Raw genomic sequence first — 111196 nt, forward strand, 5'->3', positions numbered from 1 at the left:
CCGCGCGAAAGTAGGTCATCGTCAGACTACCCCACAACACAAAGCCCCTCTCACATCTACCGTGAGCGGGGCTTTGTTACTTCTGCTTCTGCATAAACAAGCCGCCTTGCCGCTCATGCAAGCGGCCATGAGCTGATGTTTGCTCGTTGGCTTGGCTGTGTAGATATAAAAAAACGCCCGGATGATTCCGGGCGTTTTTTATCAGCTGAGCTGAGTGCTTAACGGCTCAGGCTTTCACCGCAGTGGCTGCGGATGACCGGGAGCAGTTGGCCGAAGATCTTCGGCGAGCCGGCAATCACGTTGCCGCTCTCGAGGTATTCGCCTTCGCCGCCAAAGTCACTGACCAGGCCGCCTGCTTCGGAGACGAGCAGGGCGCCGGCGGCCATGTCCCAGGGCGCTAGGCCCATTTCAAAGAATGCGTCGGTGCGGCCGCAGGCGACGTAAGCGAGGTCCAGCGAGGCGGCGCCGGGGCGGCGCAGGCCGGCACTCTTCTGCGTCAGTTCGCGGAAGATGCCCAGATAGGCGTCGATGTGCTCGAACTGGCGATAGGGGAAGCCGGTGCCGATCAGCGCTTCCTGCAGCTTGGTGCGCTTGGCGACACGGATGCGGCGGTCGTTGAGGAACGCGCCCTTGCCGCGGCTGGCGGTGAACAGTTCGTTGCGATTGGGGTCATACACCACTGCATGCTGAACAACGCCGTTCTGGGCGATGCCGATCGAGACGGCGTATTGCGGGAAGCCGTGGATGAAGTTGGTGGTGCCGTCGAGCGGGTCGATGATCCACTGGAATTCGCTCGCCGAGGCGCCCTCAGAGTGGCCGGACTCCTCTGCTAGAATGCCATGCTCCGGATACGCTTCGCGGATGATGTCGATGATGGCCGCTTCTGCCGCTTGGTCGACTTCGGTGACGAAATCGTTGGCTTGTTTGGTACGAACCTCGATGAGGTCCAGATCGAGGGACGCGCGATTGATGATGGTCGCGGCGCGTCGTGCTGCCTTGATGGCAATGTTCAGTATCGGATGCATGGCTTCTTTTGAATGAGCGATGGCGCCAGGCCGTTGCCTTTTGCCTTTGGAAACCACTAATTATATGACGGATCGTCCGGCTTTGAGCCGTGTTCGGGTGGTGCTTGTGCAAGCAAGCCATCCCGGCAATATCGGCGCCGCTGCGCGCGCCATGAAAACCATGGGTTTGTCCTCGCTTTGGCTGGTGCAGCCGAAGTCTTTTCCCGATGCGGAGGCCAGCGCGCGCGCGTCTGGGGCGACCGACGTGCTTGAGGCAGCCCAGGTCGTCAGCACGCTGACCGAGGCCTTGCAAGGCGTCACCCTGGCCGCTGCGCTGACGTCGCGCCGCCGTGAATTGTCCTTGCCAGCGCAGTGGTCGCGCGAAGCGGCACAGACCCTGGCGAGCCGCGCCGAGCATGGCGAGGAGGTGGCCCTGGTGTTCGGCAACGAAACCTACGGCTTGTCCAACGAGGATCTGCGGGTCTGCCAGCTGCCGGTGATGATTCCCGCCAATCCGGCCTACAGCTCGTTGAATCTGGGCGCTGCGGTGCAGGTGATGAGTTACGAGATCAGTATGGCGCTCGCTACGCCGGCTGCGCTGCCTGTCTATGGCGAGCCGCTGGCGACCGTGGATGAGGTCGAGGCGCTGATGGCGCATATCGAGCGGGCGACGACGGCGACAGGCTTTTTCAACCCCGCCAATCCGAAGCGCCTGATGCCGCGCCTGCGTCGCATGTTCGGCCGGATCGCGCTGGAGCGGGATGAAGTGAACATCCTGCGCGGCATGCTGAATTTCTTCGAGCGCCCCTTGCCCGGCAGCGCGGCCAGTACAATTGCAGCCCCCACCCGCGACGACGGGAAAGCGTAAAAGGAAAATCATGTTTGCCCATCTGCGTGAAGACATCAACAGCGTTCTGTCGCGCGATCCTGCCGCGCGCAGCAAGCTGGAGGTCTTGACGTGTTACCCGGGCATCCATTCGCTGTTCATGCATCGCATTGCGCATGCCTTGTGGCGGCGCGGCTTTGTCTGGCTGGCGCGCAGCGTGTCGGTGTTCGGCCGCTGGTGGACCGGGATCGAGATTCACCCGGGCGCGCGCATTGGTCGCCGCGTCTTCATCGATCACGGCACGGGTGTGGTGATCGGCGAGACAGCGGAAGTTGGCGACGACTGCACCATTTACCAGGGCGTGACCCTGGGCGGCACTTCACTGTATCGCGGCGTCAAACGTCATCCGACCCTGGAGGCGGGCGTTGTGGTCGGTGCAGGCGCCAAGGTGTTAGGCGGTTTTACCGTCGGTGCGGGGGCCAAGATCGGCTCCAATGCCGTGGTGACCAAGCCGGTGCCGGCGGGGGCGACGGCGGTCGGCATTCCGGCGCGCATCATCGAGCCCAAGGGGGCTGAGCGCGAACAGAGTGCCGACGTGCAGCAGTTCTCTGCCTACGGCGTGACGCGCGACATGGACGACCCGTTGTCGCGTGCGATACACGCCTTGCTCGACCACGCCGCCGAGCAGGACAAGCGCATCGACGCCCTGGTTGCCCGTCTGAAGGCGGCAGGGCTGTGCGCTGAAGGCGATGATCCGGGCTGTCCGCAGCCCTTCGATCACGACTATCTGTCGAAAATCGTCGACTGAGCCGCCCTCTGGCGAATCCTTGACTGTTTTGCTCGGGTATTGCATACTTGACAAAAATGATCGGGTATTTCCCCGCTCGTCGCGCAAGCACCCACAACAGAACCGTTATTCCTGGAGCAAGACATGAGGCTGACCACCAAAGGACGCTTTGCCGTGACGGCAATGATCGACCTGGCGCTGCGCCAGAGTGAAGGCCCCGTGACTTTGGCGGGGATCAGCGAACGCCAGGGTATTTCCCTCTCCTATCTGGAACAGCTGTTCGGCAAGCTGCGCCGTCACGAGCTGGTGTGCAGCGTGCGCGGCCCCGGCGGCGGTTACACGCTGGCGCGCGCAACGGATCTGATCTCGGTGGCCGATGTGATCATTGCGGTCGATGAACCGCTCGATGCCACGCAGTGCGGCGGCAAAGAGGATTGCCGTGACGAAGGGCGCTGCATGACGCACGATCTCTGGTCCAACCTCAACAAGCGCATGTTCGAATATCTGGCGTCGGTCTCGCTGGCCTCGCTGGTCGAGCAGCAGCGCGAGCGTCTGGCCTGCAAGCCGCACCAGGAAATCGTGTTCCGCGAAGCCCGTGATTGCGTCAGTGTCGCCTCCTTCGAGGCGCAGGCCTGAGTCGTGAGCGACGCCATGTTCGCCCCCTGCTATCTGGACTGGAACGCCAGCACGCCGCTCGATGCGCGTGTGCTGGAGGCCATGCTGCCGTATTTGCGCGAGCGCTTCGGCAATGCCTCCAGCCGCCACGAGTACGGTCGTCAGGCGCGCGATGCGATCAGCCGCGCACGCCAGCAGGTGGCGGCAGCCGTTTGCGCGCACGAGACGCAGGTGGTGTTCACGAGCGGTGGTTCGGAGGCGAACAATCTGTTCATCAAGGGCGCCGCGGCTGTGCAGCGTGCCGGCGTGATCGCCATTGGCGCCACCGAGCACCCTTGCGTGCGCCAGCCGGCTTTGCAGTTGCAGGGACGGGGCTGGTCGCTGCAGTACCTGGCCGTCGATGCGGCAGGGCGGCTGGATCTGGCGGCGGCCGCGCAATTGATCAAGACGCAGCATCCGGCCCTGGTGTCGCAGATGCTTGTCAATAATGAAACCGGTGTTGTCCATGACGTGGCGGCGCTGGCTGAACTGGCACGCACGGACGGCGCGAGCTTGCACTGTGACGCGGTGCAAGCGCTGGGCAAGCTGCCGGTCGATTTTCGCGCGCTGGGTGTGCAGGCGATGACTTTATCGGCGCACAAGATCGGCGGGCCGATTGGTGCGGGTGCCCTGGTGCTCGACAAGCGTCTGGAATTGCAGCCGCAGATCAGCGGTGGCGGGCACGAGCGCGGTGTGCGCTCCGGCACCGAGAATGTCGCTGCCATTGTCGGTTTCGGCCTGGCCTGCGAATTGGCCAACAGCGAGCTGGCGGCACGCTCGGCGAACATGCGCGCTGCGCGCGAGCTGCTCGAAGGCAGCCTGGTCGCACTGGGGGCCGAGTTGTTCGGCGCGCAGGCTGAACGGGTGCCGAACACCAGTTATTTCGCCTTCGCACATATCGACGGTGAAACCCTGGTCGGCAAGCTGGATCGCGCAGGGTTTGCAGTGGCGAGCGGCGCGGCCTGTTCGAGTACCAGCACCGAGCCTTCGCGCACCTTGCTGGCGATGGGGGTGGCGCCCGAGCTGGCGCGTGGCGCCGTGCGTGTGAGCCTCGGGCCGACGACGGCGCTGGCCGATGTGAAACGATTTGTGGATGTGTTGCGGGAGACTGTCGGGCAGCTCAGAAGCCTGACAGCAGTGAGTGTCTAGTGCAGCAGACTGAATGCAGATGGAGTCAAACATGAAGTTCCCGATTTACCTGGATTATTCCGCGACGACGCCGGTCGATCCGCGCGTGGCCGAGAAGATGATTCCCTGGCTGACCGAGCAGTTCGGCAATCCGGCGAGCCGTTCGCACGCCTATGGCTGGGATGCTGAAGCCGCCGTCGAGAAGGCGCGTGAAGAGGTGGCCGCCCTGGTCGGTGCCGATGCACGTGAAATCGTGTGGACCTCGGGCGCGACCGAATCGAACAACCTGGCGATCAAGGGCGCGGCGAATTTCTACGCAGCCAAGGGCAAGCACCTGATCACGCTGAAGACCGAGCACAAGGCTGTGCTCGACACCATGCGCGAGCTGGAGCGCCAGGGCTTTGAAGTGAGCTATCTGGACGTGCAGGAAAACGGCCTCATTGATCTTGAGGTGTTCAAGGCTGCGCTGCGCCCGGACACCATCCTCGTCTCGGTGATGTTCGTGAACAACGAGATTGGCGTGATTCAGCCGATTGCCGAGCTGGGCGAGATCTGCCGCGCACGCGGCATCATCTTCCACGTCGATGCGGCGCAAGCGACCGGCAAGGTGGCGATTGATCTGGAAACGCTCAAGGTCGACCTGATGTCCTTCTCGGCACACAAGACCTATGGCCCCAAGGGCATCGGCGCGCTGTACGTGCGGCGCAAGCCGCGTGTGCGCATCGAAGCGCAGATGCATGGCGGCGGTCACGAACGCGGCATGCGCTCGGGCACGCTGGCGACACACCAGATCGTCGGCATGGGCGAAGCCTTCCGCATTGCACGCGAAGAAATGGTGGTCGAAAACCAGCGCATCGGCGCGCTGCGTGATCGCCTGCTCAAGGGCCTCTCGGATCTGGAAGCGACCTTCATCAATGGCGACCTCGAACACCGCGTGCCGCACAACCTCAATATGAGTTTTGCGTATGTCGAAGGCGAGTCGCTGATCATGGCGATCAAGGATGTGGCCGTCTCTTCGGGTTCGGCGTGTACCTCGGCCTCGCTGGAACCGTCCTACGTGCTGCGTGCGCTGGGCCGCGAGGATGAACTGGCGCACAGCTCGATCCGCTTTACCATCGGCCGCTTCACGACCGAGGAAGACATCGACTACACCATCAAGCTGCTGCACGCCAAGATCGGCAAGCTGCGCGAGTTGTCGCCTTTGTGGGACATGTTCAAGGAAGGCATCGACTTGAGTTCGGTGCAATGGGCCGCACATTGATTAACTGACAGGGCGTGGCGAGTCGGCAGTGGGGAATGGCGAAAAGCGGACATGTGACGTTTTTTCCACTCCCGACTCCCCGCTCTCCACTCCCGGACTTGGAGTAGAAAATGGCATATAGCGAAAAAGTTCTGGACCACTACGAAAACCCGCGCAATGTCGGCGCGTTTGACAAGTCCGACAGCGAAGTGGGCACCGGCATGGTCGGCGCACCGGCCTGCGGCGACGTGATGAAGCTGCAGATCAAGGTCAATCCCGTCACGGGCTTGATCGAAGACGCCAAGTTCAAGACCTATGGCTGCGGTTCGGCCATTGCATCGAGCTCGCTGGTGACCGAATGGGTCAAGGGCAAGACGCTCGACGAAGCGGTCAACATCAAGAACACGCAGATCGCCGAAGAGCTGGCGCTGCCGCCGGTCAAGATCCACTGCTCGATTCTGGCCGAAGATGCCATCAAGGCAGCGGTCGATGACTACAAGAAGAAGCACGCGTAAGAAACGAGGTGGCAGCATGTCAGTTACATTGAGTGAAGCAGCAGCCAAGCACGTCAGCAAATACATTGCCAAGCGTGGCAAGGGCGTCGGTGTGCGTCTTGGCGTCAAGACCACCGGTTGCTCGGGCATGGCCTACAAGCTGGAGTATGCAGACGAGGCGCTGGCTGACGATGTGGTTTTCGACAGTCACGGCCTGAAAGTTTTTGTCGATCCGAAGAGCCTGCCCTACATCGACGGCACGGAACTTGATTTCGTCCGTGAGGGGCTCAACGAGGGCTTCAAATTCAACAATCCCAACGTCAAGAACGAGTGTGGTTGTGGTGAATCTTTCAACGTCTGATTACTGACAGGTGTGCACCCCAGGGTGCGCGGGATGCGATGCAGGATTATTTTTCCCTTTTTCAGATTCCCGAGCAGTTCGCGCTCGAACGCGCCACGCTCGAAGCGGCCTACCGCAATGTGCAGGCACAGGTACATCCGGACCGCTTTGCTGATCGCTCTGAAGCCGAACGTCGCGTCGCCATGCAATGGGCGACGCATGCCAACGAGGCTTACCGCGCACTGAAAAACCCGATCGAACGCGGCCGCTACCTGCTCAAGCGGCGCGGCGTCGAAATCGATGCCGAGCGCAACACGGCGATGTCACCGGCCTTCCTGATGCAGCAAATGGCCTGGCGCGAAGCGGTGGAAGAGGCGGCCGGCAAGTTCGACGCGCTGAGCCGTCTGGAGCAGGAACTGCGTCGCGACGAGGGCGTCATGCTCGAAGACCTGCAGCGCTCGCTCGATGTCTCATCCGATTTGCCGGCCGCCGCCGAACTGGTGCGCCGGCTGATGTTCATGGAAAAGCTGCGCAGCGAGATTGATGACGCGCTGGCGCAGCTCGAAGGCTGATCAAACACAATGGCGCTTCTGCAACTCTCCGAACCGGGCGAATCGACGGCCCCGCACCAGCATCGGCTGGCGGTCGGTATCGATCTGGGGACGACCAATTCTCTGGTGGCGACTGTTCGCCACTCGATTCCTGAATGTATTGCTGACGAAGATTGCGGCATCTTGCTGCCATCGGTCGTGCGTTATCAGCGTCAGGGCGCTGTAGTGGGCAAGGCGGCGCTGGCGGTAGAAGCCAGCGATCCGCGCAATACCATTGCCTCGGTCAAGCGCCTGATGGGGCGCAGCTTCGCTGATGCCGATGCCGCCATGCGCGCGCGTTACGACCTGGTCGAAGGCAAGGGCATGGTGCGCATCAATACCGTCACCGGGCAGCGCAGCCCGGTGGAAGTCTCGGCTGAAATCCTCAAAGTGCTGCGCGACCGCGCCGAGCAAAGCCTGGGCGGCGATCTGGTGGGCGCGGTGATCACCGTGCCGGCCTATTTCGACGACGCCCAGCGCCAGGCCACTAAAGATGCTGCCAAGCTTGCCGGCCTCAATGTGCTGCGCCTGCTCAATGAACCGACGGCCGCGGCGATTGCCTACGGCCTCGACGAAGCCGCCGAGGGCGTGTATGCCGTCTTCGATCTGGGTGGCGGCACTTTTGACTTCTCGATTCTCAAGCTCTCGCGCGGCGTCTTCGAAGTGATGGCCACCAGCGGTGATTCCGCGCTGGGCGGTGACGATTTCGACGAAGCGCTGGCGCAATGGCTGCATCGCCAGGTTGGCGGTGCCGATCTCGACTGCGGCGCCAATCGCGCCCTGCTGGCCGAAGCGCGACGCGTCAAGGAAGCGCTGAGCACGCAGCCGACGGTGCTGGCCAAGGTGCCCCTGGTCGGTGGCGAAGCACGCGCAGTGAGCGTGAGCGTGGCCGATTTCCAGCAGCTCACCCAGGCCCTGGTCGAGCGCTGTCTGACTCCGGTGAAGATCGCGCTGCGCGACGCTGCGCTCTCTGTGGCCGAGATCCAGGCCGTGGTGCTGGTTGGCGGCGCGACGCGCATGCCGCATCTGCGCGCAGCCGTGAAAAACTTTTTCGGTCGCGAACCTTTTACCGACATCGACCCGGACAAGGTCGTCGCCATCGGTGCGGCGGTGCAGGCCAATGTGCTCGCCGGCAATCGCCGGCCGGGTGAAGACTGGCTGCTGCTCGATGTGATCCCGCTGTCGCTGGGCCTGGAAACGATGGGTGGCCTGGTCGAGAAGATCGTGCCGCGCAATGCCACCATCCCGGTTGCCAAGGCGCAGGAATTCACCACCTTCAAGGACGGCCAGACCGCCATGGCGATCCACGTCGTGCAGGGCGAACGCGAGCTGGTCAGCGATTGCCGCTCGCTGGCGCGCTTTGAACTGCGCGGTATTCCGCCGATGGTGGCGGGCGCCGCACGCATCCGCGTGACCTTCCAGATCGATGCTGACGGCTTGCTGTCGGTCAGCGCACGCGAACAGACTTCGGGCGTGGAAGCCAATGTCATCGTCAAGCCCAGTTATGGCCTGACCGATGAAGAAGTCGCCGGCATGCTGCGCGCCGGCTTCGATTACGCCAGCGACGACATGAAAGCCCGCGCCCTGCGCGAGCAACAGGTCGACGCGGATCGTCTGATCGACGCCACGCGTCAGGCCCTGGCAGAAGATGCCGATCTGCTGTCGCTGGCCGAAGCCCAGCGCATCGACGCAGGCATCAACGCACTGCTGCAGGTACGCAGCGGCAGCGACCATCTACTCATCAAGAGTGCAATCGAGAGCTTGTCCGCTGCGACCGCCGATTTCGCGGCGCGTCGCATGGACAAGGCCATCCGCCGCGCGCTGACCGGCAGCCGCGTCGACAAGCTGGAAATCTGAAAACATGACCCAAATCGTGGTTCTGCCCCATGTCGAATTGTGTCCGGACGGCGCGGTGATCGAAGCGGCCGCCGGTGAATCGATCTGCGACGCGCTGCTCGACAACGGCATCGATATCGAACACGCCTGCGAGAAGTCCTGCGCCTGTACGACCTGCCACGTCATCGTGCGCGAAGGCTTCAATGCGCTGGAAAGCGCCGACGAGCTCGAAGAAGACATGCTCGACAAGGCCTGGGGCCTGGCGCCCAATTCGCGCCTGTCCTGCCAAGCCATCGTCACCGACACGCCGCTGGTGGTCGAGATCCCGCGCTACACCATCAACCTGGCCAGCGAAGGCGGCGGCCACAAGAAATAACACCGCAGCAGAGGATTTGCACAATGAAGTGGACAGATACGCTGGATATCGCCATCGAACTGGCGGAGGCTCATCCCGAGGTCGATCCGGCCAAGGTCAATTTCGTCGAACTGATGAAGTGGACCATGGCGCTGCCGGGCTTTGACGACGATCCCAAGCGCTGCGGCGAACGCATCCTCGAAGCCATCCAGGCCGCCTGGATCGAAGAGGCCGCCTAAAGCGCTGCAGCGCGCCAAGCGCTGATGCGTGGGCTGATCTGCAAAAGACGCTTGCAAGTTTTGCGACTACTGTATATAAATACAGTACTGCAACTTTGCGACGTCCTACAGCATGGATCAGCTTACTTCCCGCCAGCGGGAAATCCTCGATTTTATTCGCGCCACGCTTGAAGAGCGTGGTTCGCCCCCGACGCGACTCGACATCTGCGCGGCTTTCGGCTTCGCATCGCCCAACGCGGCGGAAGCGCACCTGAAAGCGCTGGCCAAAAAAGGCGCCATCGCACTCGAAGCCGGCGCCTCGCGTGGCATCCGCCTGATGGAGTCGCTGGGTCTGCCGATCGTCGGCCGTGTTGCAGCCGGTTCCCCCATTCTCTCCGAAAGTTCGATCGACGCCCATGTGCGCGTCGATCCGGCCATGTTCGCCCCGCGTGCCGACTTCCTGCTGCGCGTGCGCGGTCTGTCGATGATCGAAGTCGGCATTCTCGAAGGCGATCTGCTCGCTGTGCATCGCACGAGCGAAGTGCGTGACGGCCAGATCATCGTTGCCCGTGTCGATGACGAGGTCACCGTCAAGCGCCTGCGCCGCAGCAATGGCCTGGTCGAGTTATTGCCCGAGAACCACACGATGCAGCCCATCGTGGTGGACCCGCAGCGCCAGTCCCTGAGCATCGAAGGTCGCGTGGTTGGCCTGATCCGCGACGAATTCAGTTTCACTTAATCCCCATCTACTGCCGAGAGCCGCAACATGAAACCCTTCCTCAATGCCTGCAAAAGTATCGTCCCCCAATCGGCCCGTCTGACCGCTCGCGCAGCGGCGGAACATGCCCTGGCGCTGGCCATGCTCGATGTGCTGCAAAGACGTGGTCGCAGCTACGGCCTGCTGGCCATGTACGAAGAGTCGCGCCTGTCGGCGCCGCGCTGAACGCGAGCGTTTTTCGCAATGCATGAATGGCACTGCCTGCTCTGCAACTCTCCGAAGTGCTGTCGCGTCAGGACATCTGGCGCGGCGACAGGCTGGCAGTGCGCGATGGTGCAGCGGAGTCCAGCGGTTTTGATGCGCTGGATGCCGAGCTGCCGGGCAAGGGTTGGTCAACTGGCGCTCTGACCGAACTCTTGCCCACCCAGACCGGCGTGGGTGAGCTTGCCTTGTTGTGGCCCGTGCTGGTGCGTCTGTCACGCAGCGGCTGGCTGGCCCTGGTGGCGCCGCCGTATCTGCCGTTTGCGCCCGCCTGGGCCGAGCTCTCGCTCGAACATCTGTGGTGGGTGCGTGGCGTGTCGGCGCAAGAGGCGGCCTGGGTCACCGAGCAGATGCTGGCCAGCGGAGCATTTGCCGCCGTGCTGAGCTGGCTGCCCCAGGTGGAGAGCGCACAGATGCGTCGCCTGCAGCTGGCCGTCGAAGGCCGGCGTAGCCTGGCTTTCGTGATGCGCGCGCCGACGGCGGCACGCAGTGCCTCGCCTGCGCCTTTGCGCCTTCAACTGGCGGCGGCCGGGGCTGGGGCCTTGTCGGTGCAGATTCTCAAACGGCGTGGCCCACCACGTCCCGAACCGCTGTTGCTGGCGGTGCCAAGACCGCTGCGCGGCATGCGCCTGAAAGCGCCTCATCATGCTGTGGCTGGCCCTTTATTTTCCACGCTTCGCACTGGAAGTTTTTCCGTCTGAACAGCCCGATTGGCCCGCTGTGGCGGTGTGGCGTGAGCGTGTCTGCGCGCTGAATCCTGCAGCAGCGCAGGCGGGCATCGCCCTAGGCCAGCGCCTGTCGAGCGCGCTGGGCCTGGCGCCAGGCTTGCGCGTCCGTTCCCGTGAGACGGCGCGCGAGGCGGCCGCGCTCTACGGCCTGGCGTGTTGGGCCGGACGCTTCACGCCACAGCTGTGCATGCAGTCAAACGATTGCATGTTGCTCGAAGTGGCGGGCTGCGAGCGGCTGTTCGGCGGCTACGAAAAATTGCGTCAGGCGGCCTTGCAGGCTTTGTTTGAGCAGGGCTGGAGCGTGCGCAGCGCGCTGGCGCCGACGCCCTTGGCCGCTTACTGGCTGGCGTTGGCGGGAGATGAGCAAAGCGTGTTCGATCTGCCACAGCTGCCCGCCGCACTGGCACCGCTGCCTTGCGCAGTACTCGGTCTGGACGAGGCGCGCAGCAAGCTGTTGCGGGCGATTGGTGCGCAGTGCTTGCAAGATGTGCTGGCTTTGCCGCGCGCCGGGCTGGCGCAGCGCCTGGGTGCCGAGTTCAGCGTGCTGCTGGCGCGTGCCCTGGGCGAAGTGCCAGATCTGCGCGCCCACTTTGTGTTCCCCGAGCATTTTCTGCAGCGCATCGAACTGGGTGCGGCGATCAGCCAGACCCAGGCCTTGCTCTTTGTCGCCCGCCGTCTGGTCTCGGCCTTGAGCGGCTGGCTGGCGGTGCGCATGCGCGGCATTCGCGAATGCGTGCTGCTGCTTGAACACGCTGACCGCACCCAGACGCGCTTGCCGCTGCGCTTCAGCGAAGCGACGCGTGACATCGCGCGCATCGAGCGGGTGCTGCGCGAGTCGCTCGAACGCCTGGTGCTGCGCGCCAGCGTCGAGTATCTGGCTTTGCAGGCGGAAGAAGCCGAACTGCTGACGCCATCCAGCGCAGCCTTGTTTGGCGAGCTGCCCGGCAGCGCCTTGCCGCCGCTGATTGATCGCTTGCGCGCCCGCTTGGGCGACGCCGCGGTGTGCGGTTTGCAAGCGCTGCCCGCACATCGCCCGGAACTGGCCAGCGCCAGTACGAGCCGACCCGCACCGCGCCAGACGCCGGTCATGGCGCAGCGGCCGCGCTGGCTGCTGGCGCGACCTCTGCCTTTGCCGGAGATCGCCGGCGCGCCGCAGCGCGATGGTCCGCTGAACTTGCTCGCCGGGCCGGAGCGCATCGAAAGTGGCTGGTGGGATGCGGGCGAAGCCGGCGCGCTGGGCGAATTGCGGCGCGATTACTTTGTCGCCCTGACACGACGCGGTGAATGCCTGTGGGTGTTCCGTGACGCCGAGGGTTGGTTCCTGCATGGCTTTTTCGCCTGAGGCGCGCATGCTGCCCGATTACGCCGAGCTGCATTGCCTCTCCAATTACTCCTTCCTGCGCGGTGCCTCGCATGCCGAGGAGCTGGTGCAGCGCGCGCATGCGCTGGGCTATCAGGCGCTGGCGATTACCGATGAGTGTTCGCTGGCGGGCGTGGTGCGCGCCTGGGCGGCGCATCGCGCCTTGCCGCCGGGCGCGCAGCTGCAACTGATCATCGGCAGCGAGCTGCGCCTTGCCTGCGGACTCAAGCTGGTCCTGCTGGCGCGCTCGCGAGCGGGCTATGCCAATCTCAGCGCGCTGATTACCCTGGGGCGGCGGCGCGCCGAGAAGGGCGCTTACAGCCTCTCGCGCGGGGATCTCTCCGGTTTGCCGCCGATCGAGGCGGTGCCCGATTGTCTGGCGCTGTGGCTGCCCGATGCGCAGCTGGCGCAGGAGGCGCTCTGCGAACAGGCCCTGTGGGTCGCGCAGCGTTTTGCCGGCCGCGCCTGGATTGCCGCCGAACTGCTCTGCGGTGCTGACGACGCGCTGTGGATCGAGCGCCTGCAGGCGCTGGCCCGCCACGCCGGCTTGCCGCTGGTGGCCAGCGGGGACGTGCACATGCACCTGCGTGCGCGGCGCAGCCTGCAGGACGTGCTCACCGCGCTGCGCCACAATTGCTCGGTGTTCGAGGCGGGGCATGCCTTGTTCCCGAATGCCGAACGCCATCTGCGCACGCGTTTGCGTCTGGCGCGCCTGTATCCGCCGGACTGGCTGGCCGAAACCTTGAAGGTGGCGCAGCAGTGCCAGTTCAGGCTCGACGAGCTGCGCTACGAGTATCCCGATGAAGTCGTGCCGCCGGGGCATACGGCAGCGAGTTTCCTGCGCCAGGAAGTCGAGGCGGGCCTGCGCCGTCGTTACCCGGCCGCCCTCCCGGCGGCGGTGCGGCAAACGCTGGAGCACGAATTACAGCTGATCAGCGAGCTGAATTTCGAAGCCTATTTCCTCACCGTCTATGACATCGTCTGCTTCGCCCGCAGTCAGGGCATTCTGTGTCAGGGGCGCGGCTCAGCCGCCAATTCGGCGGTGTGCTACGCCCTGGGCATTACCGAGGTCGATCCCTCGCGCTCGGCCTTGCTGTTCGAGCGCTTCATTTCCAAGGAGCGCGGCGAGCCGCCGGACATCGATGTCGACTTCGAACACGAGCGGCGTGAAGAGGTCATCCAGTATCTCTACCGCAAATACGGTCGCGGCCGCGCCGCGCTGGCCGCTGCGCTGATCACCTATCGTACGCGTAGTGCCTTGCGCGACGCCGGGCGGGCGATGGGTTTTGGCCGCGCGCAGATCGATGCGATCACCAAATCTCTGGCCTGGTGGGACAGCCGCGAGCAAATGCCCGAGCGCTTCGCCCAGGCCGGCTTGCAGCCCGACAGCCCGCGGGTGCAGAAGTGGCTGCAGATCGCTGAGAGCCTGCGCGGATTTCCACGCCACCTCTCGCAGCATGTCGGTGGCTTTGTCATCTCGCGCGGGCCGCTGTCGCACCTGGTGCCGATTGAGAACGCGGCGATGCCTGAGCGCAGCGTCATCCAGTGGGACAAGGACGATCTCGAAGCGCTGGGCCTGCTCAAGGTCGATGTGCTGGCGCTGGGCATGCTCTCGGCGATTCGCCGTACGCTGGCGCTGATCAGCGCCCAGCGCGGCCAGCCGCTGCGCATGCAGGATATTCCGCCGGAAGATCCGCAGACCTACGCGATGATTTCGGCGGCCGACACGGTCGGCGTGTTCCAGATTGAATCGCGGGCGCAGATGAGCATGCTGCCGCGCCTGCGCCCGCAGAGTTTCTACGATCTGGTGATCGAGGTCGCCCTGGTGCGCCCCGGGCCGATCCAGGGCGATATGGTGCATCCTTATCTGCGGCGGCGGCAGGGCATCGAAGCGGTGACGTATCCGAGCAAGGAGGTCGAAAGCGTATTGAGTCGTACCCTGGGCGTGCCGATTTTCCAGGAGCAGGTCATGCAGTTGGCAGTCGTCGCGGCTGGTTTCACGCCCGGCGAAGCCGATGCCTTGCGGCGTGCCATGGCCTCCTGGCGGCACAAGGGCAAGCTGGAGCAATTCCAGCAGAAACTGGTGCAGGGCATGCTGGACAATGGCTATGCATTGTCATTCGCGCAGGCGCTGTGCCGCCAGATCGAAGGCTTTGGCGAATACGGATTCCCCGAATCCCACGCAGCGAGCTTCGCACTGCTGGTTTATGCCTCAGCCTGGCTCAAGCGTCACGAGCCCGCCGCCTTTCTGGCCGGCATGCTCAACAGCCTGCCGATGGGCTTTTACTCAGCTTCGCAGCTGATTCAGGATGCGCGGCGCCATGGCGTCGAGGTTCGCGCGGTCGATGTGCGTTACAGCGCTGCGGCCAGCACGCTGGAGCAGGGCGCGGTCAGGCTGGGGCTGCACTGCGTCAAGGGCTTGTCGCCTGCGGTGGCCGAGCGTCTGGTCCAGGCCCGTGCGCAGGGCCCGTGGTGCGATCTCGCCGATCTTGCTCGACGCGCCGCCTTGTCGCGGCGCGATCTCGATCTGCTGGCCGCCGCCGATGCGCTCAAAGCGTTGGCTGGCCACCGTCATCAGGCGGCCTGGCAGGCGGCGGTCGCCAGCGCTCAAGCGGATCTGTTTGCCGCGCTGCCGCTGGCTGAGGCGCCGGTGTTGCTTACCGCGCCCAGTGAAAGCGAAGATCTGCGCGCCGACTACGCCAGCATGGCGCTGAGCCTGGGGCGCCACCCGCTGGCCTTGCTGCGCACGCGGCTGCAGGCGCAGCGCTTTGTCGATGCGCAAGTTCTGCGCGGCAGCGCTGACCGCAGCTTGCTCCGCGTAGCCGGGCTGGTCACCGGCCGGCAGCGCCCGGGAACTGCCAGCGGCGTGATTTTCGTAACCCTTGAAGACGAATTCGGCATGGTCAATGTAGTGGTCCACGCGCCGCTGGCCGAACGTCAGCGGCGGGAACTTCTCGCCAGTTCGCTACTCGGAGTCTTCGGTCAGGTTCAGCGTGAAGCCGACGTTGTTCATCTGATCGCCAAGCGACTGGTCGATCTTTCGCCTTGGCTGGGCGAACTGACGCTCAAGAGTAGGGACTTTCACTGAGATCCGGAATTTGCATCCCCAAAAATGCTAAATTCGCACAAAGCAGTAGTTGTCAGACAGCCTGTTTTTGTGCGACGCAGCGTAATTTTGCATTTCGGACTCGGATTTGATCTCGGCGCGCTTCGTCCTGAATTTTGAATGCATAACTGTTTTCTGCGGGAAATCCCTTAAAACCTAAAGACTTGCATGGCTATAAGGATTTTTGATTTTCATATAGAAAGAATTGAGAATTTTTGCGATAAAAGTTCTTGCGTCGCACAAAGCAGATCGCCATAATTCAAACCGTACACAGATTGCTGCTGAACAACTGTTAGCAGGAATCTTCCCAGTGTCTCCTCCACCCTCCTCCTTTGGTGTGGACTTGGCGCAGCTCCAACCGAGCTGCGTTTTTTTTTTTGCCTTTTTGAGCCGGGCCCGTTGCGCTTGGCTCCTGGCTACGCACTAAGTTCTTGACCGTAGGCCTTCCTTCAAAATATAATTGCCGGCTCTCTGCGTATGCGGAGGGCTCTCGTTTTGCTGTGCGCTGTCTGCAGTGCCTGGCAAAGCCACAACAACAAGGTTTCCAAGAAACTCAAATTCAAGGAATTTCAAGATGGGTACGTTTTCAGCCAAGCCGCATGAAGTCGTTCATGACTGGTACGTGGTGGATGCAAATGACAAGGTGCTGGGCCGTCTGGCCAGCGAAATCGCTCGCCGCCTGCGTGGCAAGCATAAGGCAATCTACACGCCGCACGTGGATACCGGTGACTTCATCGTCGTGGTGAACGTCGACAAGCTGCGCGTGACGGGCAACAAGGCACAGGACAAGAAGTACTATCGCCACACGGGTTACCCGGGCGGTATCTACGAAACCAATTTCAACAAGCTGCAACAGCGCTTCCCCGAGCGCGTGCTGGAAAAGGCCGTCAAGGGCATGCTGCCCAAGGGCCCGCTCGGCTACGCCATGCTCAAGAAGCTCAAGTGCTACGCCGGTGCTGAGCACCCGCATAGCGCCCAGCAGCCCAAGACCCTCGATATCTGAACCAGGAGCGCATGATGCCCGTCGGACAATACAATTACGGTACTGGTCGTCGCAAAACTGCGATCGCCCGTGTTTTCATCAAGGCTGGTTCTGGCAAGATCGTCGTGAACGGCAAGCCGCTGGACCAATTCTTCTCCCGTGAAACGGGTCGCATGATCGTGCGCCAGCCGCTCGAACTGACCCAGAACGTGGATCGCTTCGACATCATGGTCAATGTGATCGGTGGTGGCGAGTCGGGTCAAGCCGGCGCTGTGCGTCACGGCATTACCCGCGCACTGATCGACTTCGACGCAGCGCTCAAGCCGCCGCTGAAGAAGGCCGGTTTCGTGACGCGCGATGCACGTGAAGTCGAGCGTAAGAAGGTCGGTCTGCACGGCGCACGTCGTCGTAAGCAATTCTCGAAGCGTTAATCCTCCGGGATTTCCGCCTCAGCAAAAAGCCCGCAATTGCGGGCTTTTTGTTTTTCTGCGCCCGGCTGGCGAGGCCGTGGCCGGGCGCGCTGCGAGCGCTTCAGTTACGGGCGTCGATCTGTGCGAGGCGCTGGCGGATGCTGTGCAGGATGTGTTGCGTATCCAGGCCGACGGTTGCCAGCAGCTGGGCCTGGTCGCCATGGTCGATGAAGTGGTCGGGCAGGCCCAGGCGCAGCACCTGGACAGCCAGGCCGGCTTCTTCGAGCACGCGGCTGACTTCGCTGCCGGTGCCGCTGATGGTGGCGTTTTCTTCCAGCGTGACGATCAGCTCATGCTGGCGGGCCAGTGCGACGACCAGTTCAGCATCCAGCGGTTTGACAAAGCGCATGTTGGCGACCGTGGCGTCGAGCTGTTCGCCCGCTTCGAGCGCCGCCGGCAGCATGCTGCCGAATGAGAGCAGGGCGACGCGCTGCCCCTGGCGGCGCAGTTCGCCCTTGCCCAGCGGCAGGGCTTGCATGGTCGCTACCGGCGTCACGCCCATGCCGGCGCCGCGCGGATAGCGCACGGCGCTGGGGCCGTTGTGCTGGTAGGCGGTGTAGAGCATCTGGCGGCATTCGTTTTCGTCGGCCGGCGCCATGATCAGCATGTTCGGCACGCAGAGCATGAACGACAGGTCGAAGGCGCCGTGGTGTGTCGCGCCATCTGCGCCGACCAGGCCGCCGCGGTCGATGGCGAGCATGACGGGCAGATTCTGCAGGGCGATGTCGTGGATCAGCTGATCGTAGGCGCGCTGCAGGAAGGTCGAATAAATCGCCACGACCGGCTTGAGGCCTTCGCAGGCGAGGCCGGCGGCAAAGGTCAGGGCGTGTTGTTCGGCGATGCCGACATCGAAATAGCGCTGCGGATATTCCTGCTCGAAGCGCACCAGGCCAGAACCTTCGCGCATGGCCGGGGTGATGGCGACGAGGCGTTCGTCCTGCGCCGCCATGTCGCACAGCCAGTCGCTGAACACCTGGGTGTAGCTGAGCTTGCCGGCAGACTTGCTGCTGCCCTGGATGCCGGCGTTGTGATCGAATTTGCCGACGCCGTGATAGAGGATGGGGTCGGCTTCGGCCAGCTTGTAGCCCTGACCCTTGCGCGTGACCACATGCAGGAACTGCGGCCCTTTGAGCTTGTGCAGGTTTTGCAGGGTCGGGATCAGGACGTCCAGATCATGACCGTCGATGGGGCCGATGTAGTTGAAGCCGAATTCTTCGAACAGGGTGCCGGGCGTGACCATGCCCTTGACGTGTTCTTCGACGCGCTTGGCCAGCTCCAGCATGCTTGGCGAGACGCCCAGTACTTTCTCGCCGGCACGGCGCGCGAAGTTGTAGGTTCTGCCCGAGAGCAGGCGCGCGAGGATGTTGGTCAGTGCGCCGACCGGCGGCGAGATCGACATCTCGTTGTCATTGAGCACGACGAGCAGGTTGGCGTCCATCACGCCTGCATTGTTGAGCGCTTCGAACGCCATGCCGGCCGACATCGCGCCGTCGCCGATGACGGCGATGGCATGACGGTCTTCGCCCTTGCGCTGGGCAGCGACGGCCATGCCGAGGGCGGCGGAGATCGAGGTCGAGGAGTGTGCGGTGCCGAAGGTGTCGTACTCGCTCTCGCTGCGCCGCGGGAAGCCCGAGATGCCTTCGAACTGGCGCAGCCCGCTCATTGCTTCGCGGCGGCCGGTGAGGATCTTGTGGCCGTAGGTCTGATGGCCGACGTCCCACACGATACGGTCTTCGGGCGTGTTGAAGACGTAGTGCAGGGCAATCGTCAGTTCAACGGTGCCGAGGTTCGAGGAGAGGTGCCCGCCGGTGCGCGAAACCGATTCGATGAGGAATTCGCGTAGTTCGCTGGCCAGCAGCGGCAGCTGCTTGCGTTCGAGCGCGCGCAGTTCGGCGGGGGCATTGATGGATTCGAGCAAGGGGAATGACGGCATGGTGGTTTGAGCGCGATCCATTCAGAATGGCCTGCTGACGATGTAATCGGTGAGTTCGCGCAGGCGTTGGGCGGTATCGCCCCAGGGCGCCAGGCTGCGATGGGCTTGTTCGGCGAGGTCGCGGGCCAGGTCGCGGGCGGCAGCGAGGCCAAGCAGGCTCACATAGGTGGGCTTGTCATTGGCGGCGTCCTTGCCGGCGGTCTTGCCCAGCGTGGCGGTGTCGGCGACGGCGTCGAGAATGTCATCGACCACCTGGAACAGCAGGCCGATGCACTTGCCAAAGTGATCCAGCTGCGCCATCGCTTCGGCGTCTTGCGCCTGCGGGCTGGCCAGAGCGCCGAGCATGACGGCGGCGCGGATCAGCGCACCGGTCTTGTGGATGTGCATGAATTCCAGTTCAGCCAGGCTGATCGTCTGCCCGACCGAGGCCAGATCAATTGCCTGACCACCGGCCATGCCACGCGAGCCGGAGGCCTGGGCGAGCAGGGCGATGGCCTGCAGCTGGCGCGGCACATCGTCGAACAGGCCGGGCGTGGCCAGCACTTCGAAGGCGCGCGTTTGCAGGGCGTCGCCCACCAGCAGCGCGGTTGCTTCGTCGTACTGCACATGCACGGTGGGTTTGCCGCGGCGCAGGACATCGTCGTCCATGCACGGCATGTCGTCATGCGCCAGCGAATAGACGTGGATGAATTCGAGCGCGCAGGCGGCTGCATCGATGCGCGCCAGCGGCGCCCCGGTCATCTCGCCCGCCGCATTGACCAGCAGCGGGCGCACACGTTTGCCACCGCCGAGCACGGCATAGCGCATGGCCTGATGCAGGCGCTCGGGCACGATATGGGCGGCTGTCAGGTGTTCGTCCAGCGCGGATTCGGTACGGCGCTGTACGAGCGCCATCCATTCGGGGAATTTCAGCGCGCTCATGCCTTGTCTTGGGCCTTGTTGAGTTCTTGCAAGACGCCGTCTTGCAGGACGCGGATGCGTTGTTCGGCGTTCTCCAGGGTGTCGCGGCATTGGCGCAGGAGCTCGGTGCCGCGCTGGAACTGGCGCAGCGAGTCTTCCAGCGGCAGGCTGCCCGATTCCATCGTGGCAACGATCTTTTCGAGCTCGCTCACCGCATCTTCGAAGTGATTGGCGGGCGGCTTGCTAGCGTCATCTATGGACTTCTTCATCGGGAACGGCTTTCATCTTGTCTGGCCGCCCATGAAAAGCGTACGGCGACAAAGACCTGAGGATAAACCTAGGATTATAATTCAGCCCTTTGCCAATTACGTCTGCAGAAGCAATTGTCGCTGCAGAAATCCGGCTTGTGCCCAGTGTTTGTGCCCAGTGTTACCCGGAATCTGAGGTTCCAGTCGATGTCTCACCACGTACCACGCTCACAACTTGCACCGGCAGTCTCGCAGCTGCCCGTTTTCACCTATTTCGACGAAGAGATCTTCGCGCTCGAGAAGCGTCTGCTATTCGACGCCGGTCCCGGCTACGTCGGTCACGAACTGATGGTGCCCGAGCGCAACAACTACCAGACCCTGGCCTGGCAGGATCATGCACGCATGCTGATGCGCGGCGAGGAGGGCGTTCAGCTGCTCTCCAACATCTGCCGCCATCGTCAGGCGATCATGCTCGAAGGGCGCGGCACGGCGCGCAATGTGGTGTGTCCGATCCATCGCTGGACTTATGAGAATGATGGCCGCCTGATCGGTGCGCCGCATTTTCCCGACAATCCCTGCCTGAACCTTGGCCGTCAGTCACTCGAATCCTGGAACGGCCTGCTGTTCAAGGGGCCGCGCTCGGCCAATGCGGATCTGGCCGGCATGAGCGTGGCCAGCGAGCTGGATTTCAGCGGCTATGTGCTGGGCAAGGTTGAGCATCACGTCTGCAACTACAACTGGAAGACCTTCATCGAGGTGTATCTGGAGGACTACCATGTTGCGCCTTTCCATCCGGGGCTGGGCAACTTCGTCACCTGTGACGATCTGTCCTGGCAGTTCGGTGACTGGTATTCGGTGCAGAAGGTTGGCATCACTTCCCTGCAGAAAGCCGGCAGCGCCACCTACGAGCGCTGGCACAAGGCGGTGCGCGAGATCTACGGCGATCAGCATCCGCCGCAGGGCGCAATCTGGCTGACCTATTACCCGAACGTGATGGTCGAGTGGTATCCGCATGTGCTGGTGGTCAGCCATCTGGTGCCGCAGGACATCAACAAGACCCTGAACGTCGTCGAGTTCTATTACCCCGAAGAGATCGCGGCTTTCGAGCCGGACTTCATCGCTGCCGAGCAGGCGGCGTACATGGAGACGGCAATCGAGGATGACGAGATCGGCGAGCGCATGGATCGCGGCCGTCTGGCGCTCTACAAGGAAGGGCGCAACGAAGTCGGGCCCTACCAGTCGCCGATGGAAGACGGCATGCAGCACTTCCACGAGTTCTACCGCCGCATCATCGGCGCGGAGCGCCCGCTCTAGGCAGATTGCCGCGTCTGGCGGGCTCCGTACCCGACCGGGCCGCAGCGACAGCAGCGCAAGCTGTGTCGCTGCGGCAATACCGTTCAGTGAGGCTATGCGCATGTTTGATGCGCTGGGTTTGGACGCAAAGGGCGCAAAGGAAAAGCAAAGGTCCACAAAGGAAAACGATTTTTTGGTTTCCTTTGCGGACCTTCTGTCTTTCTTCGCGTCCTTTGCGTTGAAAATCCGTCGCCCAAAAAACTGAACACGCCCTAGCTGAACTGCATTAGTGTCGCTGCGACCCTTTGTTTTTGCTGGCCAGCGCCGGCTCAGCGCTGCTGCAGGAAGGCGGCTGCGCCGAGCAGGGCCGGGGTGTCGGCGGTGATGATCCAGGTCGGGATGGCGGCAAGATAGTCCGAGAAGCGGCCCTTGTTCTCGAAGCGCTGACGAAAGCCTGAATTCTGGAAAAACTGCGTGCCATGCGCCGCCAGGCGCGGCACGATGCCGCCACCGATGTAGATGCCGCCGCGCGCGCCGAGGGTGAGGGCGAGATTGGCCGCTGCGGTGCCCAGCAGGCAGCAGAACATCTGCATGCAGGCGACGCAGAGCGGGTCGCTGCCGTCCAGTGCGCGCTCGGCAATCTCCGGCGGCGTCAGCACGGCGGCGTGCTGGCCGCGCACTTCGGCCAGGGCCTGGTGCAGCGAAGGCAGACCGGTGCCGGAGACGGCGCGCTCGCTCGATACATGCGGAAACTTGCGGTACAGCGCAGCAATCACCGCCAGCTCCTCGGGCGTCTGCCCGGCAATCGAAGCATGGCCGCCTTCGCCTTCAATCGGCGCATAACCGCCTTTGCAGGGAATCAGGCCGGAGACGCCCAGGCCGGTGCCGGGGCCGATCACGCCGATAGCCGCCTTGGCCTGCGCCACGCCGCCGCCGATGGCCAGGCGATCACTGTCCTGCAGCTGCGAGAGCGACAGGGCCAGGGCCGTGAAATCATTGAGGAAATCCAGGCTCTGCAAGCCGATTTGCTGGCGCATCGCCTCGATCGAGAAATGCCAGCTGTGATTGGTCATCTGCACCTGATCGCCATTGATCGGGTTGGCGATGCCGATGGCCGCAGCGGTCGGCGCCGGGCCTGCGCTGGCGGCCAGATAGGCGGCCAGCGCCTCGGCCGGGCCGGCGTAGTCGGCGCAGCGCAGGATCTGGATCTGGTCGAGCTTGCCGTCCAGGGTGATGCGCGCAAAACGCGCATTGGTGCCGCCGATGTCGCCGGCGATATGGGTGCTCAGAGTATTCGATGCCATCAGTTTTCCTCGTGCCGGGCCGTCGCGTGCCAGCAGCGCGCTGCAGGCCGACCGTCTCCAGATGCCTGCAGTATAGGGTTCGGGGTGTTCTTGTGAGGGCGCCCCCTCATCAATGATCGCATTGCTCCAGAGCCAGGCTGCAAGGTGCGCATGCGCAAATTGCCGCTGCCGCCACAGCGGCTTGGCTCGGCAGCTGTGTGTTCGTTATCCGGCAGGGGATTGCTCGCCAGCTGCTGGCGCTTTGTTCCGGTGCCGGGTTTGAGTATATGTAGGTTTATTACATTTTCTCAAGCGCTGCGCAGGCTGAATAGGCACTGGAGCGGGGCCTTGTTCGGCCCTGTCCAGGTATCGCGCTTGTGTTTTAGTGCTATGTTTATAAAGTGTTTATGTTGTTTTTGTTGCAGCTTGAAAGCTCTGGCATAAGGGAAAGTACGGATCCGTATTTCAGGCGCATTGCTTGAAGCTGTTTTGTAGTCCTACTACACTTACTGCCAATCAAGCGCTGTTTGCCTTCCCCCCGCACTAAAAAAATTTGAATTGTCTGAGGAGCGCTGGCTTCGACAGGCGTGTTGCAGTGGCGGCATCGCGGTGCCGGATGTTCAAACCCAAAGGAGACAGGAATGATCAAGTTGAAACGCGTGGCGGTCGCGCTGGCAGCGCTGGGCATGATCTCGGCACAGGCCGCCGAGGTGGAGGTGCTGCACTGGTGGACCTCCGGTGGCGAGGCCAAGTCGGCCGCCGAACTCAAGAGGATGATCGAGGCCAAGGGCGACAAGTGGAAAGACTTCGCCGTCGCCGGCGGTGGTGGCGAGAACGCGATGACGGTGCTGAAGAGCCGCGTGGTCTCCGGCAAGGCGCCGACCGCTGCGCAGGTCAAAGGCCCGAGCATCCAGGAGTGGGGCGCCGAAGGCACGCTGGCCTCGCTCGACAGCGTTGCCAAGGCGGGCGAATGGGACAAGCTGCTGCCCGGCGTGGTCGCCAATGTCATGAAGTACAAGGGCAGCTACGTCGCCGTGCCGGTGAATGTGCACCGCGTGAACTGGATGTGGGTGAATCCCGAAGTCTTCAAGAAGGCCGGCGCTGACGTGCCGAAGACCTGGGCCGACTTCCCGGCCGCTGCCGAGAAGATCCAGAAAGCCGGCTTCATCGCCGTGGCCCATGGCGGCCAGCCCTGGCAGGATTTCACGGTGTTTGAATCGGTGGTGCTTGGTGTCGGCGGCGCGCAGTTCTACAACGATGCCCTGGTCAAGCTCGACCAGAAGGCGCTGACCAGCCCGACCATGGAAAAGGCTTTCGATACCTTCCGCACAGTGCGCAAGTACATCGACAAGGATGCCGCCAACCGCGACTGGAATCTGGCCACCGCGATGGTGATCAATGGCAAGGCGGCGATGCAGTTTATGGGCGACTGGGCCAAGGGCGAATTCACCGCTGCCGGCAAGGTGCCGGGCAAGGATTACCTGTGTCTGGCTGCGCCGGGCACCGACAAGTCCTTCACCTTCAATATCGACAGCTTCATCGTCTTCAAGCAAAGCGCGGCGGACGCGGCCAAGGGGCAGGCGGATTTCGCCAATGCCGTGATGAGCCCGGAATTCCAGGAGGTGTTCAACCTCAACAAGGGTTCGATCCCGGTGCGCAGCGGCGTCTCGCTGGCCAAGTTTGACGATTGCGCCAAGCTCTCGGCCAAGGACTTCGCCGATACCGCCAAATCCGGCGGCCTGGTGCCCTCGATTGCCCACCAGATGGCGGTGCCCGCTGCCACCACCGGTGCGATCCAGGATGTGGTGACCTCCTTCTTCAACTCCAACGAGTCCTCCAAGGACGCGGTGAAGAAGCTCGCCTCCGCCGCCAAGACCAAGTAAGTCTGCGTTCGCCGCAGCGTGCCGGGGCCGCCCCCGGACACGCTGTGCGCGGGTCTCCGCACGGGTTGTCAACGACCCAGAAATTCAGAGGTTTCCATGTCCCAGGTGCAATCCCTGAGCCCGGCAGCGCGCAACAAATGGCTGGACGTGTTCGAAAACGTCTTGCCCAAGATCGTGATGGCGCCGACCTTCGTGATCTGCGTGGTGTTCTTCTATGGCTTCATCATCTGGACAGCCGTGCTGTCGATGACGCCCTCGCGCCTCTTGCCGCGTTACGAATTCATTGGCCTTGAGCAATACATCAGCCTCTTCGACAACGACCGTTGGTGGCTGGCGCTCAAGAACCTGGCTGCTTTCGGTGGGCTGTTCATCTTCGCCTGCCTGGCGATGGGCCTGCTGCTGGCGATTTTGCTCGATCAGCGCATCCGTGCCGAAGGCTTCATCCGCTCGATCTTTCTCTATCCGCTGGCGCTGTCCTTCATCGTCACCGGTACGGCCTGGAAGTGGATTCTCGATCCCTCGATCGGCTTCCAGAAAGTGATCAATGATCTGGGCTGGACCAGCTTTTCGTTCGACTGGATCAAGGACCCGGAGATGGCCATCTACACCGTCGTCATTGCCGGTATCTGGCAGTCTTCCGGCTTTGTGATGGCGCTGTTCCTCGCCGGCTTGCGCGGCATTGACGATGGCATCATCAAGGCGGCGAAGATCGATGGCGCCTCGATGCCGACGATCTACCGCCGCATCATCCTGCCCAGCCTGCGGCCGGTGTTCTTCTCCAGCTTCATGATTCTCGCCCACATCGCCATCAAGAGCTTCGACCTAGTCATGGCGCTCACCGGCGGCGGACCGGGCTACTCCAGCGATCTGCCGGCCACCTTCATGTACACCTTCGCCTTCACGCGCAACCAGATCGGCATGGGCGCGGCCTCAGCCATCGTCATGCTGATGATCGTGGTGTCGGTGATCGTGCCCTTCATGTATTCGGAATTGAGGAGCAGCAAACGTGGCTGAGCACAGCGTCAAACCGAAAATGGGCTTCGGGCGCATCGCGCTCTACGCCTTCATCACCTATTGCTGCCTGTACTACCTCTTGCCGCTGACGGTGATGCTGTTCAATTCGATCAAGGATCTGAACGAACTCAAATCGGGCAACTTGCTGGCCTTCCCGCACACGGTCACCTTCGAGCCCTGGGTCAAGGCCTGGAACTCGGCCTGCACCGGCGTGACCTGCGACGGCCTCAAGGGCTACTTCTGGAATTCGGTGTCCTTCGTCGTGCCGGCGGTGCTGATCTCGGCGCTGATCGGCGCTTTCAACGGCTATGTGCTGACGATGTGGCGCTTCCGTGGTTCCGACGCCTTGTTCATGGCGCTGATGCTCGGCTGCTTCATCCCCTTCCAGGCGATCCTGCTGCCGATGGCGCAGACGCTGGGCGTGCTGGGCATTGCCAACTCGGTGGCCGGGCTGATCTTCGTGCACGTCGTGTATGGCATCGCCTTCACCACGCTGTTCTTCCGCAACTACTACGTGACCATTCCCGACGAGCTGGTGAAAGCCGCGCGCATCGACGGCGCCGGCTTCTTCACCATCTTCCGGCGCATCGTGCTGCCGCTGTCGGGGCCGATCATCGTGGTCACCGTGATCTGGCAATTCACCCAGATCTGGAACGACTTCCTGTTCGGCGTGGTGTTCTCCTCGGGTGAGCGTCAGCCGATCACGGTGGCACTCAACAACCTCGTGAATACCTCGACCGGCGTCAAGGAATACAACGTGGACATGGCCGCTGCGGTGATCGCTGCGTTGCCCACGCTGTTCGTCTACGTGGTGGCAGGCAAGTACTTCGTGCGCGGGCTGACGGCCGGCGCGGTCAAGGGTTGATCAGATCCGCAGCCTGCCAAGGCTGAGGACATTCACATAAAGACAAGGCACAACACAATGGGCGCACTTTCCATCCGCAAGGTCCGCAAATCCTACGCCGGGACCGAGATACTCAAAGGCATCGATCTCGAAGTCGAGCAGGGCGAATTCCTCATCCTCGTCGGCCCCTCGGGCTGCGGCAAATCGACCCTGCTGTCGATGATCGCCGGGCTCGACGACATCACTTCCGGCGAAGTGCATATCGCAGGCCGCCGCGTCAATGATCTGCCGCCGAAGGATCGCGACATCGCCATGGTGTTCCAGTCCTACGCGCTGTACCCCTCGATGACGGTGCGCGAGAACATCTCCTTCGGCCTGGAGATCCGCAAGATTCCGCACGCCGAGCGCGAGGCGGCGGTCGATCGCGTCGCCAAGATCCTGCAGATCGAGCATCTGCTCGATCGCCGCCCCTCCCAGCTCTCCGGCGGCCAGCGCCAGCGTGTGGCGATGGGCCGTGCGATTGCGCGCAATCCGGCGCTGTTCCTGTTCGACGAGCCGCTGTCCAATCTGGATGCCAAGCTGCGCGTCGAGATGCGCACCGAGATCAAGCTGCTGCATCAGCGCCTGGGGACCACCATCGTCTATGTCACGCACGACCAGATCGAGGCAATGACCCTGGGCGACAAGATCGCCGTGATGAAAGCGGGCGAGGTGCAGCAGTTCGGCACGCCCAACGAGATCTACCGCAATCCGGCCAATCTCTTCGTAGCGGGCTTCATGGGTTCGCCGGCGATGAACTTCATCCCGACCCGCGTGGTGGAGGCGGGCAGCGGCCTGGGTCTGGCGATGGAAAGCGGCGGCGAGCATTTCGTCTTCCCGGCCATCAATGGCGAGGCGCTGCGCAGCAAGCTGGGCAGCGAGATCATTCTCGGCATCCGTCCCGAGCAGATCACCGAAGTGGTCGATTCGCACGGCGATGTACCGCACGCGGTGACGCGCAGCATCAAGGTCGATCTGAGCGAGCCGACCGGGCCGGACACCTTGCTGCTGGTGCGCCTCAACAACACCAAGGTGACCTGCCGCGTCTGCCCGGATTTTGCGGCGCGCCCAGGCGAGCAGATGAAGCTGCTGTTCGATCTGTCAAAGGCGGTATATTTCGACCCCGCCACCGAGCAGCGCATCCGCTGAACCTGCCAGAAGCCATGCCCGCCTACGATAGTCCTCGCCTGCTCGCCGATATCGGCGCCACCTTCGCGCGTTTCGCGCTGGAGCAGGCGCCGGGGCGCATCGACCATGTCGTGGTGCTCAATTGCGACGACTACGCCGGCTTCGAGGACGTCACCCGCGCCTATCTGCAATCGCAAGCGCAGCAGGTGCGCCACGCGGCGATTGCGATTGCCAATCCGATCGATGGCGATCAGGTGCGCATGACCAATCGCAACTGGGCCTTCTCCATCGAGGCGGTGCGCCAGGCCCTGCAGCTCGACACCTTGCTGGTGGTCAATGATTTCACCGCGCTGGCGATGGCCTTGCCGCGCCTGACGGCGAATGATCGCGTGCAGATCGGCGCTGGTCTGGCGCGCGAGAATGCCGTCATCGGTCTGCTCGGGCCGGGCACTGGGCTGGGCGTCTCCGGCCTGATTCCCACCGCAGAGCGCTGGGTGACCCTGGGCAGCGAGGGCGGGCACGCCAGCTTTTCGCCCAGCGATGCGCGTGAGCTGACGATTCTGCAATACGCCTGGCAGCGCTATCCGCATGTCTCGGCCGAGCGCCTGGTCTCCGGCGGCGGCATCGAGCTGTGTTACGAGGCGCTGTCGGTAGCCGCCGGGCGCGGCGCGCAGCGTCTGGCTGCGCCACTCATCGTCGATGCTGCCTTGAGCGGCAAGGACGCCATCTGCAGCGATGCCCTGCAATGCTTTTGCGCCATGCTCGGCACCATTGCCGGTGATCTGGCGCTGACCCTGGGCGCCTTTGGCGGCGTCTATATTGGCGGCGGCATCGTGCCACGCCTGGGCCAGTTCTTCGCCGAATCGGCGTTTCGCCAGCGCTTTGAAGCCAAGGGGCGTTTCGCCAGCTACCTGGCGGGCATTCCGACCTATGTGATCAGCGCCGCGCAGCCGGCTTTGCTGGGCGTCTCGGCGATCCTCAGCGACGCGCTGCGCCACCATGCCGGCAATACCGGCGACAGCCATTTGCTGGCCCTGATCCGCCGCAGCCGCGACAGCTTCTCGCGCGCCGAGCAGCAAGTGGCCGATCTGGTGATGCTCAAGCCGCGCAGTGTGCTCGGCGAACCGGTGGCCGGCATCGCGCAGATGGCCGGCGTCAGCCAGCCGACGGTGATCCGCTTCTGCCGCTCGCTGGGTTTCGAGGGCTTGCAGGACTTCAAGCTCAAGCTTGCTTCGGGCCTCACCGGAACCCTGCCGGTGCGCCACAGCCAGGTGCGCCACAGCGATGGCGTGCCCGACATCAGCGCCAAAGTGCTCGACAACACCGCCTCGGCGATCCTGCGCCTGCGTGACACGCTCAATATGGCGGCGATTGACGCGGCGACCGAGCTGCTCAGCAAAGCCAAGCGCCTGGAACTCTACGGCATCGGCAATTCGGGTCTGGTGGCGCAGGACGGGCAGCACAAGTTCTTCCGCTGCGGCGTGCCCTGCGTCGCCTATGCCGACACCCAGTTGCAGAAGATGTCGGCACGCACCCTGGCGGCGGGCGATGTGGTGATTGCGGTGTCCAGCTCCGGCCGGGTCGCCGAGCTGCTTGAAGCGGTCGCCCTGGCGCAGGCGGGCGGCGCGGCGGTGATTGCCATCACCACCAGTCAGTCACCGCTGGCGCGGCGTGCTGATGTGAGCATCAGCGTCGATCATGACGAGGACAGCGACCGCTTCCTGGCGATGATCTCGCGCATCCTGCATCTGCTGGTCATCGACATCCTCACCGTGGGCCTGGTGCTGCACGGCGCCGAACCGCGCATCCCCGACGAAGATCAGCCGGGGCAGATCTCGCATGTGAGCTGATTGCGCGTGCAATCGGGCCAATGCGGACCCAAAAGGTGGACGAAAAAAAGCCCGGCTTGTGGCCGGGCTTTTCTGGTGTCAGTGCGAAGCTTATTCCGGACGGATGTTGGAAGCTTGCTTGCCCTTCGGGCCTTGCGTGATGTCGAACGACACGCGTTGGTTCTCGGCCAGGGTCTTGAAACCATTGCTCTGAATTGCGGAGAAATGGGCGAAGAGGTCTTCACCACCACCGTCCGGAGTAATGAAGCCGAAACCCTTGGAGTCGTTGAACCACTTGACGGTACCAGTTGCCATGTTTGATAAGTCCTGAAAAAAATAAAGATTGGGCTCGCGCCCGAGAACGAAAATCAAGAGAGGGATGGCCAACCGGAGCGTTGAATGACGCTGGAGAAAAGCACTACAACTACTGCTTGAAAATCGTGTTCGCGACTATGGCGTGCAAAGGGCATCTTGGCAAGCTTTATTTGCTGCGAGTGCGAAAACTATGCCCTTTGGGGCATGTTTTGCTGTGTTTGTGCATAAATCGAACCAAAAAAGCGCTACAAGTTGCCTACAGGTTGCCATTTGGCCTTGCGGCACTTTTCGGCCGGAAAGCCTTGCAGACCGCGCTGTTCGTCTCGATGAAGGGGCCGCCGATGAGGTCGATGCAGTAGGGCACGGCAGCAAAAATGCCTTCAACCAGCAAATTTCCCTCGGCATCACGCAAACCTTCGAGGGTTTCGCGGATCGCCTTGGGCTGGCCGGGCAGGTTGATGATCAGGCTTTTGCCGCGAATCACCGCAGTCTGGCGCGAGAGGATCGCGGTCGGCACGAAGTGCCGCGAGATGCGCCGCATCTCCTCGCCAAAGCCCGGCATCTCGCGTCCGCCAACGGCCAGGGTGGCTTCCGGCGTGACGTCGCGCGGCGCCGGGCCGGTGCCGCCGGTGGTGACGATCAGGTGGCAGCCGGCCTTGTCGGCCAGTTCGATCAGCGTGCGCTCTATCTGTAGACGCTCATCGGCAATCAGGCGCTGCTCGGCGCGCCACGGGCAGGCCAGGGCGCTGCCGAACCAGTCGAGCAGGGCAGGAATGCCCTGGTCGGCATAGACACCGCTCGATGCGCGGTCGCTGATCGAGACCAGGCCGATCACGAAGGGATGTTCGGCGCTGGCGGCAACAGGGCTATTACTCATCGTCTTGCGGCTCGCTGATTTCGTCGGCGGCGTGCAGCGCGTCGTCGAGCTCGCGCAGCAGCTGGTAGATTTCACGGTAGGCGCGCGGCGGGCGTGCCTGTTCCTTGTCGCGCAGGGCATTGCGGCGCAGCTGGCGCAGGTGTTGCAGATCGGCGCCGGGGTAGGTCGAGGCGATTTCGCTGGCGACCTGTTCGTCGGCGAGGAAGCGATCACGCAGGGCTTCGAGGCGATGCATGCGTGCCGTTTCGGCGCGTGACTTGCCCTTGGAGGCTTCCAGCGCCGCACGGATCGGCTCCGGATCAACGTCGCGCATCAGCTTGCCGATGTACTGGATCTGCCGGCGCATGGCTTCGTTGCGGCCTTCGATGCGCTGCGCATCGCGCAGGGCCTCACGCAGGGTGTCGGGGATGTCGAGGCGCGCCAGGCGCTCCTTGGGCAGCTTGACGAGGGCTTCGCCCAGTTCCTGCAGGGCTTGCATATCGCGCTTCTTCTGCGATTTGCTGGGGCCGTCGTATTCGAAATTATCGGTGGTGGGCATGAGGTTTTGGAGAAGCGATCAGGCTAAGATTATAGCCTTTGTCACAACCGTGCCCGAACGAGATGCCGCGCAAGAACGATGGATTCAGCTATACCCGTGATCAGTTGCAGGAAATTGCCCGTGAAGTACTCGACTACGCCCGCCATCGTGGCGCCACGGCGTGCGAGACCGATGTCTCAGAGGGCTTCGGCTTTTCGGTGACGGTGCGGCGCGGTGAGGTCGAGACCATCGAGTACAACCGCGACAAGGGCGTCGGCGTCACTATTTACTTGGGCCATCGCCGTGGCCACGCCAGTTCTTCGGATTTCTCGCGTGCGGCGCTGCGCGCTGCGGTCGACGCAGCGATGTCGATTGCCAGCTTCACCGCCGAAGACGATTGCGCCGGCCTCGCCGATGAAGATCTGCTCTGGCACGGTCCGGCCAGCTTTGTCGAGGGCATGAAGCTCTACGCGCCCTGGGCGCTGACGGTGGAAGAGGCGACCGCGCTGGCTTGTCGCTGCGAGGCCGCTGCTTTTGCGGTGAGCCCGGAGATCCGCAATTCCGAAGGCGCCAGCGTGTCCAGCCAGCAGTCGCAATTCGTGGCGGGCAACAGCAATGGCTTCCTCGATGGCTTTGCCACCTCGCGTCATTCCATAGCCTGTTCGGTGATCGCCGGCGAGGGCGAGGCGATGCAGCGCGACGACTGGTACAGCTCGCGCCGTGATGCCAGCGGTCTGGCCGCACCCGAAGCGATTGGCGATTACGCCGCACGGCGCGCGCTGTCGCGTCTGGGCGCTCGTCGTGTGCCGACCTGCGCGGTGCCGGTGATCTTCGAGGCGCCGCTGGCCTGTGGCCTGCTCGGCAATTTCGTGCAGGCCGCCAGCGGTGGCAGCCTGTATCGCAAATCCTCGTTCCTGCTCGATTCGCTGGGCCAGCAGATTTTCGCACCGCATATTTCCCTGCATGAAAATCCGCACCTGCCGGGCGCACAAGCGAGCAGCCCCTTTGATGACGAAGGCGTGGCCACCACGCCGCGCGATGTGGTCAAAGACGGTGTGCTGCAAGGCTATTTCCTCGGCAGTTATTCGGCACGCAAGCTGGGTATGCGCTCGACCGGCAATGCCGGCGGCAGCCATAACCTGAGTCTGGCGCCGGGGCAGCGCAGTCTTGACGAGCTGGCGCGTGAAGTTTCGCGCGGCTTGCTGGTGACCGATCTGCTCGGTCATGGCGTCAATTATGTGACCGGCGATTATTCGCGCGGCGCGGCGGGTTTCTGGGTCGAGCATGGCGAGATCCAGTACCCGGTTCAGGAAATCACCATCGCCGGCAATATGCGCGAGATGTTCAAGCAGATCAGCTTGCTGGGCAATGACAGCGTCGTGCGTGGCGGCAAGCAGGCGCCTTCGCTGGTGGTTGAGGGCATGACTGTCGCGGGGAGTTAGGCAGGTGTGGTACGCCGCATCCGCCACAGGCGGAATGCGGTCTGGCCCAACGCAGGCCAGCGGGTTAACCCCTGAGGCTTTATGCACGATTGTTTCTATAATCGGCGACGCAAGCCGATTTGACACAAACCGATGCACCCATAAGAGGAGACTAGCAAAGTGGAACGTCGTTCATTTCTGAAAAAGGCGAGTGTGGGCATGGCTGCCGGTGCAGTGGCTGCGCCGGCCATTGCGCAATCTGCACCGACAATCAAATGGCGCCTGGCTTCGAGCTTCCCGAAGAGCCTGGACACCATTTTCGCGGCGGCTGAAGTCGTTGCGCAGCACGTCAAGGCTGCCACCGGCGGTAAGTTCGACATCCAGATCTTCGCGGCGGGCGAACTGGTGCCCGGCCTGGGCGTGCTCGACGCCGTCAAGGACGGCACCGTCGAGTGCTGCCATACCGCCGGTTATTACTTCATCGGCAAGGATCCGACTTTCGCCTTCGATGCGGCGATTCCCTTCGGCCTCAATTCGCGCCAGCAAAACGCCTGGCTGTGGGAAGGCGGTGGCATGGAGCTGCTGCGTGACTTCTTCAAGGACTACAACATCCACAACATTCCCTGTGGCAACACCGGCACGCAGATGGGCGGCTGGTATCGCAAGGAACTCAAGACCCTGGCCGACCTCAAGGGCCTGAAGATGCGCATCGGCGGCCTCGGTGGCCCGGTGCTGGCTCGTCTGGGCGTGGTGCCGCAGCAAATTGCGGCGGGCGACATCTACCCGGCGCTGGAAAAAGGCACCATCGACGCCGTCGAATGGGTCGGCCCCTATGACGACGAGAAGCTCGGCTTCAACAAGGTCGCCAAGTACTATTACTACCCCGGCTTCTGGGAAGGCAGCGCGCAGCTCTCGCTGTACATCAACCAGAAGAAGTTCCAGGAGCTGCCCAAGGAATACCAGCAGATCCTCGAAGACGCCTGCGCCTACGCCCACCTGGAAATGCAGGCGCGCTACGACATCAAGAACGTCAACGCGCTGCGCCGTCTAGCCGCTGCCGGTACCCAGCTGCGCGCCTTCTCCAAGGAAGTGATGAGCGCCGCCAACAAGGAAGCCTTTGCCATGTACGACGAGTACTCGGCGAAGAACCCGAAGTGGAAGAAGATCTACGAGCCCTGGAAGAAATTCCGTGACGACGAACTGTTGTGGTTCGGCGTCGCCGAGAAGAGCTTCGACGACTTCGTGCACAGCACTCGCGGCGGCAAGCGCTAAACGCTCCACTGCCCGCGTCACAGCCCGTCGCAGCCTCTGCGGCGGGCTTTTTCATGTCCGCCTGCGCGCCGAGCCGCTACACTGGCGGCCATGAAAATTCAGGATACGCATCGCCCGCAGGCCGTCTTGCTGATGGGCCCCACCGCCAGCGGCAAGACGGCGGCGGCACTGGCGCTCGCCGCCGAGCTGCCGGTCGAGATCATCAGCGTGGACTCGGCCCTGGTGTTCCGCGACATGGACATCGGCACGGCCAAGCCCAGCCTCGCCGAGCGCGCGCGCTGCGCGCATCATCTGATCGATATCTGCAGCCCGGAAGAGGCTTATTCGGCCGCGGCTTTCGCCAGCGATGCGCTGCGCCTGATCCACGAGATCGACGCGCGCGGCGCGCTGCCGGTGCTCGCCGGCGGCACCATGCTGTACTTCAAGGCCTTGTGGGAAGGCTTGTCCGATCTGCCGCAGGCCGATGCCGCCTTGCGTGCGCAGATCGATGCGGACGCGCTGCAGCTGGGCTGGCCGGCCTTGCATGCGCGCCTGGCGCAGCTCGACCCTGCCGCCGCGGCGCGCCTGCACGAGACGGACGCGCAACGTATCCAGCGCGCGCTGGAGATCGTCATGCTCACGGGTCGTCCGCTGGCCGAGAGCTATGCGCAGCGCGAGCAGGGCGCCGCCGACTCCGTGGATTTCCTGCCACTGGCGCTGGCGCCTTCGGATCGTGCACCGCTGCATGCGGCGATTGCCCAGCGCTTCGATGCCATGCTGGCGCAGGGGCTGGAGCAGGAGTTGTGTGGTTTGCGCGCACGCTACACCCTGCAGCCGGGCATGACTTCGATGCGCTGCGTGGGTTACCGGCAGATGTGGGATTACCTCGAAGGCCTGGACGATTTCGCGACGATGCGCGACAAGGGCATTGCCGCCACGCGCCAGCTGGCCAAGCGCCAGATCACCTGGCTGCGCCAGTTCCGCGAGAACTGGGCGGGCCTCGTCGAGATCGACAGTCTGGCGGCGGACGCCGTCGCGCAAGTGATTGCGCAGGTGCACGCCTTTCGCGCGCAGCGGGCTTGATCAGCTGAGCAGGCGGGTGATGCCCATCATCAGCAGCACCATCACGTAGAGCACCAGGGTACGGCGCACCAGGCCGACGAAGCTCTGCAGGTATTCCACTTCGCTCTCGTCGCCGACGCCCAGCTCGGGGCGTTCGAGGATCTCGCCGCTCTGGTTGATCGGCTGCCCCAGGCGCACGCCCAGCGCGCCGGCGCCGGCGGCCAGCACCACGGCGTCATTGGCGTCCGGCCAGCTGTCGCTCTGGGTGCGCCAGCAGTGGATGGCGTCTTCAAAGTCGCCGACGATGGCAAAAGCCATGGCGGTGATGCGTGCCGGCAGCCATTCGATGAAGGCGAAGGCGCGGCGCGCGAAGCTGCCGAACTGCTCCATGCCGATGCCGCGGCTATTGCCCCAGCTGCGGTTGTAGTACTCGCTCATGCGGTACAGCACGGCGCCGCTGGGGCCGGGCAGCAGCGCAAACAGCACGATGATCGCGAAGACCTGGCGATGCGCACCGAGAATGCCGCCCTCGATGGTCATCCGCGTGATCTCCTGCGAGCTGCTTTGCTCGTAGAGGTGCATCCGCCATTCGCCGATCAGGCGGCGCGCCAGCGGCAGGTCCTGGCTGCGCAGGGCGGCGTGGATGCGCGTGAAGAAGTGGCTGACGTGGCGAAAGCCCATCGTGTAGTAGAGCACCGCCACATTGAAGGCGAAGGCCGCCAGCGGATGCGCGAAGTGGTAGAGCAGGAAGGCAATGAAGGCCGACAGCAGCACCGGCGGCAGCACCATCAGCAGCCAGGCGATCATGCCATGGCGCGCGTTGCCGTCATTGAAGCGGTTTTCGAACACCTCGCCGAGGGAGTCGAGCAGGGGGTAGAGCAGTTTTGCGGCGTTAAGCGGGCGAAACTGTTCCAGAACCAGGGCGAGAACGAGAGCAAACAGCGTCATGACTCGAATACGTGTGTCAGCGGGAAGTGCTGGCTGCGAGTATAAGGCAGCTCTTGTCCGCGTACCGGTTCAGCAGCGCCTGACGGCCCGTTTGGACGCTCAAAGTGTTTCTTGTTTGCCAACTATCTGCGCGAAGCTCGCCAGAATGCCTGCCGTAGCGCCCCAGATGAAGCGCCCGCCATAGGGCACGGCGAGAAAATGGCGCACCAGTTCGCCACGCTCGACGCGGTGGCGCTGGAAGTTGGCCGGCGTGAGGATCACCGACAGCGGCAGGCTGAACAGCTCGGCGACCTCGAAACTGTCCAGCCGCACCTCAAAGGCGGCAGGCGCCAGCGCCACCACCGGCGTGACGCGAAAGCCCGTCGAGGTGTCGAATTCCGGCAATTGGCCGAGCACTTCGAGCGCCGCTGCCGGCAGGCCGATTTCCTCCTCGGCTTCGCGCAGCGCGGTGTCGGCGGGGCCGGCATCATGCTCTTCGGCCCGGCCGCCGGGCAGGCTGATTTGCCCCGGATGGTGATAGAGGTGTTCGGTGCGCCGCGTGAGCAGGATCTGCAAGCCGGCCGGGCCGGGCTGCAGCGCGATCAGCACCGCCGCGCCTGCGGCCCGCGCTGCACCCGGCCAGGGCTGCAGGGCATGGCGTGCCGGGTCGCTGAAATGTTGGCGGAGGGCGTCGGGGCTCAGCACTTTGCGGATTCTCAGTAGCGGCGTTTGAGGGTCATGGTATTGCCCTCGCGGGTCATGCTCAGGCGCTTGAGCGCCGACATGCCGAGCAGCACCACCGGCACTTCCTGCTGCAGGACCAGACCTTCGACGTCGCGCAACACGATGCCGCCAAGCTTGAGGCGGTCGATACGCACCCGCCAGGCGTGGGTATTGCCATTGGCGGTACCGACGTAGGCGTGCTCGCCAGCGGTGTAGTTGAGCCCGGCCTGACGCGCCTGGCTGGGGCCCATGGCGACCGCACTGGCGCCGGTATCGACGAGGAAGCCCATGCTTGCATCGTTGAGGCTGCCTTGCAGGAAGAATTGCCCTTGCGGCGTGGCGGCGATGCTCAGGGTCTGGCTGCCGTCATCGCTGTCCTCACCGATGCGATAGCCCGGCCCGCCGATCGCGATGCGCTCGCGCTTGCCGCCAGCCTCGATCACCACGGCCTCGCGTTCGACGCTGATCAAGCGCAGCTCGCCGAAACTCTGGCCTACTGCCAGGGTGCGTGGTGGCGCGCCGTTGATCACCAGCAAGGCCTTGCCGGGGAAAATTCCGGCCACCATCACATCGGTGGCATTCACCGCCGCGGTTGCGGCGCATAGAATGAGTGCCATCAAGCCTTGCCGCTTTACACGAAACCGAAAATCGATCATGAAGCCCGTCGCAGTCATTCAACATTGTCACAACGTTCGCCCGGGGCATTTTGCCAGTTTCCTCGACTCCGCGCAGATTCCCTGGCAGCTCTTCACCATTGATGCCGGCGGGCAATTGCCCACTGATGTCGAAGCCTTCAGTGGCCTCTGCTTCATGGGCGGGCCGATGAGCGTCAATGATGATCTGCCGTGGATCGCCGAAGAGCTGGCGCTGATCCGCCAGGCGGTCGCCGCCGGCGTGCCGGTAATTGGCCATTGCCTGGGCGGTCAGCTGCTCAGCCGCGCGCTGGGTGGCGAGGTGACGCGCAATCCGGTCAAGGAGATCGGCTGGAACCGCGTCAGCGCGACCGACACGCCTGAAGCGCAAGCCTGGCTGGGCGAGGCGCGTGAGTTCGATGTCTACCAGTGGCACGGCGAAACCTTCAGCCTGCCGCCCGGCGCGGTGCGCATTCTCGAAGGCGAGACCTGTCGCAACCAGGCCTATGTGATCGGCCCGCACCTGGGCATGCAGTTCCATATCGAGATGACCGAAGAACTGATCAAGGAATGGATCGCGGAGTGGGGCGATGAATTCGACGCAGAGGCCAGCTTGCCGCCCTCGGTACAAACTCCGGCCCAGCAGACGGCGCAATTGCCGCAGGCCTTGCCGCGCATGCGTGCGGTGGCCGACCAGCTCTACACCCATTGGGCACGTCACTTGCGTGGCTAAGCAGCGCTTGCGGCATAATTCTTTTTAATCATTTCCACCCATTCAAGCCTCACTCCAAGACCATGAATCCGACGCTGACTCCCTCCTGGCAACAGCTTGGCGCCCTGGCGCCTGAATCCGGTGCCGTGCACCTGCGCGAACGCTTCGAGACTGATCCGGCGCGCGCCGAGCGTTACCGTGCCGAAGCCTGTGGCATCAGCCTCGACTATTCGAAGAACCGCATCGACGACGCGGTGCTCAAGGCTCTGCTGGCGCTGGCCGAAGCGCGCGGCGTGAGCACGCTGCGCGATGCCATGTTCAGCGGCGAGCCGATCAACAACACCGAAGGGCGCGCCGTGCTGCACACCGCGCTGCGCAAGCAGGATGCGGCGCCGGTGCGCGTGGCGGGCGAGGACGTGATGCCCGCCGTGCGCGAGGTGCGCCAGCGCTGCTACGCCTTTGCCGAGCGCGTGCGCAGCGGTGCCTGGCTGGGCTTCACCGGCGCGACGATTAGCGACGTGGTCAACATCGGCATCGGCGGCTCGGATCTGGGCCCGTTGATGGTCTGCGAAGCGCTCAAACCTTACGCCGACGGCCCGCGCCTGCACTTTGTGTCCAACGTCGACAGCGCGCAGATCGTCGCCACGCTCAAGGGCCTGGACCCGGCGCGCACGCTGTTCATCATCGCCTCCAAAACCTTCACCACCATCGAGACGCTGAGCAATGCGCGCACCGCACGCCAGTGGCTGCTCGATGCGGCCGGTGGCGACGAAGCGGCGATTGCCAAGCATTTCGTGGCGGTGTCGACCAATCGCGAGAAAGTCACCGCCTTCGGTATCGATGCCGACAATATGTTCGGCTTCTGGGACTGGGTCGGCGGGCGCTACTCGCTGTGGAGCGCCATCGGCCTGCCGATCATCATCGCCCAGGGCGCGCAGCGCTTTGACGAGCTGCTGCACGGCGCGTACGAGATGGACGAGCACTTCCGCACAGCGCCGCTGGCGAGCAATCTGCCGGTGCTGCTGGCCCTGCTGGGTATCTGGTACATCAACTTCCTCGGCGCCCGCTCGCAGGTGATTGCCCCCTACAACCAGACCCTGCATCGCCTGCCGGCCTTCCTGCAACAGCTGGACATGGAATCCAACGGCAAGGGCGTGCGCCGTGACGGCGAGCGCATCGCCTATTCAACCGGCCCGGTGATCTGGGGCGAGCCGGGCATCAACGGCCAGCACGCCTACTTCCAGCTGCTGCACCAGGGCACCGCGCTGATCCCGGTGGACTTCATCCTCGCGCTGCGCCAGCCGGACACCCTGGCCTCGCACCAGCGCACCCTGATGGCCAGCTGCTTCGCGCAATCGGCCGCCCTGATGCGCGGCAAGACCGCCGACGAAGTGCGCGCCGAACTCTCCGCACGCGGTTTCAGCGGCGATGCGCTGGAAGCGGCGATTCCGCATCGCGTGTTCTCCGGCAACCGGCCGAGCAACACGCTCCTGCTCGACGAGCTGAACCCGCGTCGCCTGGGCGCGCTGATCGCGCTCTACGAGCACAAGGTTTTCGTGCAAGGCGCGATCTGGGACCTCAACTCCTTCGACCAGTGGGGCGTGGAACTGGGCAAGCAGCTCGCTTCCGGCATCGAAGCGGTGCTCGCCGGCACGGCGGACGCCAGCGCTTACGACGCATCGACGCAAGCGCTGATCGCTCGCGCCCAAGCCAGCGGAGCCTGAACATGCGCGCCTGGAAAACTACCGCCGCCATGCTGCTGAGCCTGGGCTGTGTCGCCAGCGCCGCAGCCGCCGATTACAGTGGCGTCTATGACTGCAAAGGTCTCGACGCCCACGAAGGTCCCTATGACGGCATCGTCACGCTGGAGCGCGTGCCGGCGCACAGCAAGGCCGGCTTTGACGCCTACCTGTTCACCCTCGAAGTGCCTGGTTTCGGCCGCTACCCCGGCGAAGCCGTCGCCCAGGGCAAGACCCTCGCCATCCACTTCGCGCTCGACCAGCCCGGCAGCGACGACCACGGCACCGGCCTGGCCCACATCCAGCGCGATGCCAAGGGCCGCTGGCAATTCAAGAAGTTCTACTTCGAACCCGCCTACAAAGGCGGCAACACCGGCACCGAAACCTGCACCTGGCGCGCAGCGATCAGCAAGCGCTGAGCCTTTTGGCTGAGCCTGCGGCGTGGAGTCTTCACCGCAAAGGCGCAAAGGACACGCAAAGGGCCGCGAAGGAAGGCCGAGGCAAAGCTTGACCGAAGGGCGCCGCTGGGTTTTCCCCTCGCCCGCGTGCGGGAGAGGGTGGCGCGTAGCGCCGGGAGAGGGCGCTTGCAGTGTCCTGGCCCGGCTGCAGCGCGGGTGAATCCAAGGATTCCGGCTTCGCCTTCAGCCAGCCTACTTGCTACAGTCGTGCACTGAACCATTCAGACTTAGGGCCTTTAACCCAGTCATCACGCCACTCATGAAGACACCTCCGCCGTCACCCCTCTCTGCGTCCTCCGAGGCGCTTGTCCAAGCCCAATTGGATGCTTACAACCGGCGCGACATGGAGGCCTGGCTCAGCACCTATCACGAAGACGCCGTGCAGTTTCTGCTCCACGCAGGAGAGCTGGCCAAGGGGCATGCGGCCATCCGCCAACGCATGGAAGAGCGATTCAAAGATCCGGCACTGCATGCACAGCTGATTCACCGCATCGCCATGGAAAATATTGTTGTCGACCACGAACTGGTCACACGCACATTTCCTGATGGCCTGGGAACAGTAGAAATGGTCTGTATCTACGAAGTCGCCGCAGGGAAAATCACCAAAGCAAGCTTTGCCATCGGGCAGACTCGCCCAGTCTAGCGAGGCCCTGGCCCGGCAGCGGTGCCGGTAAATCCACGGATTCCGGCGTCACCTCCATCCAGGCTGCTCGCTGGCTGCATTTGTCACCCAGCCGAAATATCTTCCCCGAGCGTTTGTAATTTCCCGAGCCAAGAATACGGGTTTTTTACCTAGATTTCGTGCCGGGAAAAATATGAGCTTGCTGAATGTAGTGAAGTGTCGTTCGGGCCTGGCCCTGTCGTCTGTGGTCTTGGGGCTCTGTGCGGTGCCCGTGCTGTTGAGTGCCTGTGGCGGTTCCAGCAATGACTCGGCCAGTGCGGCGAGTGCCGCCAGCTCAAGCGCTGAGTCGGTGAGCGTTCCCACGCTGACCGGGCGCTCGATCATTGCCGCCGACACGTTTGTCGCCGGGCCGACTTCGGGCCAGTTCATCAATGGCGGTGATTTGACGACGGCGCTGAATACCTATTCCTACACGCTGCCGTTTGCGAGCAAGCAGCCAGTGCAGGGTTTCTCGGCGCTGGCGCGGGATGCTGCGACGGATACCTTGTATGCCCTGCAGGATAATGGCTTTGGCGGTAAATCCGCGTCTCCCGACGCGCTGCTGCATATCTACGCTTTCCGTCCGGATTGGGCGAGCGGCAAGATGAACTCGGTCGGCTTCACGACCGGCAGCGCTGTGGCGGACTTTGACAGCAGCAGCTACATCCGCCTGGCCGACCCGGACAAAAAACTCAGCTTCGCGCTGGTGGCGGACGGCAGCACCTACGCCTATCCGTCGTATTCGCCGGCAGGGGCGGCGTCCACCCTCAGCGTCGACGCGCTGATCAAAAGCAAGCGCTATTTGACCGGCGCGGATATCGACCCGGAATCGATGGTGATTGATGCCGACGGGAATTTCTGGATCGGCGAAGAATTCGGCCCCTGGCTGATCAAGGTCGATAAAAGCGGCAAGGTTTTGCAGAAGGAAGTGTCCGTCCCCAACGTCTTGGCGCTGGACAGCAATCCCTATGTTCAAACCAGCAATAACCCGAATGTCACGACGGCAAACCTGCCCAGCTCTGGCGGTTTTGAGAGCATGGCCATCAACCCTTCACGCACCCGCATCTACACGATGTTCGAGCGTGAATTATCGTCGGACAGCAATAAGCAGCGCCGCATCATCAATGTATTCGACATCGCTAATAATAAATTCCTCAGCAATGTCTGGTACCAATACAAGGTCGGCACCGGCACGTATATCGATGCAAGCGGCAATACAGTCACGGAGTACTACACCGTCAATGACATGACGGCGGTGAATGACCACCAGTTTCTGGTTCTCGAAAAAGACCGTGGCGCAGGCGACGCACGCACTGGCAAATTCCCGGCCAGCAATGCATCGCGTGTGGCAGCGAAATACAAAAAGATCTATCTGGTCGATCTCGAAAAGCTCGATAGCGATGGCTTCCTGGTCAAGACCGAACTGGTGGATTTGATGAATCTCGCCGACCCCAAGAATATTGGCGCGAGCGACACCATTAATGGCGTCTTTGCCTTCCCGATGGAAAGCATCGAGTCGGTGCGCATCCTCGATGCCAACACCCTGATTGTCGTCAATGACAACAACTACCCCGGCGGCTCCGCATCGCGCAACCCCGCCAAGCCGGATAACAACGAGTTCATCCGCATCCGCCTACCCCAGGCACTTAGTCTTCAATAATCCGCAGGCCTGAGCGCAGCGCTGGCGTGGAAGGGCTTCACCGCAAAGGCGCGAAGGAAACGCAAAGGGCCGCGAAGGAGGGCCAAGGCAAAGGCCTTCATCGTAGAGATGCGTAAGGCCGCAGTGTGTTTGTTTTTCCCCTCTCCCGCATGCGGGAGAGGGTGGCGCGTAGCGCCGGGAGAGGGCGCTTTAATCCGTTGCGCAATAAATGACCGTTCGGCCCGAGTGCGCCGTAGGCGCGTATCGAGGGCAGCACGCGTAGGTCGGACAAGCGAAGCGCCGTCCGACGTTCGGGAATTATTGGCGGCGATGACTTGAATTGAACGGCACAAACGTGGGAAGGCGCCAGCGGCTTTTCCGACCTGCCGCCGTGCATTCAATCATTGCGACTTACGGCCTTTACCGCCGTGCATTCAGTTATTCCGACTTACGGCCTTGCAGGGCTACGTTTCACATCAACCTCTCTAGCTTTGAGGAAATTATATTCAAAGCTACTGCCAACAGACACCCGCCTAGGAATTGAAGGATTGTCATGGTTTTTCTACCCTTAAATTCCTGAATAAGTTTGTCGTCACCTTTGTTCAACTTGAGGTAGGAGAGCACGGGGTAACTGTCAATCGCATCTTCAACGAGATCACCTGTAGCACGGGACAAAGACAAAATCACAATCATCGCCGTGCTATAGAGGACAAAGAACTTAGCAGAAATGTGAGGGCTGCTTGTAGCACTGATGAATAAAGGAATAGCCTGAGTTGCAAAGAAGCCAAGCAATACGGCAGAAATAAGCCGAACTGAATTTGGAATAATGTTTGACCATTGTCGAAGGAAAATTAGCCAAGTTTTCTTAGGAATTGCGGGGCAGCCCCTAATCCATTCATCGAACGCTTCTAAGAACCCCCGAGCGATAACGTAATCAGCATAGTCGATCGTGACTTCAGCAGAGGAATCCCCGATGTAGTTGAAGAACCTGCCGCGCATGAATGGTGGAGCTTCTTTTTCAAGCTGTTCGATCATGGCAACGCGCGACGTAAGTCTGATAGTTACTGCGTACTCTTGTGGCCGTTGTAGCCCCGCAGGAATGATAGAGAAGTTGTACTGAACAACAACACTTACCGTAGGGCTGACTGCATTCGCGTTATACGCCTTAAACCGTTCAAAAGAAGTGAACTGTTCTTTGCGTTCTTTGTCGTGAAAGACGGCGATAGATTCGTTCTTGGCGATGATGTTGTGAACATCGCAGAGCTGCATAACTTTGTGATGCAACTGTTCTAGCTCAGAAAATTCAATTAACAGATTGTCCGGGTACCTTTGTCGAATCTGCTCAGTGCGCCCCGTTATCTGATGGTAAACATCTTGATAAACCTTTAGGGAGATTGATGTGTTGGTGTCTCCGACGCTTACTGCGCCTGAGCTTCCATTCCCGTTGTCGCGGTGTTCAATAATTTCGCTCAAAGTGCACCTCGGGATACTTGTGGAACATAACGTGAAAGTGAGAGGCGGCTGGAGCAAAGAGTACGGAACCACAAGCGCTGCTTGTGGCCGTACTGCCCCACTGTAGTGTTGGGGCCGCGGACCCCTTATGGACAACGAGTGCCAGCAGATGTGCAAAATGGCTTTTTATCACAACACATGAAGCCTGGAGCGCAACACCATCCGCCGTCTTTGCTATGACATGCTCGTTCTCCGGTAGGGCATTTATGCGTGGCGTTGGCTTGTTTTGGCAGAGTGGTCATCAGTGCAATCGCGGCAGCAGACTTCATCATTATTGAAATTGCCTCTCGTCTCTGGTGGCTCCCAGATTCAACTTCAGCGATTGCTACCCGAATTCCGAAAGCAATCACATGACATAGCCAAAGAAGTGCCAATCCAGTGCTCGCTACAAGTAGTAATATTGATTGCCATTTGTCCGTACCGAATACACTCGTAGATAGAATGGTAAGCGCCGATGAGGTAAGTGCAGATAGAAAAGCCATTCTTGCGCAATAGCTACAAGCACCAAGTTTGCTAATTTTCAAAAATTCAAAATACATGATTTGGCTCCGTTTGGTTTGATGAAGTAATCCAGGATTGCTCCTCGTGAGTAAAGGCCGTAAGTCGGAACGGTTGAAGACATATTCGTAGGTCGGAAAAGCGAAGCGCCTTCCGACGTTCGGGGGGCATTTGAACTACACAAACGTCGGAAGGCGCCTACGGCTTTTCCGACCTACCGCCATGCATTCAGTTATTCTGACTTACGGCCTTTAGTCGTTTATCTCAGCGTAGACAGCGCGGATTAGCTCTAGAACATCTCGGCACAGTGGAATAACTGGAACGCCTTCACCGCGCATATCGCCAAAATGAAAGTTCTCTGGAAGGGCCTCTCCAGTCACCATGATAGAAAGTGGGTAGTGGTGTGTGCTCTTTTTCCGAAATTCATAGAGCTGCTTTGTAAGGGGAGTAAGCCCGGCTGTCTTTACGAATTTTGGATTCTTGGCATCTTGAATAACCTTTACATGGTTCCTCAGAATTGCCAAGCCTTCATGATCTTCGACCGACTCTCCGGTTTCTGGGGCGGTGAATCGGAAGTAAGCCGTGAGCGCAGTTGACTCGAAGAAGCTGTAGGCAGCATTTAAGAATGCAGAAACCAACCAACGAAATCGATTGCGATTGGTTTCGGATGAAATCAGATCAAAGAAAAATTCACACTCTTTCAGCTTGTCGTCAAAATCGGCGACGGCCTGAAAATCCCAACGATCTAGCCAGTCGTCTAGCTCAAATGTGCTGGATTTAGACATAGCAACCTAACGTTAAATGGTTTTAAAAATAAATAATAATCAGCATCTTCGTCATGCTGATGAATAAAAAATTAGCTCTTCAAGATGAAGTTCTATCAAAGCCTTATTCGTTTTGACGAATAAAACTTGATGTCGTACAGGCGCCGCACTCGCCTAGCCGTCTTGTTCCGGCACCTCCAAACAATACGCCCCCCCATCTCATTCGCATGCCTGCCCAAAAGGGCAGAGCGGGTTTCTTTTGCGCATTTTTTTTGCGCGAACTTAAGTTCTGGCGGCTTTGCAGCGCGCGGCCACGGCCTCGCCCCTCGGACCAAGCCCCTCACCCCTCGCCCCGGCATCAAACCACCCCCGTGGCCCAATCCATGCGTAGTGGGTCTTAGCTATCCGTTCGGGCAACCTGCGCGAGGGTGGCTTTACGAGGATTCCCATGACCACTACCAATGCATCTCCTGCTTTTCAGCGCCTGGAGGCTGAAGGCCGTTTGTTGAAAGCGGCGCTGAATGGGGCGACGAATGTTCCGGGGCGTTCCGGTTTTCGCGGTGAAATCGCGCTGACGCTGGAGCCGCCGCTGATGCTGGAGGCGGCGTTTGCGGCGGCGGATGATGCGGAGGCTGCGCTGTCTTTTCTGGCCGGTTCGCTGCCCAGCTACACGCAGCTGCCTGCGCTGATCGCGGCGCTGGGGGCCAATCTCAAGGCGGAGGGCAAGTATTTTGTCTATGTCTCGGATCTGCGTCGCGGCGCGCGCTATGTGGTCGATTTCAGCGGCATTGCGTTTTTCGTGCTGCCGATTGATGACACCTCGGTGTACAACGAGCTGATCGATTGCCTGTATCTGGACAAGACGAAGATGAAGAAGATGGACACGGCGCAGAAGATTGATGCGATTGTCGAGGGCGCGAGCAAATTCACCCAGACGTACGAGAAGATCAGTTTTGAGGAAGGGCTTGCGCGGCTTTGAGCTGGCCGCTGTTTTGTCTGGATGGCGACGCAGGCGCGGCCGCCATTGCCGACAATTGAAGGGAAGACGTCAATTGGCGGGTACTGAGCTGAGGTGCCGGTTTGATGCGCTGAATTTGTGACGCGAAGGGTGCGGAGGAAAAGAAAAGGTCCGCAAAGGAAAACGTGTTTGTTTCCCTTTGCGGACCTTCTGTCTTTCTTTGCGGCCTTGGCGTCAAAAATGCAGCGCCTAAAGGCTGAAGATCACTCGCGCTCGGCGACCTTGAGGCGGCGTTTGCGTACGCCTTCGGCGAGCAGGTCGAGGACGTCGACCGAGGCGTCCCAGCCGATGCAGGCGTCGGTGATGCTCTTGCCGTATTCGAGCGGCTTGCCGGGGACGAGGTCCTGGCGGCCTTCGACGAGGTGGGATTCGCACATCACGCCGATGATGCGTTCGTCGCCATTGGCCATTTGCGTGGCGACGTCGTCGGCGACTTCGATTTGCAGTGCGTATTGCTTGCGGCTGTTGGCGTGCGAGAAGTCGACCATCAGGCGTGCGGCGAGGCCGGCCTTGGCGAGTTCCTGGCAGGCTTTGTCGACGCTGGCGGCGTCGTAATTGGGTTCCTTGCCGCCGCGCAGGATGATGTGGCAGTCCTCATTGCCGGCGGTGGACACGATGGCCGAGTGGCCGGCCTTGGTGACTGACAGGAAGTGGTGCGGCGCTTGCGCGGCTTTGATGGCGTCGAGCGCGATGCGCACATCGCCGTCGGTGCCGTTCTTGAAGCCGACCGGGCAGGAGAGGCCGGAGGCGAGCTGGCGGTGCACCTGGCTCTCGGTGGTGCGCGCGCCGATGGCGCCCCAGGAGATCAGGTCGGCGATGTATTGCGGGGTGATCATGTCGAGGAACTCGGTGCCGGCCGGCATGCCCAGTTCGTTGATCTCCCACAGCAGCTGGCGCGCCAGGCGCAGGCCGTCGTTGATCTTGAAGCTGTCGTTGAGGTAGGGGTCGTTGATCAGGCCCTTCCAGCCGACCGTGGTGCGCGGCTTTTCGAAGTACACGCGCATGACGATCAGCAGGTCTTCGCGCAGGCGTTCGGCCTGCACCTTGAGCTTGCGGGCGTAGTCGAGCGCGGCGGCGCTGTCGTGAATCGAGCAGGGGCCGATGACGACCAGCAGGCGGTCGTCGGCGCCGTGCAGGATGCGGTGGATGGCCTGGCGGGTGTCGCCGGTGGTCTGGGCGCAGCGCTCGGAGGCCGGAAACTCGCGCATCACGTGCGAGGGCGGAGCAAGTTCCTTGATTTCGCGGATGCGGACGTCGTCGATCTGGTAAGCGCTGGTGCTGGGCATGAAGCTATCCTGTCTTGCTCGGGTGTGTAGTGTTGCGTTGCGTCGGGCGCCGCGTGTGCGCTGCGGCAAAGCGGGCAATTCTAGCCCAAAGCGCGTGTGGCCTGCTGTCGTGGATAGACCGCTCTTGACGCCGCCGGGCGCGGCATGGCTTGGCGGATGCTGCGCCGCGTGATTCAATCCGGCCATGGATAAGCGTCACCCGACCCCTCCGCTGATTGCCTGCCACGAGTGTGATCTGCTCCAGCAGGCGGTGCCGCTGCCGCGCGGTGGTCGCCTGGTCTGTGTGCGCTGCGGGGCGAGTTTGCAGCGCTGGGCGCATGCGGGCATCGACCGTCCGCTGGCGCTGACGGTGGCCGCCGGCATCTTGTTCGTGCTGGCCAATTGCTTTCCGGTGATGAGCTTGCAGTTCCAGGCGCTGCAGGTCGACGCCAGCATGCTTGGCGCGGTGCGCGTCCTGCACGAGCAGGGCGAGAGCCTGGTCGGCTTGCTGGTGCTGCTGACCGTGGTGGTGGCGCCGGCCTTGCTGATCCTCGCCTTGCTGTGGTTGCTGCTGCCCTTGCGCCTGGGCTGGCCGGCGCCGGGCTTTGCGCGGCTGTTCCGCGTGCTGATGTTCCTCGCGCCCTGGTCGATGCTGGAGGTGTTGATGCTGGGCATCCTCGTCTCCCTGGTCAAACTCGGCCATATGGCTAGCGCCACGGCGGGTATCGGCTTGTGGGCGTATGGCGGCAGCATGTTGTTGCTGACCGTGCTCAGCGCCAGCTTGCAGGGGCCGGTGCTGTGGGCGATGCATGCCAGCGTGCAGCAGGAGCCGGCGTGACGACGGCGCTGCGTGCCGGCTTGTGCGGCTGCCATGCCTGCGGCCTGGTGTCGACGCTCGCCGAGCACAGCCATTGCCCGCGCTGCGGCGCCCGCCTGCATGCGCGCAAGCCCGATAGTCTGGTGCGTTGCTGGGCCTTGCTGCTGGCAGCCTGTGTGCTCTATGTGCCGGCTAATCTGTTGCCGATCATGGAGACGACTTCATTCGGCGCCAGCGAGCGCAATACCATTCTGAGCGGCGTGGTGGCCTTGTGGACTGGCGGTTCGCAGGATCTGGCGCTGATCGTCTTCATTGCCAGCGTGGTGGTGCCGATCGGCAAGCTGCTCTCGCTGGTGGTGCTGTTGCTGGGCGTGCAGTTTCGCAGCGGGCGCAATCTGCTGCAGCGGGCGCGCCTGTATCGTCTGGTCGAGCTGGTCGGCAAGTGGTCGATGCTCGATGTCTATGTCGTGGCTTTGCTGGCGGCTCTGGTACGCTTCGATGCCCTGATGGATGTGCGCGCCGGCACCGGGGCGCTGGCGTTCGGCGCGGTGGTCGTGCTGACCATGCTGGCCGCGCAGGCCTTTGACCCGCGTTTGATTTGGGATGCAAGCAATGAGTGAGACTGAAACTCCGCACGAAGCGGGCGATCTGCCCAAGGCGCTGGCCGTGCCGCGCAAGCGCTGGCAATTGCCCCTGGTGTGGCTGGTGCCGATTCTGGCGCTGCTCCTCGGTGGCTGGCTGGCGGTACAGGCGGTCCTCAAACAGGGGCCGACGATTCATATTGAATTCCAGACCGGCGAGGGCCTGGTCGCCGGCAAGACGCACATCAAGTACAAGGATGTCGATGTCGGCATGGTCAGCGATGTGGCGATTGCGCCGGATCGTAAATCGGTGATCGTGACCGCCAAACTCAGTGGTCAGGCGCGAGACTTTGCGGTGGAAGACACGCGCTTCTGGGTGGTCAAGCCGCGCATTGCCGGTGGCAGTGTGAGCGGCCTGGATACCTTGCTGTCAGGCGCCTTCATCGGCGTGGATGTCGGCAAGTCGGACGTCTCGCAAACCGAATTCAAGGGCCTCGAAGTGCCGCCGATGCTGATCGACGGCGTGCCGGGCAAACGCTTTCAGCTGCGGGCCGAGAATCTGGGCTCGATTGATTACGGCGTGCCGGTGTATTTCCGCAAGCTGGCGGTCGGTCAGGTGGTGGCGTATGACCTGGACAAGGATGGCAAAGGGGCTTTGGTGACGATCTTTGTGAGCGCGCCGTATGATCGTTTTGTCACCGAAGACACGCGTTTCTGGTCGAGCAGCGGGCTGGATTTTTCGGTTGATGCCAATGGCCTGCGCTTCAATACCGAGTCCTTGTCGACCTTGTTGGTGGGCGGCCTGGTGTTTGGCTCGCCCAGCGGCACGGCCGCGCCACCCGCCAAGAGTGGTGCGCAGTTCGTGCTTTACGACAATCAGCAGACTGCGATGCGCGAGCATGACACGCAGGTCGAGCTTTATCGTCTGGTCTTCCATCAGACTGTGCATGGCCTCGTGGTAGGGGCGCCGGTGGAGTTCCGTGGTATCCAGTTTGGTGAGGTGGCGTCGATCGGTTTGAGCTATGACGCGAGCACCCAACGCGTCGATGTGCCGGTGGTGATTAGGGTCTTTCCGGAGCGTTTGCAGCGTTATACGGTTGATCCCGAGACGAAGTCGGATGCGATTCTTGATAAGCTCATTGAGTCCGGCTTGCGCGCGCAGCTGCGCAGCGGCAGCTTGCTGACCGGGCAGCTCTACGTCGCCTTCGACTTCTTTCCGGGGGTGGCCAAGGCCGTCCTCAAGCGCAAGCGTGGCATGCCCGAGATTCCGACTGTTGATGGCAGCCTCAACGAGCTGGAGGCCAGCATTACCAGCATCGCCCGCAAGATCGACAAGATCCCGTTTGAGGAGATCAGCAAAGATCTGCGCAGCGCCATCGCCTCGCTCGACAGCACGGTGAAGCAGGCAGACATCCTGCTCAAGCAGGTCAATCAGGATGTCGCGCCCGAGCTCAAGCGTACGCTGGCGGGGGCGCAGCAGACCATGCAGCGCGCCGAGCGCCTGATGTCGCAAGACGCGCCGCTGCAGCAGGATCTGCGCGACACGCTGCGCGAGGTGTCGCGTGCGGCGGCCTCGATGCGCAGCCTTACCGATTATCTGGATCGCCACCCCGAGGCCCTGATTCGCGGCCGTACGCCTGACGAGGACAAGCCATGAGCCTGAAACCCTGGATGCTGGTGGCGAGCTTGCTGCTCGGCGCCTGCAGTTCGCAACCGACGCGCTACTACGCCTTGTCCGGCGGCCATGACTTGCTCAATCAGCCGGTCGGGCGCGTGCTGCTGGCGGTGGGCCCGGCGAGCGTGCCGGATGCGCTCGACCGCAGCGCGATGCTGGTGCGCCGTGGCCCGAACAGTGTCGAGGTGCTCGACGAGCAGCGCTGGATCGACACGCCGAAGAACGAAATTCCGCGCGTGCTGGCCACGCGTCTGTCCGAGCTGCTGCCGGCCACACCGCTGGCCGTGTGGTCACAGCATGCGGCGAGCAGCGCGCCCTGGCGCGTCCTTATCGATGTGCAGCGCTTCGATGTGGCGCCGGGCGAGGCGGCCAGTGTGGAGTTGAGCTGGACCTTGCTGCGCGACGCCGACGGCGCCCGCAGCATGTGGCGCAGCAGCGCCAGCGAACCGCTGGCGAGCAACAGCACGCCGGCGCAGATGGCCGCAGCCTTGAGCCGCGCGCTCGATCAGATCGCGCAGCAGATGGCGACCCAGCTCAAGCAGCAAGACCTCAAGTAGCCGCGCCGGCGTCTGTGCGGCGCTTGTGCAGGAAGCGCTCCAGGCGCACGTCATTGGCATAGGCGACATTGATGCGCAGGTAAGGCGAGGCCTGTAGCTGCGGGCGGAAGATCTTGCCCGGCGCGAGCAGGATGCCGGCTTGCTCGGCCTGCTCGGCAACCGGCGTGGCGTCTTCGATGTCCGGCACCTTGGCCCAGATGAACACACCGCCATCCGGGTGACGAAATTGCAGACCCGCGCCTTCGAGCATGCGCGCAGTGCGCACGCTTTGTTCGGCGAGGCGGCCCTGCAGGCGTTCAATGTGTTTGCGGTAGTGGCCTTCGATGAGCAGGCGGTGAATGATCTGCTCGGTAAATTCCGAGGTGCTCACCGAGGTCAGCAGTTTGATGTCGGCCAGTTCATCCGCAAGGTCTGGCGAGCAGGCCAGATAGCCGACGCGTACATTGGCTGACAGGGTCTTGGAAAAGCTGCTGATGTAGATCACCCGCTGCAGCTGGTCGAGCGCGGCGAGGCGCGCCGCCGGGCCGCTGTGAAAGTCGCCATAGGTGTCGTCCTCGACAATCATGAAATCCTGCCGCTCGGCTACCTGCAGCATGCGATAGGCCGTGGCCGGACTCAGATTGCTGCAAGTCGGGTTATGCATTACCGAGTGGGTGATGAACAGCTTGGGCTTGTGGGCAATCGCCAGCTGTTCGAGCGCCTGCGTGTCGGGGCCGTCTTCGCCGCGCGGAACGCCGATCAGATTGGCACCCAGCAGGCGCAGCGCGCCGAACAGGTTGAAATAGCCCGGATCATCGACCAGAACGGTGTCGCCTGCGCGCAGGTAGAAGCGCGCCACGATGTCCAGCGCCTGGGTGGCGCCGAGGGTCAGCACGATCTGCTCGGGCCGCGCTTCGACACCGATGCCGGCCAGGGTGATGCGCAGCTGTTCGCGCAGCGGCAGGAAACCGTTCGGCTCGCCATAGCAGCCGAAGCGCACGCTGTGGTCCTGGCCGCGAGTGAGCTGGCGCACTGCCTTGCTGACCGCATCGTTATCGAGCCAGCCCGGCGGCAGCCAGCCGACGCTGGCGCTGAGCATGCCCGGCGGCGCCGACAGCGAGCGGCGCATCAGCCAGGCGACGTCGATGGCGCGCTGGCGTTGGGCGGCGGGCAGGGCGGCGCTGGGCGCTTCGTCGCGCGGGCTGACGAAGAAGCCGGCGCCGCGCCGCGATTGCAGATAGCCCTGGGCGACCAGGCGGTCGTAGGCTTCGACGACGGTAAAACGGCTGATGCCATGGCGCTCGGCGAGCTGACGGATGGCCGGCAGGCGTGTGCCGGGGCGCAGCAGGCGATCATCGATCTGCGCACGCACGGCGCTGACGATCTGCTCGACCAGGGGATGGGCGTTTTCGCTGGAAAGGCTCAGTTGCATGGAAAGCTCCGTACGCGTCATGGCGCTGGCACCAGTACAGCGCGTGAAATTGCCTGCCGGATTGTATCGGTTCAGGATTTGAAGTGTCCGGTATTGTCTCCTAAAGCTTAGGGCGTGTTCACATCCACCCGGCGGATTGCGTTGAAGTACAGGGCTTGCCACGAGCTTGCCAAAAGCGGGCGCGCGACACAGTGCAGGGTGGCCCCCTGCACAAGGAGCGCAACGCAGTATGGCGAGCCCTGCACTTCAACCCTCCGGGCGGGCACTGAATTGGCCACAGCACAGCGTTGCAGCTCCTCGTCAGGGGACCACCCTGACAGCGTCGCTGCGCCTTGTTCTGCGCCCAATTCAGTACCCGCGCAACCGTCGCGTGAATGTGAACACGCCCTAGCGCATTGGCGCAGATGAGAGGAGAAGATCATGTACAGCAAGCCGATGAACGAATCGCAGACATCCGCTACGCACGGGGTGCGCGCACTGGCTGGAGTGCTGCTCAGCGTGTGTCTGCTGGCGCTTGCGGTGAGTCTGGGCAGTCTGGCGCGGGGCGCCTTGCAGGGCAATATTGAATCCCCGCTGCAGGCGCAGGATCATGCCAGCGGCCGTGTGTTCCAGCTGCTGCCTGGCGGCAGTGCGCTGCGCGTGCTCGACGTGCGTGCCGGCGTCAGCGAGATCGCCCGTCTGAGCCTGCCGCCGCAGCCGATCCATGCCCTGCGTTACGAGCCCGCGCAGCAGCAGCTGGTGGTGGAGACGGCGGGGCGCAATTATCGCTACGACGCACGCGATTTTCAGCTGATTGACGATAGCGCACTGGCCGCCGTGTCCAGCCGCACGCTGCGCGACTGAAGCGGCGCGCCTGCGGCAGGCCTGATTGGAAAATCTTGCGTGGGGCGCTTGACATCGGCGCGCAAATGCTCAATATTGAGAACCATTCGCATTCGCGAAGACTTGCGGGGCATTCTCCCGACAAGCTTATTGAATGAGGCTGGCAATCATGTACGTATGCGTTTGTAACGCAGTGACTGAACAAGACATCGCGACCGCAGTGGGGGCGGGCGCGCGTCGTTTACGTGATTTGCGCAGCAAGCTCGGTGTTGCGGCAGAATGTGGGCGTTGCGCAGAATGCGCGAATGCATGCTTGCGTCAGCTGACTTCAGCGGATGCGGAGCCCAAGGCCATCATTCACCTGCACAGGAGCATCCCCCATGAAAGGCGACAAGAAAGTCTTGCAGCTGCTTAACCGCCAGCTCACCCATGAACTGACCGCCATCAACCAGTACTTCCTGCACGCAAGGATCTACAAGAACTGGGGTTTCGAGAAACTCGGCAAGCACGAGTACAAGGAATCCATCGAAGAAATGCACCACGCCGACAAGCTGATTGAGCGCATCCTGATGATCGAAGGCCTGCCCAATCTGCAAAACCTCGGCAAGCTGCTGATCGGCGAGAACGTGCCGGAATGCCTGGCCGGCGACCTCAAGCTGGAAACCGGTGCCCATGCCGACCTGAAGGAAGCCATTGCGCACTGTGAGTCGGTGCGTGATTTCGTCTCGCGTGACATCCTGCAGGACATCCTCGACGACACCGAAGAGCACATCGACTACCTCGAAACCCAGCTTGAGCTGGTCGAGAAAGTCGGCCTGCAGAACTACCTGCAAAGCCAGATCGAAACCGAAGCGTCCTGATCCTTCAGGTCTGCTGCACACCTCGGGGCGTGTTTCCGCAAGGGATCACGCCCCTTGTTTTTGCGCGCCGGGCTTGTTGCGCAGCAGGCGGGCGGCGAGCAGGATGGCCAGCACAGCGGCATATATCAGCGGTTCGCGGATGTCGAGTTTGACCAGCCACCAGTAGTGCAATACGCCCAGCACGCCAACGGCATACACGCTGCGATGCAGAAGCTGCCAGCGTTTGCCGCCGAGCAGGCGGATCATCGCGTTGAGTGAGGTCACGGCGAGCGGAATCATCAGCACGAAGGCGGCAAAGCCGACGGTGATGAAAGGGCGCTTCCATACATCTTTAAGGATGCCCGCCCAGTCGAAAAACTGGTCCAGCCAGAGGTAGGTGATCAGGTGCAGCACGCCGTAGAAAAAGGCGTAGAGCCCGAGCATGCGGCGCAGGCGTACCAGCCAGTTCCATTGCGTGAGTTTGCGCAGCGGCGTGATGGCGAGCGTGATCAGCAGGAAGCGCAGCAACCAGTCACCACTGCCGCGGGTGATTGCCTCAACCGGATTGGCGCCCAGATCGTCGTTGAAAAAACGCCAGCTGAGCAGCGCTGCGGGCAGCAGGCAGAGCAGGAAGACGATGTACTTGAGCTGGCTGATACGTGCTGGCGTGAGCTTGCGCAGATTGATTGAGAGCATGGCGAAGGCCGGACTGAAGTGAGTCTTGGGTCTGCACATGCAGCGGACCCTTGATGAGCTTTTGGGCTTGGAGTTTTTGACGCGAAGGGCGCGGAGAAAACAAGGCAAGGTCCGCAAAGGAATACAAAGCGATGAACCCCAACATAAGATTCCCTTGGCGAGCCTTCGCTTTTCTTTGCGCCCTTCGCGTCAAAAAAACGTCTCTGACTCTCTGAGAGACTGCGACGAGATCGCGAGCAGTTTTTCAGAAATTCTTCTTCAGATCCATGCCTGCATAGAGCGGGGCGACTTCGTTGTAGCCGTTGAACAGCAGGGTTTTGCGCTTGGTAAGTTCGCCGATGCGCCGCTCGCTGCCCTGGCTCCAGCGCGGGTGGTCGACGTCCGGGTTGACGTTGGAATAAAAGCCGTATTCGTTGGCGGCCGCCTTGTTCCAGGCCGTGCCGGGCATCTTGTCGGTGAGGCGGATGCGGACGATGGATTTGGCGCTCTTGAAACCGTACTTCCAGGGCACCACGAGGCGGATCGGCGCGCCATTCTGGTTCGGCAATTCTTCGCCGTAGAGACCGACCGCCATCAGGGTCAGCGGGTGCAGGGCTTCGTCCAGGCGCAGGCCTTCGGTGTAGGGCCAGTCGAGGATGGCGCGGTTGAGATTGGGCATGCTGGCCTTGTCGGCGACCGAGATGAACTCGACGAACTTGGCGCTGCCCAGCGGCTCGACGCGCTTGAGCAGGGTGGCGAGCGGAAAGCCGATCCAGGGAATCACCATCGACCAGCCTTCGACACAGCGCAGGCGGTAGATGCGTTCTTCGAGCGGGGCGAACTTGAGCAGGTCGTCGATGGCTATGGTTTGCGGTTTGGCGCAGAGGCCTTCGATGCTCACCGTCCAGGGGCGCGTTTTCATCTTGCCGGCTACGCTCGCGGGCTCTTCCTTGTCGACCGAGAATTCATAGTAATTGTTGTAGCCCGTCACGTATTTGAGCGGCGTGTTCGCCTCGCCAGCCGGCTTGTATTGGCTGGCCACCACATTGGGCAGCTTGGCGGCCTGCGCCAGCGCCGGGAAGCTCAGCGCTGCGCCGCCGATGGCGAGGGTCTGCAGGAATTCACGGCGGCCTTCGTAGAGCTCACGCGGGGTGATCTCGGAAGGGACGATGTCGCTGGGCTTGCGGATGAGCATGGCGGACTCCTTGGGGTACTGCGTGTGTTGTTGTGTGTGCTGCGCTGTAGAGCAAGACCGATTCCGGGTACTGAAGTTCTGCCATCACGGATTGAGCTGGCGATAGGTTTCCTGCGCCAGGGCGAGCAGCTTGTCGCGCGCGATGTCGCCGGAGAGTGCGTAGCTCAGCTGATCGTCGAGCCAGTAGAAGGTGCTGATCGTGCCTTCCTGGGCGAACTGGAACGAGGTTTCGCCGACGTTTCCCTTCTGCGTCCGCAGATACAGCGTCAGGCGCTGACCGGCATCGTTCTGGAACATGAACTGCGCCACCGGCCCGGTCTCGCTGGGCAGCAGCCGGCCGCCGACCAGGGCATAGCCCTGCGCGTTGAGCACCGGCACCTTGAGTGGCTGGCCGAGGCGTTTGGACAGCCAGGTGACGAGGTGGGCTTCTTCGTCGGCAGCGACTTCGACCGCGTGGCGCTTTTCCGGTACGTAGATGGCATGCGCCATGGCGGCGATGTGCGAAAGGCTGGCTTGCGGCGCAGCGGGCGGCGTGTCGCCCAGCTCGTAGCGCATCAACCAGCCGACGAGCAAGCCGATGCTCAGCCAGACGACCGCAGCGGCATAGCGCAGCGGCGAGCGATGTGCGGCGCGCCTGGCCGCACGCAGCAAATGCTGCGGTACCGCCGTGCGCGCGATGGGGTCGAAATGCTTGTGCAGGATCGCATCCTGCTGCTGCCAGGTGGCGACGCGCTGTGCGGCTTCGCGATTCTCGCGCAGCAGGTTTTCGGCGCGATTGCGGTCGTCGATGTCGAGGCGGTCATCGACGTAGCGCAGCAGCGCATCGTCGGTCGGCGAGAGTTCGCGTTCAGGCGTAGCGGGTGGTCGCTGCTTCATTTGACCACCTTCAGATGAGTGATGCTGACCTCGCCTTGCAAGGCGCCACGCAAGCGCTCGCGGGCGCGGAACAGGCGCGACATGATGGTGCCGACCGGCACCCCGAGGACCTTGGCCGCTTCGGCGTAAGAGAGTTCTTCCAGCGTTACCAGCAGCAGGGCTTCGCGCTGCTCGGCGGGGACTTGCTGCAGGGCGCGGTCCAGATCGCGCAGCACCAGACCGTCTTCCTGCTCGGCGCGCACGGGCAGGTCGGGCAGCAGTTCGTCGGGGCGGTAATCGAGGTGGCCGGCGCTGCGCAGCTGATTGACGAAGATGTTGTGCATGATCGTGAACAGCCAGGCGCGCAGATTGCCCGGCCGCCACAGCAGCCAGCGCGACAGCGCGCGCTCGATCGTGTCCTGCACCAGATCATCCGCCCGCGAGGCGTCGCCGGTCAGCGCCCGCGCGTAGCGGCGCAGGCGCGGTATTTCGGCAATGATGTCTTCTTGTCTGTGCATGGCCGGCCGTAACACGAACACTCGTTGGGCGCCTCGGCAGCGCTGTTGATTCAGATCGTAGCAGCTCTTCTCGCCACGCGGCGCGCAGCGCGGGTTTTTGCTGCGCTGCAGCTGCCGGAATACGTAAGTGGGATGTAAGCTCGACTGCATCTAATCAGGGCCACAAAGGCTTTTTAAGCCTGGAGACAACTGAACACCACAAGTGCCCCGGATATTCCGGCGGCCACCAAACCCAAAGGAGACGTGTGACATGGCTGGCATCGATTCCGTGCTGCAGGAGCACCGCATTTTCCCGCCGTCTGAGGCCACCATTGCGCGTGCCACGATCAGTGGCATGGCCGCCTACGAGGCATTGTGCAAGGAAGCCAGCGACGACTACGCCGGCTACTGGGCGCGCCTGGCGCGCGAGCACGTGATCTGGAAGACGCCGTTCAGCACCGCGCTGGATGAGCGCGAGGCGCCGTTCTACAAGTGGTTCGAAGATGGCACGCTGAATGTGTCGTTCAACTGTCTGGATCGCCATCTCGACAATGGCAATGCCGACAAGGTTGCGCTGGTCTTTGAAGCGGACGACGCCAAGGTGACGCGTGTCACCTATCGCCAGCTGCATGCCCTGGTCTGCAAGTTTGCCAATGGACTCAAGTCGCGTGGCATCAAGAAGGGCGACCGCGTCATCATCTACATGCCGATGTCCGTCGAAGGCGTGGCGGCGATGCAGGCCTGCGCGCGCATCGGCGCGATCCACTCGGTGGTGTTCGGTGGCTTCTCGGCCAAGAGCGTGCAGGAGCGCGTGGTCGATGCCGGCGCAACGGCGATCATCACCGCCGACGAGCAATGTCGTGGCGGCAAGAACATCGCCCTCAAATCGGTGGTCGATGAAGCCTTCGCGCTGGGCGGTTGCGAGGCGGTGCACAGCGTCATCGTCTATCAGCGCACCGGCAATGCCTGCGCCATGCAGGCCGGCCGTGACGTCTTCCTCGGCGATCTGCTGGCCGGCCAGAGCGAGGTCTGCGAGCCCGAGTGGGTCAGCGCCGAGCACCCGCTGTTCCTGCTCTACACCTCGGGCTCGACCGGCAAGCCCAAGGGTGTGCAGCACTCTTCGGGCGGCTACCTGCTGCATGCGATCCTGACCAACAAGTGGACCTTCGACCTCAAGGCTGAGGATGTCTTCTGGTGCACCGCCGACATCGGCTGGGTCACCGGCCATACCTATATCGCTTACGGGCCGCTGGCTTGCGGCGCGACGCAGATTGTCTTTGAAGGCGTGCCGACCTACCCGGACGCCGGGCGCTTCTGGCGCGTCATCCAGGATCAGAAGGTGACGGTGTTCTACACCGCGCCGACGGCGATCCGCTCGTTGATCAAGGCCTCCGACACCACGCCGACGGCGCATCCGCGCAACTACGACCTGTCCAGCCTGCGCATCCTCGGCACGGTGGGCGAGCCGATCAATCCGGAAGCCTGGATGTGGTACTACGAGCAGGTGGGCGGCTCACGCTGCCCGGTGATGGACACCTTCTGGCAGACTGAAACCGGCGGCCACGTGATCACCCCGTTGCCGGGCGTGACACCCCTGGTGCCGGGTTCCTGCACGCTGCCGTTCCCGGGCATCCAGGTGGCGGTGGTCGATGAGGCCGGCGCCGATGTAGAGTGGGGCAAGGGCGGCTTCCTGGTCATCAAGCGTCCCTGGCCGTCGATGATCCGCACCATCTGGGGCGACCCGAACCGCTTCAAGACCAGCTACTTCCCGGCCGATCTGGGCGGCAAGCTGTATCTGGCCGGCGACGGCGCGGTGCGCGATGCGAAGACTGGCTACTTCACGATCATGGGCCGTATCGACGATGTGCTGAATGTCTCCGGCCACCGCATGGGCACCATGGAAATCGAATCGGCCCTGGTCTCGTGTAGCGAGCTGGTGGCTGAAGCGGCGGTGGTGGGGCGGCCGGACGACCTGACCGGCGAGGCGATCTGCGCCTTTGTCGTGCTCAAGCAGGCGCGGCCGACGGGGGATGCCGCCAAGGCCATCGTCAAGCAGCTGCAGGACTGGGTGGCCAAGGAAATCGGCCCGATTGCCAAGCCCAAGGACATCCGCTTCGGCGACAATCTGCCCAAGACGCGCTCGGGCAAGATCATGCGCCGCCTGCTGCGTTCGCTGGCCAAGGGCGAGGAGATCACGCAGGATATCTCCACCCTCGAAAACCCGGCGATCCTTGAGCAGCTCAAGCAAAGCTTGTGAGCCTGCGGGCCGGAATGAAGCGTTCCGGCCCATCGCGGGCGCAGCGCAGCAGGGGCGAGCGCGCTGTGCCAGGAGAATGTTGTGTTCAAGCTTGATCGTCACGCCCGCAGTTACCTGATCTTCAGCGTCTGCTTCCTGCTCTTCCTCGGCTGCATGGCCGGGGCAGAGTGGTTGGGCATGTCCCTGCAGTGGATCGGTTATCTGTTCCTGCTGGCGACCATCATCATGTACGCGGCGATCGGCGTGTTCAGCCGCACCACCGACGTGAATGAGTACTACGTCGCCGGGCGGCGCGTGCCAGCCATCTACAACGGCATGGCGACGGCGGCAGACTGGATGAGCGCCGCTTCCTTCCTCGGCATGGCCGGTACGCTCTATGTTGCCGGCTTCGGCGGCCTGGCCTTCGTGATGGGCTGGACCGGCGGCTTTGTCCTCGTCGGCCTCCTGCTGGCGCCGTATCTGCGCAACTTCGGCCAGTTCACCATTCCCGATTTCCTCGGCGCCCGTTATGGCGGTCATCTGCCGCGTCTGCTGGGCGTCGCAGCCGTGGTGATGGCCAGTTTCGTCTATGTGGTGGCGCAGATCTATGGCGTGGGCCTGATCACCAGCCGCTTTGCGAGCATCGATTTCTCCATCGGCGTGTTCGTTGGTCTTGCCGGGGTGCTGGTGTGCTCCTTCCTCGGCGGCATGCGTGCCGTGACCTGGACCCAGGTCGCGCAATACCTGGTGATCATCATTGCCTACTTGTTGCCGGTGGTGATGATGTCCTGGAATGCAACCGGCATGCCGGTGCCGCAGCTGGCCTACGGCCGCGTGCTGCAGCAGCTTGGCGCCGAGGAGCAGCGGCTGAGCGCCGCGCCGCTGGAGCAGGAGGTGCGCAACAGCCTGATCCTGCGCGCACATGGTTTGGCCGAGCGCATCAAGGGTTTGCCGGATTCGCTGTCAGCCGAGCGCAGCGAACTGACCGAGCGCCTCGAATACCTGCAGGACGCCAATGCGCCTGCGCGTGAAATCTCCCGCGTGCAGCGCCAGCTGCGCAATCTGCCGGCCGATGTGCCGGCCGCCTACAAGCAGTGGGAGGGCGAGTATCGCGATGCCATGACGCGCAGCCGCGCGCCGACGCCGCATGCCGAAGCCTATCCGGGCGACGCCGCCACGCCGGGCAGCCAGGCCGAGCGCATCAATTTCGTCGCCCTGGTCTTCGTGCTGATGATCGGCACCGCCGGCTTGCCGCACGTGCTGACGCGCTACTACACCACGCCGGACGTGCGCGTGGCGCGCAATTCGGTGTGCTGGTCGCTGTTCTTCATCCTCCTGCTCTATCTCACGGCGCCGGCCTACGCCGTGCTCGCCAAGTGGGAGATCTACCACCACATCGTCGGCATGCAGATTTCCGAGCTGCCCGGCTGGGTCTCGTCCTGGGGCAAGCTGGGTATGGTCAAGGTCGAAGACATCAACCTCGATGGTGTACTACAGCTGGCCGAGCTGAGCATCAACCCCGATGCCATCGTGCTCGCCACGCCGGAGATTGCCGGCCTGCCGTACTTCGTCTCCGGGCTCATCGCGGCGGGCGGACTGGCGGCGGCGCTGTCGACGGCCGACGGGTTGCTGCTCACCATCTGCAGCGCCTTGTCGCACGACATCTATTTCCAGATCCTCAACCCCGGCGCCGCCACGCAGCGCCGCTTGCTGATCTCCAAGGCGGCCCTGATGGTGATCACCATGTTCGCCGCCTGGGTCGCCAGCCTGCGGCCCGACAGCATCCTGTTCACCGTTGGCTTCGCGTTCTCGATTGCCGCCTCGGCGATCTTCCCGGCGATGGTCAGCGGCATCTTCTGGCGGCGCGCCAGCCAGTGGGGCGCGGTTGCTGCGATGCTCATCGGCCCGGCCGTGGCGATGTTCTACACGGTGCGCACACATCCGTTTTTCGGCGGCTCGATGGAGCACGCCTGGTTCCAGGTGCAGCCGATCTCCTGCGGCCTCTTCGGCGCCGCCGCCGGCTTTGCCGCGCTGTTCATCTTCAGCCTGCTCGGCCCGGCCCCCGACCCGGCCGCCGCCGCCCTCGTCGAACAACTCCGCAGCCCGCCCGCACGGCAAACTTCCGCATGAAGCCCCCTTTCCTGCGCGCGCGCTAACCGCTATACTCCCGCCTCTTCGCGGAGAGATGGATGAGTGGTTTAAGTCGCACGCCTGGAAAGCGTGTTCAGGATAATATCCTGACGGGGGTTCGAATCCCCCTCTCTCCGCCACAGTCAAGCAGGATCAAGATAAAGCGCCGCAAGGCGCTTTTTGTTTTTCTGCCCCCGCTCAGCGCGTTGGTGCGAGCAGCGCCTCCTGTACTTCCTTGATCGTTGTGTGCCAGTCGCCGACGCTGTGCTGGCGGAAGATTCTCATGCTGGGGTACCAGGGTGAGTCCTGGCGTTCGAGTTGCCAGCGCCATTCGGATTCGTGGCGGTTGAGGAGCCAGACGGGTTTGCCGAGCAGGCCGGCGAGGTGGGCGACCGAGGTGTCGACGCTGATCACCAGGTCGAGCTGGCTGATCAGGGCGGCGGTGTCGAGCATGTCTGCGCAGTCGTCCATCCAGTCGTGAAGTGGCAGGCCGCTGTCGGCGATCTGTGCGCGCGCCTCGCTTTTCTGCAGGCTGATCAGTTGCAGGCCGGGCACTTCGGCCAGTGCGCTGAAGTGGGCGAGGGGAATGCTGCGCAGGGCGTCTTTCTTGAGCTGTGGGTTGCCGGCCCAGACGAGGCCGACTTTGTGTCCGGCCAGGTGGGCGAGGCGCTGTTGCCAGCTGGCCAGCAAGTTGGCGGGGAGTTGCAGCGGCGGGTTGGCGGGAATATTCGCGTTGCTGCTGCCCAGGCGCTGTGGCAGGCTCATCAGCGGGCAGTGCAGGGCGTAGTGATGTGCGCTGCCGGCGAAGGCGCGGGCCTGTCCGGCGAGGCTGCAGACAGCGTCGGCCAGGCCGCTGGCTTCGATCAGGCGCAGCACATGCGGTTGGCAAAACACCAGCAGCTGGCCGGCGCCCTGGCGACGCAGTTCGGGCAGGTAGCGCAGCATCATCAGGGTGTCGCCCAGACCCTGTTCGGCCCACAGCAGCAGATTGCGGCCAGCCAGTGCCTCGCCTTGCCACAGCGGCACGCCGCCCAGACGTGGCAAGGTTTCGCGAATATAGCGGTAGGCCGGTTGCTGGCTCTCGAAGCGTTGTTCGAGCAGGGCAAAGCCGGCTTCCAGCTCGCCTTGCAGCAATAGCAGTTCGCCGAGGGCGAGCTGCGCTTCAGTACGTGTCGGGTCGGCCGCCGCCTGCTGCAGCCAGGTGCGCGCGCTGCCCAGATCGCCAAGCTCCCAGCAGGCGAGCCCGCTGTTCATCTGCGCCGGCCACAGATCCGGCGCTTGTTCGAGGCACCAGGCATATTCCGCCAGCGCACGCTGCGGCGCGCCGCGTTCCTTGTAAATATTGCCCAGGTAGTAATGCAGGTTCAGCGCTTGCGGCTGTCGCAGCAGTGCGTCGTGCAGCAAGGCTTCGGCTTCGTCGTGGGCGCCGAGCAGGCACAGGCTGTGGGCGAGCGCCAGCAGGCTGGGTTCGTCATCGGCTTGCAGTGCCAGGCAGTGCCGGAAGTGGGCGACGCTGGCGGCGTAGTCGCCCTGCTCGCGGGTGATCTCGCCGAGCTTGAAGTGGGCTTGTGATAGATTGGGTGCGAGCACGATGGCCTGCGTGGCATGCTGGCGCGCTTGTTCGAGTTCGCCTTGCTGCTGCAGCACGGCAGCCAGATTGTTGTAGGCGGCGGCCAGCTGCGGGTCCAGCGCGATGGCCTGGCGATAGCAGGCGGCCGCCGCGTCGAGCTGGCCGGCATTGAAATGCGCGTTGCCGCGTTGTTTCAAGTCTTCGGCGGAGCTGGCATGCGCCTGCTCTGCAGGGGCAGGTGAAGCGAACAGGGTGCGCAGCAGCTTGAACAAGAGGGCTTCCTCGGGCGAGCGGGTGTGCGACATTTTACGCGTCGGCTGCCGGCCTTTGGCGGGGTGCGGGAACCACTCGTGTCGTGCCCTGCCAAAGCGGCAGGGTGATGACCTGTCGTGATTCGGATCGGAGTGAGTGGATGGACTGGAAGCACGAAGTACTCAACAGCAGCATTTGGCTGGTCAAGACCTACCTCATCACGCTGCTGGTGTTTGTCGCGGGTATGGCCGCGCTGGCGCGTTTCACGGTGTGGGGGCGGCAGTTCTGGGCGATCAGCGGCGCGTATTTCTCGCCACGCCGCAGTTGGCGTTCGCTGGCGGCGTTGGCCTTGATCCTCTTGTTGTCCCTGATGTCGGTGCGGCTCAATGTGCTGTTCTCGTACTGGTACAACGGCATGTACACCAGCATGCAGGAGCTGGATAAAAATGCTTTCTGGATGCATGTCTACTTGTTCGCGGTGCTGGCCACGCTGCACATCATCCGCTCCTTGTTCGGCGAGTATGTGCGGACTGCGTTTTCGATTCATTGGCGGCTGTGGCTGACCGAGCGCCTGGTCGGCAAGTGGATGTCAGGCCAGACTTATTATCTGGGGCGCTTCGCAAAACCCGATGTGGATAACCCGGAGCAACGCATCCAGCAAGACGCCAGCAGTCTGATTGCCAGCACACTGGGTTTGTCGATGGGCTTGGTTGAGTCGGTGTTGTCGATTTTCACCTTCACGCTGATCTTGTGGAATCTCTCAGGCCCGCTGCAGATTGCGAGCGTCGAGTTGCCACGCGCGATGGTGTTCATGGTCTACATCTATGTGCTGATTGCTACGGTGTTTGCGGTGTGGATCGGGCGTCCTTTGATTGCCCTTAATTTCTTGAACGAGAAACTCAACGCCAGTTACCGCTACATGCTGATGCGTGTGCGTGAGTATGCCGAGAGCGTAGCGCTCTACCGTGGCGAGCAGGTCGAGCAGCGCAATTTGCAATCAGCCTTTGCCGCGGTCATCGACAATGCCTGGGCCAGCTTGTGGCGAAACCTCAAGTTCTTCGGCTACAACTTTACGATCAGTCAGACGGCCATATTGTTTCCACTGCTGGTACAGGGGCCGCGTCTCTTCTCTGGCAGCATCAAGCTGGGAGATCTGACCCAAACGTCCGAGGCCTTCGGTCAGGTGCAGGACGCGCTGTCTTTCTTCCGCCAGTCCTACGACTCCTTCGCCGGTTATCGCGCAGTGCTGAACCGGCTCTCTGGCTTCGAGCAGAACATCACCGCTTCGCAGGCGCTGGCGCTGCCCAAGCTGGCGCGTGACAGCGCAGCCTTGCGCCTGCAGGGTCTGAGCGTGTTGCGGCCCGATGGTGCGGTGCTGACGCGCGCACTCGAACTGCAGGTGAATGCGGGAGAGAGCCTGCTCATTCGCGGCCCCTCGGGTGCTGGCAAAACCACCTTGCTGCGCAGCCTGGCCGGCTTGTGGCCTTTCACGCAGGGCGAGGCGGCCCGGCCGGCGGATGCTGAAACCCTGTTCCTCTCGCAGAAACCGTATTTGCCGCTGGGTAGCTTGCGCAGTGCGCTGGCCTATCCGGCAGCCAGTGTCGATGATGCGCGGGCGCGCGAGGTGCTGCAGCGCGTGCAGCTGGGGCAGCTGGCAGAGCAGCTGGATATCGAACAGGACTGGTCGCAGACCCTCTCGCCGGGCGAGCAGCAGCGTCTGGCGTTTGGTCGTGCGCTGATCAATCGGCCGGCGCTGATCTTCCTCGATGAGGCGACTTCGGCGATGGACAGCGGCCTCGAACACGCGCTCTACACGACGCTGCGCAGCGCCTTGCCGGAGGCGATCCTGGTCAGCGTCGGCCACCGCGAAACGCTGGCGCCGCTGCATGATCGCGCCTTGAGTCTGGCGCGCGACGGCAGCTGGGCGCTGGCACCGACGACAGCGCCTGCCGCCTGAGGCGCGGCGGGCGGCGACATCAAGGAGCTATGCCATGGGGATTGAACGCAAAAGCATTCAACGCGGCGGCATCAAGTCTGCCGGCTATGATCGCGCCCAGCGGGTGCTGGAGATCGAGTTCGACGGCGGCCGCATCGTGCAGCACACCAGTGTGGGCGAGGAGATCGCGCGGCGCTTTCTGGCCAGCGGTTCGCCGATGAGCTATTACCGCGACAATATCGAAGACGAGTTCTCGCAACGCGCAGTGCGGTAGCTTAGAGACTGCTCACGATCTTTTCAGGTTTGAATTTTTGACGCAAAGGGCGCGAAGCAAACAAGGCAAGGTCCGCAAAGGAATACAAAGCGATGATGTCCGAAATGACTCCCTTTGCGAACCTTCGCTTTTCTTCGCGTCCTTCGCGTCAAAAATGCAGCGTTTGATCTTGTCCGCGAACAATCAAAAGATCATGAACAGCCTCTTAGAGTAACGAGCGCCGTGTCGGCGCTCGTTCAGCAGGACTCAGTGGTGGTGGCCATGTTCGCCGTGCACGTGGCCGTGGGCGATTTCTTCAGCGCTGGCGGCACGCACCGACAGCACCTTGACCGCGAAGCGCAGTGCCTGGCCCGCCAGCGGGTGGTTGCCATCGAGCAGCACGACCGGGCCCTTGATCTTCACCACGCGGTAATCGTGCTGCTCGCCCTTGTCGTCGTAGCGCTGCAGGTAGCCGCCGACCTTCACGCCGGGCGGGAATTCGCTGCGCGGGATGCTGGTCACCAGGCTTTCGTCACGTTCGCCGAAGGCGTCTTGCGCCGAGAGATTGAGGCTCACCTGGTAGCCGGCTTCCTGACCGTCCAGCGCTTCTTCTATTTTCGGCAGGGTGTTGTTGTAGCCGCCGTGCAGATAGACGCTGGGTTCGCGGCTCTCTTCGATGATCTTGCCCTGGGCGTCGAGCACCTTGAACAGCAGGGTGACGGCGGTGTCTTTTGCGATTTTCATGCGCGTATGCCTGTAAGCGATTAAGTCAGCCGGGCATTTTCGCTGATTGCCTGACTGAATGGAACCGCGTTGAGCGCTCAGCTCGAACAGCTCACTTCAAGATGGCTGGCCCAGTCCGGTGGCAGCTTGGCGTAGTGCGCATTGTGCGGCTGTTCGTCAAAAGGCTTGCGCAGGCAGTCAAGCAGGCGCTCGATTTCGCTGAAATCGCCCTCGCGCGCCTGGCGGATGGCCGCTTCCGCCAGCCAGTTGCGCAGCACGTATTTGGGGTTGACCGCCAGCATTCTTGCTTGTCGCTCGGCATCAACACTGTGCTCCTGCGCCAGGCGCGCCCGCCAGCTGGCCAGCCAGGCATCGCCGGCCTCGCGGTCGATGAACTGGTCGCGCAGCGCGGCGTCGGCCTGTGCGCGGGTGGCTTCTGCCGGCTCGCCCTGAAGCTGGCTCAGCGTGCGGAAGAAATTGGTGTGATCCAGGTGCTGACGCTGCAGCAGGCCATAGGTCTCGCCGAGGAAGTCTTCGTCGCCGTCCTGCGCGCTGGCAAAGCCCAGCTTGGCGCGCATCAGCTGTAGGAAGTGCGATTCGTAGCGGGGGATGTAGGCGCCGTCGATCAGGCTTTCGAGCTGTTCGGGGTCGATCAGCGATTGCAGCGCGTTGCCCAGCGCGTAGAGGTTCCAATGTGCAATGCGTGGCTGCATGCTGAATGCGTAGCGACCTTGTTCGTCAGAATGGTTGCAGATGTGATGCGCGTCGAAGGCCTCCATGAAGCCGAAGGGGCCATAGTCGAGGGTGAGGCCGAGGATGCTCATATTGTCGGTATTCATCACCCCGTGCATGAAGCCGACCGCCTGCCAGTGGGCGATCAGCTCGGCGCTGCGCCGCGCCACGTCGCTGAGCAGGGCTGCGTAGGGATTCGCTTCCTCGCGCAGCGTCGGGCGGAAATGGTCGATCAGGTAATCGGCGAGGATTTTGACTTCGTCCTTGCGGCCCTTGGCGGCCCAGTGCTCGAAGGAGCCAAAGCGCACGAAGCTCGGCGCCACGCGCGTCACCACCGCAGCGGTTTCGATGGTCTCGCGGCGCACGGGCGCGGGCGAGCCGATGATGCACAGTGCGCGCGTGGTCGGAATGCCCAGCGCGGCCATGGCTTCGGAGCAGAGGAATTCGCGGATCGATGAGCGCAGCACGGCGCGGCCATCGGCAAAGCGCGAGTAGGGCGTTTGGCCCGCCCCCTTGAGCTGTAGCTCAAGCGGGCCTGTTGGCGTGCTCACGCCGCCGAGCAGATGCGCACGGCCGTCGCCCAGCTGGCCTGCCCAGACGCCGAACTGGTGGCCCGAATACACTGCAGCAAGCGGCTCGCTGCCGGGCAGCAGGCGATTGCCGGCGAAGTATTCGGCGAAGTCCGCGCGCTGCAGTTGGTGCTCGTCCAGGCCGATCAGGCTGGCTACCTCGCGGCTGGCGGCGACCAGTGTGGGCGTCGGCAAGGGCGTGGGGGCCAGGCGGGTGTAAAAAACCTCGGGCAGGCGCGCGAAGCTGTTGTCGAAGGGCAGGCTTTCTAAGGTTGCGGCGGGGGCGGGCATGGGGGCATTCCATTCTTGTTGTCGCGCTTGGCGCGTTTGCCAAGGTGTATCACAAGCCTTGTTCCAACGGGCGCACTTTCTGCTTGAAGGCAGTGTCGGAACGGAACCAGGAGCTCATCATGCAGTGTGTCACGCATGCGCAACAGCCGTCTGCCATAGAGCTTGTAACGCACGCCGCGCCGTGCAGTCCGCGCCCCATCACGCGCGAAGCCTTGCTGAGCCTTGCCCAGCGCCCGGCTTACGGGGTCAGCCTGGCGCTGGCCGGCTTGTTGGCGCGACGCTGGCAAAGCCTGGGCAGCGAGGTCTTGCCGATTCATGGTCTGGATGCGGCCGAGACCCGCAAGATGCTCGACGCTCACTTTCCTGGTGCAAGCCTGCTGCTCGCGCACAGCGATTTACAGCCGGCGGACAGCTTCGTCTACGCGCCGGAGCTCGATGCCCTGGTCGGCCTGCTGGTGAGCTACCGCACGCTTGATGATCAAGACAGCTGCTGGCTGGCGCATGCGCTGGCCACCGCCTGTCTGGGCCGCGAGCCGCTGTGGCAGGAGCTGGGCTTGCCGCATGCGGGCCTGCTGTGCGATCTGTTCCACGGCTTTTTCAGTCCGCTGGCGGCGCACAACCGTCGCAGCCTGGACTGGCGCACCTTCCTTTACACCCGTCTGGCCGAGCGCACGCGCCTGAGCGCCTGAGCGCGCTCAGCTGCCGTCGTCGTTGGCCGGCGGCGCGATGCGCACCACCTCGTCCATCGAGGTCTGGCCCTTGGCGATCTTCAGCGCACCGGAGACGCGCATCGGCTTCATGCCTTCGCGGTAGGCCTGCTGGCGCAGCAGGGCCAGATCGGCATCGGGGCGCACGTGCTGGCGGATGCCCGGCGACATCAGGAGCGTCTCGTAGATGCCCATGCGGCCCTGATAACCGGTCTTGCGGCATTCAAGGCAGCCGACCGGGCGATAGATCTTGCTCGGCGGGGGCGATTTGAAGGGCTGCACCAGACGCGCCCACTCGCTCTCTTCTTCAGGCGTCAGATCGCTCGGTTCGCGGCAGTGCGGACACAGCGTGCGCACCAGGCGCTGGCCCATCACGCCGAGCAAGGTGGCGTTGAGCAGGTAAGAAGGTACGCCCAGATCGAGCAGGCGGGTGATTGCCGAGGGCGCGTCATTGGTGTGCAGGGTGGACAGCACGAGGTGGCCGGTGAGTGCCGCCTGGATGGCCATGTCGGCGGTCTCCAGATCGCGGATTTCGCCGATCATGATGATGTCCGGGTCTTGCCGCATCAGCGCGCGCACGCCCTGCGCAAAACCCAGGTCGATGCTGCCTTGCACCTGCATCTGGTTGAAGCTGTCCTCGACCATTTCGATCGGGTCTTCGATGGTGCAGACATTCACCTCGGGCGTCGCCAGCTGCTTGAGCGTGGAGTACAGCGTGGTGGTCTTGCCCGAGCCGGTCGGCCCGGTGACGAGGATGATGCCATTGGGCTGGCGCGTCATGTGGTCCCAGCGCTGCTGGTCCTCCTCGGTGAAGCCGAGTTCGACGAAATTGCGCACCAGCACCTCGGGGTCGAAGATGCGCATCACCAGCTTTTCGCCAAAGGCCGTCGGCAGGGTCGACAAGCGCAGCTCGACCTCCGAGCCTTGCGGCGTGCGCGTCTTGACGCGGCCATCCTGCGGGCGGCGCTTTTCGACCACGTCCATGCGGCCGAGAATCTTGATGCGGCTGGTCATCGCATTGATGACCGTCATCGGCAGCTGGTAGACCTGATGCAGCACGCCGTCGATGCGGAAGCGCACGATGCCCGCGTCGCGTCGCGGCTCGATGTGGATGTCGGAGGCGCGCTGATCAAAGGCGTACTGCCACAGCCAGTCGACGATGCGCACGATGTGCTGCTCGTTGGCATCGAACTGGCGATCCGTCTCGCCGAGGTCCACCAGCTGTTCGAAATTGGTGACATTGCTGCGCTGCTGCTGGTCGCTACCATGCGCTTTCTTGACCGATGCAGCGAGCTTGTAAAACTCGATCTGGAAACGTTCGATATCGACCGGATTGGCCAGCACGCGATGAATCGTCTTGCCGATCACCCTTTGCAGTTCCGGTTCCCACTCACGGACATAGGGCTCGGCGGTGGCGATCACCACCTCGTGGCTGCCCACTTGCACCGGCAGCACCTTGAGGCGCGCGGCGTAGGCACTTGGCATCACTTCGGTGACGCTGGCGAAGTTGATGCGCAGCGGATCGATGTGCAGGTATTCCATGCACAGCTTGCTGGCCAGCCATTCGGTCAGAACTTCAAGTGTCAGCAGTTTGTGCGGCGGCAGGGCGGATTTGAACTTCTGCTCGGCGATGATGGCAAGCGGGTGCATGCCCTGTTTTTGCAGATGCCGCTGGGCCATCGCCAGCTCGGCTTCGGCACGGCTGATCATCTGGTCGTCGAGCAGGTGACGCAGGATTTCCTTGACCGTCAGCGCGCGATCAGCGGCGGGCACCACGGTGGATTGCGACGCATGGGCTGCGAGCTGGGCGGACTTTGGCATGCGGTTCGATCTGGCGAAAAGTTCAGCGGTCAATGTAGCGCGTCCCAGCCCTGCGGGCAATTGCGGCGGCTGACTGGGTGCCGGGCGGCTGCGTGATAACATCGCGCAGACCTCAGAGGCTGCCCGTGATCCTTGTATCGTTCGTGGACGAGATCAATCACTGCATCTTTGACGTGAAGGACGCGAAGAGAAGTCCGGAGAGTGTCGCAAAGGAATCCAGTCAGGTGCGCCGTGTGATTTGAATCTTTGCGAAGCTTTGCTTTTCTTGGCGCCCTACGCCTCAAAGACAACTATCTGACACCGTGTTATGGCTGCTCCGAAAGTCGTGAGCAGCCTCTCAGAGCCTCAATCGCATGTCCGATATTCTTGAACATTTCGCTGAAGACGGCACACTCGCCCGTGTCATCGACGGCTTTCGTCCGCGCCCGCAGCAAGGCGAGATGGCGGACGCGATCTCCAAAGCCATCAAGGGCAATCGCGTGCTGGTCGCCGAAGCGGGCACCGGCACCGGCAAGACCTTTGCCTACCTCGTGCCGGCGCTGCTCTCGGGTGGCAAGGTGATCGTGTCCACCGGCACCAAGACCTTGCAGGACCAGCTCTTCCATCGCGATCTGCCCTCGGTGCGCAATGCGCTCAAGCTGCCGGTGTCGGTGGCCCTGCTCAAGGGGCGTGCCAATTACGCATGTCATTACCATATCGAGCGCGCCAAGAGCGAAGGGCGCTTCCTCAATCGTGAGGACGCGCACTACCTGCAGCGCCTCTCGCGCTGGATGCAGCAGACGCAGACCGGCGACAAGGCCGAGTGCAGCGATGTGCCCGAAGATGCCACGGTCTGGCTGGCGGCCACCTCGACGCGCGAGAACTGCCTGGGCCAGGAATGCGCCTATGCCAAGGAATGCTTCGTCACTGCCGCACGCCGCCGCGCGCAGGAGGCGGATGTGGTGGTCGTCAATCATCACCTGTTCTTTGCTGATGTGATGTTGCGTGACGAGGGCGCGGCCGAGCTGCTGCCCAATTTCAATACGGTGATTTTCGACGAGGCGCACCAGCTGCCCGAGACAGCCAGCCTGTTCTTTGGCGAGAGCGCCTCGACCGGCCAGCTGCTCGATCTGGCCCGCGACACGCGCACCGAAGCACTGATCGCCGCCAAGGACTTCATGCCCTTGCAGGACGCGACGCGCGCGCTGGAGAAGTGCGCTCGCGATCTGCGCCTGGCCATCACGGGTGAGAATGCGCGCTTCGGTTTTCAGCAGCTGGCGGCCAATAGCGCCCTGCATGCGGCGCTCGACGCGCTTGAGACGCAGATGAACGAATTCCTGGCGCTGGCCGAATCGCAGGCCGAGCGCTCCGAGGGGCTCGAAAAATGCTGGCAGCGCGCCACTGTGTTGGCCGAGCGTGTGGTGCGCTGGCGCCGTGTCGATGAGCCGGATCTGATCCGCTGGGCCGAGGTGTTCAGTCAGTCGCTGTCGCTCAACGTCACGCCGCTGCGCGTTGCCGAAGTGTTCAAGAAGCAGGTCGAAGGGCAGGCCAAGAGCTGGATCTTTACCTCGGCGACCCTGGCGGTCGGCCGCAGCTTCGAGCACTACATCCACGAGCTGGGCCTGGACCTGCTCGAAACGGCGCCCGAGACGGCGATGTGGGGCAGCCCCTTCGATTACGGCGCGCAAGCCATGCTCTACGCGCCGACCGGCATGCCCGACCCGAACAGCATGGACTTCGTCGATGCGGTGGTTGAAGCGGCCTTTCCGGTGATCCGCGCGGCGCAGGGCCGGACTTTCGTGCTGTGTACCTCGCTGCGTGCCATGCAGCGCATCCACGATGGCCTGCAGACGCGGCTGGAGGCCGAATCCCTGGGTTTGCCGCTGCTGATGCAGGGCCAGGGTTCGCGCAGCGAGCTGCTTGAACGCTTCCGCCGCATGGGCAATGCGGTACTGGTGGCCAGCCAGAGCTTCTGGGAAGGCGTCGATGTGCCGGGCGATGCGCTGTCGGTGGTGATCATCGACAAGCTGCCTTTTGCGCCGCCGGATGATCCGGTGCTCAAGGCGCGCGTCGAATGGATGGAGAAGCAGGGGCGCAATCCCTTCATGGACTACCAGCTGCCGCGCGCGGTGATCAGCATGAAGCAGGGCGCCGGCCGCCTGATCCGCACCGAGCGCGACCGTGGCGTGCTGATGGTGTGCGATCCGCGCATGCTCACCAAGCCTTACGGCAAGCGCGTCTGGCAGAGCCTGCCGCCGATGCGCCGCACACGCGAGCTGGGCGAGATCGAGGAATTCCTCGCGCAGCTGCCGCCGCCCGCCAGCCACGGCTTCTGAGCGAGGCGCGGGGCGCTTATCAGGGCCAACCCTGATCCGGCTCAAGCCTTGTATTGAAACTGCAGAAGACAATTGCAGCATTCAATGACAAGTGTTTGAGGCCTGAGCATGACTGCACAACCGCAATACATCGATTTTTCGCGCGACTGGCCCAGCCTGGGCTTGCCCGCGCATGTCATCGAGGTGCTCAGCGCCGCGCCTTCCCTGGTCGTCGCCGAGACGCGCGAGGATCTGCTCAACTGGTCGCTCGGCCGCGCGGCGGGCACGACCGACTGGAACCAGGGCAATCGCGAGGACAAGGGCGAGTACGAGAGTGCTTTCGACGTCCCCGGTGTCGGGCGTGTCGTCGAAGCCGTGGTCACCAAGGCGCGCAATGGTCTGGCGATCAACTTCCCCGATCCGCGCATGCGCCGCCGTGACCCGGATGCGATGGTGATCGGCGACAGCCTGCCGACCGACAAACCGACCTATCTCGAACGCTTTGGCGAAAAGTTCGACAAGACGCGTCAGAAGACCCTGGACTGGCTCAAGACCCAAGAGCTGGTGGTGGTGCCTTTCTATGCTGGCCCCTCCGAACTGGGCTATGGCGCGCTGCTGATCTGCCCGCGCAATGCCGCCTTCTTTGCCGGCGCGCTGGCCGATCTGCAGGGCATGATTGCCAATAGCCAGGTGCCGGCCAATTTCAAGCTCTCTGGCGGCGTCATCTTCATCGCACCGCCGTTCCGCCATTCGCTGTTTGATGGCAAGCAGGTGGTGGTGCATGCGCGCTGCACTACGCATCAGGAAATCTTCGCCTACAACCTTTATCCGGGGCCGAGCGCCAAGAAGGGCGTCTATTCGCTGCTGCTCGACATTGGCGAGCGCGAAGGCTGGACCACCAATCACTGTGCGGCGGTCGGCGTGGTCACGCCTTACGACAACCAGCTGGTGATCATGCACGAAGGCGCTTCGGGCGGCGGCAAGAGCGAGATGACCGAGCACATCCACCGCATGGAAGACGGGCGCCTGCTGCTGGGCAAGAACGTCGTGACCGGCGAGGAGCGCACCCTGGTGCTGCCCGAGGCCTGCCACCTGTTGCCGATGGCCGACGATATGGCCTGCGCCCACCCTCATTACAACGAAGGCCAGACCAAGCTGGCGATCAGCGATGCCGAGGCCGGCTGGTTCGTGCGCGTCGACCACATCAAGCACTACGGTACCGATCCGCACCTGGAGCGCCTCTGTCTGCATCCGGGCCGCCCGCTGATCTTCCTCAACCACTACATCGTGCCCGGCGGCCAGTGCCTGATCTGGGAACACATCGAAGACGCGCCCGGCAAGCCCTGTACCAATCCGCGCGTGATCATCCCGCGTGAGATGGTCGACGGCATCCAGGAAGGTCCGGTGTCGATCAATGTGCGCAGCTTTGGCGTGCGTTGCCCGCCCACCCACAAGGAAAGCCGCCAGTACGGCATCATCGGCATGCTGCACGTGCTGAGCCCGGCCCTGGCCTGGCTGTGGCGCCTGGTTGCCCCGCGCGGCCACGCTAATCCCAGCATCCAGGATTCCAAGGGCATGCAATCCGAAGGCGTCGGCTCCTACTGGGCCTTTGCCACCGGCAAGCGCGTCGATCAGGCCAATCTGCTGCTGCGCCAGATCGTGCAGAACACCGATACCCGCCACGTGCTCATCCCCAATCAGTACATCGGCGCCTGGAAGGTTGGTTTCATGGCCGAATGGATGGCCCGCGAATACCTCGCACGTCGCGGCAGCGCACGCTTCTCGCGCGAGCAGCTGGTCGAGAGCCCATGCTCGCTGCTCGGCTACGTGCCCAAGCAGATGCGTGTCGAAGGCTCGCTGATCCCGCCAGTGTTCCTCCATGTCGGCAGCCAGCTTGAAGGCGGCGTCGACGTCTTCGAAGAAGGCGCACGCCAGTGGCGCGAATTCTTCAAGCGCGAACTGGCCCCCTTCCTCACCGACGAACTCGACCCGCTGGGCCGCAAGATCATCCAGGCTTGTATGGATGATGCGACGCAGGAAGATTACTGGAAGCTGATACCGCACCAGATCTTCAAAGGCTAATCCCAGCCCCAGTAGGGCATAAGCCTAAGCGCGGCCTGATCTTGCGACTGCAGTGCTCGCCGTATAAAGCATACGGCTGCGCGCTTCCTCGCAAGCTGAGGCCGCTCGCTACGGCTTCTGCCCCACTGGGGGAGTTGGGTGAGTGGAGGGTTACAGCGCGGCCACATTTCGCGATTCCGATGCTCGCTGTATTTGCACGTAACTGAGCATACGGCTGCGCGCTTTCTCGCAAGCTGAGGCCGCTCGTTACGGTTTCTGCCCCATTGGGGAGCTTTGCTGAGTTGAGGCCTGCTGCGAGTCCAAGCGATGCGATGAGTTTTCGGAAGGCGTCAACAGGGGGGTGATCGTTCGCCACGCTGCATGGCGCAGAATTCGGCCAGCGCCAGGGGGCGGGCAAAGTGAAAACCCTGAAACGCTTTGCAGCCATGCTGTGATAGAAACTGGTGCTGGGCTTCTGTTTCTACCCCTTCGGCAATCACCTCTATCCCCAGCGAATGACCCATCGACAGGATCGCTTGCACGATGGCGCAGCTGTCCGAATCTTCCGGCACGCCTTGCACAAAACTCTGGTCGATTTTCAATTGCTGGAATGGCAGGTGCTTCAAGTAGGACAGCGACGAGTAGCCGGTGCCAAAATCATCCAGCGAAAACACGATTCCTTGTGCGCAGAGCGATTGCATGTGATCGACGATGCTCGTGTTTTTGATCGCAAAAATGCTTTCTGTCAGCTCTAGCTTGAGACGTGCCGGGTTCACTCCGGTGAATATCAGCATCTGCTGCAGGCGCGGAATGAAATTCGGGTTGATGAACTGGCGGGCGCTTACGTTGACCGACAGTGTGAGGGGTGCAAGCTGCGGATCGTGCGACCATTCAACCAGTGTTTCGCAGGTTTTCAGTAATACCCAGTAGCCGATTTCATGAATGGCACCTGTTTCTTCGGCGAGTGGAATAAATTGTGCCGGGGAAATCCAGCCTGCATCGGCATGCCGCCAGCGCAACAGGATTTCGCCGCCGGTGACTTCTTCATCGCTGCCCACCTGAGCCTGACAAAATAGCTGGAATTCGTTCCGGGCGATCCCGCCATGCAAGGCGACCTGCAGTCGCGCACTGATCTCGATGGTGTATTGAACGGCAATATCGAAAAAACGGATCGTGTTGCGCCCCCCTTCTTTGGCCTGATAAAGCGCCATGTCGGCATGCTTGAGGATTTCGTCCATGGCAAGTTTTTCGCCTTGAAACAGGCTGATGCCGATGCTCGACGAGGTATGGTACGGTTCAGCTTGCTCGCATAGCGTAAAGGGCTGGTTGAGCGTATCGCGAATTTTCTCGGCCAGCGTTTCAGCTGCTTTGGCAGCCTGACTTTCGGCCACCCCCAGGTTTTCGATCAGGATGACAAATTCATCACCGCCCAGCCGGGCCACGGTATCGGCAGCCCGCAATCCGGCGCTCAGGCGGCGGGCTACCTGAATCAAGAGCTGGTCACCGGCATCGTGCCCCTGTGTGTCGTTCAGGGTTTTGAAGTGATCCAGATCGAGGAAAAAGATGGCACACCATTCCTGGTGACGGGCACTGCTCACCCGCGCGTGCTGCAGTCGCTCTTGCAGCAGGCGCCGGTTGGGAAGTTCGGTCAGCGTGTCGTAATAGGCCAGATTCAGAATCTGCGCTTCGGCTTTTTTGCGCTGATTGATATCGTTGATCACGCTGATGAAAAAGCTCGGCTGCTGGGCATGATCGCGTACCAGCGCAACCGTGAGTTCGATCCAGGTAGATTCACCGGTTTTGCGGAAATAGCGCTTTTCCAGGGTGTAGGTCGAAATTTCCCCGGCCAGCAGCTGCGTCACCAATCTCAGGTCTTTGCCAAGATCTTCTGGATGGGTGATGTCCTGAAAGGTTTTGTGCAATAGCTCGGATTCGCTGTAACCCACGATTTCGCATAAGCGCTGATTAACCTGCAGCCAGCGACCGTCAGGAGATATCAGGGCAATCCCCACCGCCGCCTGATCAAAGATGCCGCGAAATTTACGTTCGCTGGCTTCCAGTGCCTGTGCTGCCTGGCGGATGGCGGATTGATCGCGCAGCATCAGCATGATGCGCAAATCCGCACCATTCAGGCGTGACAGACTGGCTTCTACCGGATGCGCATAGCCTTGTCGGTCAGCGACCATCAGATTGAACTTGCTGTGCTCGACCAGACCCGCGCGCAGGCGTGCGAGTTCCAGATCAAGCAATTGCAAGCCCTGCGGATCAATGCGCTGGCGCAGATCCGGGGTGTCGGCCGCATCGCCAAGCGCATGGCGTGCCGAGGTAGAAACATAAAGCGGCTCGTTGCTCTCGCCAAAGACGGCAATTACTTCTGCGGCGTGATCGGCAACCCAGAGTCGCTCCGTTTCCGAGCGATTCAATTCGAGCAGGAGCCGGGAATTCTGCTGATGCAGATACATCAGGCTGCCCAGCGCCAGCATGCTGGCCAACTGGAAAAGTGCCAGTACCCAGCCCGTGCTCAGCGCAAGCTGCAGGCCGTAGGCGTAAGGGGTAACCAGAAATAGCGACAATGCTTCGCATAAGCCGCTCCATGCCCCCAGTGCCGCAAGCTGCCGGAAAAATGCCCGCGGGTTTTCCTGTACCGGTTTCTTGTGGAAATGAAAGTAGAGCAGCAACCCGGCGGCATTGAGTGCGAGTCCCCATACTCCGGCCCAGGCTCCGGCCCCGCCTAAATAAAGCCGGTACAGCATGCCGGTGATGGTCGTGACGATCCCGACCCAAGGACCACCGAACAGCATGGCGGTGGCAAGGACAGCTCCCCGGGAATCCAGGATAACCCCGGCCGATACCATAAAAGGTTTGGCCAGGATCAGACACATTGCGGCTGAAAACAGGATGCCCAAAAGGGCCTGGCGTGCAAATGTGTTGGCCGGATAGCTAAACGATACGACGACGACATAGCAGCCGAAAAGGCTGATTAACGGAAATAGTGTCGGCAATATGCCCAGCAACAAGGACATCCTACCTCCGGCAACATAAGGTCAATTGTTACCCTAGCACAGGGTATGGCCGCCATTCGAAGAACAGGTGTGCTGAGCCGTCCAGCTTTCTTGCATAGCACGCTGTCTGTTGCGCGGCGCAAACCGCTCGGACGACGCAAGGCGGCACTCTGACGGCTATGGCCGAGCTATATGAATTGGCTATCCGACAGGTTTCAGCGCACAGCAGTCATTCAGATGACGACTTTGCGGCAAGACCGAATGCCTGCTTCTGGCCGATTAAGCTTAACTGATCATAGCTAACAGTACGCTTACATCATATATCGATCAGACAAGCTTATTTCAGCCACGGATTGAGCACCACCTCATCGCTGCGTCGAAAGGCACCGTGTTGCGTGAGGTGGCGATGAAGCCATCAGGAGCGGGAAATCCACACCCGCTGGTTCTGGCGGCCAAGGCCAGTTCGGCCTAGTGCGTGGCGGCATCGACATCGAAGGGCAGGATGCGGTCCTGGAAGAGCGCGCGCAGGCCGTCGATGCTTCGCGTCAGCAGGGTTTTGCGCTTGCCGTCCAGGAACCCGCCTCAATGCGTTGCGCTCAGAGCGCCAGCTCATCCACGCGGCGGCGTTTCTGTGCCGGGCCGGGGCGATCACAGGCGAGGAATTGGCCACGGCCGGCGGCGTCCAGCGGCGCGGTGCCATCCCACACCACTTCGCCGCGCGATAAGGTGAGTGCCGGCCAGGCGTGCAGTTGCATGCCTTCGTAGGGCGTGTAATCGACATTGTGATGCAGCATGGTGTTGCTGAGCGTGAAGGGCTGGCCTTCGTTCCAGATCACCAGATCGGCGTCGGCGCCGATGGCGATGCTGCCTTTGCGCGGGTAGAGGCCGTAGAGTTTCGCCGCGTTGGTGGAGGTCAGTTCGACGAAGCGCTGCGGCTCGATGCGGCCGCGCATCACGCCTTCCGACCACAGCAGGGCCATGCGCGTTTCCACACCGGGGATGCCATTGGCGATTTGATCGAAGGAGGCGTTTTCGCCGTGCGCGCGCTTGCCATCCGGGCCGTCGAAACGGAACGGCGCATGGTCGGACGAGAAGACCTGGAAGACGCCGTTTTCCAGTCCTTCCCAGACCACGGCCTGATTGGCCTTGTCGCGCGGCGGCGGGCTGCAGATGCATTTGGCGCCGTGAAAGCTGTCATCGCAGCCCAGATCTTCAGCGCTGAGGAAGAGGTATTGCGGGCAGGTTTCGGCATGTATGCGCAGCCCGTTGCCTTGCGCCCAGCGGATCTGCTCGATCGCTTCGCGGCCGGAGACATGCACGATCAGCACCGGCACATCGACCAGCTCGGCAAAGGCGATGGCGCGGTGGGTGGCTTCGCGCTCGACCAGCATCGGCCGCGACGCGGCATGGAAACGTGGCGCGGTATGGCCGCCGGCGATCAGCTTGCTGGTCAGCCAGGAGATGCAGTCGGCATTCTCGGCGTGCACCATCACCATTGCGCCTTCACGGCGGGCGACGGCCAGGGTTTCGAGCATCTGGCGGTCGTCGAGCTTGAGTGCATCGTAAGTCATGTAGATCTTGAACGATGTCAGACCTTCCGCGATCAGCGCGGGCAGCTCGCGTTCGAGCACATCCGGCGTCGGGTCGGTGACGATCAGGTGGAAGGCGTAGTCGATCAGCGCCTTGCCCGCCGCACGGCGGTGATAGTCCTCGACCGCTGCGCGCAGCGATTGGCCCTTTTGCTGGCAGGCGAAGGGAATCACGGTTGTCGTGCCGCCACAGGCGGCCGAACGCGTGCCAGAGACGAAGTTGTCGGCCATCACGCTGCCATCGCCGGTCGGCTGGTCGAAGTGGCAGTGTGAGTCGATGCCGCCGGGGGTGACGTGGCGGCCGGCAGCGTCGATCTCGCGTGTGCCGCCCGCCAGGCCCAGACCGAGCGCAACGATGCGGCCATCGCGCACGCCGATGTCGGTCATGAAAATGTCGGCCGCCGTGACGGCACGCGCGTTGCGGATGACGAGCTCAAACTCAGCCATGTCAGCAGCCCTCCCGCATCAGGCTGCCCCAGCCGACAATGGCGGAGGTGTCGAAGCCGCACAGGCGCAGCATTTTCCAGACCACGGTGCTGGTCGTGTCATACACCGCGCAGCCGTACTGCTGTTCCCATTGCGCGGCCAGATGCGCGGAAGCGAGATTGGTGCAGTAAGGCACGATGACCTGCGGTTTGGCGTGTGCCACGCTGGCCACTTGCTGCGCGAGCGTGGCGGCGGTGACTTCGGCAAAGGCGAAGTTCTCGCTGATCGACAGATGCGATTCGCCAACCACTTCGATGCCGGCGGCGGCGTAATTGGCCTGGATGCGACGCTGCACGTCTTCAAGATAAGGCGAGACGATGGCCATGCGCGTGAAGCCGCGCAGCGCCAGCAATTCGTTGAGGGCGAGGATAGCGCTGGTGGCGGGGATGCCGGTCGCGGCCGTGATGCGTTCGCAGAGCATGCGATCACGGTCAAAACCCAGCCAGCCGGCGGCAGTGCCGCTCCAGCCGATAACGTCGACGCGCGCATCGGCCAGCAGCGTGGCGGCGGCGATGATCTTGCTGTCGTCAAACTGGCCGAGCGCGCCCTCGTCGAGCGCAATGCGCGTCACCGAGAAGCGTGAGAAGTGCGCGCTGAGACCGGGCTGACCGTGCAGCATGGCGCAGGTAAGCGGTTCCAGCGCGGTGTTGGAAGAGGGCGTCAGGACGCCAAGGCGGATGCGTTTCATGCGGACTCTCTGGGTTCGGCGTCAGGAAAATGCAGCTTCGGGAAGGGGGCGCAGCGCTGGCTCGCAACGCGACCAGACGGCGTGCGTGGCGGCTTTGGCGCGCGCCAGCACGGCGGCTTCGTCAACCCGCAGACTGCGGTGGTTTTCGACGACCAGCTCGCCGGCGACAATGACATGCTCGACATCGCGGCCGGTGCCGTTGTGCACCAGGGTGCCGAGGGCGTCGATGCAGGGCGTGAGGTGGGCCTGGCGGGTGTCGATGATGGCCAGGTCGGCGAGCTGGCCGACGCTGATGCTGCCCAGCTGATCGGCCATGCCCAGCGCGCGGGCGCCGTTGCGGGTCGCCATTTTGAGTACGTCGGCAGGCTGCCAGTCATCGCTGACGCAGCCTTGCTGGATGCGGCCAATCGCCAGCGCCCAGCGCATCGCTTCGATCATGTCGCCATGCATGGTGTCGGTGGCGAGCGACAGCGCCACAGCTTTGGCGCGCATGGCGTTGGTCGGCGCGAAGCGGCCCGATACGGCATTGCCCAGCGGAATGTGCACCACTTGGGTGGCGGAGGCTGCGATCAGCGCAAGGTCATTTTCATCGACGTGGATGCAGTGGCCAGCCAGCAGATCGACGCCAAGCAGGCCGAGTGAATCGAGCAGGCCGACTGGCGTGCACGCGTAGCGCGCCTGAACCCAATCGACTTCGTCCTGGCTTTGCGCCAGATGGGTGCTGATCTTCAAGTCATGACGACGTGCCAGCGCGGCTATCGCGCCGAGAAAATCAGGCGAGCAGGTGTCGGGCGCGTGGGCCGTGAGGTGCGTGTGCACGCGCCCGTCTGCGCTGCCCTGCCAGCGTGTGATGAAGGCTTCGGCGCTGTCCAGCATGCGTGCGGCACGTTCGGCATCGAAACGTCGTTTGCCGGCCAGCACGTAGGCGAAATCGACGTCGTTCAGACGCGGGCTGAGGAATAATCGCCCGCCCAATTCCGCCATGCCAGCAGCAATCGCATCGGCCTCGACGAAGCTGTCGACCAGGGTTGTGCAGCCGGCTTTGAGGGCTTCCAGCGCGCCGAGCTGTGACAAGGCTGCGGCTTCGTCCGGCCTCAGCTGCGAGGCTTGCGGCAGGCCGGGCGTGTAGGACGGCGCAAAACCCAGATCCGGCGCTATGCCACGCACGAAGTTGAGGCCGGCGTGGTAGTGCATGTTAATGAAGCCGGGGCTCACGATGCGCCCGCCAAGACTCATCTCGCGCGTTGCCGTGGCGCCGGCCGGCGCCTCTTCGCCGACCCAGGCGATGCGTTTGTCGCGGATGCCGATCACGCCACGCGCCATGCTGTCGTGGTGGGGGCCGACACCGATCAGCATCGCGCCCTTGAGGAGCAGGTCGAAATGTTGCTGCTGCATCACGGGCATCCTCAGGCGTTTGCAGCCACGTCTGCGCGGGCGAGGGCCGATTCCTCGCGGATCAGCGCCAGGATGTGGCGCTTGTATTCGTTGAACTCCGGCGAGGTCGAGTCACGCGGGCGCGGCAGGTCGAGCTTGATGAGTTCGCGGATGCGCCCAGGGCGGTGCGTCATCACGGCAACCTGGCTGCCCAGCACCAGCGCTTCGTCCACGCTGTGGGTGACGAACACCACGGTGCCCTGGTGGCGTTGCCAGATGCTGACCAGCTCTTCCTGCATCTCGATCTTGGTTTGCGCATCGAGGGCGGCGAAGGGTTCATCCATGAGGATCACGGCGGGGTTGAGCAGCAGGGCGCGGGCGATGCCGACGCGCTGCGCCATGCCGCCGGAGAGCTCGGACGGGTAGTGGTTCTCGAAGCCGCCGAGCTTGACCATGTCGATGAAGGGCTGGGCGGCTTCGCGCTGCTCACTGGCGCTCTTGCCGGCGAGCTTGAGCGAGAAGGCGATGTTCTCCCAGACATTGAGCCAGGGCATCAGCGTGGCTTGCTGGAACACCATGCCACGGTCGGCACCGGGGCCGGTAATGGACTTGCCGGCAACACTCACCGTGCCCGAGCTGGCGGTCTCGAAGCCGGCGATCATGTTCAGCAGCGTCGACTTGCCGCAGCCGCTGGGGCCGAGCAGGCAGAGGAATTCATTGCTGTCGACGGAGAGATCGACGTGGTCGATGGTGAGTAGCTCTGTACCGCGTTTGCGGTCAGCGTAAATCTTGACGATGTCTTTCAGTTCAATGGCGGCCATCAGGCTCTCCTTCAGTGTTTGCGGCCTTGCACGGTTTGTCCGTGCTGCCAGTGCAGAACGCGGCTCATGACCAGCTTGATGGCCCAGTCGGTGAGGAAGCCGAGCAGGCCGATGCTGGTCATGGCGGCGATGACCAGGTCAAAGCGCATGAAGTAGTAGGAGTCCCACAGCACATAGCCCAGACCGCTCTTCACCGCGACCATCTCGGCGGTCACGGTGAGCATCCAGGCCGAACCGATGGCGATGCGCAAGCCGGCGAAGATGCTTGGCAAGGCGGCCGGCAGTACGACGAAGCGCAGGATCTGTGACTCGCTGGCGCCCATCATCGAGGCGGCGCGGATCAGGTTGCGGTCCACGGTCTTGACGCCGTGGATGGCGTTCATCAGCACCGGAAAGAAGGCGCCGAGGAAGACCAGGAAGATGGCCGGTTTGTTGGCGATGCCGAACCAGATGATGGCCAGCGGAATCCACGACACCGGCGGCACCGGGCGCAGCATCTGCAAGGTCGGCTCGATGGTGCGTTCCACCCAGCGCCACCAGCCGATAGCCACGCCCAGCGCGATGCCGCTGAATGCGGCGATCGCGTAGCCGGCGAAGACGCGCAGGCTGCTCGACAAGGCATCGAAGATCCAGCGGCCTGAATTGGCTTGCGTCGATTGATCGGTGCTGAAAATCCAGTCTGCCCAGCTGACACACACCGTGGAAGGCGCGGGCAGCAAGGAAGCGGGCAGCCAGCCGGAACGCGACAGGCATTCCCAGGCGAGGATCAGCACCACCGGGACGATGAAGCGGTCACGCTGATCGCGTATTGAAACAAGCCAATTCATGCTCATGATCTCCAGTGGCTCAATAGCCCAGCGCGGTCTTGGGCTTGCCCGTCACGGCGGACAGGAAGCTGTAGTCCATGTGCGTGTCGACATCGGCCGCGACATCCTTGCTGATGTACTTCAGGTCTTTCATCATCACGGCGATGGCCTGGGCTTGTTTGCGATGCATTGCATAGTCGGGGAAGGCGTTCTTGAGCGCTTCGTTGGCGACCGTGGCATCCATCGCGGTGTACTTGTTGATGACTTCTACCCAGGACTTGCGATCGGTCTTGAGCATGTCGACCAGTTTGACCACGGCACCGACCGTCGCCTGCACGCCCTTGGGATCGTTCTTGATCACGTCGGAACGGGTGACGATCAGGTTGGTGAGGTTGCCGGCGGCCTGGTTGTAGGGCAGCGCAAAGTTCTTGCCGACGCCCGAGAGGCGAATTTGCGAGGCAAACGGTTCCACCGAACAGAGCATCTCGACTTCACCGCGCTGCAGCGCTGCGGAGTGATCCGAGGGATTGGGGATGTTGATGAACTGGATGTCCTTGTTCGGGTCGATGCCGTGCAGCATCAGCTCGCCACGCATGTGGATGTCCTGCGCATTGCCACGCGAGGCGGCAACGCGGAAAGGCTTGTCCTTGGCCTTGTACTCAGCGATGAGCTTCTTCAGACCATCCCAGTCATTGGGCTTCAGATCGATGCCCTTGGCGGTGAGGATTTCAGAGCCGCCATTGACCTGGCCGGAGATGGCGACCACATCAAAGCCGCGGTCCAGCGCCGTGATGTAGTGCAGATAGGTGATCTGGGCGACATCGATGCTCTTGGACACCAGGGCGGTCAGCACATCGTTACCGGAATTGAAGGCATTGGCCTCGATGTTGGCTTCGCTGGTCAGCCCGGGGGTCAGGGACATCGGCAGGCAGTGAGCACATTTGGCAAAGCCGAGTTTGATCGTCGGCTTGGCTTGTGCGAGGGCGGCACCTGGTATGGCCAGTGCAGCAGCAAGTACGAGGGGAATGAATTTTTTGAACATGGCGACTCCGGCAAAAACAGCAGAAAGCAGGAAAAAGAAAGTCGGTAACAATCTGCTGCGGCGTTTGCTACAAAGTTGCCACAAAACATCAGACAGATTGTGACAATGCTAAGCAACGCACATGCCACGTTTCTTAGCGCCTTGTTTTTCTAACTATTGGATGACAATCGCGCTGCTGCCGTGCACGCATTCAGTGCGCTCTGCACCAATGGAAGGCTAAATTGTGGGTGCGTTGTCACAATTGTGTTAATGATCGTGACAATGCAGATGGCAAACGCTTAGAATCGCTACCAGCCCTCGCCATTGCTTGCTGAAAGCCCTGTCATGACCGAAAAAACGCTGATCCGTCCCGCCCGCCGTTCGCCGTTGCCCTCTACCGACACCGAAGTGGGCGCTAGCGCTGATGCGGTGTATGAGCGCATCGTCCAGGCGATCATGGAACATCGTCTGCCACCGGGTACCAAACTCGTCGAGGAGAAGCTGTCCAGCGTGTTCCGCGTCACCCGCACGCGGGTGCGTGAAGTGCTGCTGCGCATGGCGCATGAAGGTCTGGTCAATGCCATCCCCAATCGCGGCTCTTTCATTGCCAGTCCGTCGATCGAGGAAGCGCGCCAGATCTTCGATGCGCGCCGCATCCTCGAACCGGCGCTGGTGCGCAAGCTGGTCGCGCATGCCAGTGCGGAAGACATCAAGCGCTTGCGCGAGCATGTCGCGCTTGAGCGTCAGGCGCGTGCCGAGGACGACCGCCGCGCCGTCATTCGTCTCTCGGGCGAGTTTCATCTGCTGATGGCCGAGATGGTCGGCAATCCGCAACTCACCAAGGTGCTGCGCGAACTCGCTTCACTGACTTGCCTGATCATCCTGCTCTACGACTCGCCCAATATGCCGGCCTGTCCCAATCACGAACACAGCGAGTTGATCGATGCCATTGAGGCACGTGATGAAATAGCCGCCGTGAAGTCCGTGACCGAGCATTTCGATCACATTCAGCAAACCCTGGATTTGTCGGGTGACGATGGCCCCGAGATCGATCTTGAAGACATCTTTGCCTGAGTGAGGGCGCGTGCAGTTGGCTGGCACGCCCTTGCTCAAATCATTTCGAACTGGAGTCTGCGATGCGTCTGCTGATCATCAATCCCAACATCTCGCACAGCGTGACCGAGCTCATCGAAGCCGAAGCGCGGCGCACGGCCGCCGCCACGACGCAGATCAGCATGGCTACCGCCGACGCCGGTGTGGCCTACATCGAGACGCGTTTTGAAGCGCTGCTCGGCGGCCACGCAGCCGCCTGTATTGCTGGCGAACGCCTGGGCAGCTACGACGCGCTGATCGTTGCGGCTTTCGGTGACCCCGGCTTGGCGGCGCTCAAGGAAGTGCTGCCGGTACCGGTGGTCGGCATGACCGAAGCGGCGCTGATGAGTGCTTGCTTGCTCGGCCAGCGCTTTTCGATTGTGGCCATCTCGGCGCGGATCACGGCCTGGTATCGCGAAACAGTTGCCGCCAATGGCTTGCTGGAGAGGCTGGCGAGCATCCGCCACCTCGACCGCCCGCTGCGCGACGCCGGCAGCGTGCAGGCGGACCATGCGGCACGCCTTGTCGAGCTGTGCGAAGCGGCGGTGCGCGAAGACGGTGCCGATGTCATCATCCTCGCCGGTGCGCCGCTGGCCGGCCTGGCACGCAGCGTTGCCAGCCAACTGCCGGTGCCGGTCGTCGATGGTGTTTCCAGCGCGGTTCGTCATGCTGAAAGCCTGGTCGCGCTGGGCGTGCGCAAAGCCAGCCAGGGCAGTTTCGCCCTGCCGCCAGTCAAGCCCAATGCCAATCTGCCAGCCGGTATCGCCGCGCTGTTGCAGCACAGCCAGGGCGCTTGAGCGGCGGGCGCAGCCCTGTGTTTTTTCACAAATGAACATGCGATGTTGGCGTCTCCCCCGAAGGTCGCGCTTCGCGGGATAATCACGGTTTCCTTCTTCGTGTTAGAGACTTTCTCATGTCACAACTCACCAGCCGCCTTACCGCCACCGAGCAGCATCATGCGCTGCTTGAAGATGAACTGCGCCAGTTGCCCTTGCCCGTGGTGTCCGCCTTCGGTACGGGTTCGCAGGCGGTCAGTTTCGAGCCGACCGGCGAGGTGCTGAGCACGGCGGATGCCGGGCGGATTGGCGAGATCTTCCCGCAGACTTCGGCCCTCAACGCCGGCGCGGTGCTGCGTGGTACGGCGCCGCTGGCCAAGCGCCCGAGCGGCAAGCGCGTGGCGGTGCTGTTCTCGGGCGGCCCGGCGCCGGGTGGTCACAATGTGGTGGTCGGCCTCAAGCAGATGCTCGGCGACGACAATCTGCTGCTGGGCGTGCGCGGCGGCCCCAAGGGCTTGCTCAATGGTCGTCTGGAGCCGGTGACGGATGCCGACATCGCGCTGATCCGCAACAGCGGCGGCTTTGATTACCTCGGCACGGATCGCACCAAGATCAAGACTGCCGAACAATTCGCCCAGGTGCGCGCGGTCTGCGTGGCGCAAGCGCTGGACGCCATCGTGATCATCGGTGGCGACGATTCGAACACCAATGCCGCCGTGCTGGCCGAAGAGCTGTTCGCTGGCGTGCATGCCGACGGCCGTGGCGTGCAGGTGATTGGCGTGCCGAAGACCATTGACGGCGATCTGCAGATCCGCGATCTGCTGCCGATCTCCTTCGGCTTCGACACCGCCACCCGCGTGTATGCCGAGCTGGTCGGCAATATCCTGCAGGACTCGCGTTCCTCGCTCAAATACTGGCACTTCATCAAGCTGATGGGCCGTGCCGCTTCGCATGTGACCCTGGAAGTGGCGCTGCAGGCCAAGCCGGCGATCACCCTGATCTCCGAAGAGATCGCCGCCCGCAAGCTGTCGCTGGCGCAGATCATCGAGCAGATTGCGCAGACCGTGGCCGGCCGCGCCGCCAAGGGCATCCACCACGGCGTGCTGCTGGTGCCCGAAGGCCTGATCGAGTTCGTGCCCGAGGTGAAGGCGCTGATCGACGAGCTCAACGAAGTGCTGGCGCATCACGGTGAGGCCTTTGCCGCGCTGGATGCCGAGGGCAAGCGCGGCTTCGTCGCCGGCAAGCTGGCTGCGGCCGCAGCCAGCCTGTTCGCCAGCCTGCCGGTGTATATCCAGGACATGCTGTTGGCCGAGCGCGATTCGCACGGCAATCTGCAGCTCTCGCTGATCCCCACCGAGCAGCTGCTGGTCGACATGACCAAGCGCCGCTTGAAGGAAATCGACCCGAAGATTCCCTTCGCGACGCAGAGCCACTTCTTCGGTTACGAAGGCCGCTGCGGCGCGCCGACCCTGTTCGATGCGGCGTACACGCTCAACCTCGGCCTCACCGCTGGCGCGCTGATCCTTGCCGGCAAGACCGGCTACATGGCCAGCATCAGCAAGATCTTCGAAGGCGGCGAGCCGCTGGCGATTCCGCTGGCCGCGCTGCTGACCGTCGAACGCCGCCATGGTTCGGAAGCGGTGGTGATCGAGAAGGCGCTGGTCGATATCGACGCGCCGGCGATGCAGTACTTCGTCAGCCGCCGCGAAGCCTGGGCGCAGTCCGATCTGTTCGCCTCGCCGGGGCCGCGTCAGTTCTGGGGGCCGGTGGCGCGTCAGGTACCGCTGTCGGTCGCGCTCAATCGCAAGGCGGACGGGCTGCTGTTCAGCTTCGGCAAGTAAACCTTGTTTGCGCGGCGCTCCCGCAGGGCGCCCTGAATGCAAAAAGGCGGATGGGGCACGTGTCCCCATCCGCCTTTTTTAGTTGATGACTTCAGGCCGTTCAGTACAGCTCGATGCTGGAGCTGGAGCTGGAACTGGAGCTTGCCACCGAGCTCGAAGAGCTCGAAGCGCAGTGTTCCTTTCCCTTGCTCGAAAGGCTGGAGCTGGAGCGGCTGGAACTGCTTGAGCTGCTCTTGCAGTCCTGCACGGAGTTGGACCACGAGCTGCAGTTGCGGAACACATTGCCCGAGCCGTCCTTGACCGAGTGCTTGCCGCCACTGCTGGCGCTGCTGCTGCAAGGCGTTTCGGTGCTGATGTCCTTGTAGTTGTGATGCTGCGAGCAATCTTCGATCAGGTTCTTCTTGCCGTTCTTGATGCGAACGGCCGAGCCCTTGACGTTGTGGATGTCCAGGTTTTGCAACACGTTCGACTGACCGCTGATGCTCACGCCGCAATCTTCGCTGCTGACCGAGCTGGTCTTGTGTGCGCCCTTGATCTCGATGCCCTTCAGATAGACCCAGCTGGCGCTGATGTCGATACCGACGACCTTGCAGTTCGCCGAGACCTGGCTGAAGTCAAACACCGGTTTCTCGTTTTCGTATGCCCAGTAGCGGATCGGCTGGTCGGCCGTGCCGCTCTTACTCAGGGAAATCACGGCGACCGTGTCGCTGGTGCTGGTACAGCTGCGCAGGGTGTTGGTGAAGCTGTAGGTACCGCCACGCAGATAGACGGTGTCGCCGGCGGCGACGTCTTGCTGAGCGCGGGCGAGGCTCTTCCAGGGCGCGGCAAGGGTGCCGGCGGCCGTGTCACTGCCACTGGGTGACACAAAGAAAACTTTGGCATGGGTGGCTAGAGGCAGCACACAGAGCAGCGCTGTGCCAAGCAGCTTGCTGAAAAGGGTGTTCATCGACGTTCTCCCTGTTTGTAAAATTACGTTAAATTATTAATTAAAAAAGGATATTCAATAGTTATTGTAAATTAAAGATGCCGCCAGGTTAATAAATATCAAAGCGGGTGTGACATTTGTCTGCAGTGCAGAACGCTGCCAGATATGTGTTTCAGCTTTGCTTTCGCATGCGCCGATGCTGCCAGAGCAGGGCGGCGAGCAGCACCGCTGCACCGATCAGAATGCCCAGCACCGCAATGAACCAGCCATTGGCGTGCTCAAGCAGAGGCATCTGGTGGAAATTCATGCCGAAGAAGCCGGTGATCACCGTCGCCGGCGCAAACAGCGTGGTGACGATGGTCAGCACGCGTACCTCGGCATTGAGCCGGTTGCTGACGCTGGAGAGGTGGATGTCGAGCAGGTCGCCGATCTGGTCGCGCAGCGCGTCGAGCTGGTCGATGATCTGCACACAGTGCTCATAGACATCGCGGAAGTAGGGCAGGCTCTCTGCCTGGATCAGGCCGGCGCTGTTGCGCAGCACGCCGCTGAGCACCTCGCGGATCGGCCAGATGCTGTGGCGCAGCTCGTACATCTCGCGCTTGAGGTGGTTGATCTCTTCGACCGCGCGCCGTGGCGGGTCGGCGATCAGGCGGTCTTCAAGCTGTTCCACGTCCTCGGCCAGCTCTTCGGCAACGAGAAAATAGCGATCCACGATGCTGTCGACCAGCGCGTGCAGCAGGCTGTCCGCGCCGTGCCGGCGCAGCAGGCTGCCGTGTTTGCGCAGCCGCTCGCGGATGCTGTCGAAGAGCCCGGTCGGCCGCTCCTGGAAGCTCAGCACGAAGTCCGGGCCGAGCACCAGGCTGATCTGTTCGCCCTGGCAGTCGCGCTGGCTGCGGTCATAGGCGAAGGACTTGAGCACCAGGAAGATGTAGTCGCCGTAGTCTTCGAGCTTGGGACGGTGATGGGTGTTGAGGATGTCTTCGAGCACCAGCGGGTGCAGATTGAAGCGCTGGCCGATCTCCTGCATCACGCTGGCTTCGTGCAGGCCATGCACATTGAGCCAGTACAGGCCATGCTGCTTCTCGTAGCGGCGCGATTCTTCCAGCGAGGAGAAGCTCAGCTCGATCAGGTTGTTGGCATCGTAGTCGAACAGGGTGATGGCGGCGCGGCGCACCTTGACCTCGCCAATATGCAGCAGGCTGCCCGGCGGGGTGTCGATCTTGTGGGCGCGCGCGCTGCTGGTGTCGCGTACTGTGCTGGCGGGGTCTGGCGTGGCGGTGGGCACGTGCTTGGCCTTTGTGGAGGGTGAGGACAAAGGCTTTGTAGGGTTTTGGCGCCGCGCTGGCAAGTGCGGCGTGCCCCGGTCAACGAAAAAGCGGCATGCGCCGTGACGCATGCCGCTTGCTGGGGGCGTGAAGCGGAGGCGCTCAGGCCTTCAGCGCAATCAGCACCTCGTCGAGCATCTTCTTGGCGTCGCCGAACAACATACGGTTGTTGTCCTTGTAGAACAGCGGATTGTCGACGCCGGCGTAGCCAGAGGCCATGCTGCGCTTCATGACGATCGAGGTCTTGGCCTTCCAGACTTCGAGCACCGGCATGCCGGCAATCGGGCTCGCCGGGTCTTCCTGGGCGGCCGGATTGACGATGTCGTTGGCACCGATGACCATCGCCACATCGGTGTCGGGGAAGTCCTCGTTGAGCTCGTCCATCTCGAACACGATGTCGTACGGCACCTTGGCTTCGGCCAGCAGCACGTTCATGTGGCCAGGCATGCGACCGGCCACCGGGTGGATGCCGAAGCGCACATTGACGCCTTTTTCGCGCAGCAAGCTGGTGATCTCGTAGACGATGTGCTGGGCTTGGGCAACCGCCATGCCGTAGCCCGGAACGATGATCACGTTCTTCGCTTCGCGCAGCAGCTCGGCGGTTTCCGCCGCCAGGATCGGATTCACTTCACCCGCGGGTTCGACACTGCCGGCCGCAGGCTTGGGCGCCGGTGTGCCACCGTCGGAACCGAAGCCGCCGGCGATCACGCTCAAGAAGTTGCGGTTCATCGCCGCGCACATGATGTACGAGAGGATCGCACCCGAGGAACCGACCAAGGCGCCGATGACGATCAGCAGGTCGTTGGAGAGCATGAAGCCGGTGGCTGCAGCCGCCCAGCCCGAGTAGCTGTTGAGCATCGACACCACCACCGGCATGTCGGCACCGCCGATGGCCATCACCATGTGCACGCCGAACAGCAGCGAGATCACGGTCATCACGATCAGCGGCAGCATGCCTTCAGCGACGGTTTCGGCGTGCAGGAACTGGGCGCCGAAATAGATCACCACCAGCAGGCCGATCAGGTTGATGAAGTGGCGGCCCGGCAGCAGCAGCGGCTTGCCGCCGATCTTGCCGGAGAGCTTGCAGAAGGCGATCACCGAACCGGAGAAAGTGACGGCGCCGATGAGGATGCCGACGTAGATCTCGACTTCATGAATCAGCTTTTCCGCGCCGCTCATGGCGATCGAGGTGTCGATATAGCTGGCGAAACCGACCAGACAGGCGGCCAGACCGACCATGCTGTGCATCAGCGCGACCAGCTCGGGCATTTGGGTCATCTTGACGACGCGGGCGGCATACAAGCCGATACCGCCACCGACGACCATCGCACCGATGATCCAGGGCAGGCCGGCAGCACTGACGCGCGGGCCGAACACGGTGGCCAGCACGGCGATGGTCATGCCGAGGACGCCGTAGAAGTTACCGCGACGTGCGGTTTCCTGATTGGACAGCCCACCCAGGCAGAGGATGAACAGGATGCTTGCTCCGAGGTAGGAGACCGTAGCCAAACTTGCAGACATTCTTCAATTCTCCTTATTTGCGGAACATGGCCAGCATGCGCTGGGTGACAGCAAAGCCGCCGAACATATTGATGGTGGCGAGCACGATGGCACCGATGGCCAGCCAGCGGATCACTTCATCCGGGCGCGCAATGCCGCCGGCGAGCGGCGGTGCGATCTGCACCAGGGCGCCGATGGCGATGATGCTGCTGACCGCATTGGTCACGCTCATCAGCGGCGTGTGCAGCGCCGGTTTGACGTTCCACACCACCATGTAGCCGACAAAGCAGGCCAGCACGAAGACCGTGAAGTGGCCGAGGAAGGCGACCGGCGCGTAGGCACCGATCAAGCCGAACAGCGCTGCGGCGACGAGGAACAGGATGGCAATCTTCTGCGCCGCAATCGGCTCGCTCGGCGCGCCGTGGGCGGCGGCTTTCTTCGGCGCGACAACGGCCGCAGCCGGCTTGGCGGCGGGCGCCGGCGGCAGCTTGGGGGCGGGCGCCGGCCAGGTGATCTCGCCGTCCTTGATCACGGTGAGGCCACGGATCGCGTCATCTTCAAAATTGACGTTGATCTGGCCATCCTTGGTCTTGCACAGCTCTTCGCTGAGACGGAACAGATTGGTCGCGTAGAGCGTCGAGGACTGGCGCGACAGGCGGCTGACCAGATCGGTGTAGCCGATGATGGTGACGCCATGGCGCACCACGGCTTCGCCCGGCACGGTGAGCTCGCAGTTGCCGCCTTGTTCGGCGGCCATGTCGACGATCACGCTGCCCGGCTTCATCGACTTGACCATCTCGGCGGTGATCAGCTTGGGCGCCGGCTTGCCCGGAATCAGCGCGGTGGTGATGATGATGTCGACTTCGCGCGCCTGCTTGGCGTACATCTCGCGCTGCGCTTGCTGGAAGCCTTCGGACATCACCTTGGCGTAGCCGCCGCCGCCCGAGCCTTCTTCTTCGTAATCGACCTTGACGAATTCACCGCCCAACGATTTGACCTGGTCGGCCACTTCGGCACGCGTGTCATTGGCGCGCACCACGGCGCCCAGACCGGCTGCGGTACCGATGGCGGCCAGACCAGCAACGCCGGCACCGGCGATGAAGACTTTGGCCGGCGGCACCTTGCCGGCCGCAGTGATCTGACCATTGAAGAAGCGGCCAAAACCATTGGCGGCTTCGATCACGGCGCGATAGCCGGCGACGCCGGCTTGCGAGGTCAGCGCGTCCATCTTCTGCGCGCGGCTGAGCTGGCGCGGCAGCGCGTCGATGGCCAGCACGGTGACTTTCTTGGCGGCCAGCTTCTGCAGCAGTTCGGGGTTTTGTGCCGGCCAGATGAAGGACACCAGGGTGCTACCTTCACGCAGCTGGGCGACTTCTTCATCGTTCGGTGCGCGCACCTTGAAGATGATGTCGGCGCCCGCCCACAACTGGGCAGCGCTATCCGCGATCTGCGCACCGGCCGCGCGGTAAGCGTCGTCGTCGAGGTCGGCGAGGGCGCCGGCACCGCTTTCGACGAGGACGCCGAAACCGAGCTTGATCAGCTTTTCGACGACCTCGGGGACGGTCGCCACACGTTTCTCACCGACAAAGACTTCTCGTGGCACTCCAACAATCAGTGACATGCCTAGTTCTCCATTATTAAGGGTCTGCTAAGCATCATCCGCCTTGCTGCGCAGACGATCCTTGCCAGACCCTTGAGCCAAAAACCACAAACACGACAGCCTGGCGGCCGCTTGCTGCCGCTCTGCGTGTCTTACAACTATCCACGACCATACTACAAAGCTAGCGTCGGCACCCGTACACAAGGCAAAACTACCTTGATTGACGGCGAATTCGCAGCGTTCAGCTGCCAGCAGACGCGTCCGGCGATACGTGCATGCCCGACACGGGGGAGCAGATGAGCACACAGCGTGCCAGCTATTCCTCGCGCCGATTTGATCCAGGGCGAAGCACGGCGCTCAGCGTGCCCGCGAATTGAAATTGAGGAGCATCTTGCCCGGCGTGGCGCTGCGCTGTACCCAGCGTCCGGCAACCGCAGGCAGACGGCCGACGAAGGCTGGATCGCCTTCCACCGTCCCTTGCAGCTGGACTTCTTGTGGCGAGATGCGGCCACTGCCATTGAGCAGCACTTCGCCATTGAGGGTGTCCAGACGCAGCTGGATGTCGGCGCCCTGGCCTTCGACGGCGAGGTGGTAATTGCCGAACTGGCGGCCGGGGAACAGGTCGGACGCCGCACCGCGCCAGAACAGCTCGGCATGTCCATTGCAGAGGCGGCGCCAGTTGCACTGCCAGCGTTCGATATTGAGGCTGAAGTCGCCACGCCAGCCGGCGCGCGCGAGGGTGTTGGGAATCTGGTCGAGCACCGCACGCACCGGCAGCTGGATCGCCACGCTATTGGCGGCCACCCCCGTCGGCGAGGCCGACAGCGCGAAAGCCGGCAGGCCGGCGACCGACATCGACCAGCTGACGCGGGCGCGCAGCAGGTCCAGCGGCAGCCAGCGCCAGCGGATCGGGGTGAGCGGAATGCGCGCGCCGTCTTCCGGGTCGCGCACGGCCAGGCGCGCCTCGCCATGCCACAGGCTGCCCTGTGCATCGATCAGCGCCAGCTGATCGTGGCTGAGGCGGCGCAGGCTCTCGTCCCACACGGTGGCCGGTGCACGCACGATGATCGCGGCCACGAGCAGGGCGAGAAACAGCAAGCCTTGTTTGAGCATCCTGCGCGCTCAGGCCGCCGGCATCAGCCGCACTTCGACCGTGACCCCGCCGCTGCCCTGGCTGACATCCAGATAGACCACGCGCAGGCCATTGTTGCGCTGGGTGTCGGCCAGCCAAGGGATGAAGCTGTCGAAGGCAATGCCCTTGCCCTGAGCGATCAGCTGGTTGCCGTCGCTGCGCACCAGCAGCGCAAAGCCGCGCGCGGTCGCGCTGCTTTGCACGCTGCCCAGCAATTGCGGCAGATCGCTGATCGGCGGCGCCGGCAGATTGCGCAAGCGCGCCAGCTCGGCCGCTTCAGTCTGCATGCGTGCGAGCTGCGCCTCGGTGCGCGGCAGGGCGACATCGAGCTGCTGACGGGTACGCGACTGCCAGTCATGCAGCAGCCACAGCAGGGTCAGCGCCAGCAAGATACTGCCGATCAGCAGGATGCGCCGCTCGCGCGCGCTCAGACGGGCCAGCAGGCTGCGCAGTTGTTGCAGCGGGTGCAGGGTTTGAGGGCTTTTCATCGCGCGCTCCTTTGTAGCGAGAGGCTGGTGCCGCCACTGGCGCTGGCGGTGATGCCGCGCGTTTCAAGACGGCTCTGCAGCGCCGCGATGTCCAGCGGCTTGGCAAAGGTGACGACCAGCGCGCCGGCGTCGTAATGCAGGGCTTGCAGCGAATTGGTGGCATCGCTGCCCAGGGCCAGGGCCAGTTCATTGAGCAGGGCGAGCATGTCGTCATCGGCTTGCAGACCATGGCGCTGGCGCTGGCTCTGCAATTCGCGATGCAGTTGCAGCGGCGCGTCGAGCAGGGCGCGGCCCGGCAGCTGGGTGCGCGCCAGTTCGTTCATGCGTGCGCGCAGGCCTTGCAACTCGTGCTGGCGCAGCAGGGTGCTGCCGACACCGAGCAGCAGGTTCAGCAGCAGTACCACCGCGATCAGCCACAGCGCCGGGCGCAGGCCGCGCAGCAGCTTGCTGCGTGCGTGGCCGGACTGGAACTCGCCGTGCAGCAGATTGACCGCGTCTTCGGCGACTTCATGCCAGGCCCAGTGGGGGCTGGATTCGACCGCCAGCTGGGCGCCTTGCAGCGCTTGCACGCTGGCCGCATCGAGGCCATAGGCCAGGATGCGCGCCGGCAGGCTGCCGCGGGCCTGGGCTTGCAGGATGCTGGTGGCGATGATCGGCGGCAGCTCACCGGGCTGGCCGGGTGCGTCATCGACAATGGCATGGGCGCTGGAGGCGCGCAGCAGCCAGTGGCCGGCGTCAGCTGCCAGGGTCCAGGCATCGGCGCTGACCGGCAGACCGGCGAGCGCCGACCAGGCCGCATCGAGCGGGCGGTCGATGGCCTGGAACTGCGCGCTGAGGCGCTTCATGCGCTCGCGCGCGACGACCAGCACCGACCAGTTTTCTTCCTCGCGAAGCAGAGGCGTGAAATGCTGGCTGTCGGGCTCGCGCAGTAATTGTTCCTCGATCGCGAAGGGCAGGGCGCGCAGTTGCTCGCGCGGTCGCGCCTGCGGCAGCTTGACCTGCACCCAGCCGACCTGGGTGCCGCTGAGCACGGCTTCGACGCGCTCGCAACGCGGCCAGGCCGCAGGCGCCGAATGGCCGCTGGCGCTGACGGCGCCTTTGTCGATGACGACCCAGTGGGCTTCCGGCTGATCGGGCCAGGCATCGTGGATCAGGACGCGCAGGGTACTCATGGCTTCAGAGGATGGTTTCGTAAATGATGTCGGGACGCGGCAGATTGCGCCGCAGCAGGATCTGCATATGGGTCGTCGCGTCGCCCCAGCGCGCGCGTCCGGTGGCCATGAAATACAGGCTCTGGACGTCGAACTGAGCGGCATTGTAGCTGCTGCTCGCCGGCAGTTGCCCGGTGAAGTCGGCGACGTTGCGGAAATACTTGTTGGCACGCGTCAGCACGATCTGGCGCGCGGTGGCCAGCGACAGATTGCTCACGAAGGCGCTCAGCACCTCGGCGCTGGCCGTGTTGACATTGATCCGCGTGGCCTCGGCCGGCAGGGCGGCGATGTGCGGGCGCAGGCGTTCGAGCAGCTGCGGCGTCATGCCGCTGACGGCGAGCAATTCCTTGATCGAGATGATGGGCGCATTGGGCGGCATGATCTTCTGCTGCTGGCCGGCGTACCAGGCCGCCTCGGCGCCACGGGCGAGGGGTTCGGAGTCGGTGTCGATCCAGTCGGTGACTGCATCGACAAGCGACTCGGCCTGCTTGGGCGAGACATCCAGCGCTTCGAGCAGGCGTTCGAAAATGGCTTGCTGGGCCGGGTCACGCACGCCTTGCACGACCAGGGTATTGATATTGAAGCGGCCGGACTGGTCGATGATCTCGCCGCTGACGCGCCCTTCTTCATCAATGGGCAGATTGCTGACCGGAATGCTCCACTCTTCACGCAGATGGTCGACATTGCCGGTGCGCTTCTGGTCGAACTCCAGCACATTGCGGATCCAGTCGCCTGCTGCGCGTGCCAGCCAGCGCGCCTGCGCCTGGTCGCTGCGGCCGCCGAGCTGCTCGATGGCCGCACCGTGCTCGGCGACAATGGCGCTGGAGATCAGCGCGATCAGCGCCACCGTGAGGATCGCCATCAGCAGCGCCGCGCCGCGCTGGCGCGGCGGTTTAGTGCAGCGCGAAGAGGCGTTGGATATGGCCGACATTTTCGATGTCCAGGTCAAGACGGATACCCAGCGGCAGCGCGCTGGTTTGAGTGGGCGGCCAGGTTTCCTGCCAGTTGTGCGAGCTGTCGAGCACGGCCCAGCGCAGATTGCTGACGCCGTCGAGGATCAGCTCGGCGTCCGGATCGGGAGATGGCACGTTGTGCGGCCAGCGCAGCAGCATCAGCTGGTTCTGCTCGACCCGGAAACCGGACAGGCGCGCGCCTTGCTGCGCGTCGCTGCGCCAGAAATAGATGCGCTGATTGCCGTCTTCGAGCTTTTCGAGCTTGAAGTCCGCCTGCGCCTTGGGCGAGGGATCCTTGCGCTGCGCCACCTGCATCAGGTTGTTCTCGATCAGCGCGAAGCCGCGCGCCAGGCGCTCCCAGCGATGTTCCACGCTGAGGATGCGGTCGCGGCTGTTGAGCGCGGCATCGAGTGCGCGCCAGGACATGATGCCCAGCACGGCCATGATCAGCAGGGCAACGAGCAGTTCGAGCAGGGTGAAGCCGGCCGTTTTGCGCATCATCAGGCCTTGGAGGCAAAGCCGATCAGCTTGGCCAGCTGGGTGCCGTCGCGGCCATAGACGATCACGTCGATGCGGCGCAGCAGCGGGTTTTCGACGGCCTTGATGTCTTCGTGCCAGCGGAAGGTATAGCCGCCTTGCTCGACCTCACCCTCGGCCGAGCCGGCGTCGGGAAAGCGTTCCATCATGCGGTTCTCGGCCAGGCGGTTCTGCGCGATCCACTGCGCGATGTGGCGCTCGCCCAGCTGGGTGGCCTGACTGGCGGCCATGCCGATGCCACGCGAGGCCGCGCTCAGCGCCACGGCCAGCATGGCCAGGGCGATCAGCACTTCGAGCAGGGTGAAGGCGCGTTGCTGTTTCATGATGCGCTCATGCGCTGGCTGCTCTGTTGTCCCTTGCGGGCATCCGCAGGCGCGTTGAGCAGGATTTCGCCGGCCGAGTTGCCGACGATGCGTTGTCGGCCATCGGGGGTGTTCAGATCGAGCTGGAAGGGCGTCGCTTCGGCGCCGAACTGCAGGCGCAGATCGCCCTCGCTGGCGGCCTTGCCATCGATGATCAGCGTGCTGACACTAAGACCGGCATCCCAGTTGTGCTCGACCAGCTCACGCGGGCTGAACAGCAGCTGCCAGCGTCCGTTGGTGTCGAGCACGCTGAAGCGGTAGCTGGCCGGCAGGAATTCGATCTGGATCGGTGTGCCGCGCACGGCCGCACGCTCGCTGGCGAACTGCATGACGCGCTGCAGGCGTTCGACTTCGTCCGCCGTGTTGCGCCGGTCGAGCACGCCCAGATTGATGCTGACCAGACCGACCGTGATGCTCATGATGAGCACCACGATCATCATCTCGATGAGCGTGAAGCCGGCCGAACGCCGCTTACATCCAGGAGCCGATATCGGCATTACCGCCTTCGCCACCCGGTTGGCCGTCCGCGCCCAGGCTCCACACATCGATGTCGCCATGTACGCCAGGATTGAGGTACTGGTAAGGGCTGCCCCAGGGGTCCTTGGGCAGTTTGTCGAGGTAGCCGCCCTTCTTCCAGGCAGGCGGAATCGGCGCCAGGCTGGGGGCCTTGACGAGGGCGTCGAGGCCCTGGTCATTGGTCGGGTAGCTGCGGTTGTCGAGCTTGTAGAGGCGCAGCGCGGTGACCAGGTTGCCGATGTCCGAACGTGCCGCGGTGATCCGCGCCTCATCCGGCTTGTCCATGATCTTGGGCACGATCAGGGCAGCGAGGATGCCCATGATGACGACCACGATCATGATCTCAATGAGGGTGAAGCCGGCTTGTCCTGAGGCCCGGATCCGTGTGTCGCTGATCTGCATGAAGTCTCCGTGTTGAAAAGTGCGCCCGCTCATTTGACGAGCGAATTGAGCGCGATGATCGGCTGCATGACGGCCAATACTATCAGCAGCACACTGCCGCCCATGCACAGCAGGAGCAGCGGTTCGAGCAGGGTGGTGAGGGTCAGGCTGCGGTTTTCCACTTCGCTTTGCTGCAGCTCGGCGCAGCGCTTGAGCATGCTGCCCAGCTCGCCGGTGGCTTCACCACTGGCCAGCATATGCACCAGCAGCGGCGGGAAGCTGCGCGTCTGGCGCATCGCGGCGGAAATCGAGGCGCCTTCGCGCACGCGGTCGGCGGCGGCCGATACGGCCTCCTTGAGTGGCAGGCATTTCATCACCTGACGCCCGGCATCCAGCGCGGCGAGCAGGGGCACGCCGGCATTGACGAGAATCGCCAGGGTCGAGGCAAAGCGCGCCGTGTCGAGGGTGCGCAGGTGGCGCCCGAGCAGGGGCAGGCTCAGCAGCCAGCGCTGCCAGCGGCTGCGCAAGCCGTCATCGCGCAAGGCGTAGCGCCAGGCGATGAGTGCACCAATGCCGAGCAGGAACAGCCACGGACCCCAGTTGCGCAGGAAGTCGCTGGTGGTGATCATGATCCGCGTCAGCAGTGGCAGGGTCTGGTGCGATTGCACGAAGACTTCGGCCACGCGCGGCACCACATAGGTCATCAGGCCGAGAATCACCAGCACCGCCACCGCGCTGACGATGGCCGGGTAGAGCATGGCTTGCAGCATCTTGCGGCGCAGGCTGTCCTGCTGTTCAAGATAGGTGGCCAGCATGTCCATCACGCCGGGCAGCTGGCCGGACTTTTCGCCGGCATTGACGAGGGCGCGGTAGATCGGCGGGAAGGCGTGGGCGAATCGCTCCAGCGCGGCGCGCAAGGTGTAGCCGGAGACCACTTCGCTGCGCACGGCGGCGAGCAGGGCGCGCGCATTGGCCTGATCGGCTTGTTCAGAGACAGCCAGCAGCGCTTGTTCGACGGTCAGTCCGGAAGAGAGCAGGGCCGAGAGCTGGCGCGTCAACAGGCACAGCTCGGCGGTGCTGATCGACAGGCGCCGGTTGGCCTGGGTCGATTCGCCCAGCGCATCGATCTTGGTCGGGAACAGGCCGCGCTCGCGCAGGATGGTGCGTGCGTGGCGCAGATTGTCCGCTTCCAGGGTGCCACTGCTGGTGACGCCTTGCGGATCGAGTGCCTGGTAGGAAAAGGCTGCCATGGTATGCCCGCTTGTCCGGCGCTCAGTCGCGCGTCACGCGCAACAGCTCTTCGGCCGAGCTCAGGCCGCCGGCCAGGTGGCGCAGGCCGTCATCACGCAGCAAGCGCATGCCGCCAGCGCAGGCCGCCTCGCGGATGCTGCTCTCCTGCGCTTCGTCGTGCACCAGGGCGGCCAGCTCAGGGGTGATTTCGAGCAGTTCATAGATACCGGTACGACCGCTGTAACCGGTGTAGCTGCATTCCTTGCAACCGCGCGCCGAGTACAGCGTGCTGCCCTCGGCAACGCCGAGCAGCTTGTGGTCAGCCGCGGTGGCGCTATGTTCGCTGCGGCAGTGCTTGCACAGACAGCGCACCAGACGCTGGGCGAGCACGCCGCGCAAGCTGGAGGCGAGCAGGAAGGGTTCGATGCCCATGTCGATCAGCCGCGTCACCGCGCTGCTGGCGTCATTGGTGTGCAGGGTGGCCAGCACGAGGTGGCCGGTCAGGCTGGCCTGCACGGCGATTTGCGCGGTTTCGAGGTCGCGGATTTCGCCGATCATGATCACGTCCGGGTCTTGCCGCAGGATCGCCCGCAGCGCCCGCGCGAAGGACAGCTCGATGCGCGGATTGACCTGGATCTGGCCGACGCCGGGCAAGTCGTATTCGATCGGATCTTCGACGGTGACGATGTTGCGCGTCGAGCTGGCGATTTCGCGCAGCGCGCCGTAGAGGGTGGTCGATTTGCCCGAGCCGGTCGGGCCGGTGACCAGCACGATGCCGTGCGGCTGTGAGAGCTGGTGACGCAGGCTGGCGAGGGTGTCTTCGGCCATGCCGATGGAGTCGAGGCCGAACTGCGCCGAACTCTTGTCGAGCAGGCGCAGCACGATGCGTTCGCCATGCGCGGTCGGCAGGGTCGACACGCGCACATCGATGGCGCGGCCGGCGATACGCAAGCCGATGCGACCATCCTGCGGCAGGCGCTTTTCGGCGATATCCAGTTCGGCCATCACCTTGATCCGCGACACCAGGGCGGCGTGCAGCGCACGGTGCGGGCGGGCAATCTCGATCAGCGTGCCGTCGCGGCGGTAGCGCACCAGGCAGTAGCGCTCGAAGGGCTCGATGTGGATGTCGGAGGCGCGTTCGCGGATCGCTTGCTGCAGCAGCGCGTTGATCATGCGGATGATGGGTGCGTCTTCCTGGCTTTCGAGCAGATCCTCGATCACCGGGATGTCTTCCATCAGGCGCGAGACATCAACATCCTGACCCAGGTCGTCGACCACGGTGGCCGCATCGCTGCTGGCCTGTTCGTAAGCTTCAGCCAGGCGCGCATCGAAAGCGGTCCGCGTCGCGGTGGACAGGCGCAGCGGCACGCCCAGCATGCGCCGCACTTCGACCAGGGTTTCCGGCTGCACGTCTTCGCGTGCGAGGATGCTCGCAGCATCCTCTTCACGACCGAGCAGCAGCACGCCATGCGCGCGTGCAAAGGTGTAGGGCAGGCTGTCCATTACTTGCTGGCGGCGCCGGCCGCATCGCCGTTCGATGTCGTCGCGGCCGGAGCGGGCTGCGGTGAGGGCAGCTTGGGATCGACATCGGGCAGGCGGGGTTCGTCGAGATTGGGTGGCACGACCTTGTTGTCGGTGCTGTCCTTCTGCTTGCCGAGGATGTAGTCGTAGCGGCTCTCGGTGACGCGGGTGGCGTCTTCGGCGCTGCGCAGGATGATCGGGCGCAGGAAGATCACCAGATTGGTCTTGCTCTGTGTGCGTGTGTCGTAGCGGAACAGCGCGCCGATCACCGGCAGGTCGCCGAGCACCGGCACTTTTTCGACCGAACCGGAGTAGCTGTCTTCGACCAGACCGCCCAGAGCGAGGAAGGCGCCGTCATCGAGAATCACCGTCGAATCCAGCGAGCGCTTGCTGGTGGTCGGGCCGAGCGTGGCGCTGGTGCTCAGCACCGACGACACCTCTTGCGAAATGATCAGGCGTACCGTGCCGCCTTCGGTGATTTGCGGCTTGATCTTCAGGGTCAGGCCGACGTCCTTGCGTTCGATGGTCTGAAAGGGATTGGAGACGCCCGTGCTGGTGCTGGTGGTGTAGGAGCCGGTGACGAAGGGCACGTTGCGGCCGACGACGATCTTGGCTTCCTCGTTATCGACGGTGACGATGTTCGGCGTGGACAGGATATTGGTCTTGTTGTCGGTCTGCAGGTAGTGCGCCAGCATCGAGATATTGGCAATCGTCCCGACGCCGGGAATCACCACCGAGCCGCCGCCGATGGCGAGGTTCAGACCGGTGCTGGCGGTGGTGCCGGAAGCGACCGACAGCAGGTTGGAGCCGCCTGAGCTGAAGTTGGTACCGCCGAAAACCGAGGTCTTGCCGCCGATGGCGCTATTGAACTGCATGCCGAACTCGCTGGCGCGATCGGCGCTGACTTCGGCGATCAGCGCTTCGACATAGACCTGGGCCGGGCGCCGGTCAAGCTTCTCGATGGTGGCGCGCAAGCTGTTATAGAGCGCATCGGACGCATTGATGACGATGGAGTTGCTGGAGGTGTCGGCATAGATGTAGGCGCCGCCCACCGCGCTGCCGAAGCTGGCCGCGGTCTGCGTGCTGGTCGTGCTGGCGGTGCTGCTGTTCTGTGTCGTACGTTGTTGGCCGGCCGCCTGACTGGTGTCGCTGTTGGCAATCGCCCGCAAGGTCTGGGCGATGCGCGTGGCGTCGCCGTTCTTGAGGTAGACCACGCGCAGATTGCCCATCGTGCCGCTCTGGTCGAGCTGGGTGATCAGGCTGCGCACCGCTTGCAGGCGCGAGCGGCTATCGGAGCGGATGAGCAGGGAATTGCTGCGCGGATCGGCAATGATGCTGACCTTCTGGCTCGGCTCGGTACTGCCGCTCTCGCTGAACAGCTTGGTGATCATCGGCGCCAGATCAACGGCCGAGGCGTTTTGCAGCGGAATCATCTGCGAGTCGCCGCCGGGCACGTCAATCGATTCGATGATGCGGCGAAGGCGCGCGATGTTCTCTGCGTAGTCGGTGACGATCAGCGAGTTATTGCCGGCATACACACTGACGGTGTTGTTGGCGGCGATCAGCGGACGCACCACCTGCAGCAACTGAGCGGCCGATTCGTACTTGATCTGGAACACTTCGGTGACAATGCGTTCGCCATTTGTGACCGGTATCCCGGCGGCGCCGGAAGGCACCGCGTGCAGCTTGGCATCGGCCTCCGGCACGATCTTCACGACCTGACCATTCTCGATGGCCGCATAGCCTTGCAGGCGCAGCGCCGAGAGCAGGATCGGGTACACCGCGCTGCGGCTGACCGGCCGGCTGGTGATGATATTGATGGTGCCTTTGACGCGCGGGTCGAGGATGAAGTTACGCCCCGAGATCTTGCCGATGGCGCGCACCACGGTGTCGATCTCGGCGGCGCTGAAATTGAGCGAGACGTTTTCGCCGTTTTCCGTCACTTCCTTGCCCGTGCTCGTGCTCGTGCTCGTGCTGGCAGGCGCGGCAGGCGCCGGGGCCTGGGCATGTGTGGCGGGCAGGCTGATCAACAGCCCCAGGCAGGCTAGGGAGGTGAGGGCAAGCTGTTTGCGGACCATCTGGTTGTGCTCGATCAGTTCTTGTTTGATTCGGAGGCCGGTAATGGGACCTGGCCGGGTGGCATCGGCAGGCTTGGTGCGCCGACGTTTGTTGCATTGGCCAGACGTGTCAGCATCAGCGTTTCGCGCTGGCCGCCACGATCAAGCTCGATTGATTCGGCGTGTACTGCGAGCAGGCGCAGTCCGGGGGATATCTCATCGCCTTCGATCACCGAGCGCGAGCTGCCGGCATCATCCACCACGACGGCAAAGCCGGGCAACTTGCCCCAGCGGGTTTGCACCCCGACCAGTTTGAGACTGGTTTGCGCAGCGCTGGGCGCGGCGGCCACGACCAGGGCACCGAACAGCTGGCGTGAGGCGATGTCTTGTGCGGCCACTTGCGGATCGCTCAGCGGCATGGCTTGGGCCGATTGTACCGGCGCTGCCTGCAGGCGCCAGAACCAGCCGGCGCTGATCCAGGCGCTCAGGCCCAGAGCCAGCAACCAGGCAAGGGTGGGCCAGGCTCCGGGAAGCAGGGCATGCAAGGCAGGGGGCGTGCGCAAGGACATGGGGCTCAGGCTGAGGGCGAGGTGTTTGGGCCGGAAGGCGGATCAATTCTAGCAGGGCTGCAGCATACCAGTGGCGTGTGTGCGCTCGTGTTGCTTTGCACAGCTTTGCGCAGCTTTTTTGTACGGCATCGGGGCTCAGCCCATGTCGCGCGCTTTGCGGTCACGTTCGACACGCAGGATGTAGCGCTGGATGGCATTGGCCATTGCCGTCGGCAGTTCTTCAAACTGGCAGCCGGCGCGCAGCGCCTCGGTGCCATTGGGATTGGTGATGCGGAAAATGTTGCGCACGCGCAGCGTAGCGGTGACCGGCCCGAACTCCGGCAGGTCCAGACGGCAATTGCGGTACTGCTTGTCGGCACTGAAGTCCAGCCCCTTGGGCGGTACCAGCACGGCCACGCCACCACCGGAGATGTCGACCACGCGCGCATCGATCATCTGCTTGTCTTCGGGCGCCTGGATGCGGCAGATCAGTGAATGCGAAACCGGCGCAGTCAGCCGGTAATACTCGCGGCGTTGCAGGCGCAGCAGGGTCTGCGGTGCCTGCGCGATGAGTGCGGGGTGCTTGCCGCTGCGGTCAAAGTGGAATTGGCTGATCGAAAACTGGATCTTCACCTTTTCCAGCTGGGTGACGCAGAGCAGTTGCCTGGCCACCGCCACGCTGGCATTGAGTGTCTCGTCACGCGAAACGTCGAGCACCAGCTGATGGTCATCTTCGCTGACTGACAACACGCTGCTCATCATGAAGCGCGGCGAGTCATCGATGTAGGCGGTGATCATGCAGCGGTGCGCGGCGAGCTGGCGCAGCACGAAGGCGATCTCGCGCGGCGCACGCAGCAGGTATTGCGCAAAATCGTCCGATTGCAGGAGCTCGAATTTCGCGGAGGGGTCGGAATGATCTGCCATGGGTGAAGGGGCAATTCTGATGAGCGGCGACTATACACCAGGCGGCAGCAGAGGGGCGCTTGCGCCGTTTTCCATGGCGTGCAGCCAGGCCAGCAGTTCCGCCACCGCGATGTAGAGCGAGGGCGGAATGCGCTGATCCAGATCCACCTGCATCAGCAGGGCGACCAGTTCGGGTGACTCATGCACATACACCCCGGCTTCGCGTGCGCGCTCGATGATGGCTTGGGCGATCAGGCCATTGCCCTTGGCCACCACTTGCGGCGCACTCTCGCCTACCGTATAGGCGAGGGCGACGGCGCTGGCACGCCCCTTTTGCTCAGGCGTCTGCTTCATATTGCACGACCATGCCGGTCAGGCTCACGCCTGCGGCATCGAGTGAATCGGCCAGCGCGCTGCTGCCCGCTTGCAGGCTATTGACGGCACTGGCCGAGTCCGCGCTGATGCGGATCGCCACGCCGGCCGGGGTGACAAAAAGCTGGGCGCGGATATTGCCCAGCACCGGCATCTGCAGTCGCAGTGTGCTCTGCCAGGCGGCGGGCTCTTCCTGATCGGACTGGCCCTGATGGGAGGTGTTCTCTTCCGATTCCGGGTCGAAAATTTCCCACTGCATGGTCTGCCCCGGCCACACCTGACCTTGCCAGACGGCTTGATGCGTGGCGAGGGTGTCGAGCTGGCGATGGACCAGGGGCATCAGTTCGGCGGCGATTTTCAGCGCTCCGGCGCTGGGTGTGGCATTGCCCTCGTTTGAGGGGTCGAGGCCTTGTTCGCTGCCGGCACGGGGGCTGACGAGGGGGGCGGCGTTCTTGCCCGCTTGTTCGCGCAGCATGTGGCTGGCGCCTGGATCATCCGGTGTATCGCCAGAATTCGATTGTTGTCCGCTTTGCTGGCCAGCTTGCGTGGCGTTGAGATGGGGGGCTGCGCGCTCGCCGGCAGGCGCAGGTGCAGGCAGCAGGGCATCGCCTTGTTCGAGGGTATCGAGCAGGCTGGCCGCCAGCGGCGCTGCGGGGGGCGCGGCGTCTTCTGTTGGAGGGGGCGTGACGGCCAGCGCCAGATTCGCCGCCAGGTTCGCTGGCGATGCTGTGGCCTGCCAGCTGGCGCGGGTCGTTCCCTGAGCGCTGTACACCAGGGGTTCGGCAGCCGTGTCCGGCAAGCTGGGAGGCAGCATGGCAGCGGGATTCGGTGCGGCTGCGTTTGGCGTGCGGGTTTGCGGCGCGCTGAGCGCTGGCTGCTGTGCCTGCGGTTCTGCCATCAGGGTGCTGAGGGTACGCTCGCCGCCGACCCATTGCGCCTGATGTGATTCGTAGAACAGGCCGCTCTGGCTGAGCGCTTGCTGCAGCACCGGTACCAAGGACGCTGCTTGGGTGGGCGGCGCGCTCATCAAGGGCGCGCCGGCATTGAGTGCTGTGGTGGTGTCAGTCGATTGACGGCCGGTGAGCAGCTGGCTGATCAGCTGGCCGGCGGCGCTCAGCCGCGGTGTGCTGGCGCTGGCTGCGCTGCTGCGGCCCGGCGGGATGCTGTCGGCGGCCAGGCGTGCGGTCACGCGCTGATCTTGTTGACCGGTGACGACCAGTTCGAGGGCGTCACCCGATTTGGCGGCATTCGGTAGCGACAGGGTGACGCTGCGACCGGCGACCAGGGCGCGAAAGCTGCCGTCGGGCAGCGGGCTCTGGATCAGTGCGGAGAAGCGCTGACCCGTTGCGAGATCTGGCAGATCCTCCGTAATCTGGTGTACAGGCGCCAGCGCCTGCACTTCTGCATCGATCAGCATGCGCAGGCGCGAGGCGAGGTCACTGGGTATCACGCAGGGCCTCCAGGCAGCTAACTATCAATGCGTGGCGCCGTATGCCTTGCGCAGATTGCGTTCCATGTTCGTGCCAAACAGCAGGGCGCGCACGTGGTTCATCCAGGGCTCGGTGTGACGGCGGATTTCGCGGTCATCGTCGAGCATGCGCATGATCAGCTCACGCTTGTGCGAGCGCTCGGCCTCTTGTGTGGCCAGGCTCTCGGCAGTTTCCAGTGAACGCAGCAGCTCGCGCAGGCGGGACACTTGCTGTTCCAGCGCACAGAGCCGGTCCCAGTCATTGTCACGTGCCGCGCTGACCATCTCTGCGCTGAGCTGGCACATCGATTCATAGTGAGTCAGCATGCTTTGCATGATTTCAACCTCGGCCGGCGGTGTGGCCAATTTCTGCCCAGGCGCCGCGTAGTTCGGAGAGCAGGTTGGAGACTTCGGCCATCACCTTTTCATTGTTGTGGATGTTGGCGTGCAGCAGGCGCTCGCACATGTAGTCGTAGAGCGCGCTCAGCCGCAAGGCCAGATCGCCGCCGGCCTCGACATCGAGACTGGCGTGCAGGCCGCGCGTGATGATGTCCATCGCCTTGGACAGCGAGGCGCCCTTGGCTGCGATGTCGCCATTGGCCAGCGAGATCGCGGCGCTGTTGATGGACAGGATGGCGCCGTCGAAGAGCATCAGGATCAGCTGGTGCGGGCTGGCTGTGCTGACTTCTGTTTCGATACCGATACTGGCGTAAGCAGCGGCTGAATGGGTGGCGAACATTTGAATCCTTGCGAGGCTAATGGGTAAGAGTCAGGCGCTTGGCCATTGGCTTAGGTTCAGAGTTTGGACAACTGGGCTGTCAGGTAAGAGGCGGTTGAATTGAGGCTGGAGATGGTTGCATCCATCGCCGTGAATTGTTTGCGGTAACGCGCTTCGATCGAGGTCATGCGTGCTTCCAGCGCAGCGATGCTCTTGTCCATGGTCTTGATGGTCGAGTTCAGACCATCGGTACGCGAGGTCAGAATGCCGCCGGTGTCATTCATGTTGGTGATGCGCGTGACCAGCTGGTCGGCCAGACCCGAGGTTGTGCCATTGGTGGCGAACAGGCTTGCCACGTCCTTGGTCGGGTCTGACAGTGCTTTGCCGAGTTTGGTGCTATCGACCGTCAGCTTGCCATCGACACCAATCTGGATACCGACATCGGAGAGCCGCGAAACTGATCCCGAGCCGACCGAGCCGCTCATGATGCTGCGCAGCTGCGACTGGATATTGCGGATTGATGCGTCGCCATTGAGCGGCCCCGCCGTCTTGGTGGTGGAGTTGTAATTGCTCTGGCTGGCCATCAAGCCGACGGTGTTGTTGTAGGCCGTGACGAAGGCATTGATCTTGGTGGTAATGGCGGCTGTGTCGCTGGCGACGGTCAGCGTGGTATCCGCGGTGGATTTGCTCTTGAGCGTGAGCGTCACGCCATCGATCACGTCGGAGACGGTGTTGCTCGAACGTGTCACCTCAATACCATCGAGGGTGAATTCTGCGTCCTGCGCGGCCTGCGTTGAGGTCAGGGTGGACGTGCTGGTCGCGGCCGGATCGAAATCGAAGCCGGTGAGCCCGGAGAGTTTGAAGGCATTGGAGGCGCCGGTGCTGTCCGAGGTCAGCACCAGGCGGCTCTTGCTGCCGTCATTGACGATCGAGGCGGTCACGCCGCTCTTGGCAGCATTGATAGCGTCTTTGAGGCCGCTGAGCGTATTGTTGGTCGAATCGATGGTGACCGAAAAGCTGCGCGTGCTGTCTGCAGTGAAGGTACTGGTCGTACCGTCGCTGGCCAACGTCCCCAGATCGATTTGCAGGGTGCCCGTGGCGATGGTGGTCGAACTGCTGTCATAACCGGCGCTACGGGTTTTTTGTGCCTGGGCAAGTTGGGTCACGTTCAGCGAGTAGCTGCCGGCACTGGCACTGCTGCTGACCGTGGCAGAAGCTGCCGCGGTGTCGGCAACATTTGCCGTCCATGACGAAAAGTTGCTCTTGGTCTGCAGGGCTTTTGCCGCATCACTCAGCGTCGACAAGCTGCTCTTGAGCGTGCCGTAGGCCGACAGCTTGGTCTGGATCGCGCTTTCCTGGGTCTGGATCTGCGTGATGGGCGCGCGTTCCGCCGTCATCAGCTTGGTGATCAAGCCTTCTACGTCGATGCCGGAACCGAGTCCCGCTGAGGTGATTGTGGCCATTTCCTGATTCTCCGATCGTGACAGGCACGGGGCCTGAGCTACACCTTCTGTTTCACGAAGAGGCCGGAGAGTTTGTCCATCGAACGGGTCATGGCAAGCAGTTCCTCGCTGGGAATCTGTCGGATCACCTCGTTGGTAGAGGAATCCATCACCTTGACTACGGTTCGCCCCGTCTCATCGTCAATCGAGAACTGCAGGTTTCGTGCCACCGGTGCGAGGACCTTCCTGACTTCGCCCATGGCTTGGTCAATCTGCTCTCGCGTCGGTTGTGCTGCGGCGGAAGAAACTGAGTCGGTTTGTACGGACGTCAGGGTGTTGGTACTTGTGGTTGCAGTGCTCGCAACAGCTGCAACAGTACCCACTTCCCTGACGTTGCTCGTTTTGCTCGGCGTGTTGCTGACCGAGCTGATTTGCTGGATTGCCATGGTATGGCCTCCTTGTGACCTTGGTGGCCTGACCCCTCCATGGGCCAGACCACCATCCTACGGACCGCGACTGCGTGCTTATCTGAGCAGGCTGAGCACACTCTGCGGCAGGCTGTTGGCCTGCGACAGCATGGCGGTACCGGCTTGCTGCAGGATCTGCGCACGCGACAGGTTGGCCGTTTCCGAGGCGAAGTCTGCATCGGTGATGCGGCCCTTGGCGGCCGACTGGTTTTCAACCGCGATCTGCAGCGAGGACACCACGGCGTCGGTACGGTTGAGCGCGGCACCGAAGCGTGCGCGGGTGGTGGTCAGGGTGTTGATGCCCGAGTCCAGTGCGGTGATCGCATCCAGCGCCGTGGAGGCGGTTGAAATATTGATCGAACCCGAGTCGATGCCCAGCGACGAGGCGCGGATGTCCGTGGTCGACACGGTGATCTGGTCGTTGGTCGTGGTGCCGGCGCCGACCTGGAAGGTCAGCACGCTGCCGCTGTTGAGCAGGTTGATCTTGTTGTAGGTGGTGGCTTCACCCAGACGCGAGACTTCGGCCGACAGGGCGTTGAATTCCGTCGCCAGATTCAGGCGGTCACCGGAGTTGAGCGTGCCGTTGGATGCCTGCACGGCCAGTTCGCGCATACGTTGCACGTTGGCGGAAATCTGCGAAGCGCCACCGTCAGCGATCTGCAGCATGGAGGTGGCGTCATTGGCGTTGCGGATGGCAACGTTGAAGCCCTTCACTTGAGAGTCCAGACGCTCGGAGATTGCGAGGCCGGCAGCGTCGTCCTTCGCGGTGTTGATACGCAAGCCCGAGGACAGGCGTTGCAGGGATGTCGACAGCGAACTTTGTGAGTTGGAGAGAACACGTTGAGTGTTCAATGCCGCGACGTTGGTGTTGATGGTCATAGCCATTTTGATGCTCCTTCTTGTTTGGTTGCGTTTCCCACTTTTTTGATCGACGTGGTCTGAAGTGTTGCCACTTCAATGAACGCACCGGCGACCTGGCAGCTAAAGCGTGAAATTGCAGGGACTTGCCGCTGTAATTTCCTGCCTTGTGAGTGCATCTACGGCGCTCTGTGGCGCTTCTGTA

At 62.9% G+C, this 111196-nt stretch carries 104 protein-coding genes and 1 tRNA gene; 51 read left to right on the forward strand and 54 right to left on the reverse strand.

Annotated elements, in window-relative coordinates; translation table 11 throughout:
- Positions 1-218: 218 nt before the first annotated feature.
- Complete coding sequence (locus ABDB84_RS16960) at positions 219-1025, reverse strand: inositol monophosphatase family protein (RefSeq protein ID WP_345920954.1); 807 nt, start codon at positions 1023-1025, stop codon at positions 219-221.
- Between the two features lie 64 nt (positions 1026-1089).
- On the opposite strand from ABDB84_RS16960, the gene ABDB84_RS16965 reads away from it, so the two are divergent.
- The 18 genes from ABDB84_RS16965 (at position 1090) to rpsI (ending at position 17058) form a co-directional block, all read left to right on the forward strand.
- Positions 1090-1872, forward strand: coding sequence for an RNA methyltransferase (locus ABDB84_RS16965; RefSeq protein ID WP_345920955.1), 783 nt, complete (start codon positions 1090-1092; stop codon positions 1870-1872).
- Positions 1873-1882: 10 nt separating this feature from the next.
- A complete protein-coding gene (gene cysE / locus ABDB84_RS16970) occupies positions 1883-2638 on the forward strand; it encodes a serine O-acetyltransferase (RefSeq protein WP_345920956.1) in 756 nt (251 codons plus the stop codon).
- Positions 2639-2761: 123 nt separating this feature from the next.
- Positions 2762-3253, forward strand: coding sequence for a Fe-S cluster assembly transcriptional regulator IscR (gene iscR, locus ABDB84_RS16975; RefSeq protein WP_345920957.1), 492 nt, complete (start codon positions 2762-2764; stop codon positions 3251-3253).
- A 15-nt stretch (positions 3254-3268) separates the two neighbouring features.
- Positions 3269-4420: a cysteine desulfurase family protein gene (locus ABDB84_RS16980; protein ID WP_345920958.1), complete on the forward strand. Its 1152-nt coding sequence runs from the start codon at positions 3269-3271 to the stop codon at positions 4418-4420.
- 31 nt (positions 4421-4451) lie between these two features.
- Positions 4452-5660, forward strand: coding sequence for an IscS subfamily cysteine desulfurase (locus ABDB84_RS16985; RefSeq protein WP_345920959.1), 1209 nt, complete (start codon positions 4452-4454; stop codon positions 5658-5660).
- Between the two features lie 110 nt (positions 5661-5770).
- Positions 5771-6154 (forward strand): Fe-S cluster assembly scaffold IscU, encoded by a 384-nt coding sequence (iscU, locus tag ABDB84_RS16990; protein ID WP_345920960.1) that lies wholly within the window; start codon positions 5771-5773, stop codon positions 6152-6154.
- Positions 6155-6170: 16 nt separating this feature from the next.
- Positions 6171-6494, forward strand: coding sequence for an iron-sulfur cluster assembly protein IscA (gene iscA, locus ABDB84_RS16995; RefSeq protein WP_345920961.1), 324 nt, complete (start codon positions 6171-6173; stop codon positions 6492-6494).
- A gap of 38 nt (positions 6495-6532) precedes the next feature.
- A complete protein-coding gene (gene hscB / locus ABDB84_RS17000) occupies positions 6533-7045 on the forward strand; it encodes a Fe-S protein assembly co-chaperone HscB (RefSeq protein ID WP_345920962.1) in 513 nt (170 codons plus the stop codon).
- 9 nt (positions 7046-7054) lie between these two features.
- Entirely contained in the window at positions 7055-8920 is a 1866-nt protein-coding gene (hscA, locus tag ABDB84_RS17005) for a Fe-S protein assembly chaperone HscA (protein WP_345920963.1), read from the forward strand.
- A gap of 4 nt (positions 8921-8924) precedes the next feature.
- On the forward strand, positions 8925-9275 hold the full coding sequence (gene fdx / locus ABDB84_RS17010; protein WP_345920964.1) for an ISC system 2Fe-2S type ferredoxin: 351 nt from the start codon (positions 8925-8927) through the stop codon (positions 9273-9275).
- 23 nt (positions 9276-9298) lie between these two features.
- Positions 9299-9493 carry a Fe-S cluster assembly protein IscX gene (gene iscX, locus ABDB84_RS17015; RefSeq protein WP_345920965.1) on the forward strand — a complete coding sequence of 65 codons (195 nt, stop codon included), beginning with the start codon at positions 9299-9301 and terminating at the stop codon, positions 9491-9493.
- 112 nt (positions 9494-9605) lie between these two features.
- Positions 9606-10211 (forward strand): transcriptional repressor LexA, encoded by a 606-nt coding sequence (lexA, locus tag ABDB84_RS17020; protein WP_345920966.1) that lies wholly within the window; start codon positions 9606-9608, stop codon positions 10209-10211.
- 27 nt (positions 10212-10238) lie between these two features.
- Positions 10239-10415, forward strand: a complete 177-nt coding sequence (locus ABDB84_RS17025) for a hypothetical protein (RefSeq protein WP_345920967.1) — start codon at positions 10239-10241, stop codon at positions 10413-10415.
- Positions 10416-10441: 26 nt separating this feature from the next.
- Positions 10442-11152: a translesion DNA synthesis-associated protein ImuA gene (gene imuA / locus ABDB84_RS17030; RefSeq protein ID WP_345920968.1), complete on the forward strand. Its 711-nt coding sequence runs from the start codon at positions 10442-10444 to the stop codon at positions 11150-11152.
- On the forward strand, positions 11097-12521 hold the full coding sequence (locus ABDB84_RS17035; protein WP_345920969.1) for a Y-family DNA polymerase: 1425 nt from the start codon (positions 11097-11099) through the stop codon (positions 12519-12521). The genes imuA and ABDB84_RS17035 overlap by 56 nt, the downstream gene beginning before the upstream one ends.
- Complete coding sequence (locus ABDB84_RS17040; RefSeq protein WP_345920970.1) at positions 12505-15627, forward strand: error-prone DNA polymerase; 3123 nt, start codon at positions 12505-12507, stop codon at positions 15625-15627. The genes ABDB84_RS17035 and ABDB84_RS17040 overlap by 17 nt, the downstream gene beginning before the upstream one ends.
- 592 nt (positions 15628-16219) lie before the next feature.
- A complete protein-coding gene (gene rplM, locus ABDB84_RS17045) occupies positions 16220-16648 on the forward strand; it encodes a 50S ribosomal protein L13 (protein ID WP_345920971.1) in 429 nt (142 codons plus the stop codon).
- Between the two features lie 14 nt (positions 16649-16662).
- Positions 16663-17058: a 30S ribosomal protein S9 gene (rpsI, locus tag ABDB84_RS17050; protein ID WP_345921099.1), complete on the forward strand. Its 396-nt coding sequence runs from the start codon at positions 16663-16665 to the stop codon at positions 17056-17058.
- A 100-nt stretch (positions 17059-17158) separates the two neighbouring features.
- On the opposite strand, the gene dxs is transcribed toward rpsI, so the two are convergent.
- Genes dxs through xseB form a run of 3 tightly spaced genes read right to left on the reverse strand, consistent with a single transcriptional unit; the run spans position 17159 to position 20199 of the window.
- Positions 17159-19030: a 1-deoxy-D-xylulose-5-phosphate synthase gene (gene dxs / locus ABDB84_RS17055; RefSeq protein WP_345921100.1), complete on the reverse strand. Its 1872-nt coding sequence runs from the start codon at positions 19028-19030 to the stop codon at positions 17159-17161.
- 21 nt (positions 19031-19051) lie between these two features.
- Positions 19052-19951, reverse strand: a complete 900-nt coding sequence (locus tag ABDB84_RS17060; RefSeq protein ID WP_345920972.1) for a polyprenyl synthetase family protein — start codon at positions 19949-19951, stop codon at positions 19052-19054.
- On the reverse strand, positions 19948-20199 hold the full coding sequence (gene xseB / locus ABDB84_RS17065; protein ID WP_345920973.1) for an exodeoxyribonuclease VII small subunit: 252 nt from the start codon (positions 20197-20199) through the stop codon (positions 19948-19950). Before xseB ends, ABDB84_RS17060 begins: the two co-directional genes overlap by 4 nt.
- 186 nt (positions 20200-20385) lie before the next feature.
- Between xseB and ABDB84_RS17070 the strand changes: the two genes are divergently transcribed.
- Positions 20386-21492, forward strand: coding sequence for an aromatic ring-hydroxylating oxygenase subunit alpha (locus tag ABDB84_RS17070; protein WP_345920974.1), 1107 nt, complete (start codon positions 20386-20388; stop codon positions 21490-21492).
- Between the two features lie 308 nt (positions 21493-21800).
- Here ABDB84_RS17070 and ABDB84_RS17075 read toward each other — a convergent pair whose 3' ends face one another.
- Positions 21801-22775, reverse strand: a complete 975-nt coding sequence (locus ABDB84_RS17075; protein ID WP_345920975.1) for a glucokinase — start codon at positions 22773-22775, stop codon at positions 21801-21803.
- 620 nt (positions 22776-23395) lie between these two features.
- On the opposite strand from ABDB84_RS17075, the gene ABDB84_RS17080 reads away from it, so the two are divergent.
- The 5 genes from ABDB84_RS17080 to ABDB84_RS17100 all read left to right on the forward strand — a co-directional run bounded on the left by ABDB84_RS17080 (position 23396) and on the right by ABDB84_RS17100 (position 29512).
- The gene (locus ABDB84_RS17080; protein ID WP_345920976.1) at positions 23396-24637 is read left to right on the forward strand and encodes an ABC transporter substrate-binding protein; all 1242 of its coding nucleotides are present in this window, start codon (positions 23396-23398) and stop codon (positions 24635-24637) included.
- A 96-nt stretch (positions 24638-24733) separates the two neighbouring features.
- Positions 24734-25651 (forward strand): carbohydrate ABC transporter permease, encoded by a 918-nt coding sequence (locus ABDB84_RS17085; protein ID WP_345920977.1) that lies wholly within the window; start codon positions 24734-24736, stop codon positions 25649-25651.
- Positions 25644-26516 carry a carbohydrate ABC transporter permease gene (locus tag ABDB84_RS17090; protein ID WP_345920978.1) on the forward strand — a complete coding sequence of 291 codons (873 nt, stop codon included), beginning with the start codon at positions 25644-25646 and terminating at the stop codon, positions 26514-26516. The genes ABDB84_RS17085 and ABDB84_RS17090 overlap by 8 nt, the downstream gene beginning before the upstream one ends.
- A gap of 57 nt (positions 26517-26573) precedes the next feature.
- Positions 26574-27683: an ABC transporter ATP-binding protein gene (locus ABDB84_RS17095; protein WP_345920979.1), complete on the forward strand. Its 1110-nt coding sequence runs from the start codon at positions 26574-26576 to the stop codon at positions 27681-27683.
- Between the two features lie 14 nt (positions 27684-27697).
- Positions 27698-29512, forward strand: a complete 1815-nt coding sequence (locus ABDB84_RS17100) for a glucokinase (RefSeq protein WP_345920980.1) — start codon at positions 27698-27700, stop codon at positions 29510-29512.
- Between the two features lie 90 nt (positions 29513-29602).
- Here ABDB84_RS17100 and ABDB84_RS17105 read toward each other — a convergent pair whose 3' ends face one another.
- The 3 genes from ABDB84_RS17105 to yjgA form a co-directional block, all read right to left on the reverse strand.
- Positions 29603-29806 (reverse strand): cold-shock protein, encoded by a 204-nt coding sequence (locus ABDB84_RS17105; protein WP_345920981.1) that lies wholly within the window; start codon positions 29804-29806, stop codon positions 29603-29605.
- Positions 29807-30062: 256 nt separating this feature from the next.
- Positions 30063-30683: a molybdopterin adenylyltransferase gene (gene mog, locus ABDB84_RS17110; protein WP_345920982.1), complete on the reverse strand. Its 621-nt coding sequence runs from the start codon at positions 30681-30683 to the stop codon at positions 30063-30065.
- Positions 30676-31221 carry a ribosome biogenesis factor YjgA gene (gene yjgA / locus ABDB84_RS17115; protein ID WP_345920983.1) on the reverse strand — a complete coding sequence of 182 codons (546 nt, stop codon included), beginning with the start codon at positions 31219-31221 and terminating at the stop codon, positions 30676-30678. Before yjgA ends, mog begins: the two co-directional genes overlap by 8 nt.
- 62 nt (positions 31222-31283) lie before the next feature.
- On the opposite strand from yjgA, the gene pmbA reads away from it, so the two are divergent.
- From pmbA to miaA, 3 genes are all read left to right on the forward strand, one after another.
- The gene (pmbA, locus tag ABDB84_RS17120) at positions 31284-32642 is read left to right on the forward strand and encodes a metalloprotease PmbA (protein WP_345920984.1); all 1359 of its coding nucleotides are present in this window, start codon (positions 31284-31286) and stop codon (positions 32640-32642) included.
- 159 nt (positions 32643-32801) lie between these two features.
- Positions 32802-33893 carry a TRAP transporter substrate-binding protein gene (locus tag ABDB84_RS17125; protein ID WP_345920985.1) on the forward strand — a complete coding sequence of 364 codons (1092 nt, stop codon included), beginning with the start codon at positions 32802-32804 and terminating at the stop codon, positions 33891-33893.
- 90 nt (positions 33894-33983) lie between these two features.
- Complete coding sequence (gene miaA / locus ABDB84_RS17130) at positions 33984-34955, forward strand: tRNA (adenosine(37)-N6)-dimethylallyltransferase MiaA (protein WP_345920986.1); 972 nt, start codon at positions 33984-33986, stop codon at positions 34953-34955.
- Here miaA and ABDB84_RS17135 read toward each other — a convergent pair whose 3' ends face one another.
- The 3 genes from ABDB84_RS17135 to ABDB84_RS17145 all read right to left on the reverse strand — a co-directional run bounded on the left by ABDB84_RS17135 (position 34956) and on the right by ABDB84_RS17145 (position 37201).
- Positions 34956-35882 (reverse strand): CobD/CbiB family protein, encoded by a 927-nt coding sequence (locus ABDB84_RS17135; protein WP_345920987.1) that lies wholly within the window; start codon positions 35880-35882, stop codon positions 34956-34958.
- Positions 35883-35981: 99 nt separating this feature from the next.
- Entirely contained in the window at positions 35982-36566 is a 585-nt protein-coding gene (locus tag ABDB84_RS17140; RefSeq protein ID WP_345920988.1) for a CoA pyrophosphatase, read from the reverse strand.
- 11 nt (positions 36567-36577) lie between these two features.
- Positions 36578-37201, reverse strand: a complete 624-nt coding sequence (locus tag ABDB84_RS17145) for a retropepsin-like aspartic protease family protein (RefSeq protein WP_345920989.1) — start codon at positions 37199-37201, stop codon at positions 36578-36580.
- Between the two features lie 37 nt (positions 37202-37238).
- Between ABDB84_RS17145 and ABDB84_RS17150 the strand changes: the two genes are divergently transcribed.
- From ABDB84_RS17150 to ABDB84_RS17170, 5 genes are all read left to right on the forward strand, one after another.
- Entirely contained in the window at positions 37239-37949 is a 711-nt protein-coding gene (locus ABDB84_RS17150) for a type 1 glutamine amidotransferase (protein ID WP_345920990.1), read from the forward strand.
- A gap of 62 nt (positions 37950-38011) precedes the next feature.
- Positions 38012-39652: a glucose-6-phosphate isomerase gene (gene pgi, locus ABDB84_RS17155; RefSeq protein WP_345920991.1), complete on the forward strand. Its 1641-nt coding sequence runs from the start codon at positions 38012-38014 to the stop codon at positions 39650-39652.
- Between the two features lie 2 nt (positions 39653-39654).
- Positions 39655-40086 (forward strand): hypothetical protein, encoded by a 432-nt coding sequence (locus ABDB84_RS17160; protein WP_345920992.1) that lies wholly within the window; start codon positions 39655-39657, stop codon positions 40084-40086.
- A gap of 298 nt (positions 40087-40384) precedes the next feature.
- Positions 40385-40768 carry a nuclear transport factor 2 family protein gene (locus ABDB84_RS17165; protein ID WP_345920993.1) on the forward strand — a complete coding sequence of 128 codons (384 nt, stop codon included), beginning with the start codon at positions 40385-40387 and terminating at the stop codon, positions 40766-40768.
- Between the two features lie 172 nt (positions 40769-40940).
- On the forward strand, positions 40941-42446 hold the full coding sequence (locus ABDB84_RS17170; RefSeq protein WP_345920994.1) for an esterase-like activity of phytase family protein: 1506 nt from the start codon (positions 40941-40943) through the stop codon (positions 42444-42446).
- 450 nt (positions 42447-42896) lie between these two features.
- On the opposite strand, the gene ABDB84_RS17175 is transcribed toward ABDB84_RS17170, so the two are convergent.
- Together ABDB84_RS17175 and ABDB84_RS17180 are read right to left on the reverse strand one after the other, a co-directional pair.
- Positions 42897-43898 carry a hypothetical protein gene (locus ABDB84_RS17175; RefSeq protein ID WP_345920995.1) on the reverse strand — a complete coding sequence of 334 codons (1002 nt, stop codon included), beginning with the start codon at positions 43896-43898 and terminating at the stop codon, positions 42897-42899.
- 788 nt (positions 43899-44686) lie between these two features.
- Positions 44687-45220, reverse strand: coding sequence for a hypothetical protein (locus ABDB84_RS17180; RefSeq protein ID WP_345920996.1), 534 nt, complete (start codon positions 45218-45220; stop codon positions 44687-44689).
- A 427-nt stretch (positions 45221-45647) separates the two neighbouring features.
- Here ABDB84_RS17180 and ABDB84_RS17185 point away from each other — a divergent pair, with 427 nt between their 5' ends.
- Positions 45648-46178, forward strand: coding sequence for a hypothetical protein (locus ABDB84_RS17185; RefSeq protein ID WP_345920997.1), 531 nt, complete (start codon positions 45648-45650; stop codon positions 46176-46178).
- Between the two features lie 242 nt (positions 46179-46420).
- Here ABDB84_RS17185 and aroG read toward each other — a convergent pair whose 3' ends face one another.
- On the reverse strand, positions 46421-47503 hold the full coding sequence (aroG, locus tag ABDB84_RS17190) for a 3-deoxy-7-phosphoheptulonate synthase AroG (protein ID WP_345920998.1): 1083 nt from the start codon (positions 47501-47503) through the stop codon (positions 46421-46423).
- A gap of 184 nt (positions 47504-47687) precedes the next feature.
- On the opposite strand from aroG, the gene ABDB84_RS17195 reads away from it, so the two are divergent.
- Genes ABDB84_RS17195 through ABDB84_RS17210 form a run of 4 tightly spaced genes read left to right on the forward strand, consistent with a single transcriptional unit; the run spans position 47688 to position 51112 of the window.
- Positions 47688-48320 carry a paraquat-inducible protein A gene (locus ABDB84_RS17195; protein ID WP_345920999.1) on the forward strand — a complete coding sequence of 211 codons (633 nt, stop codon included), beginning with the start codon at positions 47688-47690 and terminating at the stop codon, positions 48318-48320.
- Entirely contained in the window at positions 48317-48919 is a 603-nt protein-coding gene (locus ABDB84_RS17200; protein ID WP_345921000.1) for a paraquat-inducible protein A, read from the forward strand. Before ABDB84_RS17195 ends, ABDB84_RS17200 begins: the two co-directional genes overlap by 4 nt.
- Positions 48912-50537, forward strand: coding sequence for a PqiB family protein (locus tag ABDB84_RS17205; protein ID WP_345921001.1), 1626 nt, complete (start codon positions 48912-48914; stop codon positions 50535-50537). The genes ABDB84_RS17200 and ABDB84_RS17205 overlap by 8 nt, the downstream gene beginning before the upstream one ends.
- The gene (locus tag ABDB84_RS17210; protein WP_345921002.1) at positions 50534-51112 is read left to right on the forward strand and encodes a PqiC family protein; all 579 of its coding nucleotides are present in this window, start codon (positions 50534-50536) and stop codon (positions 51110-51112) included. Before ABDB84_RS17205 ends, ABDB84_RS17210 begins: the two co-directional genes overlap by 4 nt.
- Here the strand turns inward: ABDB84_RS17210 and ABDB84_RS17215 are convergent.
- A complete protein-coding gene (locus tag ABDB84_RS17215; RefSeq protein WP_345921003.1) occupies positions 51105-52523 on the reverse strand; it encodes an aminotransferase-like domain-containing protein in 1419 nt (472 codons plus the stop codon). The genes ABDB84_RS17210 and ABDB84_RS17215 overlap by 8 nt on opposite strands.
- A 420-nt stretch (positions 52524-52943) precedes the next feature.
- Between ABDB84_RS17215 and ABDB84_RS17220 the strand changes: the two genes are divergently transcribed.
- The 3 genes from ABDB84_RS17220 (at position 52944) to bfr (ending at position 54205) form a co-directional block, all read left to right on the forward strand.
- A complete protein-coding gene (locus ABDB84_RS17220) occupies positions 52944-53366 on the forward strand; it encodes a hypothetical protein (RefSeq protein ID WP_345921004.1) in 423 nt (140 codons plus the stop codon).
- Between the two features lie 148 nt (positions 53367-53514).
- On the forward strand, positions 53515-53760 hold the full coding sequence (locus ABDB84_RS17225) for a (2Fe-2S)-binding protein (RefSeq protein ID WP_345921101.1): 246 nt from the start codon (positions 53515-53517) through the stop codon (positions 53758-53760).
- On the forward strand, positions 53726-54205 hold the full coding sequence (gene bfr / locus ABDB84_RS17230; RefSeq protein WP_345921005.1) for a bacterioferritin: 480 nt from the start codon (positions 53726-53728) through the stop codon (positions 54203-54205). Before ABDB84_RS17225 ends, bfr begins: the two co-directional genes overlap by 35 nt.
- Positions 54206-54250: 45 nt before the next feature.
- Here bfr and ABDB84_RS17235 read toward each other — a convergent pair whose 3' ends face one another.
- The 4 genes from ABDB84_RS17235 to ABDB84_RS17250 form a co-directional block, all read right to left on the reverse strand.
- On the reverse strand, positions 54251-54880 hold the full coding sequence (locus tag ABDB84_RS17235) for a protein-methionine-sulfoxide reductase heme-binding subunit MsrQ (protein WP_345921006.1): 630 nt from the start codon (positions 54878-54880) through the stop codon (positions 54251-54253).
- 244 nt (positions 54881-55124) lie between these two features.
- A complete protein-coding gene (gene msrP / locus ABDB84_RS17240; protein WP_345921007.1) occupies positions 55125-56054 on the reverse strand; it encodes a protein-methionine-sulfoxide reductase catalytic subunit MsrP in 930 nt (309 codons plus the stop codon).
- Between the two features lie 84 nt (positions 56055-56138).
- Entirely contained in the window at positions 56139-56930 is a 792-nt protein-coding gene (locus tag ABDB84_RS17245) for an anti-sigma factor family protein (RefSeq protein WP_345921008.1), read from the reverse strand.
- Entirely contained in the window at positions 56927-57427 is a 501-nt protein-coding gene (locus ABDB84_RS17250; RefSeq protein WP_345921009.1) for a sigma-70 family RNA polymerase sigma factor, read from the reverse strand. Before ABDB84_RS17250 ends, ABDB84_RS17245 begins: the two co-directional genes overlap by 4 nt.
- Positions 57428-57677: 250 nt before the next feature.
- Here ABDB84_RS17250 and acs point away from each other — a divergent pair, with 250 nt between their 5' ends.
- The 3 genes from acs to ABDB84_RS17265 all read left to right on the forward strand — a co-directional run bounded on the left by acs (position 57678) and on the right by ABDB84_RS17265 (position 61912).
- A complete protein-coding gene (gene acs, locus ABDB84_RS17255) occupies positions 57678-59663 on the forward strand; it encodes an acetate--CoA ligase (RefSeq protein ID WP_345921010.1) in 1986 nt (661 codons plus the stop codon).
- A gap of 81 nt (positions 59664-59744) precedes the next feature.
- Entirely contained in the window at positions 59745-61772 is a 2028-nt protein-coding gene (locus tag ABDB84_RS17260) for a sodium:solute symporter family protein (RefSeq protein ID WP_345921011.1), read from the forward strand.
- 49 nt (positions 61773-61821) lie between these two features.
- Positions 61822-61912: transfer RNA gene (locus tag ABDB84_RS17265), tRNA-Ser, on the forward strand.
- A 58-nt stretch (positions 61913-61970) separates the two neighbouring features.
- On the opposite strand, the gene ABDB84_RS17270 is transcribed toward ABDB84_RS17265, so the two are convergent.
- A complete protein-coding gene (locus tag ABDB84_RS17270; RefSeq protein WP_345921012.1) occupies positions 61971-63647 on the reverse strand; it encodes a tetratricopeptide repeat protein in 1677 nt (558 codons plus the stop codon).
- Positions 63648-63754: 107 nt separating this feature from the next.
- On the opposite strand from ABDB84_RS17270, the gene ABDB84_RS17275 reads away from it, so the two are divergent.
- Positions 63755-65551 carry an ABC transporter ATP-binding protein/permease gene (locus tag ABDB84_RS17275; RefSeq protein WP_345921013.1) on the forward strand — a complete coding sequence of 599 codons (1797 nt, stop codon included), beginning with the start codon at positions 63755-63757 and terminating at the stop codon, positions 65549-65551.
- A gap of 34 nt (positions 65552-65585) precedes the next feature.
- Positions 65586-65804, forward strand: a complete 219-nt coding sequence (locus ABDB84_RS17280) for a KTSC domain-containing protein (RefSeq protein WP_345921014.1) — start codon at positions 65586-65588, stop codon at positions 65802-65804.
- 246 nt (positions 65805-66050) lie between these two features.
- Here the strand turns inward: ABDB84_RS17280 and ABDB84_RS17285 are convergent, their stop codons facing one another.
- Together ABDB84_RS17285 and ABDB84_RS17290 are read right to left on the reverse strand one after the other, a co-directional pair.
- Positions 66051-66527: an FKBP-type peptidyl-prolyl cis-trans isomerase gene (locus tag ABDB84_RS17285; RefSeq protein WP_345921015.1), complete on the reverse strand. Its 477-nt coding sequence runs from the start codon at positions 66525-66527 to the stop codon at positions 66051-66053.
- Between the two features lie 77 nt (positions 66528-66604).
- Positions 66605-68098 (reverse strand): protein adenylyltransferase SelO, encoded by a 1494-nt coding sequence (locus tag ABDB84_RS17290; RefSeq protein ID WP_345921016.1) that lies wholly within the window; start codon positions 68096-68098, stop codon positions 66605-66607.
- A gap of 119 nt (positions 68099-68217) precedes the next feature.
- Between ABDB84_RS17290 and ABDB84_RS17295 the strand changes: the two genes are divergently transcribed.
- Positions 68218-68787 carry a nitrogen fixation protein NifQ gene (locus ABDB84_RS17295; protein WP_345921017.1) on the forward strand — a complete coding sequence of 190 codons (570 nt, stop codon included), beginning with the start codon at positions 68218-68220 and terminating at the stop codon, positions 68785-68787.
- A 6-nt stretch (positions 68788-68793) separates the two neighbouring features.
- Here ABDB84_RS17295 and tfpB read toward each other — a convergent pair whose 3' ends face one another.
- On the reverse strand, positions 68794-70626 hold the full coding sequence (tfpB, locus tag ABDB84_RS17300; protein WP_345921018.1) for a type IV pilus assembly ATPase TfpB: 1833 nt from the start codon (positions 70624-70626) through the stop codon (positions 68794-68796).
- 353 nt (positions 70627-70979) lie between these two features.
- On the opposite strand from tfpB, the gene yoaA reads away from it, so the two are divergent.
- Both yoaA and ABDB84_RS17310 read left to right on the forward strand, forming a co-directional pair.
- On the forward strand, positions 70980-72941 hold the full coding sequence (gene yoaA, locus ABDB84_RS17305) for a DNA repair helicase YoaA (protein WP_345921019.1): 1962 nt from the start codon (positions 70980-70982) through the stop codon (positions 72939-72941).
- A 108-nt stretch (positions 72942-73049) separates the two neighbouring features.
- Entirely contained in the window at positions 73050-75002 is a 1953-nt protein-coding gene (locus ABDB84_RS17310) for a DUF4914 family protein (protein ID WP_345921020.1), read from the forward strand.
- A gap of 329 nt (positions 75003-75331) precedes the next feature.
- Here the strand turns inward: ABDB84_RS17310 and ABDB84_RS17315 are convergent, their stop codons facing one another.
- The 7 genes from ABDB84_RS17315 to ABDB84_RS17345 all read right to left on the reverse strand — a co-directional run bounded on the left by ABDB84_RS17315 (position 75332) and on the right by ABDB84_RS17345 (position 84789).
- Positions 75332-78004 carry an EAL domain-containing protein gene (locus ABDB84_RS17315; RefSeq protein WP_345921021.1) on the reverse strand — a complete coding sequence of 891 codons (2673 nt, stop codon included), beginning with the start codon at positions 78002-78004 and terminating at the stop codon, positions 75332-75334.
- A gap of 575 nt (positions 78005-78579) precedes the next feature.
- On the reverse strand, positions 78580-80019 hold the full coding sequence (gene hydA / locus ABDB84_RS17320) for a dihydropyrimidinase (RefSeq protein WP_345921022.1): 1440 nt from the start codon (positions 80017-80019) through the stop codon (positions 78580-78582).
- A 1-nt stretch (position 80020) separates the two neighbouring features.
- On the reverse strand, positions 80021-80746 hold the full coding sequence (locus tag ABDB84_RS17325) for a maleate cis-trans isomerase family protein (RefSeq protein WP_345921023.1): 726 nt from the start codon (positions 80744-80746) through the stop codon (positions 80021-80023).
- 21 nt (positions 80747-80767) lie between these two features.
- A complete protein-coding gene (locus ABDB84_RS17330; RefSeq protein WP_345921024.1) occupies positions 80768-82141 on the reverse strand; it encodes an amidohydrolase family protein in 1374 nt (457 codons plus the stop codon).
- Between the two features lie 11 nt (positions 82142-82152).
- On the reverse strand, positions 82153-82941 hold the full coding sequence (locus ABDB84_RS17335; RefSeq protein ID WP_345921025.1) for an ABC transporter ATP-binding protein: 789 nt from the start codon (positions 82939-82941) through the stop codon (positions 82153-82155).
- 11 nt (positions 82942-82952) lie between these two features.
- The gene (locus ABDB84_RS17340) at positions 82953-83774 is read right to left on the reverse strand and encodes an ABC transporter permease (protein WP_345921026.1); all 822 of its coding nucleotides are present in this window, start codon (positions 83772-83774) and stop codon (positions 82953-82955) included.
- A gap of 13 nt (positions 83775-83787) precedes the next feature.
- On the reverse strand, positions 83788-84789 hold the full coding sequence (locus ABDB84_RS17345) for an ABC transporter substrate-binding protein (RefSeq protein ID WP_345921027.1): 1002 nt from the start codon (positions 84787-84789) through the stop codon (positions 83788-83790).
- A 324-nt stretch (positions 84790-85113) separates the two neighbouring features.
- Here ABDB84_RS17345 and ABDB84_RS17350 point away from each other — a divergent pair, with 324 nt between their 5' ends.
- The 3 genes from ABDB84_RS17350 to ABDB84_RS17360 all read left to right on the forward strand — a co-directional run bounded on the left by ABDB84_RS17350 (position 85114) and on the right by ABDB84_RS17360 (position 88477).
- Positions 85114-85842 (forward strand): GntR family transcriptional regulator, encoded by a 729-nt coding sequence (locus ABDB84_RS17350; protein WP_345921028.1) that lies wholly within the window; start codon positions 85114-85116, stop codon positions 85840-85842.
- A 62-nt stretch (positions 85843-85904) separates the two neighbouring features.
- Positions 85905-86657, forward strand: a complete 753-nt coding sequence (locus tag ABDB84_RS17355) for an aspartate/glutamate racemase family protein (RefSeq protein ID WP_345921029.1) — start codon at positions 85905-85907, stop codon at positions 86655-86657.
- A gap of 116 nt (positions 86658-86773) precedes the next feature.
- Positions 86774-88477: a diphosphate--fructose-6-phosphate 1-phosphotransferase gene (locus ABDB84_RS17360; protein ID WP_345921030.1), complete on the forward strand. Its 1704-nt coding sequence runs from the start codon at positions 86774-86776 to the stop codon at positions 88475-88477.
- Between the two features lie 100 nt (positions 88478-88577).
- Here the strand turns inward: ABDB84_RS17360 and ABDB84_RS17365 are convergent, their stop codons facing one another.
- The 24 genes from ABDB84_RS17365 to ABDB84_RS17480 all read right to left on the reverse strand — a co-directional run bounded on the left by ABDB84_RS17365 (position 88578) and on the right by ABDB84_RS17480 (position 111018).
- Complete coding sequence (locus ABDB84_RS17365; RefSeq protein WP_345921031.1) at positions 88578-89423, reverse strand: right-handed parallel beta-helix repeat-containing protein; 846 nt, start codon at positions 89421-89423, stop codon at positions 88578-88580.
- 151 nt (positions 89424-89574) lie between these two features.
- Positions 89575-90687 (reverse strand): magnesium/cobalt transporter CorA, encoded by a 1113-nt coding sequence (gene corA / locus ABDB84_RS17370; RefSeq protein ID WP_345921032.1) that lies wholly within the window; start codon positions 90685-90687, stop codon positions 89575-89577.
- Positions 90688-90829: 142 nt separating this feature from the next.
- Positions 90830-92248 carry a Re/Si-specific NAD(P)(+) transhydrogenase subunit beta gene (gene pntB, locus ABDB84_RS17375; RefSeq protein WP_345921033.1) on the reverse strand — a complete coding sequence of 473 codons (1419 nt, stop codon included), beginning with the start codon at positions 92246-92248 and terminating at the stop codon, positions 90830-90832.
- A gap of 13 nt (positions 92249-92261) precedes the next feature.
- Positions 92262-93848, reverse strand: coding sequence for a Re/Si-specific NAD(P)(+) transhydrogenase subunit alpha (locus ABDB84_RS17380; RefSeq protein ID WP_345921034.1), 1587 nt, complete (start codon positions 93846-93848; stop codon positions 92262-92264).
- Positions 93849-94184: 336 nt separating this feature from the next.
- The gene (gene gspN / locus ABDB84_RS17385; protein ID WP_345921035.1) at positions 94185-94940 is read right to left on the reverse strand and encodes a type II secretion system protein N; all 756 of its coding nucleotides are present in this window, start codon (positions 94938-94940) and stop codon (positions 94185-94187) included.
- Positions 94941-94949: 9 nt separating this feature from the next.
- Positions 94950-95447, reverse strand: a complete 498-nt coding sequence (gspM, locus tag ABDB84_RS17390; protein ID WP_345921036.1) for a type II secretion system protein GspM — start codon at positions 95445-95447, stop codon at positions 94950-94952.
- On the reverse strand, positions 95444-96619 hold the full coding sequence (gspL, locus tag ABDB84_RS17395) for a type II secretion system protein GspL (protein ID WP_345921037.1): 1176 nt from the start codon (positions 96617-96619) through the stop codon (positions 95444-95446). The genes gspM and gspL overlap by 4 nt, the downstream gene beginning before the upstream one ends.
- 4 nt (positions 96620-96623) lie before the next feature.
- Entirely contained in the window at positions 96624-97589 is a 966-nt protein-coding gene (gspK, locus tag ABDB84_RS17400) for a type II secretion system minor pseudopilin GspK (RefSeq protein WP_345921038.1), read from the reverse strand.
- On the reverse strand, positions 97552-98112 hold the full coding sequence (gspJ, locus tag ABDB84_RS17405) for a type II secretion system minor pseudopilin GspJ (protein WP_345921040.1): 561 nt from the start codon (positions 98110-98112) through the stop codon (positions 97552-97554). The genes gspK and gspJ overlap by 38 nt, the downstream gene beginning before the upstream one ends.
- Positions 98112-98471, reverse strand: a complete 360-nt coding sequence (gene gspI / locus ABDB84_RS17410; protein WP_345921041.1) for a type II secretion system minor pseudopilin GspI — start codon at positions 98469-98471, stop codon at positions 98112-98114. The genes gspJ and gspI overlap by 1 nt, the downstream gene beginning before the upstream one ends.
- On the reverse strand, positions 98468-99007 hold the full coding sequence (locus ABDB84_RS17415; RefSeq protein WP_345921042.1) for a GspH/FimT family pseudopilin: 540 nt from the start codon (positions 99005-99007) through the stop codon (positions 98468-98470). Before ABDB84_RS17415 ends, gspI begins: the two co-directional genes overlap by 4 nt.
- On the reverse strand, positions 98982-99428 hold the full coding sequence (gene gspG, locus ABDB84_RS17420) for a type II secretion system major pseudopilin GspG (protein WP_345921043.1): 447 nt from the start codon (positions 99426-99428) through the stop codon (positions 98982-98984). The genes ABDB84_RS17415 and gspG overlap by 26 nt, the downstream gene beginning before the upstream one ends.
- Before the next feature lie 29 nt (positions 99429-99457).
- Positions 99458-100657, reverse strand: a complete 1200-nt coding sequence (gene gspF, locus ABDB84_RS17425) for a type II secretion system inner membrane protein GspF (protein ID WP_345921045.1) — start codon at positions 100655-100657, stop codon at positions 99458-99460.
- Between the two features lie 22 nt (positions 100658-100679).
- Positions 100680-102140, reverse strand: coding sequence for a type II secretion system ATPase GspE (gspE, locus tag ABDB84_RS17430; RefSeq protein WP_345921046.1), 1461 nt, complete (start codon positions 102138-102140; stop codon positions 100680-100682).
- A complete protein-coding gene (gspD, locus tag ABDB84_RS17435) occupies positions 102140-104236 on the reverse strand; it encodes a type II secretion system secretin GspD (RefSeq protein WP_345921047.1) in 2097 nt (698 codons plus the stop codon). The genes gspE and gspD overlap by 1 nt, the downstream gene beginning before the upstream one ends.
- A 14-nt stretch (positions 104237-104250) precedes the next feature.
- Positions 104251-104784, reverse strand: a complete 534-nt coding sequence (locus ABDB84_RS17440) for a type II secretion system protein N (RefSeq protein WP_345921048.1) — start codon at positions 104782-104784, stop codon at positions 104251-104253.
- Between the two features lie 135 nt (positions 104785-104919).
- Entirely contained in the window at positions 104920-105687 is a 768-nt protein-coding gene (locus ABDB84_RS17445) for a flagellar brake protein (protein WP_345921049.1), read from the reverse strand.
- 30 nt (positions 105688-105717) lie between these two features.
- Positions 105718-106020, reverse strand: coding sequence for an EscU/YscU/HrcU family type III secretion system export apparatus switch protein (locus ABDB84_RS17450; RefSeq protein ID WP_345921050.1), 303 nt, complete (start codon positions 106018-106020; stop codon positions 105718-105720).
- The gene (gene fliK / locus ABDB84_RS17455) at positions 106004-107488 is read right to left on the reverse strand and encodes a flagellar hook-length control protein FliK (protein ID WP_345921051.1); all 1485 of its coding nucleotides are present in this window, start codon (positions 107486-107488) and stop codon (positions 106004-106006) included. Before fliK ends, ABDB84_RS17450 begins: the two co-directional genes overlap by 17 nt.
- A gap of 24 nt (positions 107489-107512) precedes the next feature.
- Entirely contained in the window at positions 107513-107842 is a 330-nt protein-coding gene (locus tag ABDB84_RS17460; RefSeq protein ID WP_345921052.1) for a flagellar protein FliT, read from the reverse strand.
- A 4-nt stretch (positions 107843-107846) separates the two neighbouring features.
- Complete coding sequence (fliS, locus tag ABDB84_RS17465) at positions 107847-108245, reverse strand: flagellar export chaperone FliS (protein WP_345921053.1); 399 nt, start codon at positions 108243-108245, stop codon at positions 107847-107849.
- Positions 108246-108301: 56 nt separating this feature from the next.
- Entirely contained in the window at positions 108302-109687 is a 1386-nt protein-coding gene (gene fliD / locus ABDB84_RS17470) for a flagellar filament capping protein FliD (RefSeq protein ID WP_345921054.1), read from the reverse strand.
- Positions 109688-109725: 38 nt separating this feature from the next.
- On the reverse strand, positions 109726-110112 hold the full coding sequence (locus ABDB84_RS17475; protein ID WP_345921055.1) for a flagellar protein FlaG: 387 nt from the start codon (positions 110110-110112) through the stop codon (positions 109726-109728).
- 78 nt (positions 110113-110190) lie between these two features.
- Entirely contained in the window at positions 110191-111018 is an 828-nt protein-coding gene (locus ABDB84_RS17480) for a flagellin N-terminal helical domain-containing protein (protein WP_345921056.1), read from the reverse strand.
- Positions 111019-111196 lie beyond the last annotated feature (178 nt).

This window comes from Uliginosibacterium sediminicola, assembly GCF_039631295.1.
GTDB lineage: Bacteria > Pseudomonadota > Gammaproteobacteria > Burkholderiales > Rhodocyclaceae > Viridibacterium > Viridibacterium sediminicola.

Bases quoted from the DNA above. Each gene is read 5' to 3' on its own strand.
- ABDB84_RS16960 (WP_345920954.1), bottom strand. From the start codon at position 1,025: ATGCATCCGATACTGAACATTGCCATCAAGGCAGCACGACGCGCCGCG.
- ABDB84_RS16965 (WP_345920955.1), top strand. From the start codon at position 1,090: ATGACGGATCGTCCGGCTTTGAGCCGTGTTCGGGTGGTGCTTGTGCAA.
- cysE (WP_345920956.1), top strand. From the start codon at position 1,883: ATGTTTGCCCATCTGCGTGAAGACATCAACAGCGTTCTGTCGCGCGAT.
- iscR (WP_345920957.1), top strand. From the start codon at position 2,762: ATGAGGCTGACCACCAAAGGACGCTTTGCCGTGACGGCAATGATCGAC.
- ABDB84_RS16980 (WP_345920958.1), top strand. From the start codon at position 3,269: ATGTTCGCCCCCTGCTATCTGGACTGGAACGCCAGCACGCCGCTCGAT.
- ABDB84_RS16985 (WP_345920959.1), top strand. From the start codon at position 4,452: ATGAAGTTCCCGATTTACCTGGATTATTCCGCGACGACGCCGGTCGAT.
- iscU (WP_345920960.1), top strand. From the start codon at position 5,771: ATGGCATATAGCGAAAAAGTTCTGGACCACTACGAAAACCCGCGCAAT.
- iscA (WP_345920961.1), top strand. From the start codon at position 6,171: ATGTCAGTTACATTGAGTGAAGCAGCAGCCAAGCACGTCAGCAAATAC.
- hscB (WP_345920962.1), top strand. From the start codon at position 6,533: ATGCAGGATTATTTTTCCCTTTTTCAGATTCCCGAGCAGTTCGCGCTC.
- hscA (WP_345920963.1), top strand. From the start codon at position 7,055: ATGGCGCTTCTGCAACTCTCCGAACCGGGCGAATCGACGGCCCCGCAC.
- fdx (WP_345920964.1), top strand. From the start codon at position 8,925: ATGACCCAAATCGTGGTTCTGCCCCATGTCGAATTGTGTCCGGACGGC.
- iscX (WP_345920965.1), top strand. From the start codon at position 9,299: ATGAAGTGGACAGATACGCTGGATATCGCCATCGAACTGGCGGAGGCT.
- lexA (WP_345920966.1), top strand. From the start codon at position 9,606: ATGGATCAGCTTACTTCCCGCCAGCGGGAAATCCTCGATTTTATTCGC.
- ABDB84_RS17025 (WP_345920967.1), top strand. From the start codon at position 10,239: ATGAAACCCTTCCTCAATGCCTGCAAAAGTATCGTCCCCCAATCGGCC.
- imuA (WP_345920968.1), top strand. From the start codon at position 10,442: ATGGCACTGCCTGCTCTGCAACTCTCCGAAGTGCTGTCGCGTCAGGAC.
- ABDB84_RS17035 (WP_345920969.1), top strand. From the start codon at position 11,097: ATGCTGTGGCTGGCCCTTTATTTTCCACGCTTCGCACTGGAAGTTTTT.
- ABDB84_RS17040 (WP_345920970.1), top strand. From the start codon at position 12,505: ATGGCTTTTTCGCCTGAGGCGCGCATGCTGCCCGATTACGCCGAGCTG.
- rplM (WP_345920971.1), top strand. From the start codon at position 16,220: ATGGGTACGTTTTCAGCCAAGCCGCATGAAGTCGTTCATGACTGGTAC.
- rpsI (WP_345921099.1), top strand. From the start codon at position 16,663: ATGCCCGTCGGACAATACAATTACGGTACTGGTCGTCGCAAAACTGCG.
- dxs (WP_345921100.1), bottom strand. From the start codon at position 19,030: ATGCCGTCATTCCCCTTGCTCGAATCCATCAATGCCCCCGCCGAACTG.
- ABDB84_RS17060 (WP_345920972.1), bottom strand. From the start codon at position 19,951: ATGAGCGCGCTGAAATTCCCCGAATGGATGGCGCTCGTACAGCGCCGT.
- xseB (WP_345920973.1), bottom strand. From the start codon at position 20,199: ATGAAGAAGTCCATAGATGACGCTAGCAAGCCGCCCGCCAATCACTTC.
- ABDB84_RS17070 (WP_345920974.1), top strand. From the start codon at position 20,386: ATGTCTCACCACGTACCACGCTCACAACTTGCACCGGCAGTCTCGCAG.
- ABDB84_RS17075 (WP_345920975.1), bottom strand. From the start codon at position 22,775: ATGGCATCGAATACTCTGAGCACCCATATCGCCGGCGACATCGGCGGC.
- ABDB84_RS17080 (WP_345920976.1), top strand. From the start codon at position 23,396: ATGATCAAGTTGAAACGCGTGGCGGTCGCGCTGGCAGCGCTGGGCATG.
- ABDB84_RS17085 (WP_345920977.1), top strand. From the start codon at position 24,734: ATGTCCCAGGTGCAATCCCTGAGCCCGGCAGCGCGCAACAAATGGCTG.
- ABDB84_RS17095 (WP_345920979.1), top strand. From the start codon at position 26,574: ATGGGCGCACTTTCCATCCGCAAGGTCCGCAAATCCTACGCCGGGACC.
- ABDB84_RS17100 (WP_345920980.1), top strand. From the start codon at position 27,698: ATGCCCGCCTACGATAGTCCTCGCCTGCTCGCCGATATCGGCGCCACC.
- ABDB84_RS17105 (WP_345920981.1), bottom strand. From the start codon at position 29,806: ATGGCAACTGGTACCGTCAAGTGGTTCAACGACTCCAAGGGTTTCGGC.
- mog (WP_345920982.1), bottom strand. From the start codon at position 30,683: ATGAGTAATAGCCCTGTTGCCGCCAGCGCCGAACATCCCTTCGTGATC.
- yjgA (WP_345920983.1), bottom strand. From the start codon at position 31,221: ATGCCCACCACCGATAATTTCGAATACGACGGCCCCAGCAAATCGCAG.
- pmbA (WP_345920984.1), top strand. From the start codon at position 31,284: ATGCCGCGCAAGAACGATGGATTCAGCTATACCCGTGATCAGTTGCAG.
- miaA (WP_345920986.1), top strand. From the start codon at position 33,984: ATGAAAATTCAGGATACGCATCGCCCGCAGGCCGTCTTGCTGATGGGC.
- ABDB84_RS17135 (WP_345920987.1), bottom strand. From the start codon at position 35,882: ATGACGCTGTTTGCTCTCGTTCTCGCCCTGGTTCTGGAACAGTTTCGC.
- ABDB84_RS17145 (WP_345920989.1), bottom strand. From the start codon at position 37,201: ATGGCACTCATTCTATGCGCCGCAACCGCGGCGGTGAATGCCACCGAT.
- ABDB84_RS17150 (WP_345920990.1), top strand. From the start codon at position 37,239: ATGAAGCCCGTCGCAGTCATTCAACATTGTCACAACGTTCGCCCGGGG.
- pgi (WP_345920991.1), top strand. From the start codon at position 38,012: ATGAATCCGACGCTGACTCCCTCCTGGCAACAGCTTGGCGCCCTGGCG.
- ABDB84_RS17160 (WP_345920992.1), top strand. From the start codon at position 39,655: ATGCGCGCCTGGAAAACTACCGCCGCCATGCTGCTGAGCCTGGGCTGT.
- ABDB84_RS17165 (WP_345920993.1), top strand. From the start codon at position 40,385: ATGAAGACACCTCCGCCGTCACCCCTCTCTGCGTCCTCCGAGGCGCTT.
- ABDB84_RS17170 (WP_345920994.1), top strand. From the start codon at position 40,941: ATGAGCTTGCTGAATGTAGTGAAGTGTCGTTCGGGCCTGGCCCTGTCG.
- ABDB84_RS17180 (WP_345920996.1), bottom strand. From the start codon at position 45,220: ATGTCTAAATCCAGCACATTTGAGCTAGACGACTGGCTAGATCGTTGG.
- ABDB84_RS17185 (WP_345920997.1), top strand. From the start codon at position 45,648: ATGACCACTACCAATGCATCTCCTGCTTTTCAGCGCCTGGAGGCTGAA.
- aroG (WP_345920998.1), bottom strand. From the start codon at position 47,503: ATGCCCAGCACCAGCGCTTACCAGATCGACGACGTCCGCATCCGCGAA.
- ABDB84_RS17195 (WP_345920999.1), top strand. From the start codon at position 47,688: ATGGATAAGCGTCACCCGACCCCTCCGCTGATTGCCTGCCACGAGTGT.
- ABDB84_RS17205 (WP_345921001.1), top strand. From the start codon at position 48,912: ATGAGTGAGACTGAAACTCCGCACGAAGCGGGCGATCTGCCCAAGGCG.
- ABDB84_RS17210 (WP_345921002.1), top strand. From the start codon at position 50,534: ATGAGCCTGAAACCCTGGATGCTGGTGGCGAGCTTGCTGCTCGGCGCC.
- ABDB84_RS17215 (WP_345921003.1), bottom strand. From the start codon at position 52,523: ATGCAACTGAGCCTTTCCAGCGAAAACGCCCATCCCCTGGTCGAGCAG.
- ABDB84_RS17220 (WP_345921004.1), top strand. From the start codon at position 52,944: ATGTACAGCAAGCCGATGAACGAATCGCAGACATCCGCTACGCACGGG.
- ABDB84_RS17225 (WP_345921101.1), top strand. From the start codon at position 53,515: ATGTACGTATGCGTTTGTAACGCAGTGACTGAACAAGACATCGCGACC.
- bfr (WP_345921005.1), top strand. From the start codon at position 53,726: ATGAAAGGCGACAAGAAAGTCTTGCAGCTGCTTAACCGCCAGCTCACC.
- ABDB84_RS17235 (WP_345921006.1), bottom strand. From the start codon at position 54,880: ATGCTCTCAATCAATCTGCGCAAGCTCACGCCAGCACGTATCAGCCAG.
- msrP (WP_345921007.1), bottom strand. From the start codon at position 56,054: ATGCTCATCCGCAAGCCCAGCGACATCGTCCCTTCCGAGATCACCCCG.
- ABDB84_RS17245 (WP_345921008.1), bottom strand. From the start codon at position 56,930: ATGAAGCAGCGACCACCCGCTACGCCTGAACGCGAACTCTCGCCGACC.
- ABDB84_RS17250 (WP_345921009.1), bottom strand. From the start codon at position 57,427: ATGCACAGACAAGAAGACATCATTGCCGAAATACCGCGCCTGCGCCGC.
- acs (WP_345921010.1), top strand. From the start codon at position 57,678: ATGGCTGGCATCGATTCCGTGCTGCAGGAGCACCGCATTTTCCCGCCG.
- ABDB84_RS17270 (WP_345921012.1), bottom strand. From the start codon at position 63,647: ATGTCGCACACCCGCTCGCCCGAGGAAGCCCTCTTGTTCAAGCTGCTG.
- ABDB84_RS17275 (WP_345921013.1), top strand. From the start codon at position 63,755: ATGGACTGGAAGCACGAAGTACTCAACAGCAGCATTTGGCTGGTCAAG.
- ABDB84_RS17280 (WP_345921014.1), top strand. From the start codon at position 65,586: ATGGGGATTGAACGCAAAAGCATTCAACGCGGCGGCATCAAGTCTGCC.
- ABDB84_RS17285 (WP_345921015.1), bottom strand. From the start codon at position 66,527: ATGAAAATCGCAAAAGACACCGCCGTCACCCTGCTGTTCAAGGTGCTC.
- ABDB84_RS17290 (WP_345921016.1), bottom strand. From the start codon at position 68,098: ATGCCCGCCCCCGCCGCAACCTTAGAAAGCCTGCCCTTCGACAACAGC.
- ABDB84_RS17295 (WP_345921017.1), top strand. From the start codon at position 68,218: ATGCAGTGTGTCACGCATGCGCAACAGCCGTCTGCCATAGAGCTTGTA.
- tfpB (WP_345921018.1), bottom strand. From the start codon at position 70,626: ATGCCAAAGTCCGCCCAGCTCGCAGCCCATGCGTCGCAATCCACCGTG.
- yoaA (WP_345921019.1), top strand. From the start codon at position 70,980: ATGTCCGATATTCTTGAACATTTCGCTGAAGACGGCACACTCGCCCGT.
- ABDB84_RS17310 (WP_345921020.1), top strand. From the start codon at position 73,050: ATGACTGCACAACCGCAATACATCGATTTTTCGCGCGACTGGCCCAGC.
- ABDB84_RS17315 (WP_345921021.1), bottom strand. From the start codon at position 78,004: ATGTCCTTGTTGCTGGGCATATTGCCGACACTATTTCCGTTAATCAGC.
- hydA (WP_345921022.1), bottom strand. From the start codon at position 80,019: ATGGCTGAGTTTGAGCTCGTCATCCGCAACGCGCGTGCCGTCACGGCG.
- ABDB84_RS17325 (WP_345921023.1), bottom strand. From the start codon at position 80,746: ATGAAACGCATCCGCCTTGGCGTCCTGACGCCCTCTTCCAACACCGCG.
- ABDB84_RS17330 (WP_345921024.1), bottom strand. From the start codon at position 82,141: ATGCAGCAGCAACATTTCGACCTGCTCCTCAAGGGCGCGATGCTGATC.
- ABDB84_RS17335 (WP_345921025.1), bottom strand. From the start codon at position 82,941: ATGGCCGCCATTGAACTGAAAGACATCGTCAAGATTTACGCTGACCGC.
- ABDB84_RS17340 (WP_345921026.1), bottom strand. From the start codon at position 83,774: ATGAGCATGAATTGGCTTGTTTCAATACGCGATCAGCGTGACCGCTTC.
- ABDB84_RS17345 (WP_345921027.1), bottom strand. From the start codon at position 84,789: ATGTTCAAAAAATTCATTCCCCTCGTACTTGCTGCTGCACTGGCCATA.
- ABDB84_RS17350 (WP_345921028.1), top strand. From the start codon at position 85,114: ATGACCGAAAAAACGCTGATCCGTCCCGCCCGCCGTTCGCCGTTGCCC.
- ABDB84_RS17355 (WP_345921029.1), top strand. From the start codon at position 85,905: ATGCGTCTGCTGATCATCAATCCCAACATCTCGCACAGCGTGACCGAG.
- ABDB84_RS17360 (WP_345921030.1), top strand. From the start codon at position 86,774: ATGTCACAACTCACCAGCCGCCTTACCGCCACCGAGCAGCATCATGCG.
- ABDB84_RS17365 (WP_345921031.1), bottom strand. From the start codon at position 89,423: ATGAACACCCTTTTCAGCAAGCTGCTTGGCACAGCGCTGCTCTGTGTG.
- pntB (WP_345921033.1), bottom strand. From the start codon at position 92,248: ATGTCTGCAAGTTTGGCTACGGTCTCCTACCTCGGAGCAAGCATCCTG.
- ABDB84_RS17380 (WP_345921034.1), bottom strand. From the start codon at position 93,848: ATGTCACTGATTGTTGGAGTGCCACGAGAAGTCTTTGTCGGTGAGAAA.
- gspN (WP_345921035.1), bottom strand. From the start codon at position 94,940: ATGCTCAAACAAGGCTTGCTGTTTCTCGCCCTGCTCGTGGCCGCGATC.
- gspM (WP_345921036.1), bottom strand. From the start codon at position 95,447: ATGAAAAGCCCTCAAACCCTGCACCCGCTGCAACAACTGCGCAGCCTG.
- gspL (WP_345921037.1), bottom strand. From the start codon at position 96,619: ATGAGTACCCTGCGCGTCCTGATCCACGATGCCTGGCCCGATCAGCCG.
- gspK (WP_345921038.1), bottom strand. From the start codon at position 97,589: ATGTCGGCCATATCCAACGCCTCTTCGCGCTGCACTAAACCGCCGCGC.
- gspJ (WP_345921040.1), bottom strand. From the start codon at position 98,112: ATGATGCGCAAAACGGCCGGCTTCACCCTGCTCGAACTGCTCGTTGCC.
- gspI (WP_345921041.1), bottom strand. From the start codon at position 98,471: ATGAAACAGCAACGCGCCTTCACCCTGCTCGAAGTGCTGATCGCCCTG.
- ABDB84_RS17415 (WP_345921042.1), bottom strand. From the start codon at position 99,007: ATGCCGATATCGGCTCCTGGATGTAAGCGGCGTTCGGCCGGCTTCACG.
- gspG (WP_345921043.1), bottom strand. From the start codon at position 99,428: ATGCAGATCAGCGACACACGGATCCGGGCCTCAGGACAAGCCGGCTTC.
- gspF (WP_345921045.1), bottom strand. From the start codon at position 100,657: ATGGCAGCCTTTTCCTACCAGGCACTCGATCCGCAAGGCGTCACCAGC.
- gspE (WP_345921046.1), bottom strand. From the start codon at position 102,140: ATGGACAGCCTGCCCTACACCTTTGCACGCGCGCATGGCGTGCTGCTG.
- gspD (WP_345921047.1), bottom strand. From the start codon at position 104,236: ATGGTCCGCAAACAGCTTGCCCTCACCTCCCTAGCCTGCCTGGGGCTG.
- ABDB84_RS17440 (WP_345921048.1), bottom strand. From the start codon at position 104,784: ATGTCCTTGCGCACGCCCCCTGCCTTGCATGCCCTGCTTCCCGGAGCC.
- ABDB84_RS17445 (WP_345921049.1), bottom strand. From the start codon at position 105,687: ATGGCAGATCATTCCGACCCCTCCGCGAAATTCGAGCTCCTGCAATCG.
- ABDB84_RS17450 (WP_345921050.1), bottom strand. From the start codon at position 106,020: ATGAAGCAGACGCCTGAGCAAAAGGGGCGTGCCAGCGCCGTCGCCCTC.
- ABDB84_RS17460 (WP_345921052.1), bottom strand. From the start codon at position 107,842: ATGCAAAGCATGCTGACTCACTATGAATCGATGTGCCAGCTCAGCGCA.
- fliS (WP_345921053.1), bottom strand. From the start codon at position 108,245: ATGTTCGCCACCCATTCAGCCGCTGCTTACGCCAGTATCGGTATCGAA.
- fliD (WP_345921054.1), bottom strand. From the start codon at position 109,687: ATGGCCACAATCACCTCAGCGGGACTCGGTTCCGGCATCGACGTAGAA.
- ABDB84_RS17475 (WP_345921055.1), bottom strand. From the start codon at position 110,112: ATGGCAATCCAGCAAATCAGCTCGGTCAGCAACACGCCGAGCAAAACG.
- ABDB84_RS17480 (WP_345921056.1), bottom strand. From the start codon at position 111,018: ATGGCTATGACCATCAACACCAACGTCGCGGCATTGAACACTCAACGT.